The following is a 95,971-nucleotide window of genomic DNA, read 5'->3' as shown; positions in this document are numbered from 1 at the left end:
CGACACCGGCGATCTGTTCTGCGATCCGGGTTGCGGCGGCTACGACACCTCATCTTGCCGTGATTGGCAGTGCGGGAACAACATCTGCGAGTTGAGCGCCGGCGAGGACTGCGTCTCCTGCGAGGCCGACTGCAACGGCGTCCAGGGGGGCAACCCGAATGGTCGCTACTGCTGCGGCGACGGCGACGGCGACACCCCGGTCAATTGTTCCGACCCTCGCTGCACCGCAAGCGGAAATACCTGCGATCCCTGACCAAAAAGGGGACAGATTTATTTTCTGTATAATTGGGGACAGATTTATTTTTCGTGAGAAAAAATAAATCTGTCCCCTTTTTAGGAGCTGCCCCATGCGTCGACGATTCCTGGCTACCGTTCTGTTTGCATCCTTGCTTGGCGCAGTCGCGATGGCCAAGGACAACGACCCCTATCTGTGGCTCGAGGAGGTCGAGGGTGAGAAGGCCCTGGCCTGGGCCGTGGAGCAGAGCGCGGCGACGGTCGCCGAGTTCGAGGCGGTGCCCGAGTTCGAGGATATTCACGAGCAGCTCCTCGAGATCTTCAATTCGCAAGATCGGATTCCCGGACCGTCGATCAGGGGCGCGTGGGTCTACAACTACTGGCAAGACAGCGATCACGTCCGTGGCATCTGGCGTCGCACGTTCCTCGACGAGTACCTCAAGGAGTCGCCCGCCTGGGAGATCGTTCTCGATCTTGACGCTCTGGCGGAAGCCGAGGAAGAGAACTGGGTCTGGAAGGGCTCCAACTGCCTGTCGCCGGAATACCGCCATTGCATGCTGACGCTCTCCCGCGGCGGTGGCGATGCGTCGGTGCGTCGTGAATTCGACACCGTTGCCAAACAGTTTGTGGATGACGGGTTCGTCGTCCCCGAGGCCAAGGCCAACGTCAGCTGGAAGGACAAGGACACGCTGTGGCTCGGAACCGACTTCGGCGAAGGCACGCTGACCCGATCCGGCTATCCCCGTTTCACCAAGGAGTGGAAGCGGGGCACCGCCATGGAATCGGCCACCACGGTCTTCGAGGGTTCCGTGGATGACGTCTCGGTCAGCGCCTACAGCATGCACACGCCGGAAGGTCGTTTTGATTTCGTCAGCCAGACACCGGCGTTTTTTCGCGGGACGACGTTCTTCCGCATGGACGAGCGACTGATCAAGGTCGACATCCCCGAGGACGCCTACCTGCAGGGTATCTTCAAGGATCAACTACTGATCGCGCTGCGTTCGGATTGGACGGTCGGGGGTACGACCTATCCCGGCGACGCGCTGCTTGCCATCGATCTCGATGACTTCCTCGCGGGCAAACGCGACTTCGAGACCTTGTTCGTGCCGCAGGAGCGTGTATCTCTGGGTCGTGTGAGCAGCACGAAGAATCATCTGTTGCTTACGACGCTCGATAACGTTCGCGGTCGACTTTACCGACTGACACCCGGCGAGAACGGATGGGAGAGCAAGGAGATCTCGCTGCCGGGTCTCGGTACCATCCGTCTGGGGAGCAGTGGGGATGTCGACGACAACTTCTTCTTCACCTACACCGACTTCATGACTCCTTCCAGTCTCTACCTCGTTCGTGACGGTGGGGAACCTCAGGCGATCAAATCATCGCCGGAGTGGTTCGACACCGACGGCATGTCGGTGGAACAGCTCGAAGCGGCGTCCGTCGATGGTACGAAGATCCCGTACTTCGTCTTCAAGCCCAAGGGGTTCAAGGCCGACGGCAGTCACCCGACACTGCTCTACGGTTACGGCGGCTTCGAGATCTCCCAGGTGCCGCGCTACTCCAGCACGACCGGCACGTCCTGGGTCTCCCGCGGTGGCGTCTACGTGGTGGCCAATATCCGCGGCGGCGGCGAGTTCGGCCCCAAGTGGCACACGGCAGCGGTGAAAGAGAAACACCAGACCAACTTCGACGACTTCGCGGCGGTTGCGGAAGATCTCATCAAGCGAAAGATCACCTCGGCCGATCACCTGGGCATCATGGGTGGGTCCCAGGGTGGACTCCTCGTCGGCGGCACCTTCGTCCAACGACCGGAGCTGTTCAAGGCGGTGGTCTGTCTCGTCCCGCTTCTGGACATGAAGCGCTACAACAAGCTACTGGCCGGGAACAGCTGGATGGCCGAGTACGGCAACCCCGACACCGACGACTGGAATTACATCAAGACGTGGTCGCCGTACCACAACCTCGACAAGAAGACGGACTACCCGCAGGTCTTCTTCGCGACGTCGACCCGCGACGACCGGGTGCATCCCGCTCACGCGCGGAAGATGGTGGCGCGGATGCTGGCGATGGGGAAGCCTGTCTACTACTACGAGAACACCGAGGGTGGACATGCGGCGGCGGCCAATCTCAATCAGCGGGCCTACATGTCGGCGCTGAACTTCGCCTACCTGTGGAAGATGTTGCGCTAAAAGGGGACACGCTAAAAGGGGACAGATTTATTTTTCGCAGAGAAAAATAAATCTGTCCCCTTTGTTCTCCGCTTGAGTTGTTGCGATTGAAGACCGGCCCGGAAACCAACACGGGGGGAAGCTCATGAGCACCGCGACGATCGTCGACCTTGAGATGGAGGTGCGCATCGCGGCGCCCGTCGACAAGGTCTGGCAGGCACTGACCGACGACATCGGCGCCTGGTGGCCAAACGAGTTCTACACCGGTGGCGACTCCGAGACCCGCACCTACACCCTCGAGGCCCGACCCGGAGGTCGGATGTTCGAGCAGTGGAAGAACGGCGGTGGGACGCTGTGGGGCACGGTGGTGTCGCTGGACCCCGGGAAGATGCTGCAGGTGCTGGGCTCCAGCTTCCCCAACTGGGGCGGTCCGACTTTCGGCTTCGGCACCTGGACCCTCGAGTCCGCCGGCGACGATACGGTCCTGCGCTTCAGCGAAAGCACCATGGGGCGTGTGTCGGACCAGACGAAGGAAAGCAAGGCCAAGGGTTGGGACTTCCTGTTCGAGAAGGCGATGAAGAGCCACCTCGAGGGTCGACCGATTCCGGCGTGGGAAGACTAGGTCGACCGGGCAGTGGATCCGGTGAGTGTCTTGAATGTAAGCAGGCTCATGGCTCCCGGTTCCTCATCAAGACCACTGCGGTGATGGCGATAAGAAAAAGGACGGATTGCATGAAGAACAATGTATCGACGGAAGGGCGTAGCAGTTGCAGGAGTTGGCTCACGACGACGGTGCCGACGAACCACGCGATCCGTCGGGGACGTCCCGACGCAAACGGGACAAGCAAGATAAACGCGATCAGGTAGTACGACGCCAGATCGGTCAACACCATCAACGGCAGGATCCCGGCGGCGACGGTCTCCCACTCGGCGCGCCGAGTTCGCAACACGAACCACGCGAACAACCCAACCAACGCGGCAGCGACGATGAAATAGACCGGCCGACGCGCGGCGAACGTATCGTGACGACCCTTTTCCCAGCGCGCGAAGTCGTCGAGTCTTCCTGTCAGCACCTTCGACTGGGTATTCGACGGGCTCCAAGACAGTGCGGCTCGAAGGCCGACATGGTTCCCCAACGGGGACGCGGAGTGCTTGCGCAGGTTGTCGGAGAACCCCGACCAGTTCTTTAGACCACCGTCGGACAACGCACCGAACGACACCCCCACGACGACTGCCAATAGCCCACCGACCACCAGGCCGGTGATTGACTTCGTCAGCTTACGTCGACGCAAGAGGTCCCGTCCTGCGATCAAGAGCGGTCCGGCAACCAGTACCGATGGAAACGCCCGTAGCAACGTCGAGACACCCAGTGCGAATCCGGCAAATCGGAACCGCGATCGATGCAACAGGCAGATGGACAACACGGCGAAGAGTATCCAGGGCGTGCGGCCGAAGGCGCCCCCCGTCCAGTCGTACTGCCACGGGAACCCGATCCCCCAGACCAAGGCTGCCAAAGCCGTGGTCTGCAACCCGAACGCCCACGCGATCGCTCCGAACATGAGCACATAGAATGCGAAATCCAGAGCCGCGAGCCACCCGAGTTGTTGGCTCATCGATCCGCGCTCGACGACCAGACGACCGGCGGCGGTCCACACCGGCGTCGCGTTGTAGCCGTGGTCGCGAAAGATCGAACTCCACGAACCGGGATAGTCCTTGCTTCGATAGAACTCGACGTCCGCGGTGAACTCTTTCCATCGCTCGGGACTGAACGCCTGATGACATCGCTCGGACGCCGCCAGTGCACGGGTCGCCGACTCAAGGACGTTGGTCTCGAGATTTCGGATCATCCGACGCTCGACGAAGCTCCGGCGTCCCGATTCGGCCTCTGCGACCTCCGAACAATGGTAGAGACCGGTGTAACGGTTCTCGGGGAAGTACTTGGCCCCCATGACGTAGTGGTAGGTGTCGTGAAGATGCACGACGTTCGGGCCGTGAAACGTGCCGAAGTTGATCCAGGCCAACCCACCACTGATCGCGATCGCCACCAGCAGCGCACGCTCGTACGGTAACGGGGAAAGGGATCGCTTGCTTCGGTGTGCGACGACCAGCAGGATCAGGCCACCGACGACGCCAAGGCCGCTCTTCCAGAGTGCCAGGCGTCGCTTGCGGTCGGCGGACCATGCGCCGTCCCGCACCGTGCCCTCGCGGCGTTCGAATGCCGGCGGCCATGGGGTCGGCGTCCCGCAGTAGGCCGCGATCTCACCGATGCTGAAGTCGCCGTCCCCCGCCCCCGGCTCCACGCGAAGGAATCGAAGCGTGAAATCGAATCCGGTGGCGTACCGCATCTGCATGCCGGCCGGACCGACGGCGGGAATCTCTTCCAGCGGCTGCCACTGCCGCCCGTCCGTCGATCCGCTCAGTCGGTAACTGTCATTGGCATCCGCTTGCAGGAAGATCGAGTGGACCGGGATCGTCTGCGGTAACTCGAAGACCACGTATCCCATCGATGTGAACAGCGTGTTTCGATCGCTTAGCCAGTGTCCACCCTCGGGCCCCAGGACTCCGTCCGTCAACCGCTCGGTGTGATAGGCGTCGTACGCCTCCTTGATCGTCGCCTGCCCGAGCACGTTGCCAGCGGGGCAATCGGTCTGAGAGTACGTCGGTTGGCAGCCAAACGCGACCCAAACCAACAGCACTAAACCGTTGCGGATTCGCTTGCTCGCAGGATCTACGCGGGTCATGGCGGGAGGTTAGCACGGAGGCCTGGACACACCGCGTTAGAATCTCGGTCAGGCACGACGGGAGGGCTTCGAGGCCGACGGCTCGCCCGGTTAGTCCGTGCGCTTCAACTCGATCAATACGACGTCGACGTTCTCGCGTAGTCTATCGAAGACGATTCGGCTTCCGTCCGGCGTAACATCGAAAGACATCATCGTGTCCGTACCGCCGAGTTCGGTCAGTCGTCGACTCCTGAGCGTGGTCAGGTCGAGAAGCCAGAAGTCCTGGGCAGACCCCTGGCCCTGCATGTAGACAAGGCCCGTACCATCCGGAAGAAAGCGTGCACGCTGTCCCCAACGAAACAAATCGATCTCGGGAAATCTCACTGGCTCCCCATCGGGACGGACGGCCAGGAGCGGCGTGACAACGTTGACCTGCGCGCCGGTGTAGGCGATGAGATTCCCTTCCGGTGACCAGACGGGATTCAGCGCCTCCCCATCGACGATGCGCTCGGCGGCGCCACCCCCCACAGGAATCTTGAACAAACCCTCCACGCCTGCTTCGTACCCGCCGGTTACGATCCATTTTCCATCGGGTGACCACGCGGCAGCACCTCGCGCGTCAATGGTCTCGGACAGCAGTCGCAAGCGGGTGCCGTCGGCTCCAAGCGTGTGAAGCCGCCATCGTTCCTCGTTACGAAGGAGTAGAACGACCGTCTCGCCATCCGGTGACACCGCAGCCGGCTCGAGCAGCGCCGTCTTGCTGCCCCTCCAGATCTCCGAGGGTTTACCGCCGGAGTAGCGCCATAACCCGTCGCCACTTCCCCGCGACGACAGATAGAACATCGACGAGCCACCGAAGCGCGGCGAGAGTGCGCGGGGCGTCTGCAAGTCGGTGATCGGCTGCGCGTCACCCTCGGTCGCGGGGCGTTCCTGGATCGGCACACTCCAGAGCGTCGACCGTGCATCCTGAACGGTGACTACCAGGCGGCGTCCGTTGGCGCTGGCCGATATCGACGCGTACTGCTCCAGCCCGATACTTGCGCGTCGAGAGACTCCCGTCCGAACATCCAGCGCCCACAACCAGGGTCCCGCACCGTCGGTATCCCGCGCGCTGTAGAGCACGGTGTTTGCGTCGATCGGCGTTGGAGACCGTACGTCCAGTTTGCCGTGGGTTACCTGCTCTAGATCTTCGCCGTTCACACGCACTCGCCAGAGGTCCATCTCGAGGGTTGCCGGGCGTCCGCGAGCCATGTAGATCCACAGCCCGTCGGCGGACCAGACCGGGTAGTGTTGGTGGGTTCCCGCAGGTGGACTGAGGATCTTGCGGCTGTTGGTCTCGTTGCTATCGGCGATGTAGAGCGGGTCTCCTGCGACGCGCTCGTGGTAGACAATCTGAGTGCCGTCGGGAGACCACGCCACGGTGACCGATTCCTCGCTCAGGAAATTGCGGACCGATCCCCCGAGCAGAGGCATCATGCGCACCCTCCGCAACGGACCGCCGCCGAGCCAGATCTCCGAACCGTCGCTGTTGAACCCGACGCTGCGCACCGCTGCGCGGGCATCGTCCATTGTGAAATCGTCCGAATTGAGCTTGCGAAAATCGCCGGCGCCGATCTGACCCACGTAGAGCTGGAACGGCCCGTCGCGATCCGAAACGAACGTGACAAACCTGCCATCCGGTGAGATCGCGGCGTCGTACTCCGCTCCGGGGAAATCCGTGACCCTGGTAAACCGCGCGCCGGCCAGCGGATTCGCGTCCTCGGCTTCGGCCTTGTCGGCCGTCGGCCACAGCGCGGCCGTGAGTGCGGTCGTCGCGGCGATTGCCAGCACGGCGATGGCGATCCAGTAGCCGCGGGAAGAACGGACGACAGAAGGTAAATCCGGGTCCGTCGCCTCCAGCTCGATGCGAGCGTCGGCGATGTGGTGCAGTCGATGACGCGGATCCTTGGATAGGCAGCGTTGCAACAACCGTCGCAGGGCCGGCGTCGTCCCCTCCGGCAACCGCGTCCAATCCGGCTCCGTGTGCAGGATGGCCCCGATCGAATCGGACACGGTCTTGCCGCCAAATAGCACCTGTTGAGTCAGGCACTCCCACAACACACACCCGAACGACCAGATGTCGCTTCGTTCGTCCACGTCCTGCCCGCGGGCTTGCTCCGGGCTCATGTAACCCGCCGTGCCCAGCAACATCCCGGCCACCGATCCCACCGAGGTCATCGTCGGGGAGAGCGATGGGTCGCCGCTCTCCGCCTCCAGGGTCTTGGCCAGACCGAAGTCCAGAATCTTGACCGTGCCATCGGGCGTGACCCGAATGTTGGCAGGCTTGAGGTCGCGATGAACCACGCCACGCCCGTGGGCCGCCTCGAGCGCCCTGGCGACCTGTCCCGCAATGCCGATGACTTCCTCTATGGAGAGCCTTCCCCGGCTGATTCGCTGTGCAAGATCTTCTCCGGGAACGAGCTCCATCGCCAGGAACCTCGTGTCGTCCGAACGATGCACCCCGAAGACGGTGGCCAGGTTAGGATGATTCAACGACGCCAACAGTTTGGCCTCTCGTTCGAAGCGGGCCAGTCGCTCGGCGTTCCCCGCAAATGCGGCGGGCAGGACCTTGATCGCGACCTCGCGATCGAGGGTCGTGTCCAACGCTTTCCAGACGACACCCATGCCGCCCTCGCCGATCTTCTCGGTAAGGCGGTAGTGCAATAGGGTTTGTCCGGGTTCGATCGTCACCGCCGTCTCCATCGTCAAACACAGCGCTGCACAGACCGATTCTATCCTCTAGGATCCACCGCATGTGGAAAAGACAAGAGCGAGGCCTCACGAGTCCCCAGCTGAGCCCTCTGACCCGGCGAGGGGCGGGCGGTCCGGGGGACTGCCGAGACGGAACACAAGTTTGAGTACAGCCAACGTTGGATTCCGAATGAGATCGAGCGAGCGAAACTGCGGACCACGCTGACCTATCGGGTCGTCCCGCGGCTGGCGCTGGGTGTCGAGTACAACCCGTTATCGGACGAAGACAAGGTCGGCCCACTGCTCAACTTCGTAGCGGTCGAGGAGACCGAGAAACGACCGGCGCTACGTCATCGGCGGTCTGAGAGCCGATTTCGACAAGGGGTTCTCGTCGACCCTTTTATGGGATGGGGTCAACCTTCACCCGACCGTCGACTACCGCCACAAACGACGCGTGTTCACCTTCTTACCGGCATCGATGGAACACCCCGGCGTCGCGTACAGCATCGCTTTCTAGGCGGGCACAACAAGGGTCAGAGCTGTTTTTCATCTGCCGCCCCGGCTAACGCGACCGTGTCGCCCCGTCGCACCGTTGATGCCGGCGCTGCCGTTCCTCTCACGGTCGGCTGGAGTCAGCCGTCAGATCGCCCGCGTGATCCTTCGCGGCCACGGCGCCGACTCGACGACGGTGACGGAGCGGGTCGCCCGGATTCGCTCGTTGCGCGCGTAGCCGACCGGGATCGTCTGCGGTAACTCGAAGACCACGTATCCCATCGACGTGAACAGCGTGTTTCGATCGCTTAGCCAGTGTCCACCCTCGGGACCCAGGACTCCGTCCGTCAACCGCTCCGTGTGATAGGCGTCGTACGCCTCCTTGATCGTCGCCTGCCCGAGCACGTTTCCAGCGGGGCGATCGGTCTGAGAGAACGTCGGTTGGCAGCCGAGCACCACCCACGCCAGCAGCGAGAGGACGAAGCGAATCCGCGGGTTCATGGGCGGAGATTACCACGGCGGGCTGGACACTCCGGAGCAGAATCACTGCCGGTGCGCCGGTCGCGGTGTGGACGGATTTGGTTCTAAAATAGGGTCTAAAATAAATCTGTCCCCTTTTTGTCCAGGAGATGACTTCTCATCATGATGAAACAGGTTCCATGTCCAAAATGCGGCTGGTCTTTTCAGGAAGAGGAGCAGCGCGGCATCCGCTACGGGCGCTGCAAGACCTGCGACGGACTGTGGTTTGACTCCCTTGCGCTCGACGCCCTGTTCGCCGAGTTTTCCACGATCCAACACGAGGGCAGCATCGAGGAGTTCATGAGTCCCGCGTTTGGCGAAGCTAGCGCCCTTGTGTGTGGGATCTGCGACACGGCGATGATGCGCGGAACTCAGGACAAGATCGCGATCGACTGGTGCGGCGGTTGCAGTGCCGTGTTCCTGGATCACGGAGAGTTGGAGAAACTCCTCTCCTGGCGGAAGGATCGAGGCGCTGCGGAACGGCGACGTTTCGGCCGTGCCGCCCTCGAAGAGCTTGTCGATATCTTCATTTCCTTCGAGCCGTGGCTCTCCTACTTGGCCCGCAATAGGGTCGAACTACCGGACCCACCGACCGACTAGGAAAACGGGTGAGAGGAAACCCTATCAGGCAGGGCCCATCGTCAAGACAACGTTCCCCTTCTTGCGGCCCGATTCCACGTAGTGATGAGCCTCGACGGCCTGTTCCAGGGGGAAGGATCGGTCGATGATCGACCGGAGTTTGCCGGATTCGATGAGCTCTCGCAGGTGGTTCAATTCGTCGACCGTCTCCGGTGCGAACTGCACGATCACGTCCTTGTCACTCGTCATCGATATCCACGGCGCGCGGAACATCTGAAAGAGACCCGCCGGGTTGGTCAATAGATATCTTCCACCGCTGTTGAGGGTTCGAATCCCTCGAGACAGCGAGCTCTTGGCCACCACATTGAAGATCACGTCGTAGGTCTCGCCGTTATCCGTGTAGTCTTCTTGCGTGTAGTCGATGACATGATCCGCCCCGAGCTCGCGCAACATGTCCAGCTTCTCCGTGCTATCGACGCCGGTCACCGTCGCTCCCATCAGCTTGGCCAGCTGCACGGCGAAGGTCCCGAAAGCTCCGCCTGCTCCGTTGATGAGGACCTTCTCACCTTTCCTGATTTTCGCTTTCTGGAGGTAGTGCCACGCGTTGAGCCCACCGAGGGGCACGGCTGAGGCCTCCTTGTGGGTCATGTTGGTGGGTTTCGTCGCGATCGTGAAGCGGCTAGGTAGGCAGACGTACTCGGCGTATGCACCGAAGCGAACGCCGGAAGCGGCAAACACCTGGTCGCCTACCTGAAACTGTTCAACGTCTGAGCCGACGGCTTCGATTTCTCCGGAGAAATACGCGCCGAGGATCTGCTTGCGCGGCTTCGTGAGTCCGAAGAACAAGCGGATGATGAACCAGATCACGTTCGGAATTTCGGACCGACGCATCTCGCAATCGCCGGTATTGACGGTTGTGGCAGCGATCCGGATGAGGACCTCTTTCGCCCCCGGAGTCGGCTTCACAACCTCCCTGAGTGTGAGGACCTCGGGGGGCCCGTACTCTGTGTGAACGACGGCTTTCATGGCTCGATCTTGTCCCGATGGTGATGGATTTGAGTGTAACAAATCAGTTTGGCGAGAAACGCCCCGTAAGGGCCGCAACACGCCTGAAGAAGATCGTTGCCGATAGGTCCATGTCCACCCTGGCCTGGAGTTGTTGTGCCGTCGCGACGGTGTCGATCCCGTCATCAGACTCGACACAGGTCGGCGTGCCAAAGTCCGTGCTGTCGGTGGATCGAAGAACGTCGTACAGCGGCGTGCCCCAACCGGCGGCGGCGCGATGCTGGCTCTCGGACGCGGAGGCCCACGCCAGGAACGCCCTGAGGATCTGGCAAACGGCGGACTTCGTCGAACCCCGACTCATCCAACGCGCCAAGGCCCTCGCCCGATAGAAAAGAGGAAAAGGGGACAGATTTATTTTCCGCTCCGCGGGAAAATAAATCTGTCCCCTTTTCCTGCCCCCTTTTCCGTCTCCCGTAGGGGTTTTTCTTTCAATTTCGGCGGGTTTTCCTGATGGGCCGCCGTTAGGCGGTGTCGTACAAAGTAGGGGTCTGCGGAGTCCGCTCTGCCCGGGGCGACGTTCGTGCGACGGCCCAAACCGAGGAGAGATCGACATGCGTGGCTGGCCCTGGATCGCAACCCTTCTTGTCCTGTCGATGCCATGGATTCCGACTGCAGCGGACGACAGCGACTGCGCGACGGACGGCACCGAAAAGCCCTATTCCAGGCTGGAACCGTCCGTTCCGGGCAGTGGGCGACATGCGCTGAAACTGGCAGAGGCTCCGATCCGCCGTCCCGGCGAGGCGACCGTCGAATCCCTGGCGAAAGTGCCCGCCTCCGATCTGACCTGGGGCCGTTGGCTCCCGGGCTACCGACCGATCACCGCCCTGGCCCACGAACAGCTGGAGCTCTGGAAAGCCCGCCAGGTGGCCGGATCGGTGCAGATCCCCAACGCCTCCAACAGCAACTACGGGAATAACCTTATTAACGGCACTCGCGTTCCCCGGCCGCCGATTGAGGAGATCGAGTACATCGTCCGGGAGACGACCTACCCGATCTCGACCATCGATCTGCGGGACCTGGACCTCGACATCAACGCACGGACCACGCCGCCGAAAGCCGACGAGTCCCACAACGAGCCGGCCTCCGAGTACCACCCGCTGTCCGGTATGACCCTGAATGACTACATCACCCTCAAGCAGTTGGCCGAGAGCTCTCCGGCTACGCCCGACGCACAGCTAGCGACGGTGAATACGAGCCACGCGCCGGTCAGCGACGGTGTGTCGTTCGACGCCATTCCCTCAAACTTCACCAGTGTCCCGCCGGACCCGATCATGACCGCGGGCCCCAGTCACCTGGTAGCCATCGTGAACACGCGGTACCGGGTCTGGGACAAGACCGGTACACCGCTGATCGCGGAGATCGACCTGGACACGTTTTTCAGCGGCGTCCCGAATTGCGACGGCGTATTCGACGTCTACGTCGACTACGACGAGGCCAACGACCGCTTCGTGATGGGCGGGATGACCGTCGTGGAGACGGCAGGAACGACGACGTACCTGTGTCTTGCCGCATCCGCAACTAACGATCCGACCGGTGCCTGGCACCGCGCGGGGTTCCGCGCCGATGCCAACTCGACGACCGAGTGGGTCGATTTTCCCCACATGGGTATCGGGCTGGACGAGATCTACATCTCCGGCAACATGTTCAATGACGGTGCCAACTCGTTCAACCACACTCGCGTCTTCGCCGTCGATCGCGACGCACTCTACGCCGGCAATCCGATCGCCGTCGCCGAGGCCAGTCTCGGCACGATCTTCTTCACCGCCCAACCCGTCAAGATCCGCGGCTTCACCTCCGGCGGCTGGCCGGCTCCCGGAACGCCCCATCACTTCGTCTCTCACGACGCCGGGGGGAATACACGCATCTGGCGCTGGGACAACCCCTTCTCCCAGGCCCCGACCGTTTACGGAGACGTGGCTGAGGCCGCGTTCAACGGCGTTCCACCCCAGGCCACCGAGCTCGGTGGCGGTGCGCCCAACGACACGGGATCGGCAAAGTGGCTCGACGCCGAATATCGCGACGGCCGCCTGTGGACCACACGCAATGTCGCCTGCGACCTCGGCGGTGGCAGTTCCGAGAGCTGCCTCGACTGGATCCAGATCGATGTCTCTGGACCCTCGCCGGTCCTGGAGCAGCAGCAGATCGGCGGCGCCTACGGTACCGCGGACGAGTATCGCTACTTCCCGGATCTTGCCGTCGACCGCAACAACAACATCGCGATCGGTTACACCAAGTCCGGTGACGCCTCCTACGCAGGAGTGTGGGTCACCGGGCGAGAATTCGGCGATGCCGCCGGGACGCTGCAAGCCGAAACCCTCCAGCGGGCCGGGCTCGGCAATTACACCGACGGCTCGGGTTGTGGCGGCAGCTGCGACCGCTGGGGTGACTACACCGGCATGGCGGTGGATCCGGACGGCTGTACGTTCTGGTACCTCGGACAGTACTCCGATGGTGGCAACTTCAACTGGGGCACCCACATCGGCAACTTCCGGTTCCCATCCTGTAGCGTCGACTCGACGCTACAGGTCTCAAAGGGAACGGTGTCCTGTAACGATTCACTGGACATCACGGTGACCGATTCGACGGCGATGGATGCGGCCACGGTGTCGGCCCAGACCACGATGACGACGACGGGTGGTGATTCCGAGACCGTCCCGGCCGTGAACTGGGTGGGATCGGATTGCGCCGGCCCCGACTGCACGACCTGGATGACCACCCTCATCGTGTCGGACGCCGCCGGCGCGGTCGACGACGGCACGCTCAACGTGAGCGACGGCGAGACGATCACGGCGACCTACCTCGATCCCCATGGCGGCCATGACGACCAGGCCCGCAACGTCGCGGCGACGTGCAGCACCCGTCTCGACGACGGCGGCTACCTGACCGATGGCGGCTGCGAGGGAGGCGAAGGAACGGAACTCTATCGCGAGTACCTCGATGGCGGTGAGTACATCGCCTACACGTTTGGGGTCTTTAACCCCTTGACTGCTGACCCACTCACAGACCTCGATGCGACGCTATCGATCACCGGCCCCGCCGCGAGCAAGGTGACGATTTTCAACCCCAACGTCTATATCGGATCACTGGAGCCGGGCGAACTCAGCGGACCGGTGTTCAATCTTTACATCGACCCAAGCATCGATGCAGGCGGATTGCGGCTGACCGAGAATGATTTCAACCTGACTGTGACGTCGATTGCCGACGGGTTCACTGCGCCGCAGGTTCTGACTCAGGTCCAGGTGCTACAGGGTGACGACAACATCGTACGCGAATCTGAGTGCTGGAACTTCGAAGGCGGAGCTGCCGGGTTCGTTAACGACCGCTACGTAAACAACTATACCTGCATGTTCTCCGATGGTTGCGCCGTGACGACATTCGTCAACACCATCGAGGCTCCCTGGATACACGGCAGCGGTTGCGGAAGCGAGACTCGCACCGATCACCCGTCGATGTCGTGCGACGTCGGTGGAACCGACGCGATGATGAGCAACCCAGACTCCGGTGTCTGCGGAACGTTCAATACGACCAATGACACGATCACAGACGACGTGCTTTACTCGCCAATCTTCTCTCCGGCGAACACCGGGAACGCCGGCAACGGACAACCGTGGTTCTTCGACTGGCAGTACGCCGAATGGTTCTATCGCTCGGACATGATTTCCGGAACCGATACGGCGATGGTGATGGGCATGTTCTGGGACGACGACTACCTGGGCGTCGCCACGCCGGCGGTCAACGAGGTCGACAGCCTGTACTCGTTCTTCTTCGGCTACTTCGCCTACGCCAACACAGGTTGGGAGAGTGCGACACCATGGGATTCTGCTGAACCTCCGCAGAACCTGGACGGCACTGGCTTCGGTGGTGCGCCAAAACTAGCAGAGTCCGGTCTTCAGTGGCGTTGGGCCGTCGAGGTGTACGACGCCGACTACGGAACGGACCCCGAAGCGACGCCGTCGACTGCAGGTCTCTCTCTCGATGATATGCAGTTCGTCTACGACCAGTATCACGCCGAGGAACAGCTCGGAACCTGCGCCACACCCGCGGCGGTCGTGAGTTTCGATCAGTATTCTTATCTGCAGTGCCCGGGCGACGATCTCGGAATCAATGTGATGGCCCCGGCAGCAGGCGGATCGGTTCGCGTCACCGTACGTTCGCTTGGAACCGGCGACAGCGAGACCATCGTGCTGGTCGGGCCCGGCCCGTACTTCTCGACGACGTTACCCTACTCGACGGGCGACGGGGCGAACGAGAATGACGGCACCCTGCTCGTCATTCCGTCCGACGTCTTCTCGCTGACCCATCTCGACGATCCTTCCGCCGAGGTCGCGCTTGCCGGCCTGGTCTGCTCCGGCGGCGACGTCGTCAGCGAGGGCGTGGTCGCCTTGACCGACAACGGTGACAGCGACGACTTTGCCGACCGCAACGAGACGGTCGATGTCTCACTGCGAATTAGAAACAACACCAGTCAAGATCTGGTGAATGCCAGCGTAACGATCGCGACCGACGATCCTAACGTGGACTGCGTGATCAAGGACAGCGCCTCGTTCGGTACCGTCCTGGCAAACGGTGGCACCGCGACGAACAACCTCGTCAGCGATCCGTTTACCTTCAAGATCGCCGATCAGGCCGAGTGTGCCGATCCCACGGCGCCACCCACCGCGACGTTTCAGGTGTTGATCTCGGCCGACGGCTTCGCCGGAGCCAGCCAACCTCAGGAGTTCACGCTGATTCTGGATCTCAACGATCTTCCCGGCACGATCACGTTTTCGGAGAACTTCAGCGCCGACCCGGCGGGCTTCCACCACGAGGTCGGCCCCGGCGACAAAGATCGCACCTCGACCGACATCGGTGGCCTGACCTGCAGCCCCTACGTGGACGAGTTCTTCTGGGATGCGTCCGGTGGCAATCCCGGAGGCGGCTACTTCCTGTGGCAGGATCCGGCGGACTCGTTCCCCAACGGAACCTACAGCGATCTCAACGACTCGATTTTGTATTCGCCGGTGTTCAAGGTGGGCGCTACGTCCACGACCCTCAGCTTCGATCACGAATACCTGTTCGCGTGGACCGGCACGTTCCGGCTCGACGGAGTCGTTGTGGACTACCAGGTCAACGGCGGAAGTTGGCAGAAACTCTCGACGCTTCCCTACGACGGATCGCTGATCTGGAATCTGTACTGCAACCCGTTGTGCAACGGCACCGAGTTCGGCTTCCCCTGTGAAACGGAACGACCGGAAGAAGGCGAAGACGTCTTTAACCAGTTTGACCAGGGTGTCGTCAACTGGACCAGCGTCGGCGGCGCGATCACCGGGCTCACCCCCGGCGACCTGGTTCGTGTCCGGTGGCGATTCGGCTCGATGAACTCCGCCGTCTACGGGATCAGCACCGATGGCGGTTACGGGCTGGACAACGTCAGCCTGACCAACATCGTCGAGCTTGAATGTGACAGTGCCGTGAACGCGGACACTGGATGTGGCGTGGTCTTCGACTCCGCGGGCAACCTGGTTGAGGTCTGCGGCGACGGCGATCTTCTTGTCGAACCGACCGAAACGTGGTCGGTCGATGTGACTCTGCGCAACTCGAGTGTCTCCAGCGCCGTCAACACGACCGCCGACCTGGCGACGGGAGTCGCCACGCCGCTGGCGGCGTCGATCTCTAGTCCAGGGGCGAATTTCGGAACGATCTCGGCGGCAGGGGCGACGGCGACGGCGAGCTACCAGTTCGGCGTCGATGCCGGTGCGGTGTGCATCGACGACATCGTCTTCGATGTCGAGAACATCACCGACAACGCGACCAGTCATCCCGACAAGCGTGCGGCGTTCAGCGTGGCCGTCGGCGGGCCGGGCGTTCCGGAACCCGCCACCCAGGTGACGGACCCGATCGTGGCAAGTGACGAAAGTTCGGTGACGGATCTGTCGCCGTCGATGACGACGGCCGCACCTGCGAACGACGTCAGCCTGACGTTCAACCAGAACTACACCAATTTGACACCGCAGGAAGTCGCCACCCAGGACACGGATCCGCTGATCGCGGAAAACTCGTCGGTGCTTTCAACGCTGAGCACGCTCATCACGGATCCCAACGATGCGGTCTCCGTCGACCTGGACTGGACCTCGTTGACACACGAGAAGGTCACGCAGTGCACCCGTGTCTACATCCGAACGCCGCAGGGATTCAACCTTACGCTGAAGGACTTCGACGAGGTCGCCGCGAACCCTTACGACCTGCTTGCGATCTACGGCAACCCGAACGGCGGGCCCGGCCAGTATCAGATCGGGCTCGAAGAAGAGGCCAGTGGCCCTTGCAAGATGGACGCGCAGATCTCCGGCACGACGCTCACTATCGTGGAACCGACGACCGCCGGTAGCTGGACCGCCAACGCGCAGATCAGCCTCTGGGACGGCAGCGGCTACACTGTCGTGAAACCGTTCGGCGCCGCCGACGCGCAGCCCTACGACGTGACCTCGATCTACAATGCGGCCGGCCCGGGAGCATACAAGTTGCGAGTACGTGAGGCCGGTGGCGGTGGTGTCGCCCAGCTCGCTAACGCTGTTCTGACAGCAACTGGGATCGAATGTGATCTCGGTTGCTCGACATTTGTCCCGCCGGCGCCCCCTGTCGCCGATGACATCGTTGGGATAGGTCTGCGACTGACGAAAGGCGTGGCGCCTGACGAGATCGACTTCACTTTCGACAGCGCGACGTGTTCTGCCGATCACGCCGTGGTGCTTTACGGGAATATCGGAGACTACAGCGGTTACCTGGGTGCGGTCGATTCAGGCTGCGACGCCGGGTCCGGTCCCGCAGCCACCGTGACCCACGTTGGCGACGACGTGTGGTTCATCATGCACTGGGTCAACCAGGATGGGGCGGCCGGCAGCGCCGGTTCGAGCAGTGCGGGATCGCGGAGTTGGAATGCCGTGGGTCTGTGCGGCGTGGCCTCGGACGACACATCCGATGGAGTCTGCGACTAAGATAGGTGGATGGCTTTTCGTGCTTGCATAGGACTACTCCTCCTGCTGTTGGGTGCTCCCCCAGCGCAAGGCGAGGGCCATCCACCGAACGTCGTACTTATTACGCTCGATACCACGCGCGCTGATCACCTGGGGTGTTACGGCGCGGAGGGCGTCAAGACGCCCAACCTCGATACTCTGGCAAGAAACGGTGTGCGCTTCGAACGGGCGCAGTCCCCCGCTCCCCTGACGGTCCCCGCTCACGCCAGCCTGATGAGTGGCCTCGTACCACGCCGACACGGGGCCCGGGACAACGCCCTTCATCTTCTGCCCTCCGACGTTCCACTCCTGGCGGAGTCGCTCTCAAGAGCCGGCTACGACACGGCGGCCTTCGTCTCATCGGTTGTCCTCGACCGACGAGTCGGTCTGGCGCGCGGGTTCCGGATTTACGACGACCGGGTACGCGTCGGGCGACGCGAGGCGTTCAACTACGAGGAGCGTGCGGCGTCTCAGACCAACGCCGCCGTCTTTGAACATCTACCGAAACTCAAACCACCGTTCTTCCTGTGGGTCCACTATTTCGATCCGCACCTGCCCTATGTTCCGCCACCGCCGTATGACGCACAGTTCAGGGGTCGCCCGTACGACGGTGAGATCGCGTTCATGGACGCCGCGATCGGCCGCTTGCTGGGAGAACTTCCAGGCTCGTTGGTGGTGATCGCCGGGGATCACGGCGAGAGTCTCGGCGAGCACGGCGAGGCGTCCCACGGTGTGTTCCTTTATCAGAGTACCCAGCGCGTCCCGTTGATCGTCAACGGCCCCGGGATCCCGGTAGGCCGTGTCGTGGGCGAACGGGTCGGGCTGGTCGACGTGATGCCGACGCTGCTGGATCTGCTGAAGATCGAAACTCCGAAGGAGGTCGACGGAAAGAGTCTGGTGCCACTGCTACGGAACAAGAAGTGGAAGGACCCGGGCTATGAGATGGAGACGCTGTTCCCCGCACTTGCGTATGATTGGGCACCGCTGCGCGGACTCGTTCGTGGGGACCTCGTGACCATCGATGCGCCGCGCCCGGAGGTTTACGATCTTTCCACGGACCCGGCTCAAGAGAAGAACCTCGGGACCGTGCGGCCGAGAGCGCGGCGGATGCTGGAGTCGCTGCGACGGGAAGGTGCCACGAAGACCGAGGCGAAGCAGGACTCCCTCTCCGCGGAGCGAAGGATGAGGCTTGCCTCCTTGGGCTATGCGTCCGGAGCATCGGGTGACGCGTCGCTCGACCCGAAGGACGGGATCGTGCTGCTTGGTGTCCTCGAAAAGTCCCGGGAGGCGATCCAGCGGCGTCGCCCTCAGGACGCGATCGAGCCTCTTCGTGGCGTGCTTGAAGAGAACCCGGGGAACCTACAGGCGCGACTGGCTCTGGTGTCGGCGTTGTTGGGCGCGGGCCAACCGGCCGCCGCTGTCTCCGCCGCGCGGGATGCCCTGACGAGGCACGCGGACGACGATCTCGTGCATTTCAACCTGGCCAACGCGCTGGCAGCGGAATCCGCCCATCGTCCCGAGGCTCTAGGCGAGGCGGGCGAACACTACGAGACCACGTTGCGGCTGAACCCGCGGCGCGCGGACGCCTACCTGAACTTCGCGTCGCTGCTTGTCTCCACGAACCGCCACGAGGCGGCGCGAAGCGTACTGGAAAGAGCCGGCGATGCCGGCGTGGCGGACCCCGACATCTCCGCCGAACGCGGCGTCCTCGAACTCATGCGTGGACGCAAGGAGGCGGCGATCGCGCACTTCAAGGAGGCGCTCCGCCTGAACCCCTTCGCCGCGGACGTCACCGAGGCCCTCAGACGACTCAAGGCGACTCCTGGTGACACACATTGACCGAGCGCACCTGGAAGTAAGACAGGTCGGGTGTGCGCGACGTACCACCCGGGACGGTCAACGACGACACGTTGGTACGGCCCGTCAAGTCCACGTCGCCCGAGAAGTTGGCGTTCGCGGAGTGCAACACGTGATAGCCGAAGACGGCACCCGCGCTGCTCCAATCGAACTGCAGTTCCTGCGCGGATCGATCCACCGTCAAGTTGTCCACGGCGACGGAGGGCGTCGGCTCGGCGCAGATAAGCTCGCTGCAACCGAATGCGCCTGCCGAGGACACGTGCAGCGTCCAGTTGTTGAAGGTCCCATTACCACCGCCGAACTGCGTGTTCTGAACCGACAGAGTCCAGGTACCGCTTAGCGACTCGCCATTAAAGTCCGCCATCGTGCCGGGACCATCGGGCGAGGTCAGCAGGTCGTACGTCGTGTTGATCCCGCCGCTACCAGGAGACTCATCGTGGAGCCGAACGGTCGTCCCCTCCGGCGAGCTGAGTTCGACGATCAGATCACCCGGGATCGTGTGGGTGATCGCGACCGAGACGTCAAGGTCACCGATGACCGTGTCCTCGGTGATCTCCATCGTGGAGAGGATCGGCGACGTGTTGAAACGTGACATCGTCTCGTTGGCCGACTCGAAGAACTCCCGATCGACTTCGCCCAATGTGAAATCGAAGCGTGTCGATCGCGTCGACGCCCCGTCGGCGTTCATCTCGAGCTCGAGATCGATCGTATCGCCGCAAGCGATGCCATCGTTGAACAACGTCACCTCAAAGTACGGTGCGTTCGACTCGAGTTCGGTGTCGACCGCGATATCGGCCCAGTCGGCAACCGGTTCGATCACGCGTCCCTGCGAGGCGTCGACGACGCGCAAGCGGCCATGGACATTGACCGCGCCGACAAGGCCTCCATTGAACAGGGTCACGGGAAGCTCGATCGTTTCACCGGGATCCATCACGCCGTTACCGTTCGTGTGGACACCGGCCTCGATCAGCCGATGTGCGTTCATCTGGAGTCGTGGCCCGATGGGACTGGCCTCGCAGTTCGAAACCGGGCTGTGACAGACCGGGTTACTGCCGACCGCCGCGACGCGGTAGTAGCGGGTCACGTCGGGATCGCCGACCGAATCGACCCAACTCGTCGTCGGCGCCGCAACGACCGCGGCGGCCACCTGCTGCCGCTGACAACCGAGATCCCCGCGGTAGACGATGTACTCCTGCGCGCCCGCGACCGGGGTCCAGCTTACGCTCGTACCACCCGGTAACGTCGTCAGGTTTGTCACGGGCGTCGTGAACGCCGGGCACGAGGACGTGCTCTGGTTCTCCGGATCTCCAGGAGCTCCACAGGCGATGTTGTGCCGGGCGAACGCGGCGTAGATCTCCGCTGCGTGGGGCGTCCCGTTGGAAAGGTCGGCGTCATCGTCGTCGGCCACCCGCAGTTGCTGGTACCAGGTGCCGGCGCCGCAGCTATCCGAGGCCGGAAGGGCACAGTTATAGATATCGCCGCCGGAACCCACGCGACTGGAGTACCAGAGCCGCTCGGCCAGCTGCCAGGCGCTGTCCGGATCGATGCCCGATGCCGGTAGATCGCGCACGGCCAGATCCCACATCGCCTCGTCAATCGGATAGGACTCGCAGTGCACCGAGCCTCCGCAGGGCGATTGCGAGGAGCCGCCGGGGTTACAGTTGTCCTGCACAAAGCCCTGTGGCGTTGCCGGGGTGTTCGCGGTCCGCATCGCCCAGTCGTGATCTCGGAACCCCGTACAGCTCAGGCAGGTGTCCCCATAGCCGGTGCACGGGGAACCATCGAGGAATAGTCCTGTGGCGAAACAAGACTGTCGCGAGGCGAACATCGCGACCATGTCGCCGTAGGATTCCGACGTGCTGTCCCAGCTGCCACCGTCGTTTTGATCGTAGCCGTGGCCCCACTCATGGGTCACGACACTCTGGATCTCTCCACTGTTGGCGCAGGTCGCACTCTGCCGATAGACGTAGATCCCACCGCCACCGTAAGAGGCGTTGCAGGTGCCGTTCCAGTTGCTGTTGAGAGTGACGCGGCCCTGTAACCACGAATTGCCCGGGTTGTAAAATCGGGCGACTTCGGCAACGCGATTGGCGTGATAGTAGGCAGTGCGCGCGGCCGACGTATTCCCCGGAGAGCCAAAGGGATCGATATCGCAGTTCTCGCCTTGCTTGACTCCGAGCTGCACAGAACCGTCGCACCCGGCCGTCTCGAGAAGCGAACCACAGTTGTCATTGAGCTCGACGTACTGCCCTACCAGGGTCGTGTCGAACGAGGCAGCCGAGTCGAAACATGCGAAGTTCCCGTAGCTATCCGTATAGCCGTTGGGACCACCGGACTCGGTCCAGTCCGCGAACGGCATCGGAAAGTCATCGAGCTCGCAACCACCGGCGGCACAATCGCCGTCAGGTTGCTCCGGGATCACTCCCCCTCGAACACCGGCGTAATGGGCGTCGTCGTAGAACGCGTCGACTCGCGCGGTGTGGGCATCGACCTCGCCGACCCACTCCGCCGGCCCGTTGGGGTCGCGGTACCGCAGTCGCCAGATCAGCCGATGGGACAAGCCGTCTTCCTCGACCGCGACAAGTGTCAGCTCCGGATCCCCGTCGGGTACGAGTTCGGCTGTGCGGCCATCGAGGTAGGTCCCGAGAGCCCGTGACGCGGTCTGGGGGTCGATCTGCGGGATGCCGCGAACCTTCGGACGTTTCCAGTTGGTGGACCCGAACATCACCAGGCGACTATTGTGAACCACGAAGTCCAGCCGCGCGTTCTCCACGCGAACGCCATCAACCTCGAGACGAAACACCAGCTTCCACTGATCCTTACGCATCTGCGAACTGGCCTCATCGTCACGCACCATCGGCACGCTCCAGCCTCGCTCCGCCAGAAACCCACGAGCCTTCGACTCCAATCTGTCGAGCGTGATCGTCTCGTCGGTAAACCACTGGATGCCACGACCGGAGGCCAGCGTCGGCATCCCGGTCCGCGGGTCGACGTAGGTCTTCCAGTCGGCGACCCGCTCTTCCGTCTGAACTGGCGCAATGGCGATCCTGCCTCCGGCTCGAACACGTGAGTAGGCGTCCAGTGGACTCTCCTGACGCACTCCGGCCGCGTAGCCTGCCGGGACCGACAACGTCAGAACGAGTGCGATTACGGGGAGGCGCATGTTCATTCGGGACCTCCCGCATTCTCCGCCGTGACGAGATAAAAGTGAACACCTGGCAGCGTCGTCCCGTCGATGTCGTACCCCACGGTCGTTATCGACGACGCGGTCTCGATGAACGTTCCGTTCGCCGTCGACGATCTTTCGATGCGATACAACGTCGCCGCGTCGTGCCCGCCATCCACGGGCGAGGCCTGCCAACTCAACTCGACATGTGCCCCCACTCGGGATGCCAGCAGTGTGTTTCCGACGGCATTCGGCGCTAGTGCGGCCGGCGGTGTGTAGTCGATGCAATCGACCCAGACACCGGAAACGTGCACCTCATCGACGGCGCCCTCGACGGTAGAGTCGCTGCCACCATCCGTCACCCGGAACCGGACCTGCATGGTTTCGCTCGGCGCGAGCAACGGCATCAGGTCGACATTCGTCGTACCCCAATCGCCCGTGGGCGTGACCAGGTGCTCCAGCGTGACCCAGTTGCTGCCGTCGTTGGACGCCTCGGCGAAGAACGAGTCCCCGCCACCGGCGTTGTCGTAGTACCAGCGATCGAACGATGCGCTCAACTCCAGGATGAACGGTGCACCGAAGACGGGCGACGTCAGCGTCGCCGTGCCGTCATCCACATCGTTATTATCCTGCTTGTTGGGACCACTGAGGAAGCCGTTGCCGGTGACCCAGCAGGTGTCGCCAGGGTTCGTCGTCGTGTCGTCCTCGGGCTGTACATAGACCGAGGCGTTGTCGTCCTCGACGACGCCGATCGGATCTTCGCGGACAAACTGGCCCCTGGATGTGGATCCCGGGTCGGACGTCCAGCCGGATGACGACTCGAAGTCTGCATCGAGGAAGGTCGAGGCGGTTTCTTTTCCGACGCGAACGCTGAAACCGCTGTGACGCACAGATCCACTACCGTAACGAAACTCCAGGTCGAACTCGACGATCGCACTACACGCGCTGGGTTCGATCGTGACGCGAAAGTGAGGGGCGTCGGTCAGTGCCGTGCCTCGAGCGGGCAATGCCGGGAACGTCGCCCGCTGGTTGTGGACGATCACACCCGGGGTGGACGACGTCAGGATCGCCTCGAGATCGGAGATCACGGAGTCGGTGCGACTCTCGGCCGTGATCTGAATCTCGATGGTCTCGCCGGGGTCCAGCAGGCCGTCGCCGTTCCCTGCACTCGTGTCGTCGAACGTATGGCCGAAATAGACGACACTCGACTCGACTGCCAGCACCGCTTCATAGGCCTGAAGCAAGCCGGTACCGTAGACGTTGTTCTTTCCTGCGGTGCCGCGGTGTTCGGCGGTCGTCATCAACGCCGCCGCCAGTTCCGCCGGAGTGGCCTCCGGATTGGCTTCCAGCATCAGCGCCAGTGCGCCCGAGACATGCGGTGTAGCGGAGGACGTCCCGCTAAATCCGCAGTAACTCCCACCCGGGCAGATCGAGGTCGTTCCGTTACCGTAGGCTGAAAGATCCGGCCGGATCAGCCCCATCGAAGCGCCGTTCTGGTACGGGTAGTCAAACAACAACGGCGTCAACGAGTGTGGGTAGCCGGTCCAGGTATAGGCAACGATATCCTCCCACGCCGACGGTCCCAGTGAGGACGACGAGGCGATCGTGTCATTGGTCCAGCTGATGTTGCCGACGGCGATCACCGAGGACAGGGCGCCGACCAACGTCTGGTCGGGGTGATGCCACGGTGGAGGGCTGTTAGCGGGAGCGCCGATCTGGTACGGGACGAGTCGCGTTGCGCTGCCGCCATCGTTACCACCCGCGTTGACGTGGATCACACCGGCGGCATACTCGGTTTCCGTCTGTCGTCGCCAACCCTCGTAGTCCGGCATATCGCTCTCGTCGTAGGGCCAGATAAACGACTCGGTGATGATATCGGCCCCCATTGCAACGGCGTAGTCGCTGGCCTCCCAGCCCATCGAGTCCGGCACGAAGCAGCTGGAGCCGAAGCCGAGGACCATCAGCTCGGCATCGGGCGCCATACCCGTCACCGTCCCGTTGGCGCCGTCACCGGCGACCTGACCGGCGACCTGGGTGCCGTGGTTTCCGGCACGTGGATCGTTGTCATCTTCGCAGAAATCCCAGCCCCAGGTGTCGTCGACAAAACCGTTCATGTCGTCGTCGATGGCGTTGCCCGGGATCTCACCGAGGTTGGTCCAGATGTGATCCGCGATGTCCGGGTGATCCGGAAAGACACCGGTATCGAGCACCGCGACGATCGCTCCCCTGCCCGTGTAGCCCAGCAGATCCCAGACGTCCTTCGCTCCCATCGCGACGACTTCGCCGCGAACGGTGGCATCGGGATTTGGCCCCGAGGCATCCCCACCGGTGGGTCCGGTCAGGGCAGGCTTGCCATCTGCGGGACGACCGCTGCCGGCGTCGTGCTGGATTCGGCGGATACCCGGTACGGAGGTCAGCAAGTCGATGACCTCCGGCTTGGCTTCGAACGCGAGTCCGTTGACGCCCCACAGGACTCGAACATCTCGAACCCCCGAGGGAGAAGCGGAAAGCAGCTTGCGCACCGGCGCCTGGCTGCGGGTGGCAAGCGCACGCATATCAGTCACAACCCGGGTCCGCCGATCGCTGCGACTCAGCCCGCGGATCGCGTCCAGTCGCCCCGCCGTGTCCGGGAACTCCTCCATCATCACGACGACCGGCAGGAAGTCATCCGGGCCGGCGTGGATCAGCGCCTGCTGCAGGTTGGAGTCGATCGTCGTGGCGCTCGCGTCCGTTGCAAGAAGAATGAGAAACGCCGCGAGCCACCTCACTCGCTTCCCCCGGAGTTCTCGGCTGTCACAAGGTAGAAATAGATTCCCGGCGCGACGGTCGCGTCGATGTCATGCCAGACGGTCGTCGTCGTCGACCCGGCCGAGTCGAAGGTTCCGTTGGCCACGGTCGCTCGATCAATCCGATAGAGCGTGGCGGCATCGTGTCCGCCGTCGGTCGGTGGAGTCTGCCAGCTCAACGTCACGTGCGTCCCTACACCGTTCGCCGTTAGCGTGTCGCCGACGGGGTTAGGCGATTGCAACACGACCGGTGTGTAGTCCTGGCAGTTGACCCACATCCCATCGACGTGCACCTCATCGACGGCACCCTCGACGGTGGAGTCGCTGCCACCGTCAGTGACACGGAATCGCAGCTGCATCGTTTCGCTGGGCGTCACGAGCAGCAGAAGATCCGCCACCTGGTTACCCCAGCCGCCGCTCGAGACGACCAGCTGCTCCACCGTGGTCCAGTTCGATCCGTCGTTGGTGATCTCGGCAAAGAACGAGTCGCCACCACCTGCGTTGTCGTAGTACCAGCGGTCGTAGGACAGATCGAGCGCAAGAATGTGTGGCGCGCCGAACACCGGTGACGTCAGCGTCGTCGTCCCGTCGTCCACATCGTTGTTATCCTGATTCTTGGGTCCGTTGAGCTCACCGTTACCGGTGACCCAGCAGGTGTCCCCCGCACCGGGCGTCGTGTCGTCTTCGGGGTTCCCCAGCGTGCTGGTCCCGTCGAGAAACACACCGATCGGATCTTCGCGGACGAACGCCCCGCGGCTGGTCGTACCGGGATCCGCGCTCCAGCCCGCAGCCGACTCGAAGTCTGCGTCCAGCAATGCGATGGGTTCTTCGTCGCCGATTCGCTGGCTGAATGATCCTCGACGAACCGAATCGCCGTAACGCAGCTCCAGATCGAACGTCACGATCGTCGCGCACGCCGTCGGATCCAGGCTGACCCAGAAATGCGGCGCATCGGTGAGCACCGTCGCTGCCGGGGTCAGGCTTGGGAAAGTAGATCGTTGGTTGTGGATCGTCACACCGGGCGTACGGGTCGTCAGGATCGCCTCGAGGTCGTCTAGCGTCACGTCGGTTCGACTCTCGACGGTCACCTGGATCTGCACGGTCTCCCCGGGGTCGAGCGCCAGGTCGCCATTGCCCGCGATGGAATCGTCAAACGTGTGGGACACGTAGACCACACCGGATTCGACGCTCTGTACCGCCGCCAGTGTCTGGACAAGTCCGCTGCCGTAGAGGTTGTTCTTGCCCGGTGTGCCGCGATGCTCCGCGGTGGTCATCAGGGCCTCCGCCAGCTCCGCCGGCGTGGCCTCGGGGTTGGCCTGCAACATCAACGCGACTGCTCCGGAGACGTGCGGCGCCGCCGATGACGTGCCGCTGAACCCACAATACGAAGAACCCGGGCAAGTCGTGGTCGTCCCGTTGCCGTACGCCGACACGTCGGGCTTGATCAATCCCATCTGGGCGCCGTTCATGTACGGGTAGTCCTGAAACTCGAGTGGCATCGTGTGTGGGTAGTCCGGGTCGGTGTTGGCGATGATGTCTTCCCACGCCGCCGGACCGATGGATGACGAGGGCGCGATGAGGTCGTTGCTGAAACTGATGTTGCCCACGGCGATCACCGACGAGACGCCTCCGACGATCGTCTGGTCGGGATGCGACCAGGGCGCCGGCGAGCCCGATGGAGCCGAGATGTTGTACGGGATCGGTCGCTCAGACAGGATCGTCCCGCCGTTGCCCGCGGAGTTGACGTGCAGCACACCCGCCGCCAGCTCCGTGTCGGTCTGACGACGAAATGCCTCGTAGTCGGGCTGATCGGTCCACCACCAGCTGTACGACTGTGTGATGACGTGGGCGCCCTGGGCGATCGCGTAGTCGCTGGCCTCCCATCCGATCGACGGGATGTCGCAATCAATCCCGAGCGACATCAACTCTGCGTCGGGCGCCATGCCGGTGACCTGGCCGTTGGTTCCGTCACCGGCGACCTGTCCGGCCACCTGTGTTCCGTGCTGCCCGCCGGACGGGTCGTTGTTGTCGAGGCAGAACTCCCAGCCCCAGGTGTCGTCGACATAGCCGTTACCGTCGTCGTCGATCGCGTTGTTGGCGACCTCACCCAGGTTGGTCCAGATGTGATCCGCCAGGTCCGGATGCGTGCGATCGATCCCGGTGTCCACGACCGCGACGATGACTCCGTTGCCGGTGTAGCCCAGCATGTTCCAGACGTCCTGCGCCCCCATCGCAATAACGTCGGGGCGTACCGTGGCGGTCGGGTTTGGACCGGAAGCGTCGCCGCCGGTCGGGCCCTCGACATGATCGGGGTCGGACCCTGGATGCGGACGGCCGTAGTCGAGGATCACTGAGTGAACGCCCGGAATAAGCGCGAGTTGCTCGATCTCCGCCGCAGTTGCCTCGAACGCCAGACCGTTGATGCCCCACAGCACGCGCACGCGGCGCGGTGCGTCGGCGTCCAGAGCCAAGATTCTGGCGCGCAAGGTCGCCTGGGTTTGCTCTGCAGTCGTCTTCAACGTCGATACGACATGCTTTCGGCGGTCGCGCCGGTTCATCTTGCGAACCTGATCGAGCAGAAGTCGCTGCTCGGGGTAGGCCTCCATCAGGACGACGACACGGAGGGATTCATCGGGCGCCGCAGAGTCCATGGCGCGAGCCAATCGAGGCGTGATCTCACCTGCGTTCGCGCTCGCACAGAGCAAACTCACGCAGAGCAACATCCCACAGAACCACGTTCTTGCCGTGAGCATCAGTCGCAGACACCCGAGAGGTCCTGAGGGAGATCGCACGCGGTCCCGCTCAGATGTTCGGGCCGTTCGAAGCCGGCGCCGTCCAATCCGTAGGTTCCCTCGACGAAACCGGTGGTTCCGACGATCAGGAAGAACGCGCTAGAGAGCCCCGGATTGAAGGATGTGACTCCAAGGTTTCCGCGGAAGCAGGCCGCGCCGGAGTACGCGTAACTCGAGACGCTGGCCAGGTCGCCGTAGTAGATCGTCTGGTCCGTCGCGTCGCATGCCGCGTTGAAGGTCACGTCGATCTCTCCGGTGGTCTGGTTGTAGGCCGCCTGCATCGAGGCTTCCCCCGGTGCGCCTGCAACGGACGGCGTCAACGTGGCCATCTGATTTGCCGTCAGGCCTGTCGCCGTCGTGGCCGTGCCGTTCGCCCAGTCGACAGTCACGTCCACACTGGTATCCGTTCCGAGACCGAAGTGCGCTATCGGCTGACTGCGTCCGAGGTAGCTGGCTCCGCCGTTGATCCAGAAGTACTGCGTGGCCGAATTCGTGACGGCGGTGACCTTCGCGCCATAACCGTCGGGGCACAGCGACGGATCTCCACTGGTGTCCAGTGCGATCTGGATCCAATTGATGTCGGTGCCGCTCAGATCGTTACGGAACAGGGTAACGGGCTCGTTGAACGCCGTAATCACGACATCCATGTCGCCGTCCTTGTCATAGTCGATCGTCAGAACCGAGCGGCCCTGCCCCGTGTGATCGAATCCGGAGCCGCCCTGGACCTCGGTGAACGTCAGGTTGCCGTTGTTGCGAAAGAGGAAGGCGGGAATATTCTCGTATTGGTTATTCCAACCGTTGGTCTCGACCAGGTCGATGAAGCCGTCGTGATCGAAATCGACGGCCTCGGTACCCCAACCCCAGCCACCCAGTTTGGCCCCGGCGGACTCGGGCAAGTCTGTAAATACGTCGTTGCCCTGGTTGACGTAGAGGAAATTCCCCAGACGCGCACCCGCGGCGTAGATCGAGGTGACGTACCAGTCCGGCAAACCGTCGCGGTTGAAGTCGGCGACCGTCGTCCCCATACCGTTCTCGTCGAGCCCGGTTCCCGACGCGGCGGTTCCGTCAGTGAAGGTGCCGTCCGTGTCGTTGATGTAGTAATGGCTGGTTTCGAAATCGGCGGCGATCAGCAGTTCCGGGTAGCGGTCGCCGTTCATGTCCACAAATCGTGGCGAAAAACCATGGAACAGTTGATCGATCCCGGCGGCAGTGGTCTCATCGGTGAACGTCTCGTCACCGTTATTGCGGAACAGCTTGTTGCCGTTCATGCCATCCCAGGTACAGACGAACAGGTCGAGATCACCATCAAGGTCGTAGTCACCAAACGCAGAGCCCGTGGCGTTGAAGTCGGTTGGCGAAGAGAGATTCACACCAGCGGTCGATGCGATGTCGGTGAAGGTCCCATTGCCGTTGTTGCGATACAGGCGATGCATGCCAACGGCGTTCGGCCCGCTCACGGGGCCCGCGCTTGTGACGAACAGATCGGGCCAACCATCCGAGTTAAAGTCGCCGGCGGTTGTTCCCAGACCGCGATGCATCGCGTCCACGCCCCAGGTCGCGGCATGGTCGGTGAAGGTTCCGTTGCCGTTGTTGAGGAACAGCGCGTCTGCCGTGTTGCCGCCACCGATAAGGAACAGATCGGGCCAGCCATCGCGGTTGAAGTCGGCGACGGAGCCACCGGCGAACATCCCGGCGGCGCTCATATCCATATACATGCTCGGACTGTGGTCGAGTCCGGCGGCGACGGTCTGGTCGCTGAACTGGATCTGTGCCGCAGCGGCCAAGCCTGTGGCCAGCACGGCCATCAATGCGATGACGGTCAGGGAACGCATGTTCCCGCCAGGTCCTGGCTGAGATCGCAACCCGGCGTACCGGCGTAGTCCGGTCGCTCCGCACCTAACCGGTCCTGGCCGTAGGAGCCCTCGACCGTACCGTTGTGGCCGACCACCATGAAGAACGCGTTGGCCATGCCTGGATCAAACGTCGCGGTCCCGGACGCCCCGACAAAGCACGACGCGCCGGAGTAGACGTAACTCGAGACGGATGCCAGGTCGCCATAGACAATCGTGTGGTTGGAGGCGTCGCAAGCCGACGTGAACTCGACGTCGATCTCGCCCGATCCTGGGTTGTACACCGCGCGCATCCGCTGGCCCGGTACGCCCGACGCCTCACCGGGGGCTCCACCCCCGGCCGCCGGTGTAGCGGTAAGAATCTGGTTGACTGCGACCCCCGGCATCGACGTTGTTGTGCCGTCGGACCATTCGATATCGATATCCACCGTGGTCGCGGCCCCCAGCCCGAAGTGCGCCACGGCCTGGCTACGGCCGAGATAGCTGGCGCCACCGTTCAGCCAGAAGGACTGTGTCACGCCTCCGGTGGTCGCGGTGATCTTCGCACCGTATCCGTCGGGTGCGAGGCCAGCGTCGGCGCTGGTGTCCAACGCCAATTCGATCCAGTTGGCGTCGACGCCGCTGATGTCGTTACGAAATAGCTGCACCGGCTCGGCGTGGGACGTCACCACGACATCCATGTCGCCGTCGCGATCGTAATCCAGCGTCAACACCGATCGACCCGCACCCAGATGACTGAATCCGGATCCGTTCTGGACCTCGGTGAACGTCAAGTCGCCGTTGTTGCGGTACAGGTACGAGGTCTCGCCCGTCCACTCGGTGGTCTCCCACCAGCCGTTGGTCTCGATGAGGTCGACCCAACCGTCGTGGTCGAAATCGATCGCCTCGGTGCCCCAACCCCAGCCGCCGTCCCGCGCGCCGGACGTCTCGGGAAGGATTGAGTAGGTGTCGCTGCCCTGATTGACGTACAGGTAGTTCCCGTCCTGGAACGAACCATCGCGCCAGATCGAGGTGACGTACCAGTCGGGTAGTCCATCGCGATTGAAATCGGCGACCGTGGTTCCCATCCCGTTGTCGTCCTCGCCGGTACCCGACGGCCCGGTCGCGTTCGTGAACGTGCCGTCGCCGTCGTTCACGAAGTAACGACTGGTGCGATAGTCGGCGGCGACGATCAGCTCGGGGTAGCGATCCCCATTCATATCCACAAAGCGTGGCGAGAAGCCGTCGAAGTTATTGGCGATCTCGGCGGCCACGGTGACGTCGGTGAACGTGCCGTTCCCTTGATTCTGGAACAACCGGTTCTGTTCGCAGGGATTGATGTGGCAACTCATGGCCTCCCAGCCGCAGACGAACAGGTCGAGGTCGCCGTCAAGGTCGTAGTCGCCAAACGCTGCGCCGGTCGCTGTGGCGTAAAGACTCGACGACTCGTTGACGCCGGCGGCAACACCTCGCTCGGTGAACGTGCCGTTGCCGTTGTTCTCGTAGAGTCGATGCTGACCTAGCCTGTCGGCCCCGCCCAGGTCACCGCCACTGGTGACATAGAGATCGGGCCAGCCATCGTTGTTGTAGTCGCCGACGGTCGAGCCGCGGCCTCGGTGGACGAAATCGACGCCCCACGCGATCGCCTCGTTGGTGAACGTCCCGTCGCCGTCGTTGATGAACAACGCGTCGGCCACCATGCCGCCACCGAGCAGGAACAGATCGGGCCAGCCGTCACGATTGAAGTCCCCGACGGAGCCGCCGTGATACATCTCCTTCGAGTCCATATCCAACGGCGAGCCCGGCGAGTAGATGAGTTGGGCTGAGACCGTTTGGTCGCTGAACGCCACCGACGCGGCGAACGAGGGGCCGCACACCGTCACTAGAATGGCAACAGCGATAAACCACCGGCGAATCATTAGTCGCTTTCCCAACGGCAGCTATTGACCGAACGGGCAACGTAATAGTGCACACCGGATAGGTTCTGCGCGCCGCCGTCGATAAGCGATGTCGAACCACCGGTCGCGCCGATATGGACTGCCGTGGCCATCTGATTGTCATGGGCCCGCCAGACGTTGTAGTTGGAAGCCCCACCGACACCGGACCAGCTGACCTGAACGTCAGACGCACCGGACTTGTTCACCGTCAACGTGTCGCCGACCGGCGGCGGCACGGCTTCACCGCAGCTGACGGGGTTGCAATCCCATGGGATGTCGGCCGTGAAGGTCAACGTCCAGTCTTCGATCGTGCCGTCCGGCACACCGCAACAGCCGCTGTCGTCGATCACCTTGATGCGCCAGGTGCCCATCGGGCTCTTCCCTGCGAAGGTCTCCATCGTTCCCACCGACGGCTGAGTCGTGTCGTCGTAGGTGGTGTGGATGCCGTTGCCCGGCTCGTAATCATGGAGGATGGCGAGCGAGTTGTCGGGGTGGTACATCACGACGCGCACCTGGGTCAGGTCCTCGTGATCCAGATTGAGTGTGACACTCACATCGGTCGGAATGAAGTCGTCCGGGACATTGAGGTAGGACCAGACACCGGCCGGAGAGCTTTTCGGGACGATGACCGGAGTGTCGGTCGAGGGTCGATCGCCGTCGTAAAGACCCACATCCATCGTAAACCCGCTGCCGACGTTGAATCCGTTGCCGCTGATGGCCATGTTGGCGCCGATCCAATCACCACAACTGGCGCTCGGGTCCAGAGTGACCTCGTAGTGAGGGGCAATGGACGTCTGTTGTTGGTTGACCAGGACGTTGGAGTACGAGGCGTTGGCCTGGTAGACCTTGACGGGGCCGACGCCGTACAGCTCGCCGGTGACTGACGTGGCGTCGGAGTCGCCGGAATTGCGGAGGGTGATCGGAAGGATCGCCGTCTCGCCGGGATCCAGGATACCGTCGCCGTTGCCGTTGGCTCCGCTGTCATCCACGACATGACTCTTGTAACTCGGTCGCGGACCGGAGCTGACCGAGACCGCGCCACTGACCACCAGCGCGTAGGGCTGCGGCCCCGACGGAACGGCATGAGGGGAGACCTGAATCGAGTAGATCCCCGGCGTCGGGACATCGATCTTCACCTGCTCGACGTTGTTCAGACGGTCCACGCCGAACAGGGGCCAGGACTGGTTGTCCTTGAACGAGTTGCCCCAGAAGCCACCGCTGTCCCCGTCGACACGGAGGTCGAGATCGTTGACCAGATGGGTCGACGCGGCCGGAGTGGATGGAAAGTCGGTCCAGGCAAGGGTGACATACAGCGGCTCGGACGCGTCCAGCACCTCGAGTAGGTACGTCGCCGGCGGATCGGCCGGGCTAGCGAACCCGGTCGTATTCTCGTCGATGTAGAGACCGCGTCCCTCACCACCGAAATGCATCGAGTTGTCCAGCAGCATGCGGCCCCAGCCCATCTCCGGGCCGGTCAGCTCGATTTCACGACCCTCGGCATCGAACTCGATCGGGACGCCGGAGTTCATGATCATCGCCTTGACCAGCGCGGCTGTCGGATTGAAACCGTCGGGCGCGTTTTTCGTGCCGCTGGGGTACCAACCCTCGAGGAAGTACTGGCGAATCAACATCGCGCCCGCACCGGCGGCGGGGCTGGCGTGGGAGGTTCCGGTAGAACTCCGGACTCCGCAGTTGTTGGTCGTCACGTCGTTGTCGTTCTCGCAGGACTGGATGCTGGCGCCGGGCGACAGGATATCGGGCTTGATCCGACCGTCATCGGTGGGTCCCCAGGCCGAGATGTCCGAGAGGTAGATTGCGCTGACGCCGTTGTAGGTGCCCCCAACCGCCATACCGTTCTTGCTGGTTGCGGGGCTACCCATCGTCTCAACGCCACCGAGCGCGAAGTTGCCGATTCCGATCACGATGAGAAAGTCGGGGTTGTTCCAGATGAATTCGTCGACGTCCTCGGCGGTGTCGGTGTAGACGTTCCGGACGGAGGCGTTCTCGTTGTCTCCCCAGGAGTTGTTGTGTACCCGCGCACCCTGGTCGTAGGCCTGCTGGAAGATCGGAACCAGATCGGTCACCGGACAACCGATGCCCGGCAGGTCCCCGCAATCGTCTGCCGCGTACCCCGCATCTTGAATGACCACCTTCGCACCGGGCGCCAGGCCGTCTCCCGCGTCGTGGGCGATGGGCGTCGCGAGATCGTCGCCAACCATCGTGCCCGCAACGTGGGATCCATGCCCTTGCGTATCCCAGTGGGTCGGATCGGCGGGATTCTCGCCGGGATCCAGGAAGTTGACGGCGATAATCTTCCGTTGCGCCATATCGACGGTGGTCCCCAGGCCCGTGTTGGTCGGCGGAAGACCGAGCACACCGTCACGGTAGTAACAGGCGTCCGCGTCGACGCCTGTATCCAACACGGCACCGATCTGACCCTCACCGTGGATGCCACGATCGTGGATCGGTGTGAGCATGCCGCCATCGAGACCGGACTGATCGACCCAGACGACGTCGTCGTTCAGCAGCGTGCGACGATAGCGCCGACCCACCCAGAACACGTCGTCTCGCTCCGCCAGCGTGCCGGTCCAGGACGCGACCTCGGACGCACTAAGCGACATGACGATACGATCGAAACGCGACCCACTACCGACCCCCTTGACGTCCAGACCGGCGGCGCTCAGTTCATCGGCAACAGCGGTGGCGTCGGCGTCGGCAAACAGGTGCAACAGAACGATGATCTCATTCGCTCCCTTGACCGGTTGAGCATCGACGATCTCCGGAGAAATCTTGTGTTCGGGCAGATACGGTGTGGCCCAGTCCACACCGGAAACCGCGGTCAGGTCAACGCTGCGATTGTTGGGGATCGTGACCAGGTACGCCTGGCTCGAAAGTGGCACTTCGATTTTCACACCGGCCGAGGACAATCCACCGCGCTCGAACATCCCGGTCGGCTGCTTGTAGCGGACGACCCATCGAAGTGAGTCGGCGGATTCGGATACTCGCGGATCCCCGACGGCAAGCGGTTTGACATCACCGGAACGCAACCGGACGACGTCGTCCCCCGCGCCGACAACGGTCGTCAGCAACAATCCGGCGAGGGCGGCCACAAACACTTGTTTCAACATCGGGTTTCCTCTTCGGTCCATTAAGGCAGGCTGCAGACTCCCGAAAGATTCTGGGGAAGCTGACAGGCCGCGGTGGTGTCCTGCGGACGCTCGGCGCCGAGAGTATCCCGGCCATAGGAGCCTTCGACGACTCCATTGTTTCCGACAATCATGAAGAAAGCGCTGCTCAGACCGGCAGGATCGAACGAGGTGGTCCCGCTGTTCCCGCGCCAACAAGAGGCGCCGGAGTAGGCGTAGGTCGATACGTTGGCGAGGTCGCCGTAGTAGATCGTGTGATTCGAGGCATCGCACGCCGGGCTGAAGGCTACGTCAATCAATCCGGTTGCGTCGTTCTTACTGGCGACCATCAGTTCCTCGGGCGCTCCGCCTTCGGAAGGCTCTCCGGGTGCCGGGCCGCCGGTCTGGGGCGCCAGGGTCACGATCTGATTGGCCGCCACGCCGGTCGCGGTGGTCGTCGTGCCGTCGGACCATTCGGCCGTGATGTCGACCGATGTCGCAGCGCCGATACCGAAATGCGACGCCATCTGACTGCGTCCGAGATAGGTCGCTCCGCCGTTGGGCCAGGCGTACTGCGTCACGCCGCCAGCGGTGATGGTGATCTTGGAACCGTAGCCGTCGGGAGCAAGCGTCGTCGACGCGTCGGTGTCGAGCAGGACCTCGATGGCGTTGGTGTCGGCGCCGGAGATGTCGTTACGGAACAGGGCGACGGGCTCATCCCAGCCGGTCAACACGATATCCATGTCGGCGTCGCGGTCGTAATCGATCAACAGCAGGCCGCGACCCTGGCTGACGTGCTCGAACCCCGTACCCGCGCCCTGAACTTCGGTGAACGTCAGGTTGCCGTTATTGCGCCACATATAGGAGTTCTCGGTCAACCACTCGGTCGGCATCCAGCCGTTGGTCTCGACGATATCGGTCCAGCCGTCGTGGTCGATATCGATCGCCTCGGCACCCCAACCCCAGCCGCCGTCGCGAGCACCGTCCTCCTCAGGGACGAACGTGTAGGTGTCGTTGCCCTGGTTGATGAAGAGGTAGTTGCCATCCTGGTCCGTCGCCGGGTTGTAGATCGACGTGACGTACCAGTCGGGCAGACCGTCGCGGTTAAAGTCACCGATGGCGCTGCCCATCCCGTTCTTCTCTAGACCGACGCCGGACTGCGTCGTGTAATGGGTGAACGTGCCGTCCTGATCGTTGACGTAGTACTTGCTGGTTCCGTAGTCTGCGGCGATGATCAATTCTGGGTAACGGTCGCCATTCATATCCACGAAGCGTGGCGAGAACGCGTAGTGGTGATGTCCCAACCCGGTAGACCCGGTGACATCGGTGAACGTCTCGTTTCCATTGTTGAGGTACAGATGGTTGGCGTCAGTACCTTCCCAGCCGGAGACATAGAGGTCGAGATCGCCGTCAAGGTCATAGTCCCCGAATGTGGAGCCGGTGGCGGTCAGTAGAGCGAACGAGCTCCGGTTCACGCCCGCGGAGACCGCGATGTCCGTGAACGAGCCGTCGCCGTTGTTGCGGTACAGCATGTGTTGACCGACGCGGTCGCCATCCAGCATGTCCCCACCGCTGGTGATGTAGATGTCGTCCCAACCGTCGTTGTTGAAGTCACCGACCGTCGTGCCACGACCCCGATGGATCTTGGCCACGCCCCACGCCGCGGCGTGGTTGGTGAAGGTTCCGTCGCCGTTGTTGAGGTACAACGCATCGGCGGTCGACGTATCCCCACCGCCAAGCAGAAACAGGTCAGGCCAACCATCCTTGTTGAAGTCGCCGACCGAACCGCCGCAGTACATCTGACGCTGCGTCATGTCGAACGGCAGCGCCGTCGTGTGGCCGAGACCGGCCGATGTGGTCTGATCGCTGAACGAGGTCTGGGCCAGAACCGGCGCACAGAGCAGCGAGCAAGCTAGCAGAATCCGGACGTATCGCTTTACCACCACTCCGCCTCCGCATCGCAGGCCGTGCCGTAGCGCGGCATCCCGCCGAGATCGCTGCCGAGCGTCGAAACACCACACTCATTGCGGGCGCCGACGAGATAGAACAGCACCTGCCCGACCTCTCCCACGAAGGGATCCTCGGGCGCGTAGGTGTTGATGCTCCCCGCCGAGGAGCAGGTCGCGTTGAGGAAATCCGTCGGGTCGACGCTTCGTAGAATGTCGTAACGTGAGCGACTGCCGCCGACGGGCTCGCTCCAGGAAAATCCGATCGCACCCTTGCTTAGCATCAGGTCGGTGATCGGCTGCGGCTTACCCCAGGCGTTGGCGTCGCCGGCCACACAGTCGTTCTCGTTGGTCACGCCGTCGCCGTCACCATCGACAGCCCCCAGCCCGGCACACCAGGTGAGGAAGGCGTCGAGGACCAGCGGTTTGTCGGCAGTTCCCAGGGACTCGATTCCGAATCCGAGGAAACTGGTACGGTACCAGCCACCGTCCTTGTTGATGCCGGCATCGCCGAGATCTCCCGAGAAGGCCAGCTCGGCAGTGCCGTCGGGTGTGATCGAGTCGCGATAGTCCGGAGTGGCGTTCGCCAGGCCCATGGGACCCAGACCGGTGTAGGCGGCGCCCTGCCCCGTGATCGAGGTCATGCCCACATCCTCGCCGATGGACGCCACACCCAGCCGTTGCTGCATGAAGTCGGTGACGCTACTGAACATCGACAGGTGGTAGTCGATGCTGCTGATCAACAGGCAGCCGCCGTGATCGAGCCATTCGGGGAGGTCTCGCTCGGACGCGTCGTTGGGGCCGGCGTAGACCTCCTCGGAACCGGAGTACCAGATGATCGTGTCGTAGGGCGCCAGGATATCGAGGTCCGGCTCGATTCCGATGTGCACGGCCCAGACGTCCCAGATGTCGTAGGTCACACCCAGGCCATCGAGAACCGAACTGTACTCGTTCTGTTCGTTGGGGATGTCGTAATCGTCGTCAACCAGAAGCACATCGGGAACGTCGAGGGTCGTGAACGAGAAAGTACCGGACACGGAGCCATACCCACAGGCGTTGGTTCCCCGCACACGCCAATGGTAGGTGGCCAGCTGTTTCAGGTGATGAGGCACGGTATGGGAGGGCGACAACGTGATGGCGCTGTAGACGATGTCCAGAAAATCGGGGGCCGTGGCGATCTCGACGAAGTAGCGATCGGTCCAACTTGTCGCGCCCCACTCGAGTGTCGGGCGGGTCGAAACATCGATCGCCAGATCGACAGGCGACGTCAGCGTGGCCGGTGTCGGGAACGTGGTGTGGACGCTCAGGTTCAACGAGACTGTTCGTGTCAGAGATGACGAGTCGCCCTGGATATCCAGTGTGTAGTCGCCGTCGACGGCGGTACCCGCATCGAGTGTGAACACGGGAGTGGCCGGTGGATTGACCGGGTTGGTGCTGAAACCGGCGATCGCTCCGGCCGGAACTCCGCTGACCATCAGCGTGACGGGATCGCCAAACCCTGCCAGTTGGGAAACTTCGACATCCAATTCGCCGGGCTGCCCGGCGCAGACCTTGAACGGCGCAGGAGCGACGGACAACGCGAAGTCCGGGACCAACGCACAGTTGTAACAAACGACGGCGAAGTCCTGATCGGTGCGATCGCCGAAATGGGGCACGCCGTTGGAGTTGATGTCGGTGCCCTTGACGCGGATCGTGGCGTTTCCCGCCACGGTGGTCAACGCGACGCCCTCTGCGTTATTCATCCCGTCGGCCGTGCCACCGGTGGTGGACAGCCCGTCCATGCCGAAATCGTTCCCCAGGTAGGTCTGTCCCCCGGCGTCGAACTCCAGGTCGAGATTGTTGTTCCAGGCCGGGGTGTTACCACCGAGGCCGTGCCCCGGCGCGTCGGTCCAGACCAACATCACGCGCATGGGTTGTGCCGGGTTGGCCTGGGTCACCACCCGGGTCCACTCCTGGCCGGTGAAATCGAAAACGGTGGTCTGATCGAAGTACAACACCGGATCCGCAGGGTCGACGACCGCCGCCAGGTTCATCCGCCCCCAGCCCTGTTTGGGGCCGGGACGATGGCCCATCGGATTCAGGTCGACATCCAGCCCGCCTTCGAGATCGTGGGCCACGGGCATGAACGCCGCCTTGACCAGCGCCGGGCTGGGGTCGGCACCGGTCAGACCTCGGAAGTACTCGATGAACAGAGCGACTGCACCGGAGACGTGGGCCGTCGCCATCGACGTTCCGCAACGGAAACCGAATTCGGCGCCTCCACCCATGTCCATGAGCGTCGAGTCGATATAGCAGCCGGGGGCCACCATGTGCGGGATCGTGCGGCCGTCCAGTGCGGGCCCGTGCGCGGAAGTAAAGCCCAGGTCATTGATGTTGGCCGCGGGCGCGCCGTTACCGTCCGCAGAGGCCTCGGTTGCGCCGATCGTAAAAACGTTCTTGGCATCGTCAGGAGCGCCTTGAGTCGAAACGCCCCCTGCGCCGTTATCGATCGCCTGGAGATAGATCAGCGGCTGACTACCTGCCGTATCGGGATCGGCGTCACGGACGCCGGCATCGACCAGCAACGAATCGAGGTTGTAGCCCAGCGCGTTGATCGACGAGCCCCAGGAGTTGTTGGAGAGCACGGCGCCGTTGGTCGTCGACTGGGTCATCAGCCTGAGCATCCCTCCCGGCAACCGGTACTGGTCTCGCCAGTACTGCTCGAACAGCTTGGCCGCCGGTGCGGTACCAAGACCCCGCAGAAAGCCGGCGTTGTTCAACTCACCCGTCGTGTTGTCCCCGACGATCGTTCCGGCGATGTGGGTACCGTGATCACTACGGAAGGTCGAGCAGGTGTCGCCGACACAGGGCAGCATGTTGTTGGCCAGGTCGGGGTGAGCCTCGTCTGCGCCCTCGTCGACCAGCGCGACCACGACGCCGCTGCCATCGAGTCCCACGGTCGTCAGCCACGCCTCATAACCCGGCAGTGCAAGGTTCGCCATGTCGACGTTGCCTGCGGAGATCTGACTTGCGACCTCGGCCCGCGAGCCGCCGTCGTCGGTCGGGAGCTGGATCGAATAGACACCAGGGATCGTCGCGGCGGTGTTCAGGCGATCGCCGGGGATCGTGACCCCGACGAGTTCAAATTCTTCATTGATCGTCATCCGTTCCGTCAACGCACCACCCAGCGCACCGAGAACGCGAACGACGGCGTCGGCGTTGCCGCCGCGATAGATCAGCACCCGGGCATCGACGGGATCGTCGGGCAGCCCGCGCCACTTGGGCAAGACACGGAAGCCCGGCGCGAAGTCTCCCGTCCATCGTACCGGCCCGGACAGGTCGAGTCCCTGGCGAGCGGTTCGGTGGCCCCAGACGATGTAGGTGTACGGGTGGATGTACTGCACGACCTCGAGACCGTTGGCGTCGAGATCGGCTAGGGTTTGCGGAGAGATCGGTCCGTCGAACTGGACGAGGTGCAAATCCTCGGCGTTGTTCGCCGACGGAGAACGGCTCCAAGATTCCGGCAGCGCGGCCGGATTGGCCAGCGGGTCGAACTGGACACCGCCCAACTGCAGGACGAAATCCCCGACGGGCTTATCGGCGGCCATCGCCAGCGGCAGGCAGGTCAGGCAGACCAGCACCGCCACCCCTTTTAAGCCGTTTTTTGCCGCTCGAAACATCCGCTGAGCCCTGCCCCTGAATCGAATAAACGCGGCGGACCATCTCGGGCCCGCCGCGTCATCATCCGTCGTGATCGACGATGTTGATCGTCGAGCTACAGACTACCGACCGTTACGCACACGCTCGGCGAGCTGTCGGACCCGCTCCATGCGCTCCTCGACCGACAGTCGAGGAACCTCGGAGGTCGCCGGAGTGGCTTTCCACTGCTGAGTCGCGCCGTCATAGCTGTTACCGCCGACGGCCAGGTTGTTCAGCGCCGTCGCGCGGGGATTCGTAAGAGCGTTCTCATCCGAACCGATGGCGGTCATCGCACCACGCAGAAGCCGATCGGCGGCACGGGAGCGACCGTCGCCCTGTGAGAACTCGCAGGTCGAGAGATCGTCGCCGTGGGCCAGGTGGTCCGGCAGCGAGTCCCAGTCGATGTTGACCGTGCGTGCATTGCCGTCGGGCTTGTGGCAGACGCTGACCTTACCAAGGTCGACCTTCCAGGCTTCGACCCAACCGTCAGGGTTGGTGCCGTGACCGACGATGACGGTGCCATCGTCGCTGATGTCGTTGGCGCTGGTGAGGAACCAGAAGAACAGGTCGTCGAGACCCTGGCCCAGCAGCATGACCTGCAGGTCGAGCGTGCCGAGCTCCGGCGTCCACAACGTCGGGTACGGAGGCGAGCCGAAGAAGCCGCTACCGCCGTAGGAACCGACGACGCGCTGGCCGTCACCGCTCAGGCCGCGGGGGTTCCAGGCGTCGAAGAACGGGTCGCCCGGGAACGGCGGGGGGTCCATCTTGGTCACGCTGCCGCCGGGGCCGATGATCGCCGCGGTCGCGGTGAATTCGCCAGGGCCTGCGTAGGAGGTCAAGATGCTCATGCCGTCGTCCGACACGTCCCAACCTTCGGGGCAGAACTCGTCGCCGCCCGCTCCGAGCGGGTTGGGGCAGATGAACGACTGCACGCCGTCGACCCACTTCATCGCTTCGCGTTGGTTGGTCTGACCCCAACCGACGACGACGCTGCCATCAGCGTTGAGGCCGTTGCCACGGGTCGAGTCGTCGTTGACCGAGTTGTCCAGCGCGTACGCCGTACCGCCGGCACGATCCCACAGGAACGCGGTCGCGCCGTCGCAACCGTTGCCGTTACCGTTGCGATCGATCCAGCTGAGGCCGGTGGCCCACTGGCCGTCGTCGCTCATGGCGTAGACGCTCTGGCCGGAATTTCCGCAGAGGGAGAAGCCGTCGATCAGCGGAACGATCGGGTCGTAGCCCGCGTTGGGGAACGGGACGTTGTCCCAGATCCCGGCGGAGCCACCGAGCGAGCCCGGGGTCATGAGGATCTCGTAGCTGTCGGAGATCGCCGGCGAACCGCCGGAGATGCTTTCGGCAATGATGTACTCACTGCCGAACTGGCCGACCTGGCCCTCGCTCCATTTGGCAACACCACAGCCGAGAAAGCCGAGGCAGACCAACGCGACCTCGCCGTCGCTGGAGACGCCGAGCGCCTGGCTCAACGGGAAAGTCGCTCCGGGCTCAGGGCCCATCGGCGTAAATGTGACCTGCCGCGGATCGGCGAAGGCCGGACTGACGACGGCGGCGGCAAGCAACAGCACCGCTGCCGTAAACAAGACTTTTCTCATGGATCCCTCCTTGTGGATCTTGGGTTCTAACGGTCCGCCGTTTTCCGGCTACTGCCGCAGTCCCCCCCCTGAATTTCAGAAAACCTCAACAATCAAAACGCTGATCTGTACTCTCCTCCCAATTAAGGAGGCCTAGAGTGTTCCGTGAAGCGGGTTCAGCAGCAATCAGGATGTTCCTTACATCCGGATTAAGATTCCCCCACACCCAACTCATGGTTGCGGCTTTTGTGGTTTTTCTGGTTTTTCCTGTTTGTTGGACCGCGTCCCGTCGCTCCGGCTCTCGGCGGCCCAGCCAGCCAGCTCCCGAACCAGCGGCAGCAGCGTCGTGGCGATATGACCCTTGCCGATGACCGCGTCGGCTCCGGCCGCGGCCGATTCGTGACGGACCGTATCGGACTCGTGGAACGTCATCAGGACGATCACAGGCGCCCCGTTGTCGGCTCGTATTCGGCGACACGCCTCGAAGCCGCTCATGCCAGCCATCGTGACGTCCATCAGAACGATCTGTGGACGTAGAGCCGCGACCTGTTCGATCGCCGCGCCTCCGGAATGCTCGATCCCGACGATCTGGATATCGCTCTCGCGAACCAGCCAGGCCTGGAGACCCTCGACAAAATCGACGTTGTCCCCGACGACGAGCATGCGGATCGCCTGCACGAAACTCTCCTGTCCGGGCGAGTGGCTCTCACCCTGGGAGACAGAAGTATCCGCAAAGAACAGACTTTTTACAGTCGGGGCTTTCCTTACTACGGCAAGAAGAATCCCCTAGCGCGCCGATTCGGTGTGGAAAACCCGGACAGCCCTGATCGTCCGGTCACCCCTCGGGGGTGACGAGGCCGGCGCGGATCGCGAAACGGACGAGGCCGGCGACGTCATGGATGTCGAGCCGGTCCATCAAACGTGAACGATGTGTCTCGACCGTCTTGACGCCGAGGTCGAGCATGCCGGCGATCTCCTTGGTCGAATTTCCCTCCGCGATCAGCTGAAGGATCTCGCATTGCCGTCGGGTGAGGCCCTCGAGTGGACCGGCTTCCTCGCCGCTGAGAAAACCGTCGACGACGAAGCGCGACACCTTCGGCGTGAGGTAGGTCTCCCCACGCGTCACCGCGCTGAGGGCCAGCGGCAATTCCGAGACCGCCGCGCCCTTGAGCAGATAGCCGTGAACGCCGGCCCGCAAGGCCTGATTGACGTAGTTCGCGTCGGCGTGCATCGAGAGGATGATGATCTTCGTCTTGGGCGATTCGTGGGGAACACGCTTGGCCAGCTCCAACCCGTTCAGTCCGGGCATGCCGATGTCGAGCAGTGCCACGTCCGGTCGTCGCTTGGCGATCAACTCGAGCGCCTCCCGACCGTCGTCGGCCTCGGCGACGACTTCGACGCCCGGGATCGACTCCAGCAACGAGCGGATCCCCGCGCGCACCAATGTGTGGTCGTCCGCCAGTAATACGCGAAGGCTCATGAGTTGCCTCTCATCGACATGCGACCTCGAATTACGGTGCCACTACCAGGACTGGACTCGATGTTCAATTCCCCACCGAGATTCTGTACGCGCTCGTGCATGCCGAATAAACCGAGAGCGTCTCCGGCGGGGCCTGCGAGCGTACGGTCAACATCGAATCCCTTGCCGTCGTCGGCGACGCTGAGAACAAGTTGGCCGTTGTCGCCGCGGACACGCACGCTCACCTTGTTGGCCTCCGCGTGACGGATCACGTTGGTCACGGCTTCCTGGACGAGCCGGAAGGCCGTGATCTCGACCTCGGCCGGGAGCGGTTTGACCGGACCGTCCTCGACGACGTCGATCGAAATCCCGGCGCGCTTGGCCTCGGTCTCGATATACGCGCGCAGCGCGGGGACGAGGCCCAGCTCGTCGAGAAGCGGTGGGCGCAGATCGAGCGAGAGATCCCGGACCTGGTCGACGAGTCGGTCGGCGAGCGCGATCGTGTCGGTAACGCGCTCATCGGCTTCTGCCGGGTTCTTACGAACGAGGTGCAAATTGATGATCACCGCAGTCAACGCCGGACCGAGCTCGTCGTGCAACTCCCGCGCGATGTGTCGTCGTTCCTCTTCCTTGGCGGCCTCCACCCGGCGAGTCAGGTGACGTAGGCGGTCGTAGGTGCGGGCCAGCTCGTCACGGGCCTTCTCGCGTTGGTCGTGAAGACGGATCAACTCGAGGTTCCTGCGCTTGACGGCGTTGACGCGGACTCGATGCGCAGTCACGACGACACCGACAACGACGAGCAACATCAATGAACGGAACCACCACGTCATCCAGAACGGCGGGATGACCTCGATGTGCAGTGTCGGGTTCGCCATACTCCACACTCCGAGATGGTTCCGTCCTCGGATTGCGAGTTCGTGGATCCCGGGGTCGAGGTCGGTGAACGTAATCTCCCGTCGCGACTCGAGTTCGACCCACTCCGCGTCCGAATCGCCGAGGCGATATGCAAACCCGTGACGATGCTCGGTGCTGAAGTCGAGTACCGCGAACTCCATCGACAACCACTTGCCCCAGGGAATCTCGAGTCGGTCGAGTTCCCAGACCGGGCGATCGATGGGCAGTTTTCCCTGCGCAGTTCGGATACCGGTGATCACGGTGGGAGACGGCGTGGGTTCGGGGAATGGGATGCTGGACGGCACGGCGACCAGTCCCTTGACGCTGCCGAAGTAAAGCGTGTTGCGATCGCGGGTGACGGCACCGGGCTCGAATTCCCCGGAGGGCAGTCCGTCGGCGACGACGAGGTTCGAGAACGCACGCACGTGCGGGTCCAGGCGGGCCAGGCCGCGCTTGGTGCTGACCCACAAACTACCGCGTGCGTCCTCGACGATGCCCATCACATCGTCGTCGAGCAATCCGTCGGCCTCGGTGAAACGCTCGAAGCTTACGCGGTCGTCGCGCAAACGGTTGAGCCCGCCGCCACCCGTGCCGACCCACAGATTGCCTGTCGAATCCTCGTAGATTGAGCTGACGGAGTGGTGGCTCAACGAGTCCTCGTCGTCGCGATCCGGCACGTAGCGCGTCACGGTCCTGGTTTCCGTGTCAATGCGGTTCAATCCCGCCGAGCGCGTTCCGACCCACAACGCGCCATCGCGGTCCTGGAGTATCGAGGTGACGTAGTCGTCGCTGAGACTCGCGGGATCGGCGGGATCGTGTAGATAGCGCTCGACAACGCGGCCCGACTCGTCGAGACACTGAAGGCCGCCCTCTCCGGTACCCGCCCAGACCTTGCCGTCGGCATCGAGCAGTAGTGCCTTCACATAACCCGGACCGAGACTGCCCGAGTCCTGTGGGTCGTGCCTGAAATCGGTCGTGAGTCCGGACGACAAATCGAGTCGCACGAGGCCGGCGTTGGTGGCGACCCAGACCTGTCCGCGAACATCGCGAACGACCTGATAGATGATTCGGCCGGTGCCGTCGTCGCCACCGCTCAGGAACTTTCGGTCCGTCCCGCTGTCGGGATCGCGTCGCACCAGATCGCCGCTGCTCGTGCCGATCCACAGGCCACCGTCGTCGTCATGCGTCAACGCGGTGACGTCTCGCGACGCCAGAGCTGGGGGCATTCGCGCCTTGTCCGCGGTGCCGGAAACCAGCAGTGACGCCGGCGTCAGGCGACTGAGCCCGCCGCCCCACGTACCGATCCACAACGCGTCGGACGAATCACGCAGCAGCGCCGAGACGATGTCGTTGCCGAGTCCCTGCGCCGTGGACGGATCGTGACGATAGGCTCGAACCTCGCCGCTCGATGCGTCGATGCGGTTGAGCCCTCCACCCTGGGTTCCGACCCAGAGCGTCCCCGGGTTACCGATTGCCAGCGACGTGGACAGCGTGTCGCTGAGTCGCGTCCGCTGAGACGGACCCACACCGAAACGACGGAAGGTGCCGGTCTCGCGTTCGAAGAGGTTGACGCCGTCCATCGAGGCGACCCACAGGGCTCCGGACGGATCTTCCTCGACGACCAGCGGGCTGTCGGAGCTGATGCTGTAGGGATCGTCGGGGTCATGCCGATAGACCGAGAACAGCCCGGTCTCGGGATCGCGGACGTTAAGGCCGCCGCCAATCGTGCTGACCCACAAACGGCCATCGGTGTCGGGGTACAGCCAGAAGACGTAGTCGTGGCTCAACCCACCAGGAACACCGGGCACATGGCGGATCCGTTCGAACGTCCGGGACGTTTGGTCGAAGCGGTTAAGGCCGACCTGCGTGCCGACCCACAACTCGCCGGCGACGTCTTCGACGACGGCGTAAACGCTGTCGTGACTGAGCGATCCCGAATCGGCGGAGTCGTGGCGGAAGTGCTCGAACTCCCAGCTCACGCGGTCGAGACGGTTCAACCCACCGGTGTTGGTCCCGACCCACAGATTATTCCGACTGTCTTCGTATATGATCCGAATGCTGTTGTCCGAGATCGATGTTGGATCGGAGGTGTCGTGCTCGAAGACCTCGAAGGTGTATCCGTCGTAACGGATCAGACCGTCTCGCGACCCGATCCAGATGAACCCGGCGCGGTCCTCGTAGATCGTCGTGATCACCTCGGGGGGCGGCCCGCTGACAGTGCCCACGCGTTCGAAATGAAGTCCCTCGGCGGTGACGAGCCCGACCCCCAGCAGGATCGACAGCAGCAAGATGGCGTGTCGCACGGGTCTCTTCATCACCTTAATATACTGCGCAGTCTGGCCCTGCTCGGGTTGACCGTGGTTTTGGCCTGCTCGGGCCCGTCTCCCACCGAGGAAACCAGGCCGGAATCCTGGATTCTCCTGGCCGAACCGTTCGATGTCCGCGGGCAGAGTGAAGGTGCCGACATCGTCGGTGCCGCCCTGTCCAGGTCGATCGCCAGTGGTCTTGAGGGGGTACGCAACTTCGACGCGACCGTAAGCAACGGTGACGCCGCCAGGGCAACCCACCGGCTGTCAGGGACGCTGGAACGCGAATCCGACGCCGGGCGTCTGCAAGTCGAGCTGCGTGATTCCTCGGGCGCAGTGATCTGGGAGTCCGGACCGCGTGAAGTCGGGACCGATTTTTCCGGAATGGCATCGGCGTTGGCGCAGGAGATCGCCGAGGGGATCGGTCTCGTCTACCCCAGCCGCTACCCCTACATCGACGACTTCGCCCCGGGCGAACGGATGGCCGCGTCACCCCTGTTTGTCGGGCTTGTCGAAGCCGGAAGTGTTGGCCGCACAGTCGAGGAGAACGCCGAGCTCGTCGGGACATTCAGCGACGACCCGGCCGCGCACGTCTTCCACGCCTGGGCCTTGATGCTGGCGTGGGACTCTGCACCCAACGAGAACACATTGGCTCAACTGCGCGAACGGCTGATTGAACTCGACCACGTCGACCCCGCAAGCCCTTACGATGACATGATCCGAGCCTACATCTATCGCTCGTCGGGCGAGCCGGGTCAGGCGCGGGTTGTCTACTCATGGGTGCTGGACGGAACCGAGCTTACGCCCGCCGCGCGAGCGTGGGCCTTGCGACAACGCGCGCTGGCAAGTCTTCAGGTGGGCGACGCCGAGTCTGCCCGGCGCGACGCGCAGAACGCTGTTGACCTGGATCCGTCGGGAGCGGGGAACCACATCGCACTCAGCAAGGCGCATGAGGCGGCAGGGACGCTCGATGAAGCCGCCGGCGCCGCTCGTCATGCGTTGGCACTGGCGAGCCACTGGAGACATCACCAACGACTTGGACTGGCCTACTTGCGTGCGGGCCGTTTTGCGCCGGCGATCGATGCGATGCGGGCGGCGTGCGACCTCGGCCAGAGTCAGGAGGCCTGTGCCAACCTCTCCGTCACCCTGGGTCTGGCCGGAAACAGTACCGACGCTCGCGTCGCGGCGGAGTACGCGGAGTCGCTCTCCGGGACGGCCTGGGGAGCGTACAACCTGGCGTGCTACCACGCGCGCGCCGGCGAGGCGGCGGCAGCCCTGAGCAAGCTACGCCGCGCAGTCGAGTTGGGCTATGCGGACGCGCTCGTCACCACCGACCCGGACCTCGACTCGCTTCGGAGCCTTCAGGAGTTTCAGGACGTCGCGATGGCGATCGAAGAGCGGATCACCAGCCGTCGGCGTCAGTCCAGTTCGATCTTCCCCTGGCAGTCGTAACTCCCTAGGGTCCCTCGACCCCGCACGAGTTGGTCGCCCGCACCTGGAAGAACGTCAGCGCAGGCGTCGAGCTGACACCGTCGGTGAAAGTCCACGTCGTCGCTCCTGCCGTCGACCCGGCAACGGAGATGCCCGCGCCAAACGTGCGATCCGCGGTTTGCTGCAGGTTGTAGCCCGCCGCCATCGCCACACCGTTCCAGGAAAAGTCCAGGTCGTTGCCCATGCGACCGACGGTCAAGCCAGTGGGTGCCTCGGTCAGCGGCGGCGCCGCACAGGTCGCCTCTTCGCAGTCGAACGCACCGGCCGAGGTGACGTACAGAGTCCAGTTCTGAAGCTGTCCCCCGGTCGAAACGGCGCCGAGATCCTCGATCGACAGTTCCCATGTTCCTGCCGACGACTCGCCCACGAAGTCGGCCATCGTGCCCGGCCCGTCCGGGGAACGATCCTGGTCGTATCGGGTGAACAGTCCGAAGTCCGATGTGCCCGCCGTCTGATCGTGGAGACGCACCGTCGTGCCCTCGGGCGAGGTCAATTCCACGACAACTTCCTCGGCTTCATCGTGAGTGATCCCGAGACGCACGTCGAGTTCATCGATGACCTCGTCGTCCGCGACGACGAGCTGTGAAACCACCGGCATCGCCGTCTGATCCGGGATGGGCTGAGACACGTCTTGCAGGTACTCGCGGTCCTTCACACCGAGTGTGACGCCGAATCGTTTACGGGCCGCGACGGAATTCGCGGCCGATACCTCGACGAACCAATTCACCGTGTCGCCGCAATTCACGGTGTCTGCAACCTCGACCTCGAAATGAGGCGCGTCGGACTCGACCACACCGGACGGTCCGATGTCGGACCAGGTCGCGCTGCCGTCGAGCACCGTCCCCTGCGCCGGGTCTGCGAAGGTCAGCGTGCCGACCGTTCCCGTGGAACTGTCGAGCCCGGAGTTGAACGCGGTCACCGGAAGCGTGACCGTCTCTCCGGGATCCGGAATGCCGTTGATCGTGCCGGTCTCGACGATCTGAAAGTCCAGCGGTTGGGTCCGGGCACTCAGGGGCGTCGATTCGCAGTTGGACACCGGACTGTGGCACGCAGGTGAACTACCGAGGGCCTCGATGCGGTAGTGGCGAGGCAGGCTGGGGTCCGCCTCGGTATCGACAAACATCGTCGCCGTGCCGGCCAGCGACGCGATCGGCACCTGTGATAGGTCGCAGCCCCGCTCGTTGCGATAGACCCGAATCTCACCGGCGTTGGCCACACCAGGCCAACTCAACTCCGTACCCGGACCGGTTTCGACCAGCGATAACACCGGAGTTGCCAACGACGGGCATCCCGACGTGCTCTGGTTGTCGGCATCGTCCACGTTGCCACAAGAGAGATTGTGGCGATCGAATGCGGCCCAGATCGCGGCCGCGTGGGGCGTGCCGTTGGCCAGGTCGCCATCGTCGTCGTCCGCGACCATCATCCTCTGCATCCAGCTATACGCGAAACAGGAATGGGACAGCCAGTGGCGGAAGCAGTCGTAGATGTTGCCGCCAGCGCCGAGCCGCGTCGAGTACCAGAGCCGTTCGGCGAGCTGCCATGCGGTGGCCTGATCCATCCCGGTGGCGGGAAGATCACGTGTCGCAAGATCGAAGATCGACTCACCGATGGGATAGGCCTCGCAATGTGCCTCGCGTCCGCACGGCCCGCCGGGTCCGCTGGGGCAGGAGGTCACCGTGAAGTTCGTCGGTGTCGTTGGGGTGTTGTTGAGGCGTGCGGCCCAATCGTGATCACGGACACCGGTGCAGGTGAGACAGGTATCGCCATAGCCGGTACAGGTCCTTCCGTCGTTGTACCAACCACGACTCATGCACGACGCGCGATTGTAGAAAATCGCCACCACATCCGAATACGCCTCAGACGGGACATCCTCGCCGCCTCCGTCATTGTGATCGTAGCCGTGGCCCCACTCGTGGACCAGTACGCCGGACAACTCGCCGGTATTGGCGCAGCCGTTGCCTTCGCCGAGCATGCGTATCTCGGGGTCGGTCCAGAACGCATTGCAGGATCCGGGCTGGTTGACCTCGACCGGGAGCGGGGCGGAGAGCCACGGACTGGTCGCGTCGTAGAAACGCGCGGTCTCGAAGATCCGGTTCATGTGGAAGTACGAGGTGCGAGCCGCAGCGTTGTTGCCCGGTGAAGCGCCCGGGTCTGTGTCGCAGTTGGTGCCGTACTTGAGCCCCAGATCGACGCCATCCGAGCAGACGGCGGTTTCGCTCATCGCCCCGCACTCGTCCACGATAGTGACCTGGGGGCCGGAGAGATTGGTCTCGAAGTTCTGCATCCCATCGATGCAGACCAAGTTGCCGAACGCGTCGGCGAACTGCTCGGTCTGCCCGGTCTCGGTGAAGCCGGCGAGCGGCATCGGAAAACCTCCGACCTCGCATCCGCCCGTAGCACAATCCTGGTCGGCGGAAACCGGAAACACGCCGCCCTTGATCTGGGCGCTGTGGGAGCCGTCGTAGAACGTGCGGACGACACCGTCGTGGGCATCGACCTCGCCGACCCACAACGCCGCCTCGTCGGCCTCGCGAAACTGGAAACGCCAGACAAGCGAATGATCGAGACCGTCGCCACGCTTACCGGTCCAGGCCGTCGATTCGAGACCCGACGCTCCGGCTTCGATCGCCAACAGGACCAGCTCCGGCTTGCCGACCTGCTCGAACGTTGTTGTCTGTGCGTGAACATGAGTGTCGAGGATCGTACGCGCCGCGTCGACAGGGATCGTCGGTGTCGCGGATATCTTGACGTTGCCCCAGTGGGCGGCGCCGAACAGCACCAACCGACCACGCTTGACGTGCATGTCGAAGCGCGCGTTCTCGACGCGGATCCCGTCGATCCGCTGGCGAAAGATCAGCTGCCAATGATCGGCGGAGATGCGGCCACTGGCCTCGGGGTCGAGTTCCAGGATCGACGACCAGTCACCGAGGGTCGCTCGGTTCTGACTCAGAAACGCTCGGACACCCGTCTCGACCGTGGCCAGATCATCGGGTGTGTGACCGTCCGGGAACAAAGGTAAGCCGGCCCCCTTGACCAGCGTCGGCATACCGGTACGTTCGTCGACCAGGATCTTCCATGCGCCGCCGTGGTTGCTACGGAACGACTGCCACGCGAGTCGCAATGGATCATCGGCACGCAGCTGTTCGACGGACTTGAGTTCGACTCCGATCGAACCGCCGATGCGTTGACGCACGCGATCGTCGAAACGGCCTGTCGCCGCGGGCGATTGCTGACCGGCGGCGACCGGATCGATCAGCAGCAGGCTGAATAGAACGGCGGCGAGTAGGCGTCTCATCACGGTCCCTCGTTCCCACAGGTGTCAATCGCGTTGACCAGGTAGTACCAGGTCTGTCCATCGGCCATCACGTCGATGTCATCGAATAGCGTCGGGGCGATCTCTGCGTGCAATTGGAAGTTCGCATCGGGTTGGTTCGAGCGGTAGACGCGGTAGGCCGACCCGCCGGCAGTCGGGGACCAATCGAGCCGCGCATGGGTGCCGCCAATCGTGTCCACGAACAACGTGTCCCCCACATCGGTAGGCGCCACCTGGGAGGTGTCGTTGCGTACAGCGGCATACACGGTGTTGGCATCGACGACACCGGTGTTTGCCGGCCCGGTCGAGCAGGTCTCGTCGTTCTCGGCGAGGACGAGATAGAACAGGTCGGTGTCGCTGGGCGCCGTGGAATCGGTCCACGGACTTCCGCTGATTCCGGATGCGATCAGGTTGCCCGGACCCGGCGTGAAACCGGGGCCGGTATCGCGATAGATCGCGTAGGTCCCGTCGGACCCGGTGCCCCAACCGTGGGCCGAGGACCAGGTCAGCGTTACACCGGAGTCGGCACAGGGATCGTCGTCCGTTGCGGCGATTAACCCGGAGAAACTGGGACTACCGGCACAACCGCCACATGCCCCGATCGACGGCTGCGCACTGTCGCGGAACGTCAGATCATCGATGTTCCAACCCGACGCGAACGATCCCGCAAGATGAGAGCGCTCTCGGAAACGGACCTGCAGGTTGGCGTTGCCGTCGGCCACGGATGAAATGTTGAAGTTCATGTCGACCCAATCGGAGTCCTGAACACCAGAGACCGGCGTCCCGTAGACCTGGACCCAACTACCGCTCGAATTCCTGATATCGATGTAGGCGAAGCTGCCCTGGACAACGTTAAGACGACGGCGGAACTTGATCTCCGTATCGGTGAACAACGTCCCGTCGATCGAAGGGCTTGCCGCCGACTCGTTCGACTCCGGTTCGTAGTCGCCGGGCTCGGTCCCCAGACCGCTCAGGTCGTGGCCCAGCACCTGCGATCCCGAAAACGCCGCGCCCGGATCGCCCGGGGCTGTTCCGAGACCCTGCGGAACGTCGATCTCCCACTCACCGTTAAGGGTCCAGCCCAGATCGGTCTCGAAGTCGTCGATGTGATAGACCCCCGGCACGCCCTGGATATTGAACTCGTGGATCGGGCTGACGGTTGTGTTCCCGTAGACATCGGTCGCCGAGACGCGGAAGAAGACACGCTCGCATTCCGCGAACGTGCCCACACTCACGTTGTGATTGGTCCCGGAACCACCGCTGGCGGTCATCGAACCGAGCGCCGCCGTCGTGCCCCATTCGACAATCCCGGTGGCGTTCTCGGACACGGTGTAGGTCACGCTCGCGCCCGAATCCGTCACGTTCGAAACGGTGATCGGCGCAATGATCGGCCCCGCACAGTCGGCTACGGTGGTGTAAACACTGAGGCGAGGTGATCCCATGCCGTCGTCGGGGTCGACGTACTTCCCGGTAATCCAGTCCCCGTGCGCCAGTTGCAGGATGCCGTCAGCGACGGGCGCTCCCGTTCCGGTCGGGATAAAGCCGGTGAACACGCCGGTCGCCGTGCCGTCCTCGGTCAGGATCACCGGCTCGGCCACCAGTTCCGTCGTCGAACCGACGTAGACCTCGACCATCTCGGCCATTCCGGGATCGAGGTCAAGATCGGAATCGGTGAGGCGGATCGGCACCGAGCCATTGCAACTCACGAAGTCCGCCTCAAGCACGATCGTCCCCTCACGGCACGAGTGCAGTTGTCCTTCCGTTCGCGTCATTGTCGTAAACAGGAAGTAATTCCCACCGTTGTCGTTCGAAGCTGTATTGCCGACCGGATCCTCGCTGCCCACCAAGTAGAAATAGGACGTGCACTCGGCCAGTCCGGTGAGACGGAGGTTGTGGACGGTGACGTGCCCGGCGCGCGTCTCCGTCTGGGTCGGTGGCACGGAGTTGCCCCAGGTCACCGAACTGTTGGACGCCTCGTCTGTCGTCCACGAGATCGTCGCCTCGGTGTCCGTCAGGTCGGAGACCCAGACACTCGAGATCTGCGGGGCTGCGCAATCCACGATCACGCTGCTCTGGACCACGACGTTCGTCCCGCCGGCGCCATCGTCGGCGTCGATGTATTCCAGGATCACGGTATCCCCATCGACGACGGAGATATCCCCGTCCACAACGGCTGCCGTCGCGACGACGTCGACCTGACCGGTGTAGATTCCGGATCCGGAATCGGTCTCCGCCAACGTCACGGTCTCGGGAGTCGTTTCCGTGCTCGACGACACGGCGACGTCGACCGACGCGCCGATATTGCCGTCGCGCACCGTCAGTTCGATCATGTCTGTACAGGCCACATCGCTCGGTCGGTTGTCGAGGAGCCCCTGCCCGGAGGTGTAGATCGCACGTCCGCCGGTCACAACGAGAGCAAACGCGACGTCGTCCTCGGCGGTGTCTAGATGCGCGTCCTGATTGACCTCGACGGCCTCGATCTCGATCATCCAGGTGCCGGAGGTCGGGTTGGCGACAAAGACGTTCTCCACGGTGTTGAGCGTGTCCGGCGATCCACCGGAGGTCGAGACGACCCCGTCCGCAAGCCCGGCGTTGCCGTGGTACAGCGTCGCCGACGGCGAGGTCACACGTAGATCGACGTCGTTGATCCTGTGCATCGCGGCCGAGGTCGTTCCCGGAGGGTCGGGATAGATCATCGTAATCTTGAGGTCGGTCTCACCGGGTTCGACATCGATGAAGTAGGTCATCGTGTCGTTCAATTCGAGCAGGTCGGTCTCGTCCACGATGAAACTGTTCGCGGCCCGTTCGTAGGCTACCCGAGCGCTGGGTCTGCCCCAACCCTGCTTGAAGCGTCCGAGATCGGATCCAGCCCCGGCAAAGGTGTACTGCTGGGCGTTGTTGATCAACAGCGCTTTCAATGTGGACGCATGCGGTTGCTTGTCGAAGGCGGAGACTCCTGCTGGATTCGTGCCCCAGACGTTATCGGCCCACATCTCGACGATCAGACCCAGCACCCCTGCAGACTCCGGCGTCGCCCCGGACGTTCCACCGAAACTGGGCGTGTATCCGCTACCGGTGGTGGTCGTGTAGATGAAGTCGTACCAGTAGCTGACGTCCGGTTTGATTCGTCCATCTGCCGCCGGACCGATCGAGGCACCGAAGCCCCAGCTATCGTCCGCGGTGCTCAGGGTGTCGAAGTGCTTGATTCCGCCAACGCTGATCACGTTCTTGGCCCAGGCCTCCGGACGGCTGCTCTGGTTCCCGTTGTTCGACTGCGAGTTGAGGATCGCGAAATCCAATCGCCAGATGATGTCGTCCATCTCTTGCGAGACGCTTGTGTAAGCCTGCGTCAACCCACCCCCCCAGGAGTTGGTCTGAAAGGACGCGAAGTACGGCGCCTGTGTGAGTTCCTGGGTGTGCAGGAAGCGGTCGGCGAACTCGCCCTGGTCGGCAAAGATCCCCTGCCCGCAGGGCATGTGACCCAGTGCCTTGCCATCGCCGTCGCCGTCGGTGTCCCCGTTGCCGAAGACGATCCCGTAGGTCGAGGTCCCATGACTGTCGACGCTGCTGATCCCGTGCAACAGGACACCATCGAAATCGGGGTGATCGGCCTGGATGCCTAGATCCATGACCTCGCCGGCGACTCCCGTGCCGCAATACCCGAAGTTGTCGTGGATCCAGTCGGTACCGGCGTCCTCTCGCACCAGGTCCATATCGACACCGGGCGGCGTCCAGCGATCGATCCACATCACATCGTCGTGAGCGGCCAAGGCGAATGTGGCGGCGCTATCGGCCCATAACTCGACGACGTGACCGCTTGACCAGTAATCCGCGACGCGCGCACCCATTCCGGCTGCCGCTGCGAGAACCCGTTGCTTCGCGGCGGGCCCCCACTCGAAGACGAGCACGCGAATGCGCGTCTCGCCGAACCCGGCACTCTCCGTCAAATCGTGACGCAATTCTGGATCGATGCGGTAGGAGGGATGGTACGGCTGAACGCTCTCGACAAACTCCAGCTCTCGAATCCGTTCCAGGCGCGAAGGGTCGGCCCGGACGATGTGCGCGTTGTGCGGGAAGTAGTTTAGAACCTCGACGCCGGACGCTTCGAGAGCAGCGCGCCACTCGGGCAGACTGACGGTGCGGAACTGGACGAGGTGAAGCAGCTCCGTCGGGGCCGATGTCAGGCCCGGGGCAACGGTCGCGTCGCGGAGTTGCAGGCCGACCTGGATCGGGCGGGCGCGGGACCAGGTGACACCGCCGTCCCGGCTGTACGTCCCCCATCGTTGAGCGTGCTCCACCCAGATCACGAAGCGACCCGTCCTGGAGGGATCTCCGCCGGACGAAAGCGACACGACGGGTTCTCCCGTTCGATGCAGCTCCTTCCCATCGAAGAGGACGACGTGGTCGGACCCTTGCTGAGAGATCTTCGCCGGCTGGGCCGAGGCCGTGCCGACCACGAGGAGCGTCACGATAGCCTGGATGGTTCGCGTTAATAATGATGGTCGACGTTTCATCGGTTAGCGCACCTCTGACGAGGAACCGGGACGGTCCTGTCGCGATAACCCTTGTTGTACGTGAAAACGTCGATCGGCCGTGTCGGGGAATTCCCTAGTATTCGGACAAAGCCGCCCTACCCACGGGTCTTGTGACGGCCGCGACTTCGGTGTCGCGGTTGTCGCCATCAAAGACGCCGGACAAAACCCCGGACCGAAGCGTGGCTTCGGCCCAGGGCCGCCAGATCCCGGTAGGCCAGAATCCAGCGTCCAGCACCGAGAATGATCCAAGAAAACGCGCCGAGTCTCAACCTATTTTGTCCTCTAATTCCGTCTCATACGGGTAAATACACTTGAGTTATTAGCAATTTAAGGGCATTATTGGCTTGTGTTTGTAAGTTTTGAAGTTTACGTTTGACATGTAAGGGTCCCGGACTAGGATCCAGCGTCCAGCAACCGTAAGAAACTAGCCCAGGCCTCTTCGATATCGCTCTTAGTGAGGAGGTTCGATGGGCAAAGCTCCGAGCGGTCCTGGCATCGGCGAGATCACATCCGCCAGACGGCACTTTTCCGACGCCGATGAGAAACTCGGCGACGCCCTGCAACGTTGCCTGGTTGATCTGACGGGCACCCGGACGGATGCGCTCGAGGCATTTGTCAGACAGCAGGACGCGTTCCACGCCTACTCCGGCGAGGTCCTCACTCGTATCGGCTCGTCACTGGATCCGACGACGCCACACGAGTCACCGAAACGCGACAAGGTGCGGCGTGCGGATCCTGGTCGCTGACGACGTTACGCTCAGCCGAACCGTCGTGAGCGAAATCCTGATGGAGGCCGGGCACCAGGTCATCGAGGCCGCCGACGGCGACTCGGCCCGCGCGATCCTCGACGCGGAAGACCCACCCCAACTCGTCATCCTCGATTGGGTGATGCCTGGTCTCGACGGACCCGCACTCTGCCGCCTACTGCGATCCGATCCGGATCGCGCGTACGTCTACGTCATCATGCTGACCGCGAAGGGCGGCATAAGCGACCTCGAGACTGCCATGGCTTCAGGGGCAGACGACTACCTGGTCAAACCGGTCGATCCGCGGGAACTTCGTGCCCGTGTCGGGCGAGCGACCGACATGCTCGCACGACTTGACGAGCTTCGCGCGACCCGAGAGGCACTTCGAGCTCAGAGCATACGGGACCCGTTAACCGGTTTGTTGAATCGAGGGGAGATCGTCAAGTCGTTGGAGCGAGAGTTATCGTTTGCGAAACGGCAGGGCATCGCGGTGAGCGCTCTCGTCCTTGACATCGATCACTTCAAGAAGGTCAACGACTCATACGGCCACCTCAGCGGAGACAAAGTCCTTTGCGACGTCGCTGAACTGCTTCGGGGTGCGACGCGCACGTACGATATACTCGGTCGCTATGGTGGCGAAGAGTTTCTCGTCGTCTTGCCGGGATGCGGCGTTGACACAGTCGTCGTGGCGGCGGAACGCTATCGCACACAGATTGAAGAGCACACGTTGGAACTACGCAACGAGATCGTCTCTGTCACCGTCAGCATCGGAGTCGCTTCCAGCGATCCCACAGCCCACGTGTCGGCGAGCGAGCTCTTCGAGGCAGCGGACGAGGCTCTTTACGCGGCGAAGCGAAATGGACGGAATCGCGTGGAAGTGGCGCAGTCTGTCTTCGCGACGAGCATCGACAACAAAGGACGTGAATTGTGACATCCCCTGTGCAAGACGGCCAGAATTATCGGGTCGTTAAACGAAAGATCGGCGTACGGATTCTTCTCACGGACAAACGTGTCATCGACGGCGAGTTCTATGCCGCCGAAGAACATCTCAATGGCCAGCCCGGAACAGTCCTGGATCGACTCCGCGATCCACGCGAGAAATATCTCCCACTGGCGGCTGACGACAGGCACGTCATGCTGAGCAAGGCCCAGATCGTCACCGTGCGATTGAAGGAGGATGACGTCGGGCGACCGCAAGCGCTCTCCGTTTCCGAGTTTCGAATCCTGATCGACATGACGATCGGTCCGCGATTGGAAGCCAGTTTCTTCGCGTTGTCGCGACCGGCTCGCGCACGTGTACTTGATCACCTGAACTATGCAAAAGAGGCGTTCTTTCCGATCTTTCAGGATGACTGTGCGATTCTCGTGAATGCCAACCATGTCGTAGCGGTGGCCGAGCAAACCGAGGTCTAGCGGAGTTTTTCGAGTTGCTCTGCCGTATCGATGGCGTCGGGGTGTTCCGGTCCGAACGCAGCGACGGTGATATCAAGCGATCGCTGGAGCATGCGGACTCCTTCCTCTCGTTGGCCCTGCTGACCCAGGATTTTCCCCAGCGTGTACAGAGGATCCGCGAGGCGTGTATGGTCCGGGGCCAGGGTCCGCTCATTGATCGCAATCACCTGCCGAAGTAGGACGACGGCCTCCTCGGTCTTCCCCTCGTCCCGCTTGAGCAACGCCGTGTTGTTGAGAATCACCGCATAGTCCGGACTCTCCGGCCCCACAGACTCCAGCGCGATCAATCGCGCCGTCTCGTAGGCGTCGGCCGCATCGTCGAATCGTTTGAGTCCCAGGTAGGTCAGACCGAGGTTGTCCCAGGTCCAGGCCAGCAGAGGATGATTCTCCGGAAGCGACGCTTCTCGAATACGGATCGCTTCGAGGTACTGGGCGACGGCCTCCTCCGAACGACCCATTCTTCGATAGACGAGCCCAAGATTGTTGTGAGCGTACGCCCGTTGTGGGTGGTCCGGTTCGTAGAGTTTCCGCTCGACCGCCTGGATTTCCAGGAACAGCCTCTCGGCATCTTCGTAGCGCCCCTGGCGGCGGTGCAACTCGGCCATAGTGTTCAGGGCCTTTATCCAGTCCGGATGATCCTCGCCGACGAGCTCCTTCTGAATCTCCATCACCTGCGACATCGCATGTTCGGCCTCGGGCAACTCGCTCCTCGCAAGATGGACGTTGCCAAGGACGTACCAGGAGTGCGCCGTCTCCTTCGAAAGTGGGCCGAATAGCGCCTGACGCATGTCGAACATCGTCTGCGCATGATCAAGCGCCTCGTCGTAGCGACCCTGATGCCAGCGAATCGAACACATGATCTCGTAGGCGGTTGCGGTCTCGTCTCTCGCATCCGCTCTGGATTCCAACAACGAGAGCGCCTGCGAAAGGAGCGCTTCACTCTCGTCGAAGTTCGCGAGATTGTAGTGCGACTGTGCGACGGCGAGGAGTGCCGTGCCGACGTTGACATCGTCGGTGGAGTCGCCGACTCGATGGATTTCCAGGACCTCCCGGTTCAAGCCGAGCGCATCATCGTAGAGTCCGAGGCTGCCGTAGACCCGTCCGAGCGTGTGGAGGATCGTCGCGCGCTGGTCTGGTTGATCCTTCAGTTCGGTCTTGATTCGATCTCTTGCTTGATCCAGCAACTGCCTGGCCGTGGTGCTGTTGCCGAGGGACTCACTTGGAGCAGAGACCTCGAATACGCCGATCAGAAACTCCGACACCGACGCCGCTTCGGTCTCGGCACCGAGCGCGCGATTCAGGTGTCGTTGCGAGGTGCTGTAGAGGATGCTCATCCAGATACTGAAACCGAGCAGCGTCAAGAGAAACAACGAAACCACGGCGGTCGCCGTCTTGTTGCGGGCGATGAACCGACGCAGGCTGTAGAGCTTGCTTGGCGGCTGGGCCAGCAGCGGATCGCCGCTAAGATGCCGATGAATATCTGCGGACAGCTCGGCGGGTGACTCGTAACGACGCGCAGGATCTTTCTCCAACGCCTTCATCGTGATGACATCCAGGTCGCCGGAGAGTCGTCGCCGGAGCGTCGCCGGATTGGATTGTCGAACGTCCGCGGCTCCACTCGCGCGGGCCCCCATGGAGCTTATCCGTGTGCTGGGCTTCGACGGTTGCTCTTCGCGGATGCGTCGACGGATCTCGTCGAACCCCGCGCGGCGCAGCTCTGCGGGCTCAAAGGGCAGCGCGCCTGTCAGCAACTCGTAGAGGAGGATGCCGAGAGAGTAGACATCGGTGCGAGTGTCAACATCTAGAGGCGAGAGATCCGCCTGCTCCGGACTCATGTATTCCGGTGTACCGACCAGGACGCCGAGATCCGTAAACAACGATCGTTCCGTGAGACGTTGCTCGATCGCCTTCGCGATTCCGAAGTCGATGATCTTGGGTACCGGTCGTCCCTCTTCTTCCGCAACCAGAACGTTCGTGGGTTTGATATCGCGATGGATAATTCCCTTGCGATGGGCGTGTTGGACGCCGTCACACACCTGGGTCAGCAGCTCGAGTCGCTCCACCGTAGATAGACGGTTCTGGTCGCAATACTCGTTGATCGGAATGCCATCGATGTACTCCATGATGAAGTAAGGGCGGCCGTCGGCCGTCTCACCCGCATCGTGGACGTTCGCAATGGCGGCGTGATCCATGACCGCCAACGCCTGTCGTTCCACCGCGAATCTCGCAACGACCTGTTCCGTTTCCATTCCACGTTTGATGACCTTGAGTGCGACGGATCGTTGAAGGGGAGCTTCCTGCTCTGCCAGGTAGACGAGCCCCATACCGCCTTCGCCGAGCTTGCGAACGATTCGGTACGGTCCCACCCAGGCACCGATGGCGATGGAGTCTGAAGACGAGTTCGTTTCGACGACGGGCGTTTCGTCGCCTTGATTCTGCAACGCCAGTTCCATCAGGCACGCGGGGCAATTTCCATCGTCCGGTCGAGAGGGATCGAGCGCCGTCTGGCAGTTTGGGCAATACCGAGTCTTTGTCACGATTCTCCTCCGCGGCGGGACAAACGGCGGTCACGTGCGTTACTTACCGGTTTTGAGCGGCCGCGTAACAGATGTTTCGACTTTATCCTATTATTCCGTTTGTACGAATCACGGAAGGCGTTCTTCACCATGGGCAACCACAACCTCCAGGCGATCGGCTGGAAACCGTTCTTCCAGCAGCAAGTCTCCCTGGAGGCGCTGGAGACCGGGATCGTGGCCCGTGTCTCCGCCCATCACAGCAGCGAGGTCTTGATGCTCGGCGAGGCCGGCGAGTTCCGTCTTCACGTGCAGCTCGCAGAATCTGCCGGGTCGATCGTCGTCGGTGACTGGCTGGTCCTCGACGCCGGGGATCACCGTGCGAGCCAACGACTGGAACGTCTGACGTTGCTGACTCGCAAGGCCGCGGGCGAAGAGGTCAAGTCTCAGGACATCGCTGCCAACCTCGACACGATCTTCATCGTGAGTTCATGCAACGAAGAGTTCAATCTGTCTCGTATCGAGCGGTATCTGGCTCTGGCAATGCAGGCCGGTGTGGACCCTGTCGTGGTCCTGACGAAGGCCGACCTCTGTGACGACACCGATGCCTTCCGGAGTCAGGCCGAGCAATTGCAAGTCGGGCTCCCGGTTGTGACCATCGATGCGCGGCAACCGGAGCAGGCAGACCCGTTGAAGAGCTGGTGCGGGCCCGGTCAGACGGTGGCATTGTTGGGGTCTTCGGGCGTGGGCAAGTCCACGCTGGCGAACGCGCTGGGCGTCGGCGGCCTGGACACCGGTGAGATTCGCGAGAACGACGCGAAAGGGCGACATACGACGACCGCGCGTTCGCTACATCTGTTGCCCAGCGGTGGCGTCCTGATGGACACGCCCGGAGTCAGAGAGCTTCAGCTACCGGACTGCGAAGACGGAATTCAGGACGTGTTCGAGGACGTCGTTGAATTGGCCGGTAACTGTCGCTTCAACGATTGCAGCCACGAGGGCGATGCCGGTTGCGCCGTCGCCGCCGCGATCGAATCGGGAGCGCTGGACGAACGGCGCTATGCCAGTTTCAAGAAACTCGGTGCCGAGCAGGCGCGCAACGCAACTTCATTGGCGGAACGGCGTCGACGCGAGCGCGGCACCGGACGCTTATACAAGTCGATCATCAAGCACAAACGTCGCCAGCGCGACGACTGAAAAAGGGGACAGATTTATTTTTCCGTTCGGAAAAATAAATCTGTCCCCTTTTACCTGTCCCCTTTTACCAACCGTGGCCGCTTCAGGGTCGGTGGAGCTGCGGGACGTTCCACCGCTGCGTTGGGCGCCAGTGGATCGCCACAGGTCGTCGTCGGACAACCGATAACGCCTGCGGACGTCGTCTGGCTACATATCGACTCGCTACCGTCATCGCAGAACACGAGTCCGGTGATCTCCGCAGCCCGAACATGAGCGTCCGAGAACAGCTGGACCAGGAGGTTGCCGTGCAAGACCCCGCTACGCAGTCGAAGGGTCCCGCCGTCGAGCGCAGAGACATCGCCGAACACATCAGGGGTCAGCGCTGCAGAAGCCCGCGAGTCTCGAGCTGACGTCAGCGCGTACTGGGTGGTGTCGGTGTCCGAACCCAGCGTCACACCTCCCACCAGGCTGACGCTGCTCCGATCGACGACGCTGACATGGACCTGTCCGTTGTTCCGAAAGGCCGTGTCGAAGACGGACCCATCTGAACGATTACTCACACCCAGCCCCGCGACAACGTTGTCTTCGATCGTCGAGTCGCTCATTGCGAAGCGGCTGTCGTGGATCTGAATCCCGACATCGTTCCCGCTCACGGTGGACTGCTGCAGATTCAACGTCACCCCGTCGTCGGTGAAGATCCCTCCGGCGTGACCGGACACCTCGGATTCCAGCAGGCGCACCGTCGCCGACTGGTCGGCCCAGATGCCGAGTCCGGCGGCTCCTTCGATCTTCGTGTCGTAGACAAACAACTCCGCGTTCGCGCCGTGCACACGCACACCCAGGATTCCGCTGATGATCAGACCTCGCAGGCTGACCTGCGCGTCGTCGACCTCGATCACCGGTAGAAATTCTGGATTCTCCCCTCGCTCGCGAATGCCGGCCCCGGGGCTACCGGCTCTCAGCGTGACGCCGTCGTGGGCGATCCGAAACGAGCCTTCACACATGCCGTGCAAGCGGATGTCAAGTCCACCGAGTTTCCGGGAACGTCGGAGGGCCCGCCGGAGTGCGTAGGGTTCGGTGCAGTCCACATCGATGCTGCGTGAAATCACGACGGCGTCGCCCGGTGAGGCGAAGAACGCCGCGGAGAGCAAGAGTCCGGCGAACGCGAGCATGACGAATCCTCCCGTGTGTTGGGTAAGATTATACGGTCAATTGTGGGGCGGGGGGTCTTCAGCCCAGAGCCTTGATCCAGTCGACCTCGAGGCGGAACGGACCTTCCACCTTGTCAGCGATCAAGAAACCCAACTGACGGATCGTGCCCGGTTCGATGGACGGGCAATCTGGCAGGGTGCGCCCGCGAAACGTGGCTAAGAATTCGCTGTATGGGGCTTCGATCGTCATCCAGTCGTTCGCGTTTGTCTTGAAATTCCACCGGTAGGCGACTCCGTCGAAGGCATCAGACGTCCGGATGCGCAACTGGTATTCGCGACCGTCTCCGCGGAATCTCGCGGCGAGCCGTGACGTACCAGCGGTCGGCATCGCCTCGGGCAGACTTCGCACGGACGCAAAACCGCCGTTGTTCGCCAGCGAAATCTGGCCCTCGAAGACGGCCGTACTGTTTTCGGTGAGAGAGATCCGACTGCGGGACAGCCCACCCATCACGCCATCGTTCACGATCATCCAGCGATCGGGGCCTTCATCCCCTTCGAACGCGAACAGTACCCGTTCGGTCATTTTCGGCTTCTCCCGATGCGGATCCGTCGAACCGGATGCCGTCATTAGGCTCATCAGATCTGAAGAGCGCGTGCAGAGCGACGATGGAGAACCTCTCGCCCGTCACTCTAGCCCGGCCCTGGCCAACCCTTCGATCAACTGGTCGGTGAACGATTCCGTGAACGCGTGGCGCTCGAGCAGTTCCCGCCGGACATCTTCAATATCCAGCCCCTCGAACCCCGTCTTCTTGTTCAACTCGCTCCAGCGGTAGCGGAGCTCCTTGACTGCGGGCGCGGCCTCGTCAATGCGACCCAGCTGTCCCAGCGTGGCGGCGAGGAACAGGGCCTCACGGAAATCCGTCTCGTTGGCGACCACACCACCCATTGAATAAACGAGCGCCTCTTCGTAGCGGCCGTGGACGTAGTCGTCTACGAAGAGGGGGAAGTCGGCGTACTCCGGCGGATGCGGGTTGAGCTCTATCGCCCTCTCGGCCATCGGCACCGCCGTATCGAACTCTCCTCGGATGGAGAGGTAGTTGGACAACAGGTGCATCACGATGGGGTTGTGGGGGTTGAGCTCCGCCGCGCGACGCATCTCGGCGATGCCGCGTTCGTCGTCGCCGGAGAAGAGGAGCGCAAGACCGAGGTACGCGTGTGCCAACTGGTTGCTGTCGTTGAGGGAGGTCGCACGTTCCCCCACCTCCACGGCGCGGACGAGCGAGTCGTATTCGCCCGCGGGTTCATTCCAGCGATGATGGAACTGGTCGGCGTAAAGATAGGCCAACATGGCCAGACCATCCACGTAGTCGGGTTCTCTCTCAATCACCCGCTCTAGACAATCGCGGGCCGCCAGGTGTGTTTCGGCATCATGAACCTGCAGGTAATCGTAGGCGCGGAACACGCAGTCGTGACTGTCGAGTCTCGCCGGTGGCTTGCTCCGCGAGGCAGGCAACTCGGCGCGTGTCAGGGCGCCATAGGATCCAGCGATCTCGTTGACGACTTGTTCGGTCAGCGTGTCCTGAAGCTCGAACAGGTCCCGGGCACTGCGATCGGCGTTAAAAGTCTCGCCCCAGACCGAACGCCCGTCACGCCCGTCGGAGAGTCCCACGTTGACGCGGATGCGATCCGACGACGATTGCACGGTGCCCTGCAAGACGTAGCGCACGCCGATCTCGCGGCCGATCCGGAGAGAGTCCGCGTTTTTTCCTTCGCACGGCCCCGCTCGGCAGGGAATCACGGCCAGCTCGCCGTAGCGGGAAAGCGCCGTGATGATTTCGCCGGTTAGACCCTCGCTGAAGTAGCGTTGCTCCGGATCATCGCTCTCGTTGGCGAAGGGCAGTACGGCGATCCGCAGCCAGAAGACCACCGGGCCGGTGTCGACCGAGCGGTCGGGAAGTCCTGCCTTGCGTAACCCGTCGATGAGCTGATCCGCTAGCGTGTCTGCCATCGCCCAACGCTCGATCAACTCGCCACGCATCTCCTCCAGGTCGAGGCCATCACAGCCGATCTGCTCACACGCCTTGCGCCAGAGAGTCCGTAACCGCGCCAGACTCGATGCCGCCTCCTCGGTCCGACCGAGTTGTCCCAGCGTCGCGGCCCGGACCAACGGTTCAATGAACTGATCGCGCCCGATGAGTTCGTCCTCGGTGAGTTTCAGCGCCTGCTCGTAGCGACCGTCGACGTAGTGATCCAGAAACATCGGGTAGTCGAAGAATGGAGGCGGGTATGGATTGAGCGCCTTCGCTCGTTGCGCCAGGAGCACGGCCTGATCCAACTCGGCCTGATGGGACAGCCACCAGGAGAGCATGCCAAGCACAATGGGGTTGTGCGGGTTGAGCTTCACGGCGCGACGCATCTCGGCCAGGCCTCTCGTTTTGTCCCCCGAGTAGAGCGCCGCCATTCCGAGGAATGTGTGCGCTAGCTGACTCCTGTCGTCGAGATTGACCGCGCGCTCGGCCATCTGCAACGCGCGTGCGCGCGAGTCGTACTCGCCATCGGGCTCGTTCCAGCGGTGATGAAACTCCTCGCTGTAGAAGAACGCCAACCACGCCAGGCCGTCCACGTAGTCCGGCTCGGCCTCGACGATCCGTACCAGGCAATCACGCGCCGCCAGGTGGCCCTCCGCGTCGTGGGAGCGTGCGTTCTGCATGTAGTCGTAGGCGCGGAACACGCAGTCGTGACTTCCCAGACTCTCGGGAGCCTGACGTCGGGATCGAGGCAGTTCGGCGCGGGCCAGGGCTCCGTGGGATCCGGCGATCTCCTTGACGACCTGCCGAGTCAGCTCGTCCTGAAGCTCGAACAGATCCTGAGCAGTTCGATCGGCGCTGAACGTCTCGGCCCAGACCGCCCGCCCGTCGTCGCCATCGAAGAGCTGCACGTTCACACGGGTGCTCTCGGGCGAAGACTGCACAGTCCCCTGCAACACGTAGCGTGCCAGGATCTCCTTACCGATCTTGCGAGGGTCTACGTCCCGTCCTTCGCACGGTCCCGAGCGACACGGCAATACCGCCAGCTCGTTGTAACGGGACAGCTCGGTGATGATCGCGCCGGTCAATCCCTCGCTGAAGTAAAGCTGCTCCGGATCCCCGCCGGCATCAACCAGCGGCAGCACGGCGACCGTCAGGCCGGAGACGGGGGACCCCATGTCCAGTTGGGTCTCGGCGCCGTCCCGATTTTTCACCAGCCAGACACCCGCGACGATCAGCGACAGTACGACCACGGAGACGAGTGCCAGGCGTCCGCGTCGCGATGCGGGGCGAGCCGCGTTCGCCGCGGGAGGGATCGAGAGGCTCGAATCTCTCCGCAACCTTCTTAGATCCGTGACCAGGCCGGCGGCGCTCTGATAGCGCAGCGCCGGGTCCTTCTCCAGCGCCTTGTTGACGATCCGTTCGAGTTCGGGCGGCACCTGATCGTTGAGTTCGACCGGTGCCGTCGGCGCCCGGTTGAGGATCCCGTCGAACACCGCCGCCGACGTCGCTCCGGAGAACGCGCGACGGCCAGTGATCATCTCGTACAACACGACGCCCAGCGAGAACACGTCGGTACGCGCGTCGAGCGGTTTTCCCAACGCTTGCTCGGGTGACATGTAGGAGATAGTGCCCATGACGGAGCCGGGAGTCGTCGTATCGAGAGACGTCCGGGTCGCGTCGTCGGGACCGGCGTCCCTCTCCGCGTCGGTCGTCAGCTTCGCCAAGCCGAAATCCAGCACCTTGCACTGCCCGCGTTCGGTCACGAAGATGTTCGCCGGTTTGATGTCGCGATGCACGATGCCCTTGGCGTGGGCCGCATCCAGCGCGTCCGCGATCTGCGTCACCAGTTCGATCGCGGTCTCCACTTCAAGCGGCACGCTGCCGATGCGCTGGTCCAGGCCACTACCCTCCAGCAACTCCATCACGATGAAGCGCCGTTCTTCCCACTCCCCGATGTCGTAGATCGCGCAGATGTTCGAGTGGTTCAGGGCCGACGCCGCACGGGCCTCGCGTAGGTGTCGGTCAACGGCATCGGTGTTGCGGGCGCCCGCCTCGGGCACGAACTTCAGGGCGACGTTGCGATGGAGACGCGTGTCCTCGGCCTTCCAGACCACACCCATCCCACCCTCGCCGATCTTCTCAATCAGGCGGTAGTGGAGCAGCTGTTGTCCAGCCTCGATGGCCACGGACACACCTCCATGTGTACGGTTCGCCGATCATACGCCATCGCACGGTATCCTGGGTTCGAAGGAGATCCGAGAGTGCAACAGGAAGACGTTCATCCGACGCGAACGCCGACCGGGTTCGTCCGCAAGGCGCTAAGGCGTGCCGCGCTCGTCGCGCTGCTGGGCGCGATTGTGCTGTTCCTGTGGGTTGCGCTCCGTACACCGTCGTTGACCCGTGACTGGGATGAGGATGTTCGGGTGCTTGCGGGGGTCGAGCGATCTGATGGTGGAACGGTCCTGCTGAAGAATGTTCGCGATTGGAGCTATACGCGGGACTCGGTCGTGGGCAAGTCGTACATCGACGCCTCCTACAACCCCGAGCGCATTGTCGATCTCTGGTTGTACGAACAGAAGCTCGACGACGTCGGCCTGGTGGCCCACACGTTCGTGGTCTTCGAGTTCGACGAGAGTCATGGACCTGACCGCTTCCTGGGACTCTCCGTCGAGACACGGCGCGAGGTCGGCGAGAAGTACTCGCTGATCGGTGGGATCGTACGATCCTTCGAGGTGACCCACATCTGGGCGACGGAGAACGATCTGGTGACGCGCCGCGTGAACTTCCTGGACTATCCCCTCACCCGCCACCGGCTGACACTTCCGGCCGAGGTTCGCACACGAATATTTTATAAGTTCGTCGAGGAGACGGAAGAGCTGGCCGCGACGCCACGCTGGTACAGCACGATGACGAACAACTGCACCAGCTCGCTGATCCGTTACGTAAACCAGAGCGAACCGGGCGCCCTCCCGCGGCACTACAGCTATGTGTTGACGGGGACCGTCGACGCCTACCTGAAGAGACTGGGCTACCTGGACACGGAGCACTCGCAAGCCATCACACGCGACACCCTCATCACCATCGGCATTAGATAGAAAAGGGGACAGATTTATTTTCCGATCGTCCGATCGGAAAATAAATCTGTCCCCTTTTACTGCGGGAAGTCGACTCGTTCGTGGAACTCGAAGTCCATGCGACGGATGACCTCGGCGCGCGGCATCATGTCAGCCGAATCGATCTCTGCGGCACCCTCGGGCGTGTCGAATACCAACAGGCTGTTCCCGTAATAGCCGAGCAGCTGCGCGTTACTCAACGCCGCGGCGCTGTTGCCGTAGTAGACGGTGACTCCCCCCTCCGCCAGGTCGGGGTGGTGAACGGTCAGGTAGACCGCCTGCCGTGGTCCGGAATACTCCACGCCGTCAATCGTGAAGCCGCTCTCTGAGAAGCTCACCGGACTGTGGGTCCGTGCCAGCAGGTCACGCACGACCGGATGACGGGCGGCCGCACCGACGATCAGCAGACTGGACCCGATCAAATCGTCCGCTTTGATCTCCGTCGCAGTCCGTTCCCGAACCTCGTGTCCCTTTTCCGGATGATCGTCGTCGCCGAGCACCGCTCGCCGTGTAGCGTCGATCACGACCTGATAACCCTCAAACAGTTCCGTCTCTGGAACGACGATGAGCAGGTTGTCGGAACGCTTCGTCACGCTGGAGGTCGGCATGATCTCGTCGGGCTTGAGGCGGCGGAACAGGTGATAGTCCGGATCCAACTCGATCGATGTCAACCCGTTTGGTTCGCAAGCGACGTCGATCGTATCGACCGGCTGGTCGATGCGTACCACGATGTCCTCGCTACGCTCGCCGTAGTGCAGACGCAGTGGCACACCGAGCTCGAAATGCGTCGACCCCTGGGAAATGGTGACGGACACGTGATCGCTACCGGGAGCGTAGTCGGCATCGGTCAACTCGAGTAACGGCGCCCCACCGCTGCGAACCCACTGAGTGAAGAAGCCATCCAGCTCGACGCCGGCTGCCTGTTCGAAGGCCTCCCGCAGGTGCTCCCACGTCGTGTATTTGCCCATGCGCTCTGCGGTCAACAGCCGTAGCCCGGCGAACATGGCCTCATGGCCGATCTTGCGCTCCAGCATGTGAAAGACCGACGCCGCTTTCTGGTAACCGATGCCACGACCCGCGCCCTCGTCCATTCCGAACGTCCCCAGCGGTAAGTCGTCATCCGGATCGATCGCGCTAAGAAAATTCGACTGGTTACGCAGCTGTTTGCGTGCCCCCTTGAGGTCACCCTCGAGTATGTGGCCGTAGTAATTGCCCATGTAACTGGCCAGCCCCTCGCACCAGTTGCCGTCACGGGGGTCGACGAAGATGCCGTTGCCATACCAGTTGTGGAGTAGTTCGTGATCCAGGTAGCCGTGACGCCGATACTGTTTGTACTCGCTGAGCTGACTGCCTGCGATCTGTGTGCAGGTCGGAAAGGCGAACCCCGAACTGAAGAACGCCTCCAGCACGGTGAATTCGCTGAACGGGTATGGCCCGATCAGTTCCTGGTAGCGATCCAGATACTCGGCCGACGCGTCGAGGATGTCCTGGGCCACCGCGCTCTTTCCCGGAGCCAACACGGCGTGCAGTTGTACGTCCCCATGCAACCGGCTACTTCGCTCGAGCGGCCCCCCGAGCAAGACCAGGCCTTCCAGTGGAAACGGACTGCTCCAACGCAACGCATCATCCTGCGGATCCTCGTCACGCTCGAGCCCCGCGACCAGTTCGAACTCATCCAGAGGCTGAACAGCGAGTCGGAAGTCGGCCAGCGACAACGCCGGATCGGATCCCTCAGTGAACTCGACTCGGGGGTACCAATAACCGCCTGGCGCCAGGTACAGCCCCTCTGCGGCGACATGCGCAGAGACGCCGTAGTTGTGGACTTCGCCAGCTTTCTCGCCGGCGGCGACATCCTCATTCAAGGACCCGCGATAGCCGAGAGTCACCCGCAGTCGATCGGTCGAATCTTTCAGAATCAGACGGTGTCTTGTGGGTTCGATTGCCGAGCCGGCGACCGACCGCCCTCGTCGTTTTCTGTGTGCAAGCAGTGTCGCCCCCTGCGTCTCGATGGATTGCACTGCCAGATCCGGGTGGAGCAACAGTTCGACTCGGCTTCGCTTGCGAGCCGGACTTACTTCCGGCAGTTCGAATTCGATCGACACCGTCGCCGAGAGGTCATGGATCTGTGGCTCGAGACGGAGGTCCACGTCGTAGCTGACGGGACGTACGTTCAGGCGGGAGGGAACACAGCCCAGCAGGACCAGACCCGCCAGCAATAGACCCACGAGACTCTGTCTTCCGTGCATCATGTCACGATGGATGATAGTCCATTAGGTGAGGTCCGCGGTCCGGTAGTAGTCGGCCAGCTTGTGCCGAAGGGCCCACTGCGAAAGCAGGAGCGCCGAGACGAGGACGGTCAGCTCCACGATCGGTGAGACGAAGATCAGCGGCGATAGATAGACGCAGATGACAACCAGAACGACAAAGCCCACCACTCCGAAGGCCACGCCGACGATCATGTTCTCGGCGCGACGCCGCGAAGCTGCCTGGAGTTTCAGACGCCCCCAATGCCCCAGTGGTATCAGGACCAGCGTCACCAGCAGGGCTCGGAAATAGAACGGCATGAAGTCGAATCGCAGTGTGTATCCGACCCACAGACCGGTCAGGTGTCCAAGCGCGTACAGACCCACACCCACGACCAACAGATAGAACCCCAGATCGACAAGCCCGCCACGATAGGCGACCTGCGCACGCTGCAACCGCGACACCGGATGGTGCAATGCGTCCACGAGTCCGATCCCCTTGAACAGGGCCCGCACGATGCCCAGCGCCGCGATGACGATCACGATCATCAGATAGGGCCCACCCTTCTCGCCGATCGGGCCCTGGTGCGGGGAACGGAACAGCGCGTCGTAGAGCGTTCGCCCGAGAGCCTCGCCGAACGCCATCTCGCCCCGATCGATCCAGGCGAAGAGCACCACGAGCAGGCCGAAGCCCCACAGACGACTGATCCCCCTGATAACCGCTCTCCACCCCAGCGCGCCATGGGTCTCGTGGAACGCGGCTCGAACCCAACCCCATGGCCCGCTGCCCAGGTAGCCGGTGCGCCAGCCAAGACGCTTCGAGCGGTCCGCGACTCTCTGCTGACGCTCGTAGCGGTCCGACTGTGCGATCGAGAAACGACCCGGAAGAGGCTTGGAGAGCCGGAAAGGTTTTCGGCGGAACGTGGATCGTGCAAACAGCCTGTGGGTACAGGCGGCACCGATCGCGATGGAGACCAGCCCCGCGAACCACGGATGTTCGGCGGCGGACGCTGCGAGGTCCCGTGACCGGATGACGACGAGAACCGCCAGGGTGGTGTTGATCGCGGTGATCCAGTTGGACAACGGGTCCCGTAGGATTCCACCCGCGCAATAGGCCGCCAGGCCGATGACGAGCATCAACGGTAGGTTCTGCGGCGTGGAAATCAGCCGTGAGATCACACCCACGACAACGACGGTCACGACGATTCCTGTCGTGAGGTACCCGGTCGCGATCCGGGAGCGGACGCCGGGAAGATGATGGGCGAAGCTGGTGTGCTGAAACTCCTGGATCACCAGACCGACGATCCAACCTGCGGCGGCCGTGAACCACAACACGGCAATGAAAAAGACATCGATGTACCGTCCCACCGGGGACTCCGCGTGGGCCGCCCCGCCGAGGATGATCCCGCCGACCACCAACGAGTAGACAGCCAACCAGAACACCGAGGCGCGACCGAGCAACAACAGGAACGGCCTGAGGGTTGTCATGCTGCCCCCTCTCCGACGAGGATCGGGAACATCTCCTCCAGGTTGAGCGGTCGCGCGGTGACCTCGACGCCGTGAGTCGCGCGAAACGTTTCCAGATTCGCGTCCGCCTGCCGGACCCGCAACAGAGCCTGGCTGCCGCTGATCTCCTGTGAGTGCACGAACGGTTCGGTGAAGTGGGTCGGGAGATCTCCGTTTCTGGAGACGATGCGCCATTCGGCGTAGCGTTCCTTCAGTTCGTCGAGGCCTGCGTCCGTGACGACGCGTCCGTTGTCGAGGCAGACCACCCAGTCGACGATCTTCTCCACATCCCGCAGGACGTGACTGGAGACGAGGATCGTCGCCTGATCCTCGCGCAAGACCTCGAGCAGGAACTCGAGCAGCTTGGCACGCACGATCGGATCGAGATCGCTGACCGGTTCGTCGAGGATGAGCAGCTGCGGGTGGTGACAGACCGCCAGGATGATGGCCAGCTTCTGCAGGTTGCCGGTGGAGAGTTTGCCGACCGGTTTCTCCGTGTCGAGCTCGAGCTCTGAAAGGAGTCGCTTCTCGCGCTCTTGATCCCAGTCCGGGTAAAAACACGAGACGTAGCGAACGTGCTGCTCGACGGTCATCCAGTCCAGCAATCCGATCTCCTGAGGGACGTAACCGATCTGGGTCAGCGCGTCGTGTCCGAGCTTGTCGCTGGACTGATCCAACGTCTTGACGGTTCCCTCGTTGGGAAGTTGAAGCCCCATCAGGTGCTGGATCAGCGTTGTCTTGCCGCTGCCGTTTTTTCCCAGCAACCCTACAATCGATGGACGACCCAGCTTCAGGTTGATGTGATCGAGCGCCGTCACGTCGTCGAACTGCTTGGTCAGACCGCTTGCTTCAAACACATATTCCATGACTCACCTCTCGTCATCCTGTTGGTCCTCGAGCAACCGGCGGAACACCGTCACCGCCGTGTCCGGGTCGAGGCTTAACTGTCGGGTCTTGGTCACCACCGGGCGCAGCGCGTGCTCGAGTTGATCGACGCGCGTTTCGCGGACGGCCTTGCCCTGTCGCTCCGGTACGACATGGGGGCGTCCGGGGCGTCGTTCCAGCACGCCGGCTTCTTCCAGAAGACCGAACGCCTTGCTGATGGTCATCGGATTGACACCCAGTTTGGCGGAGAGGGCGCGTGTAGACGGCACCGCCTCGCCGGGTTTCAGCAGACCGCTGGCCACGTGAAAACGGATCTGCTCGACCAGCTGCCGGTAGACCGGAATTCCGCTGTGTGGGTCGACGACCAGGATCATCTGGCATGGCCTCTAGGTGTATGAGACAATTAATACACTTCCCATCGTAGGAGTTTTCACTGTATATGTCAAGTAATACACCTGAACCGCTCAAATCACGAAAATTCCTTTGTTTGTGGCTGCTTTTGATCAGCGCGCTGGCCTGCGCCGCCCCCGATGGGGTTGGTGAGGTCCAGGAGCCGCCCCCGGCCGACGGCTACGGGGCCTGGGCCGCGGAGGATCCGGGCGACTGGCCACGAATCGCCATGGTCAATCGAATCCGCTATTCGGATTCGGACCACCCCATGGCCGGGTCCGCGTTCCTGGTGCAGAACGGCGATGAGATCGTCGCCGTCACCGCCAAGCACGTGCTGCGTTACTTCAAGTCGGAGGCGATGGACTCGGCTTCGTTCCGTGGGACCCTCGTGAGTTGGGAGATGTTCCTCAAGGATGCGCCGACCGAGGCCACGGTCATCGGCGCACTGATCAACGAGGATGCGGACGAGTCCCTGGACAACATCCGCACCGCGCGGGACTGGCTACTCTTCACCGTCCGGAACCCCTCTGACAATGTGACGCCGCTACGACTTCGAACCACACCACTGGTCGCCGGCGAACCGGTCGCGGTCGTCGGCTGGCGTTACACCGATGAAGGTCCGCAGCACGTCTATCGAGGCAAGTACGTTCGATCCGAGAAGGGTTCCGTTCTGATTGACGTCCGGGAGCTCACCGACAACACGATGCCCGGCCTGAGCGGTGCCCCCGTCATCGACGCCCGCGGTTATGTCATCGGGATGATGTCGTCCAAGTCCGGCAAGCTTCAGCGACTGGCGTCGGTCGACTATGCGAAACGCGTGCTGGAGCAGGACGCGCGTCCGGAACCCGTTGCCGTCCTCGAGGAGTGAATTCGACAGGAGTGCCCCTGAAAAGGGGACAGATTTATTTTTCCGATCGAGGGATCGGAAAAATAAATCTGTCCCCTTTTTGGATCAGGCCAGGTCGAAGCGATCCAGGTTCATCACTTTTTCCCACGCGGCCACGAAGTCGCGCACGAAGGGCTGCTGCGAATCGTCACACGCGTAGGCCTCCGCGATGGCACGGAGCTGAGAGTTGGAACCGAAGACGAGATCCACGGCGGTGCCGGTCCACTTCAGATCGTTAGACTCGCGATCGCGTCCCTCAAAAACATGCTCACACTTGGGGGACACGTCCCACTGGGTGTTCATGTCGAGCAGGTTCACGAAGAAGTCGTTGGTCAGCGTCTCGGGGCGTTGGGTGAAGACACCTTCCTGGGACCGACCGGTGTTTGCGTTCAGCGCACGCATGCCGCCGACGAGCACCGTCATCTCCGGAGCCGTCAGGTTCAGCATCTGCGCCCGATCCAGCAACAACTCCGGCGCCGTTCCCCGGAGTCCTTTTCCGAAGTAGTTGCGGAATCCGTCTGCTCTGGGTTCGAGCACGGCAACCGAGTCCACGTCGGTCTGCTCTTGCGACGCATCCGTGCGTCCCGGCGAGAAGCCAACCTGCACGTCGTTTCCGGCGGCCTTTGCCGCCTGTTCAACCGCCGCGCATCCGCCAAGGACGATCACGTCGGCCAGCGAAACCCGCTTGCCACCGGACTGCGCGTCGTTGAACTCAGACTGGATCTTCTCAAGTGCCGGTAGGATCTCGCGCAGCTCGGCCGGACTGTTGACGTCCCAGTCCTTCTGCGGTGCGAGCCGGATACGCGCACCGTTGGCGCCACCGCGGTTGTCGGTGCCGCGGAACGTCACCGCCGACGCCCAGGCGGTCGAGACCAGCTGCGCCACCGGCAGCCCCGAGTCGAGGATCTTGCCCTTGAGGGCGGCGATGTCCTTCTCTCCGATCAATTTATGGGTGACCTCGGGGACGGGGTCTTGCCACAGCTGCGGCTCTGCAGGAACCATGGAGCCGAGGCAGCGCGAGCGCGGCCCGATGTCGCGGTGCGTCAGCTTGTACCAGGCTTTCGCGAAGGCGTCGGCAAACTGGTCCGGGTTCTTGTGGAAGCGTTTGGAGATCGGCGCGTAGGCCGGGTCCATCCGCAGCGCGAGGTCCGTCGTGAACATGATCGGGGCGTGCTTCTTCTTCGGGTCGTGAGCATCCGGCACCGTCTTCGATGCCGCCGGATCGGTCGGTACCCACTGCTGTGCGCCGGCCGGACTCTTCACGATATCCCAGTCGTAACCGAAGAGGTTTTCAAAGTAGTTGTTGTCCCACTTCGCCGGCTCGGTGGTCCATGCGCCTTCCAACCCGCTGGTAATCGTATCGGCACCCTTGCCACTGCCATAGCTGTTCTTCCAGCCGAAGCCCTGCTCCTCGATGCTTGCGCCTTCCGGTTCGGGACCGACGTGTTCACCCGGATCGGCCGCACCGTGGGCCTTGCCGAACGTGTGTCCGCCCGCAATCAGCGCAACCGTCTCTTCATCGTTCATCGCCATGCGAGCGAAGGTCTCTCTAATGTCCTTGGCCGCTGCGAGTGCACTGGGAGTGCCGTTCGGCCCCTCCGGGTTCACATAGATCAGACCCATCTGAACGGCGCCGAGAGGATTCTCCAGTTCTCGATCGCCGGTGTAGCGTTCGTCGGCGAGCCACTCCCCCTCGGACCCCCAGTAGATGTCCTCTTCCGGCTCCCAGACATCCTCGCGACCGCCGGCGAAACCGAGGGTCTTGAATCCCATCGACTCGAGGGCGCAATTCCCGACGAACACCATCAGGTCGGCCCACGATAGTTTGCGGCCGTACTTCTGCTTGACCGGCCAGAGCAGTCGACGCGCCTTGTCGAGGCTTACGTTGTCGGGCCAGCTGTTGAGCGGCGCAAATCGGATGGTACCGGAGGCGGCACCGCCACGGCCGTCTTGAATGCGATAGGTCCCCGCGCTGTGCCAGGCTAGGCGAATGAAGAGCGGCCCGTAGTGACCGTAGTCGGCGGGCCACCAGTTCTGCGACGTGGTCATCACCTTTTCGATATCATTCTTAAGGGCGTCAAGGTCGAGGGTCTTGAACTCCTCGGCGTAACTGAACGTCTCACCCATGGGGTCGGACTGAGGAGGGTTCTGGTTGAGGGTTTTCAGGTTCAGTTGATTCGGCCACCACTGTTGGTTTCGCGAGCTGCCGGTCGCCATCTGCCTGTTCGATCCGCCCATCACGGGGCACTTGGATTCATCGCTCATGGTCTTCTCTCCAATAGGGTCCGCTACGCGCGCCCGGCGGCGCGCCGTGGGTCGCTAATGACTGTTCGGGACAGCTCTACAGTAGCGAAAAGACCCCTGAGTTGGAAAGACCGATTGGGTCTTTTCGGGGTAGTTTTTGCCGAAAAGGAGCCGCCTAACCGAGCGCCCACCCGTGGAGCAGCCAGGCGATGGCAACCAGCCCATAGAAGGTCGCGAAAAGCCCCACGGCGATGACTGGCGCGACTCGACGATCCGACTCCCCCGCTACCGGACAGGAGCCGCCGCGCAGGAACATCGCGTAGGCGATACCCGCCAGGAGCGCCCCAGCGATCACATCGATGACGTAGTGCTGCTTGACCAGGACCGCGGAGAGCCCGACCAGGGAGGCGGCGAGCAGCGCGGCGATCCCGACCCGGCGGTTGACCCTGAGCAAGACCAGTGCGGACACGTACGAGTGCGCGACGTGAAGTGACGGGAAGCAGTTGTGCGGCGGGTCGACCGCGTAGATGAGGCCGAGACTCCAGGCGCCGAATCCCGTGCCGTTAATCTCGACCGGACGCGAGGCCGTGGTCGGGTAGACCACAAAGAAGATGTAGGAGACGATCCATACCAGCAAGTAGGCAAACACGGCGCGACGCAGCAGAGCATCCTGGCGCACGACGAGGACAGGCAAGAAGATGAGGAACCAGTACAGCGGTCCGTAGGCCAGCATCCACATCGGCTGCACGGGGAGGATTCGGTCCAGGGCCAACTCGGGCACGTAGAACGTGCGACCGGTGAGGAACTCCGGGATGAAGATATAGAACGGGACCAGGCAGACCAGCAGCATCATGGGGAGCGGGACCCGATAGCGCCGGGTCAACATCTCTTTGACCATCGCCCACGTGACGGACCGCGACTGAGGGGCAGTCACGCGCGAGCTAGTCCGGGTCGCCGGTGATGTGGAGCGGTCGCTTCTTCCTCGTGTCAATCTGCAATGAGAGGACATCCGGACGGCTGTAGTGGCCGCAACTGTCGACGACCATCTTGGCCTTGGCGATGTCGTCGAAGTTCAGGTCGGCGTAGAGAATCGTCTCTTCGTCCGGCGGTGCTTCCGCCAGGACCTTCCCGCGTGGATCGACGATCATCGAACGGCCACCGCCAGCCTGAAACTTGGAGACACTCCCCCCGCTGCCAAGCGCCTTGAGGATGTCGTCGGTCAGGATGGAGGTCGCGGTCACGCCGAAACTCTGTCCCTCGAATCCGTAGTGTCGGGTGGACGCATCGATGATATCGAGCAGACCGCCCATGCCACCGGGCCACATGGAGATGTGAATGACCTCGTGTTGCGCCTGCATGGCATAGCAGAACAACGCGTTGCCGTGTTCGTAGCAGATCAGCGCCCCCAGGATCCCCAATCGACTTGGGAATGTCCGCAGGTCCGAGCCGTCTCCCCGCCCCCAGACCATCCGCTCGTGGTTGGTCGGCACCAACTTGCGTCGGACTCCGAGGATCTCTCCGGTCTCGTCGATCAACAGCTGAGAGTTGTAAAGGGTTCCACCGTCGAGTTCGTTGATCCCCATCGCGACGATACAGCCGGCGTCCCGAGCGGCCTTGCACAGCTGTTCCGTTGCAGGCGACGGAATCTGCACGGCGTTCTCGCGAAGCCGCATCAGGAAGGGCGTGGTCTCGGTCGGATCATGGGTGATCACGAAGTACGGGTAACCGGGGAGAAACGTCTCCGGGAACACGATCAGCTCCGCGCCCTGTTTGCCCGCCGTCGCAATGGTGTCGCACGCCTTGGCGACGGATGCTTCGAGGTCCAGGTAGACAGGGGCTACCTGGGCCGCTGCGACTTTCGCTATCTTCTTCACGTCGAATGCTCCACTAGGTCGGCAGACAGCCACACTATCGCAACTTCGGTCGAGACAGAAAAGGGGACAGATTTATTTTTCCGATCAGGCGATCGGAAAAATAAATCTGTCCCCTTTTCTTGTGGATCTAGCCCCGAACCACATCCCCGTGCAGCGAGGCGAACATGCACATCATTTCCTGGATCTCGTCTGCGCCGACGCCGGCCGCTTCCATCGCCGCCTGCACGTCACCACCCGCCGCCAGGAAATGCTCGTCGGTGAGATTCATGTGCGCATGGGCATCGACCATGTTCATGCCGTGGTACTCCACGTCGCCACCAGACGCCTGCGAGAGGAAGTCCGTGACCTGCGAGATCAGGCGAGCGTCGTCGACGCCTTCCATCAGGTGCATGATCGGCTCGTTTACACGATGTCGCGCAACCACGTCGGTCACGACGGTGAAGATGGCGTCGCGTCCGCCGAGACGGTCATAGAGGCTTGCCTCAGTCTGGCGTACCGCCATCGCGTCCGCCGCGGCGGCGCAGTCGGCCTGCATCTGCAACACGGCCGGATCGACGACCACCGTCTCGACCACGTCAGTGGCGTGGTCAACCATCTCCTCGGCGACGGCCTCTTCTTGCGCGGGGTCCCCGCCACAGCCTACGAGCGCCACTAAAACCAACAAACCAATCCAGCGAAAATCTTGTTTCATGTTCCCCATCCATTGATTCCGATAGATTTCATCGGATTTGAAAAAGCTGGCTACTCACAACTCGCCCATCCTAGCGGACATTTCTGCGGAAGAGGAGGGCGTCGGAGTTGTCCAGCCCGGTGAACGCCGTGGGTCGGGACTCTCCCGTACGTTTCCGGTATCTTACTTGCCCATGGCCGACTAAGCTCTACTAACGCCGTGCGCTGCAAAACCTGAGAGATCCACTTCATTTTCGAGAGGATTGATCGAAATGTCAGAGACAAAACGCGGGACGCCCCCCGTGGAGCGCGCGTGGCAGAAGGCGGTCGCTAAACATCGCAAACCGGTCATGCGAAGCAGTGTCTGGCAACTCGTCAACAGCCTGGCCCCGTACCTGGCTCTCTGGGGTCTCATGATCTGGACGCTGAACATCTCTTACTGGATCACCCTCGCGATCGGCGTCGTTGCCTCCGGGTTCCTGGTTCGCATCTTTATCATCTTTCACGATTGTGGCCACGGCTCGTTCTTCAAATCGAGACGCGCAAATCGCGTGACCGAATTCATCACGGGTGTACTGACGTTCACGCCGTACCGCCAGTGGCGGCACGACCATGCTCTGCACCACGCAAACGCCGGCGATCTGGATCGTCGCGGCCCGGGCGATATCTGGACGCTGACGGTCCGGGAGTACCTCGGGGCTCCACTCTGGAAACGTCTGTCGTACCGCGTCGTGCGCAATCCTTTCGTGTTGCTCGTGGTCGCACCGCTGTTCGTCTTCGTGGTCCAGTACAGATTTCCGTCTCGTGCCGGGGGTAAGCGAGAGCGTATTGGCGTCTTCTGGACCGACTGCGCGATGCTGGCGATCGTCGCCCTGATGAGTTTGACCATCGGGTTCAAGGCCTACGTCCTGATTCAACTCCCCGTGATCATGTTAGCGGGGACCGCGGGAGTCTGGCTGTTCTACGTGCAGCACCAGTTCGAGGACGTCCAGTGGAAGAGAGGTCAGGAATGGGACTATGAAGAAGCGGCCTTTAGCGGCAGCTCTTACTACGAATTACCACGGATCTTGCAGTGGTTCACCGGGAATATCGGATTCCACCACATCCATCACCTGAGCCCGGCCATTCCCAACTACCGCCTGGAGAGGTGCCACCGAGAGAATCCGATGTTTCAGAAAGTCCCAACTGTCACGCTGTGGTCAAGCCTGAAGTCGTTGTCGATTCACCTTTGGGATGAAAAGGGACAAGAGCTAATTGGTTTCGGTCAACTCAAGGCCATCCGCCGCGACCCGCAGCGTCACAGTCTCTCGACAAGTTCGAAGAGGTCTCCGTAGTCCGTATCCTTCGTGTACACGAGTCGCTGCGAGTCGGGAGACCACGTTCGACCTCGCCTGAACCACATCAAGGAACGTTACAAGACCATGCCCAGTTTCGAGTGTCAGGTGTGCGGCGAGACGTTCAACGTGCCCCAGGCCGCAATGGATAAGTACCCGGGCTGGACGCCCAAGTTTTGTCGCGAGCACTCGCCCCGCAAGACAGCGGCGAGCGCAGATACTGCGACGGCCCCGAAGCGTTCAAGAAGCGCGAGCCGTGAAGAGAATCTTCCCGTCGCGGAGGTCCTCGCCAAATATACCGACGGGCCGACGACCGGCGTCTTTACCGATGGTGGTTCGCACCCCAACCCGGGGCCGGGCGGCTGGGGGATGGTCTGGGTTGCGGACGGAGAGATCCTCGAGCAGGCCCACGGCCACGACCCACAGACGACGAACAATCGCATGGAACTGACCGCGCTGATCGCCGCGTTCAAGGCCCTACCGGAAGATGCGGAGACGGTGATCTATACCGACAGCCGATTATGCGTAGACACGATCACCAAGTGGGCGCCCGGCTGGGAGCGCAAGGGTTGGAAGCGCAAGGGTGATCCGCTGAAGAACCTCGACCTCGTTAAGGAGTTGCTTGCCCTCTACCGCAAGCACCCGGACTGTAAGCTTGAGTGGATTGCCGCGCACACCGGCTACCGCTGGAACGAGTATGCGGACAGTCTGGCCAGCGCATGGCGGCGTGACGAGCTCTGACCTTATTCGCAGGCCGGCGAGACCCGTTCGCTCCCCTGCCCGTCGTCACCCCATCCACCGTGGGCGCAGCTGTTCCTGCCACGCACCAGGTAGGCCCTGCCGGTCCCCGGAGCGAGAGGTGCGCCGTCGACGAACGTCGCAACCGAGCTGCCGCAGACCAGTTCATCATCGATGACGCCGCTTGATGCCAGGTCGGCCAGGGTCGACATGGCCACGTCATACGTCGTGCCCGTTCCGGACGAGCCACCCAGATCGGTCCAGGCCAACTCCGCGTCATCCCCGGGAAGCCGCTCGACATGCAAACTCGACACGACGCCGGGTGGGGCGAACGCTCCCGGGTCTGCCAGGGCGCAATCGGTGTTGTTGTCGACACCGTCACCGTCGCCATCGGCGGGACCCAGCTGCGTAAGATCGAACGAATAGATCGAGCGACCGTGGGTCGCGGCAAACAGTTCCATGGACGTCTGGTTGATCTCGAGATCCAGCACCGCCGAGACAGGCATGGCGTCCCCTAGCAACGACCAACTCTCTCCCGCATCGTCGCTGAGGTGCACCCCCAGATCGTTGCCGACGAACACGCGCCCACGCCACGTATCATCGGCCAGGACGGTGTTCATGGGCAACGCGGGTAGACCGCCGTCACTGATGTCGGTCCACGTCGCACCCAGGTCCTCGGTGCGTCGCACGTAGGGCATCGTGTCGCCCATTCGAAATCCCGCAACGGTCAGGTAGGCGGCGTTGGGATCGACGGGATCCGCTGCGATGCCCGTCGCCCAGTACGACACGCCCGGCGGGTTGGCGGCGTTCCATGTGACGCCGGCGTCGTCTGAGACCCAGACGTTGCCGTCGTCGACGCCGGCCCACAGGATCTGCGAATCTTGCGGCGAGACGGCGAGGGCCGTGATCACGCCCCGGGCCCAGGTCGTCGGCGATCCGCCGCCTAGCGGGTTGCTGATCGGCGCCCACGAGAGACCCGCGTCCACCGAGCGATAGACACGTTCGCGTCCCATGTAGAGGGTCGATGAATTGGCGGGGTCGAAGACCATCGGGACGACGGTCGCTCGATCCTCGGCCGGGTCGACCCCGGTCATGGCGATCGTCCAGATGCTCCCACCATTCGTCGAGCGCTGGATCTCGCCGCCCAACCACTGGCCGTACATCAGGTTCGAATCCTGCGGATCGATCAGGCAGGTGTAGGCGTCTCCCGGAATGACCATCGTCCACGAGAGCCCGTCGTCGGTGGTCCTCAACATGCCGTTGTCCTGGGTCCCACCCATCAGGTTCGTGGGGTCCTGCTGATCGGTGCAGATGTCGTAGAACTGGGTGTTCGGTGTGTTGGATCGCGTCACGCTACCCGTATCGACTTCGCCGTAACCACCGTCGTTGGCGACCAGCAACTTGGTTCCCTGGGGGATCAGGTCGTGGTGGTCGGCGTGGTAGGTCGTCCGTTGATTAAACGTGACGCCCGCGTTGAACGATTCCCAGAGGAATACGTCGAGCAGGTAAACGAACTTCCAGTTCGCAGGGTCGACACGGATCTGTCCGAAGTACCAGACGCTACCGCCCGGGAACGGTGTCGCAGTTTGGTTCCAGTTGTCGCCGCCGTCGTCGGTTCGCCAGACACCCAGCAACCCGAAGCCGCTGCTGCCGATGACCGCGTAGACGTGCTGCGGCGCGTTCTGGGCAACCGCCAGACCGATCCGGCCCAGGGAGCCTGCGGGCAGCCCGGCCGTCAGTTGCGTCCACGTCGTGCCGCCGTCGAGAGAGCGGTAGATTCCGCTGTCGGGCCCGCCCAGGGTCAAGCCGCCCCCCCACGAGCGCTGCCAGATCGCGGCATAGATCCGATCGGGGTCGCCGGGATCGATCTGCACGTCCACGGCGCCGGCTCCGTTCGAGACATGCAGCACGCGACTCCAGGTCGCGCCGCCGTCGAGCGAGCGATAGACACCCCGATGTTGATCTGCGGTCCAGAGGCTACCGCCGCCGGCGACGAACACGCGTTGGGGATCCACGGGGTCGACCGCGATGCGGCCGATGCGCCGGACCTCGGCAAGACCGACGTAGTTCCACGTCGCCCCGCCATCGGTGGTCTTGAAGACGCCCTCGCCTTCGTAGTTGTAGATCGAGCCGATCTCCTCGCCGGTTCCCACGTAGACGGTGTCGGGAGTGGAGGGGTCCACGGCCACGGCGCCGATCGAGAAAACCGCCTGATCGTCGAAGACCGGCGTCCACGTGCCTCCGCCATTGGTCGATAAGAAGACACCCCCTGCGGCGCTGCCGGCCCAGATCCGCTGGTTGTTCAGCGGATCGATCGCCAGCGCGGAGAGACGCCCCGGGACGTTGCTCGGCCCGAACAGCGACCAGCTGCCGGAGGTTCGCTGACTCCGGTGAAGCTTCTCGAGCGCGGCGGTGCGCAGACCCGGGGGTGGGTTGTCCGGTCCAGACCAGAGCGCGGACGGTGTGGGCACACGGGACTTCTCGAGCGGGATGGACTGTGGGGTTTTTCCGGTAGGTGTCACGGTCGTCGGTTCGACGTGAGATCGTGCGCAGCCCAGCAGGAAGCTCGTTAGACCCAGGAGGAACAGACCGCAGCAGAGGGTCGGTCGATGCATGGATCCCTCAAGACGGGTGAGATGACGCTAGCGGGGTGTCAGCCCAACATTAATATACGCGGGTTCCCATCTCGCTGCTGGAGGGCGGCTGAACCCGAAACGGGACTCGAGATCGAAAACGGATCCGTCCATACCGTCAGGCAACTTACGTTCTCGAAACCCCGTAGAGGACCGAATCTGCAGGAATATGGCGAATATTGGAATCTCCGACCGAACCGACGACGGCACGTATCGTGCAATTTGCTTCGTAGGGATCTTGTCGTTTCGATCGAAGAGGATTGCCGATGCGCCGTTCGGCTAACAGTTGGCTTGTCGTCGCGATCGTCGCGTTGAGTGTCTGCTTGGGCTTTGGGCCGCATTGCCTGGCGGAGAAATCGTCGCGAGCGGAGTTGCGGCGGAATACTCTGCTGACAGGCACGATACGCGTTGTCCAGGAAGATGATTTCGCTGCGGACCGCACCTTGAAGGTGCATTACCTCGACGAGTCTTCGACCGGAAAGACCTATCGTCTGGATTTTTCAGGCGGGGACGAGCCTCGCCTGGCCACCGGTGACGCGGTCGCGATTCGAGGCGCCATCCATCGCGACTGGGTTGCTGTCGATATGCGCGACTCCAGAAGCGTCACGATGAGCACGACCAACACTTCCTTCAGCATGACAGGCTCCAGGTCTGTCCTGATCATGATGGTTGATTTTCAAGACGCCGTGGTCAGTTGTAGCGACGGCGACGTCGCGGACACGATGTTCGACGGAACGCAGTCTGTAGACGGTCTATTTCAGGAAACCTCCTTTGGCTCCGTTTCGTTCGAACGAGACTTCGATGGCGACTCCAATCCGGACATCGTGCGTGTGACGATCAGCGCTCTGACGACGGATGCCTGCAACTCAACCGGCTGGGCCAACGACGCAGATGCCGAGGCCTTTCTGCTCGGTTTCAACCCGGCCGACTACCAGCACAAGATCTACGTCTTGCCGAACGCGTCACCCTGTGGTTGGGCCGGTCGCGGCACGGTTGCCTGCTCGAGTGGCTGCCGGGTTTGGGTTCGGTATTGTTCGTTCCCGGATATCTACGCTCACGAGCTTGGACACAATCTTGGGATGAGTCACAGTTCGACGGATCTTGACAACGATGGTGTGATCGACTGCACCTACTGCGACACCTCGGACATCATGGGTTACAGCGGAGCGGGTTGGCGCCAGGTCAACGCGCCCCACAAGACGGAAATGGGATGGTTGCCCGGAGGGCAGATCGTCGACCTGACACCCGCCGCCGCGGCGACCCACGTACTCTCTCCTCTCGAGACGGATCCGCTGGCGGCTGCCTATCCACAGACGTACAGGATCGTGCATCCCGTGGCCGACAACTATTTCATCTCGTACCGACGGCCTCTGGGCTACGACGCAACGTTAAATTCGGCGTATTCCGAGAAGACCAACATCCACGTTTCCAGGAACGATGGAAGCGGGCTTTCACGCTTCATCGTCGCGCTGGCCGATGGCGAATCGTTTGTCGACGGGTACGGACTCAGCGTGACACAGGTGTCTCACGACACTCTTTCCGCGACGTTACTCATCGAGGACACCGGTCAAGCCTGTAACGACCAGGATTCCGATGGCTATGGCTCACCGGGAAGCTCGGCCTGCAGTGCTGGCGCCGCACTCGATTGCGATGACCAGGATGCCACCATCAACCCGGCTGCGACGGAAATCTGCGATGGCGTCGACAATGATTGCGATGGATCGACGGATGTTGGAGCTGCGGACGCCACAACGTGGTTTGCCGATGCCGATGACGATGGTTACGGCGACAGTGGCAACCCGCTGGCGGCGTGTGTCCAACCTGGCGGGTACGTGATCGATGCCAACGATTGCGACGACACCTGGTGGATGGTCAGCCCCGCGCGATATGAGTGCCACAACGGCGTCGATGACGATTGCGACGGGCAGGTTGATGAAGGGACGATCGGCGAGAGCGGCGGCGTCTACTGGGCGATTCCTTGCCCCGTGACCCGGGAATCCTCCCTGCAGTAATCGGAACCGATCCCTCAGTCCGGAGACATGCCGCGGGCCCTGTGCTCTTGCGGACTAACGCCTCGCACTCGTTTGAATGCTGCGCTGAGCGCGAACGGGCTGCTGTAGCCGACCTTCTCGGCCACGGTCCCGACGGTCGCGTCCGGCTCACACAACAGGTCCGCGGCCAGCGCAAGACGCCATTCGGTGAGGAACTTCATCGGTGACTCACCCACCACATCCTGAAATCGTCGGGCCAGCGCCGCACGGGAGACACCTGTCTCCTCCGCGAGCTTGGCCACCGTCCACGGATGTGCCGGATCCCGATGCAGGATCGTCAACGCTTTTCCGACGATCGGGTCTGCCTGGGAGCGGTACCATTTTGGCGCCTCCGCCTCGGGTCGAGTGAACCAGGCGCGCAGCACGGCGATCAGCAAGAGGTCGATCAACCGATCGAGCACGGCCGCCTGTCCCGGCTGGTCCTTGGCCATCTCTTCGCAGAGTAGTGAAACCAGCGGCGAGTCCCATTGATCGTTAGACAACGACAGCACCGGTGGTAGTGCACGCTGCAACCGATCGCTGATATCGCCTTTGGACTCGTAGGCGCCGACGAGCATCAGCGTGGAACCTTCGGGGTCGTTACCCCAGGTTCTCACACCTAGCATCATCTCTTCCTCTACCGACTCGCCTTCCGGATTGCAGCAACGTTGGCCGGGGTGGATCACGACGGTCGTCGGCGTGGCCGGATCGTCCGCCACGTTGTAGTGATCCGGTGCGCGGGTCACTGCAACATCCCCCGCATCGAGCCTGACGGGGTCGCCGTCGTCGGGAACGACCCACGCATGACCCTTCACCATCGCCAGTACGGTCAGCGGAGACTCCGCAAGTATCCGCAACGACCACGGTGAAGCCATCACCGTCCGGAGTGCAAACGCACCATGGGCGCGAGGTCCGTCAAGAAGTCCGCCGAAGGTATCCATGACCCCATTTTATCGGGTTTGGACGATCGCGTATGGGATTGAGCATCGGAGCCATGTTCAACGGATCGCGGGTCTTCCACACTACCTCCATGACCGACGTCACTTCATCGAAACGAACCGGAAGGAGGCCCGAGATGGCAAACAATCAGGATTCAGTAGGCAACGAGACCATTCTGGTGATCGGAGCCAGCGGAAAGACGGGGCGACTCGTCACAGAACGACTGATCCGCGCCGGACGGCGGGTTCGACCCGCGTCTCGCTCCAGCGAGACTCGATTTGACTGGAACGACGAAGCCAGTTGGCTTCCCGCCCTGACCGGTGTGAAGGCCGCGTACATCACCTACCACCCCGATCTCGCCTTCCCCGGTGCCGCCGAGACCGTCGGTAACTTCGCCGACCTGGCCGTCGCCAACGGTGTGCGACGACTGGTTTTGCTTTCGGGGCGTGGCGAAGAGGGAGCCCGCCAGGCGGAGATGCGAGTGCAACAGTCAGGTGCCGACTGGACTCTCGTACGTTGCGCGTTCTTCAACCAGAACTTCAGCGAAAACTTCGTCGATGCGATCAGGGCGGGCGTTCTGGCCATGCCCGGTGGTGACACGGAAGAGCCGTTCCTCGATGCCGAGGACATCGCCGATGTCGTGACCGCCGCACTGACCGACGAGCGACATATCGGGCAGCTTTACGAATTGACGGGACCGCGACTGCTCACATTGGCTGACGTGGCTACCGAGTTGGGCGACGCGCTGGGTCGCGAAGTGCGTTACGTACCGGTGACGGCCGAGGACTTCGCCGCCGAGTTGGTGGCCCACGGGATGCCGGAGCCTCACGCTGTGCCGGTCGCGGATCTGATCGCCGAGGTGCTCGACGGCCGCAATTCCCACCTCAGCGACGGAGTCCAACGTGCACTTGGCCGCCCGCCCCGTGACTTCGCCGACTACGCTCGCGACAACGCCGAGGTTTGGTAGAAAAGGGGACAGATTTATTTTCCTGTCCTGTCGGAACATTGACAAATATGAAAAATAGATCTGTCCCCTTTTGTTCGACACTCGCGGAGACTCTGCTGTTCACTCGGTAGAAGGACTCAGGACGTTCAAGATCTCAGGCAAATAGCGAATCACGATCGAAAAATGTCCCTCGCCTGGATGGAAGTTCGTCTTCGCGTCCGGAATTCGCGCCGCGACCCAGTGGGCCAGGGAAGACGGCACGACCCGGTCGGCGTCACCGTGCCACAAGGAAACCTCGGCCTGGATCGCCGCAAACTCGAGTCCCCAGTCGTTGCCGTAGATCAACGCATCCGCCGAGGCACCGGCACCCCCCTGCCGAAACCCCTCACGAAATTCTCGCTCGAGGACCGGGCGGATCTCCGGATCGGTAAGCGTCGCTCGATCCGCTTCGCCGGCGTGTCGAATCAGGTTCGCAACCGCCGGACGAAAGAAATGCCTTAGCAACGGACCGACGATGGCCAGGACTGGTCGAACCAACCACGGCGTGCGGGAGGCCAGCGTAAGACCGAAACGGGTGTGTCCCATCATGCCGTCGTCTCGATGCATTGCTTCGATGGGACCGAGCCCACAGACGAGGCCGACCCGATCCACGCGATCGGGGAGTGCCGCGGCACAGGCCAACGCGAACGGCGCGCCTCCCGAGACGCCCACCAGGTTGAATCGCGGGCACTCCAACTGGTCGGCCGCCTGGGCGATGTCGTCGGGCCAGTCTGCCAACCGTCGCCCACGCTGCGGAGTCGATGCCCCCCAACCGGGGCGGTCGAAGGCGATCAGACGGACGCGGTGTTGCGTCGCCGCCGCCTGGCCCAGTTCTCCACCCAGTCGCGACCCCGGGAAGCCGTGGGAGTAGATAACGGGTGTCCCGCCGGGGTCGCCAAACTCGGCGGCGGCGAGCGTTCGTCCGTCTGTCAGATTGATTCGGTGCTCGATCATCCGGCCGTACTCTGGGGAGATCGCATCTCCCCATCCATTCAGGGATTGTAGGAGCCATCGTGCGTACCGTCGCAATTTATTGCCTGGTTGTCATCATCATGTTTCGATGGCCGTGAGGGATGTGAGACCCGGACCGTCATTTTCCGACCAGCGCCGTCGACCAGTTCTGGATCAGTCGTGCCCCCGACTCACCCGGAGCGGTCGGCGGAAGCTCGTTGCACAGAATCCGCTGTCCATTATCCGTAACCACGAGGGCAGAGCCTTCACCGGACCTGGAGATCAGTCCGAAGAGCCGTCGCGGTGTGCCGAAGGCGAGCCCCGCGCCCGACGTCACCGGAAGCGCCAGGACCGAATTGCCTCTCCTGTAGAACAGCTCACGGCCGTCATCGCCCCACACCGGCGTAAAGGCGCCGCGTGTTCCCCCGTCGTTTGAGACCACCCAGCGTCCCTCAGATTCCGGAAACGCCTGCACGTAGACTTCGTCAGCACCCGACTCGTTGGACGAGTACGCGACCCAGCGGCCGTCGGGAGAGAGGCGTGCCTCACGCTGGGTGAACTTCCCCGTCAGGTACGGCCTCGCCTCCATCGTTTGCGTGTCGAAGAGCCAGACATCCTGTTCGTCGTCATCGGCACGTCGCACATAGTCGAAGAGAATCGATTTCCCATCACGCGACCAGTCCGTCAAGATGATGCTCGTGTCGACGCTGTAGACCAGCTGAGCCTCGCCTTGCCCCGAGGTCGGCCGGATCCAGATCTCGCCCTCGGATTTCTGCGAGGATCGGTATGCCAGTCGACTGTCATCCGGAGACCACAACGGGAATCGATCGATGGCGGTGTCGTAGCTGAACCGCGTCCGCGAATCGCGCTCGAGGTCGTAAATCCAGATATCGGTCGTATCCTGTCCGATGGCGATCGCCAGCCGACTGCCGTCGTGAGAGAGTGTCGCGTCCCAGTAGCCATCGGCCTCGTCGATCGACTCCAGCACGTTGCCGTCATGGTCGCGCCACTGCAGTACGGTATCGGCCGACCCTGCCCCGCGCTGGTGGATGAGCAAGTTCTCGGAGACGCCGAACTGCGCGCCACCCCAGGAAATGGCTCCCCCGGTCACATCCGTCGCAACCGGTGCGGGATCTCCGGTGAGCGTGAGCGTAGACGGGTCGAAGCGGTGGGCCATCAGCGTCGATCCGACCCGGTAGAGCAGGTGGCCGCCGGCGTAGAGCGCACGGGACTCACTCTTCAGCAGAAACCGCGTCTCCTCCGAATCGAGGGATCCAACGTAGATTCCACTGTGTTCGCTGGTAACGGGGTTTGATGTACTGACGACATAGAACAGGAAATGCCGACCATCCGGGAGGAGTTCCGGCCAGCGGTGCCCGATGTCAAAACGATCCTTGTCCAGCGTCGTTAACGGTTCCGGTGTACCGCCGCCGGCTGCGACCTTCATCAACCCCTCGTTCCACTCTCGCTGAAAAATGATCGTGCCCGACTCGCTCCAGGTCCCACCACGGCCGTCGTTGGTCCCGTCACAGATCGGGATGACCGGTCCCCCACCAACCTCGATCTTGTTCAGCTTGCCGCCGGCGAAGAAACCGATCCAGCGTCCGTCGGGGGACCAGAACGGATACGCATCGACGTCGGCGTCAATCAGTCGACGGGACTCCGCCGAGGCCAGATCACGGACCCAGATACCGACCGATCCCGACGCGACCTCTTCGTTGTCCGATCTCGGGTGAGCCACGAACGCGACATGACGACCATCTTGGCTGACGGCGAAGGGCGCCCCTGGGGCGAAGTCCCAGCCCAGGGGAGGCACCAGAGTGGATTGGACTCTGGGGAGCTGGGGCGTTTCCGTGGGCCAGAACCCCACGACCGCCAGCGCCGCTAGCGAAACAAGGGCCAGCGTCATCCAGGCGAAGCGTCCCTTGCCCGCTTGAGTGGGTGTTACCGCGCTGTCTTCGGGTCGCGCTTCGTCGGCGCCACCGCTCAGCAGATCGTCCAGCAGGATGCGGGCCTCGCCGATGTCGCGAAGGCGACGGGTCGGGTCCCGCTCGAGACAGCGTCGGATGAGCTGTTCAACCCGGACCGGTGTCTGCTTCGGGAGGTCTGCGAGATCGACGTCTGCGCGGAGTACGGCCGCCAACGTGTGGGAGACGGTCTCGCCATCGAACAGACGCTTGCCGGTCAGCAACTCGTGCAACAGGACACCGAAGGACCAGATGTCACAACGGCGATCGACCGGCTGGCCGGCGGCCTGCTCGGGACTCATGTACGAAGCCGTGCCAAGAATCATTCCGGCCTGCGTTCCGGCGGAAGTCATCGTCGGAGAAAGCGACGGGTCGCCTGAGGCGGTGGCAGCATCGGCCGCCTTGGCCAGGCCGAAGTCGAGGACCTTGGACTGGCCCTCCGTCGTCAACTTGACGTTGGCGGGTTTGAGGTCGCGGTGAATCACTCCGTTTTCGTGGGCAGCTTCGAGACCGGTGGCGATCTCGCGGGCCGTGCGAAGGGCCTGTTCGACGGGAAGCGGTCCGTTGATCAGGCTCTCTGATAGATCCTCCCCGGCGACCAGTTCCATCGCGAGGAAGTGAGTTTCGGCTCGACCGTCGGTTGCCTCGGCCTTGTGGATGCCGAAGATGCCCGCGATGTTGGGGTGATTGAGGGAGGCCAGCAGGCGCGCTTCGCGATCGAATCGGGCCAGCCGCTCAGCATCGGCGGCGAAGTCTGGGGGGAGTACCTTGATCGCGACGTCGCGGTCGAGTGTGGTGTCGGTGGCTTTCCAGACGACACCCATCCCGCCCTCGCCGAGTTTCTCGGTGAGACGGTAGTGGAGTAGTTGCTGTCCAGGTTCGATGGTCACCCTGACGCTCCCCGATCTTGAACGAAGGACAGAGTCTACCCTGTTGGAGCCACGATGTGGTGGACCCCCCCAGGACTCGACACCGATGGGGCGACCTTCGAACCGAAACGTCGATCAGGTCGACCGCGGAGTCTCGCGGTACTTGACCACGATGAGTTTCTCCACCGCCAGGTCCCGCACGGTCGCGCCGATTCCGCCGACGCCCAATCCTGACGACCCTCGCCCACCGAAGGGCATCCAATCGACGCGGAACGCGGAGTTGTCGTTGATCATCACCGCCGAAGATTCGAGTTCCCGTGCCGCCTGCAGCGCCCGGTCGACATCCTGCGTGAAGATGGCCGCCTGGAACGCCCAGCGCACGTCGTTGGCACGCCGGATCGCTTCGCCCAGCGTGTCGAAGGCGTTGACGGCGACGACCGGGCCGAAGATCTCCTCGGTCATCACCTTCGTTCCGGCCGGGGGCCCGTCAAGGACGGTCGGCTGGTAGCACTGGTGATCCAACGGCTCGCCGCCCGCGATGACACCGGCTCCCCCGGCCGCCGCCTCTCTTACCCATTCGTGCACGCGCTCGACCTCGGCTTGCCGAATCAGAGGGCCGACCTCGGTCTTGTCCTTCGTGGGATCTCCGACCACAAGGCTCCGCACGCCCGTTGTCAGACGTTCCAGAAATTCCTCCCGGCGGGACCGGTGCACGAACACGCGCTGGACGCTCACGCAGACCTGCCCCGCGTGGTAGTAGCCGCCCTTGATCAGTGACGGCAGGGTGCGCTCGAGGTCGGCCGTCTCGTCCACGATCACGGGCGACGCGCCGCCGTGCTCCAGCGCGCAACGAACGCCGGGCGCCAGTTGTGATCGCAAGTACCAGCCGACGCGGGCACTACCAATGAAGCTGAAGAACGCGATCCGGTCACTGGTGACCAGGAGTTCGGCGACTTCGTTGGAGCAGGGAACGGCCATGCCCAGCTCCGGAGGAAGGCCCGCCTCGCGGAGAAGCTCCATGAACACCATGCAGGTCACCGGCGTGTCGGGCGCCGGCTTGATCAGGACCGGGCAGCCCGCCGCCACGGCGGGAGCGACCTGATGCGAGATGAGATTGAGGGGATGGTTGAACGCGCTAACCGCCGCCACGACACCGATCGGCTCCCGCGTAGTGAATGACAGTCGCCCCATGGCGGCCGAAGCGCCCTGCATCGGCACCTCCCGGCCGTGGATTCGCACCGCTTCGTCGCCGGCAATCCGAACGCTGTTGATCGCTCGTGTCACCTCGATCCGTGCATCCGTCAGGGGCTTGCCGCCTTCCCGCGCGATTAGCAGGGACAGCTCTTCGTGCCTCCCGTGCAACAGCTCCGCCAGGCGAGACAGGATCGCCTGTCGCTCGTGTGCGGGGAGGCCGGCGCGATTCTTTCGGAAGGCCGCAACCGCGGCGTCGATCGCGCGGGTCATTCCCGCCGCGTCGAGTTCTTCGACTTCGGCCACCACCTCGCCGGAGTAAGGCGAATGCACCTTCGTGCTGAGGCCCGTGCCTGCATGATCGGGTATGCGAAGCGAGTACTGTTTGTGCGGCATCGATCCCTCACGGCAAATCGGACCGGCGTCACTTCTCTACGTCAAGGTTTGCCTTCTAGAATGAGGTTGAACGGTGTTTCAGTGGCCCGACGAAATTGGCGAAAACCACCGTCACGCGCGACGGACCCCAGTCGTTTCTCGCCGGCCTGTGCGCCGAGAGCCAAGCCGACTTCCTGGCTGATCGACGCCGGGGTGCAAATCATCGTCGAGAAAGCGTAGAACATCCGGCCGATCGGGTTTAGGTTTTCCTTCAGGTTGTCGTGAGCGAATGGCTCGACCAGCATCAACGTCCCGTCCTTCTTCAACGCCTGGTGTGTGTGCGCCATCGCACCCACGGGGTCACCCATGTCGTGGAGGCAGTCGAAGTATGCGACGAGATCATAGTCGTTGCCCGGAAAGTTCTTGGCCGTAGCGACCTCGAAGCGAACGTTGTCAAGTCCGGCGTCCTTTGCGAGCTTGTTCGAACACTCGATTGACGGCTCATGGAAGTCGAAACCGATGAACGTTGACTTCGGGAACGCCTCGGCCATCACCAGCGTCGATGCACCGTGTCCGCAGCCGATGTCCGCCACCCGGGCACCACTTTTCAGTTTTTCGGTCACACCCTCGAGAGCGGGCAGCCACTCTTCGACGAGACTGGCCTTGTAGCCAGGGCGGAAGAACTTCTCCGTTCCACAGAAAAGACACGCGTTGTGCTCGCCCCACGACACACCCTCGCCAGACTGAAACGCGTGGGTGATCTTCGGTTCGTCGATGAACATCGAGCTGATCGCATAGTAGCCACCGATCATGCAGGTCGGACTGTCAGCGTCCGCGAACACTGCGGCCTGCTCGCGGCTCAAACTGAATCGTCCCGTCGCTTCGTCGAAGTCAATGTATCCCGAACCGGCTTGCGCGGAGCACCACTCGCGCACGTAGCGTTCGGTGGTTCCGGTGCGGTTAGCCAGGTCTTCGGTGCTCATCGGGCCGTGCTGGTCGAGTGCCTTGTAGAGACCGAGTCGGTCACCAAGCAGAACCAACGGCGCTACCGAAGCAGCCCCCATATCGCCCACCATCTGCTGCAATAGCGCGTTCATCTTGTCTTCGTTCACACTCATCTCTGTACTCCTACGTGCCTCGGGCGATCTATCCCTGTTATCTGTTGGGAACCGTGCGTGCCAGCCGAGTCTACCATTGTCGATGTCTCCAGCAGTTGATGCGGCTCAAACCCGACGGGGTGGGTCGTCACGTTAGTCGTGTCCGTGCGTCGGCCGAAGGGGACAGCCGTTCGGGGCTACTGACGCAGGAGCCGGATCGAGTAGACTGGGCATGCCCCCTCGGCACGGGTTCACGGGAGGCCGACATGCGCATACGATTCTGGGGTTGCCGCGGTTCGATCCCCCGGTCGCGACCGGACATGGTCCGCTATGGCGGGAACACATCGTGCGTCGAGGTGCGCAGCGACGGCGGCACGCTGGTCGTGCTGGACTTCGGTTCCGGCGCCCAGGATCTGGGTCAGGACCTGCTCGCCACGGGTTCCGCGGGCAAGGGACACGCGTTCATCACGCATACCCACTGGGACCACATCCAGGGCTTCCCGTTTTTCACGCCGCTGTTCATTCCCGGAAACTCGTGGGACATCTACGGACCGCGGGGTCTCGGCGGATCGCTGCGCGAGACGCTGTCGGGACAGATGCAGTACCAGTACTTTCCGGTCACTCTCGAGCAGATGGCCGCCGAGGTGACGTACCACGATCTGGTCGAAGGAGCGGTGGAGGTCGAGGACTTCGTCGTTCAGACGCAGTACCTGAACCATCCCGCACTCACGCTCGGTTACCGGCTCCGGGCAAACGGTTGCACATTCGTCTATGCCACCGATCACGAGCCCTTCGATCGACGCCTGGCCGTCGAGGGTTACCGTCCCGGAAACGTCGCTGACGACCGGCACGTCAACTTCGTTGCCGACGCCGACCTGCTCGTGCACGATGCGCAGTACACGATCGACGAGTACCCCTCGAGAAAGGGTTGGGGGCATAGCACGATCGAGTTCGTCGTCGACGCGGCCATGGCCGGACGGGTTCGACGACTCGCGCTGTTCCACCACGACCCGATGCGCGACGACGACGCGCTCGACCGCCTGGTCGATGAGGCCGGGGAGCGCGTGCACCGTGCGGGGTCGACGCTGGAGGTCTTTGCAGCTGCGGACCGCCAGATCGTCGAACTGGAGCCCGGTAAGGCGGAGGCGGCGGAATTGGCGAAGGACGATCCATCCGCGAGTTACGCCCCCGCGCTGGAGGACGAACCCATTCTGCTCGCGCTGAGCAGTGCGTCGGCTGCCGTCTCCTTCTCCGAGACGCTGCGCGAGGACGGGCTCCGGGTTACGATCGGCGGCGACAACGAAACGGTTCAGACGAAGGTTCAGGCCGAGCATCCTTCGTTGCTGATCGTCGAGCGACACCTTCCGGACGGCGACGCTCTGGACACCTGCCGTGCCATCCGGCGGATGGGAGACTGGGGCTGCGATGTCCCGTTCATCGTCGTCGCCTCGTCCAGCGACCACGTCGACCGGTCGGCGGGCCAGCGGGCCGGCGTAACGGACTGGCTCGTCGAACCGTACACCGCGGCCTACGCTCGCACACGCATCCGCGCCGGTCTTCTTCGTGCCGCTTGCCGCTGGCAGTGCGCGCCCGCGCCCGAGGAAGAATCGACACGCCTTGCCGCGCTACACGCGTCCGGCGTCCTCGACACGCCACCCGAGGAACGCTTCGATCGCATCACCCGCATTGCAGCGCAGTTGTTCAATGTCCCGGTCGCGCTGGTCAGCCTTGTCGACGAGAACCGGCAGTGGTTCAAGTCTCGCGTCGGCCTTGATGCCGACGAGACGC

General features: G+C 62.8%; 55 protein-coding genes (1 of these 55 running past the window's edge). 18 read left to right on the top strand and 37 right to left on the bottom strand.

The window, feature by feature from the left end:
- The 3 genes from OES25_02560 to OES25_02550 all read left to right on the top strand — a co-directional run.
- A partial coding sequence (locus OES25_02560) for a hypothetical protein (GenBank protein ID MDH3626525.1) occupies window positions 1–253 on the top strand: 253 nt, incomplete at its 5' end.
- 94 nt (window positions 254–347) lie between these two features.
- A complete protein-coding gene (locus tag OES25_02555; protein ID MDH3626524.1) occupies window positions 348–2,420 on the top strand; it encodes a prolyl oligopeptidase family serine peptidase in 2,073 nt (690 codons plus the stop codon).
- A gap of 124 nt (window positions 2,421–2,544) precedes the next feature.
- Complete coding sequence (locus OES25_02550; GenBank protein MDH3626523.1) at window positions 2,545–3,021, top strand: SRPBCC domain-containing protein; 477 nt, start codon at window positions 2,545–2,547, stop codon at window positions 3,019–3,021.
- 46 nt (window positions 3,022–3,067) lie between these two features.
- Here OES25_02550 and OES25_02545 read toward each other — a convergent pair whose 3' ends face one another.
- The 3 genes from OES25_02545 to OES25_02535 all read right to left on the bottom strand — a co-directional run bounded on the left by OES25_02545 (window position 3,068) and on the right by OES25_02535 (window position 8,842).
- Entirely contained in the window at window positions 3,068–5,140 is a 2,073-nt protein-coding gene (locus OES25_02545; protein MDH3626522.1) for a DUF1129 domain-containing protein, read from the bottom strand.
- A gap of 90 nt (window positions 5,141–5,230) precedes the next feature.
- On the bottom strand, window positions 5,231–7,849 hold the full coding sequence (locus tag OES25_02540) for a serine/threonine-protein kinase (protein MDH3626521.1): 2,619 nt from the start codon (window positions 7,847–7,849) through the stop codon (window positions 5,231–5,233).
- A 639-nt stretch (window positions 7,850–8,488) separates the two neighbouring features.
- Window positions 8,489–8,842: a hypothetical protein gene (locus tag OES25_02535; GenBank protein ID MDH3626520.1), complete on the bottom strand. Its 354-nt coding sequence runs from the start codon at window positions 8,840–8,842 to the stop codon at window positions 8,489–8,491.
- 141 nt (window positions 8,843–8,983) lie between these two features.
- Between OES25_02535 and OES25_02530 the strand changes: the two genes are divergently transcribed.
- Window positions 8,984–9,460, top strand: coding sequence for a zf-TFIIB domain-containing protein (locus tag OES25_02530; protein ID MDH3626519.1), 477 nt, complete (start codon window positions 8,984–8,986; stop codon window positions 9,458–9,460).
- 24 nt (window positions 9,461–9,484) lie between these two features.
- On the opposite strand, the gene OES25_02525 is transcribed toward OES25_02530, so the two are convergent.
- Both OES25_02525 and OES25_02520 read right to left on the bottom strand, forming a co-directional pair.
- A complete protein-coding gene (locus OES25_02525; GenBank protein MDH3626518.1) occupies window positions 9,485–10,465 on the bottom strand; it encodes an NAD(P)-dependent alcohol dehydrogenase in 981 nt (326 codons plus the stop codon).
- A gap of 43 nt (window positions 10,466–10,508) precedes the next feature.
- The gene (locus tag OES25_02520) at window positions 10,509–10,805 is read right to left on the bottom strand and encodes a hypothetical protein (protein MDH3626517.1); all 297 of its coding nucleotides are present in this window, start codon (window positions 10,803–10,805) and stop codon (window positions 10,509–10,511) included.
- A 250-nt stretch (window positions 10,806–11,055) separates the two neighbouring features.
- Here OES25_02520 and OES25_02515 point away from each other — a divergent pair, with 250 nt between their 5' ends.
- On the top strand, window positions 11,056–17,475 hold the full coding sequence (locus OES25_02515; GenBank protein ID MDH3626516.1) for a hypothetical protein: 6,420 nt from the start codon (window positions 11,056–11,058) through the stop codon (window positions 17,473–17,475).
- A gap of 9 nt (window positions 17,476–17,484) precedes the next feature.
- Window positions 17,485–19,332 (top strand): sulfatase-like hydrolase/transferase, encoded by a 1,848-nt coding sequence (locus tag OES25_02510; protein ID MDH3626515.1) that lies wholly within the window; start codon window positions 17,485–17,487, stop codon window positions 19,330–19,332.
- On the opposite strand, the gene OES25_02505 is transcribed toward OES25_02510, so the two are convergent.
- The 12 genes from OES25_02505 to OES25_02450 all read right to left on the bottom strand — a co-directional run bounded on the left by OES25_02505 (window position 19,304) and on the right by OES25_02450 (window position 46,866).
- Window positions 19,304–22,519: a proprotein convertase P-domain-containing protein gene (locus OES25_02505; GenBank protein ID MDH3626514.1), complete on the bottom strand. Its 3,216-nt coding sequence runs from the start codon at window positions 22,517–22,519 to the stop codon at window positions 19,304–19,306. The genes OES25_02510 and OES25_02505 overlap by 29 nt on opposite strands.
- A complete protein-coding gene (locus OES25_02500; GenBank protein MDH3626513.1) occupies window positions 22,516–25,284 on the bottom strand; it encodes a S8 family serine peptidase in 2,769 nt (922 codons plus the stop codon). The genes OES25_02505 and OES25_02500 overlap by 4 nt, the downstream gene beginning before the upstream one ends.
- Window positions 25,281–28,055 (bottom strand): S8 family serine peptidase, encoded by a 2,775-nt coding sequence (locus OES25_02495; GenBank protein MDH3626512.1) that lies wholly within the window; start codon window positions 28,053–28,055, stop codon window positions 25,281–25,283. Before OES25_02495 ends, OES25_02500 begins: the two co-directional genes overlap by 4 nt.
- Complete coding sequence (locus OES25_02490) at window positions 28,055–29,926, bottom strand: CRTAC1 family protein (GenBank protein ID MDH3626511.1); 1,872 nt, start codon at window positions 29,924–29,926, stop codon at window positions 28,055–28,057. Before OES25_02490 ends, OES25_02495 begins: the two co-directional genes overlap by 1 nt.
- Complete coding sequence (locus OES25_02485) at window positions 29,914–31,842, bottom strand: CRTAC1 family protein (GenBank protein MDH3626510.1); 1,929 nt, start codon at window positions 31,840–31,842, stop codon at window positions 29,914–29,916. Before OES25_02485 ends, OES25_02490 begins: the two co-directional genes overlap by 13 nt.
- Window positions 31,842–34,988, bottom strand: a complete 3,147-nt coding sequence (locus OES25_02480) for a S8 family serine peptidase (protein ID MDH3626509.1) — start codon at window positions 34,986–34,988, stop codon at window positions 31,842–31,844. The genes OES25_02485 and OES25_02480 overlap by 1 nt, the downstream gene beginning before the upstream one ends.
- 20 nt (window positions 34,989–35,008) lie before the next feature.
- Complete coding sequence (locus OES25_02475; GenBank protein MDH3626508.1) at window positions 35,009–36,928, bottom strand: CRTAC1 family protein; 1,920 nt, start codon at window positions 36,926–36,928, stop codon at window positions 35,009–35,011.
- Entirely contained in the window at window positions 36,922–40,590 is a 3,669-nt protein-coding gene (locus tag OES25_02470) for a S8 family serine peptidase (protein ID MDH3626507.1), read from the bottom strand. Before OES25_02470 ends, OES25_02475 begins: the two co-directional genes overlap by 7 nt.
- Before the next feature lie 102 nt (window positions 40,591–40,692).
- The gene (locus OES25_02465; protein ID MDH3626506.1) at window positions 40,693–42,219 is read right to left on the bottom strand and encodes a hypothetical protein; all 1,527 of its coding nucleotides are present in this window, start codon (window positions 42,217–42,219) and stop codon (window positions 40,693–40,695) included.
- A gap of 210 nt (window positions 42,220–42,429) precedes the next feature.
- Complete coding sequence (locus tag OES25_02460) at window positions 42,430–42,876, bottom strand: response regulator transcription factor (protein ID MDH3626505.1); 447 nt, start codon at window positions 42,874–42,876, stop codon at window positions 42,430–42,432.
- 157 nt (window positions 42,877–43,033) lie between these two features.
- A complete protein-coding gene (locus OES25_02455; GenBank protein ID MDH3626504.1) occupies window positions 43,034–43,678 on the bottom strand; it encodes a response regulator transcription factor in 645 nt (214 codons plus the stop codon).
- Complete coding sequence (locus tag OES25_02450; GenBank protein MDH3626503.1) at window positions 43,675–46,866, bottom strand: histidine kinase; 3,192 nt, start codon at window positions 46,864–46,866, stop codon at window positions 43,675–43,677. The genes OES25_02455 and OES25_02450 overlap by 4 nt, the downstream gene beginning before the upstream one ends.
- On the opposite strand from OES25_02450, the gene OES25_02445 reads away from it, so the two are divergent.
- Window positions 46,786–48,309, top strand: coding sequence for a hypothetical protein (locus OES25_02445; GenBank protein MDH3626502.1), 1,524 nt, complete (start codon window positions 46,786–46,788; stop codon window positions 48,307–48,309). The two genes, OES25_02450 and OES25_02445, sit on opposite strands and share 81 nt — an antisense overlap.
- Before the next feature lie 4 nt (window positions 48,310–48,313).
- Here OES25_02445 and OES25_02440 read toward each other — a convergent pair whose 3' ends face one another.
- Window positions 48,314–51,643, bottom strand: a complete 3,330-nt coding sequence (locus OES25_02440) for a proprotein convertase P-domain-containing protein (GenBank protein ID MDH3626501.1) — start codon at window positions 51,641–51,643, stop codon at window positions 48,314–48,316.
- Entirely contained in the window at window positions 51,643–56,175 is a 4,533-nt protein-coding gene (locus tag OES25_02435) for a hypothetical protein (protein ID MDH3626500.1), read from the bottom strand. Before OES25_02435 ends, OES25_02440 begins: the two co-directional genes overlap by 1 nt.
- A gap of 488 nt (window positions 56,176–56,663) precedes the next feature.
- On the opposite strand from OES25_02435, the gene OES25_02430 reads away from it, so the two are divergent.
- The 3 genes from OES25_02430 to OES25_02420 are packed head-to-tail and all read left to right on the top strand — an operon-like array spanning window position 56,664 to window position 58,355.
- Entirely contained in the window at window positions 56,664–56,942 is a 279-nt protein-coding gene (locus OES25_02430; protein MDH3626499.1) for a hypothetical protein, read from the top strand.
- Window positions 56,943–56,967: 25 nt separating this feature from the next.
- Window positions 56,968–57,873 carry a diguanylate cyclase gene (locus OES25_02425; protein ID MDH3626498.1) on the top strand — a complete coding sequence of 302 codons (906 nt, stop codon included), beginning with the start codon at window positions 56,968–56,970 and terminating at the stop codon, window positions 57,871–57,873.
- Window positions 57,870–58,355, top strand: coding sequence for a hypothetical protein (locus OES25_02420; GenBank protein MDH3626497.1), 486 nt, complete (start codon window positions 57,870–57,872; stop codon window positions 58,353–58,355). Before OES25_02425 ends, OES25_02420 begins: the two co-directional genes overlap by 4 nt.
- Here OES25_02420 and OES25_02415 read toward each other — a convergent pair.
- Complete coding sequence (locus OES25_02415; GenBank protein ID MDH3626496.1) at window positions 58,352–60,931, bottom strand: serine/threonine-protein kinase; 2,580 nt, start codon at window positions 60,929–60,931, stop codon at window positions 58,352–58,354. The genes OES25_02420 and OES25_02415 overlap by 4 nt on opposite strands.
- Window positions 60,932–61,060: 129 nt before the next feature.
- Here OES25_02415 and rsgA point away from each other — a divergent pair, with 129 nt between their 5' ends.
- A complete protein-coding gene (gene rsgA / locus OES25_02410) occupies window positions 61,061–62,104 on the top strand; it encodes a ribosome small subunit-dependent GTPase A (GenBank protein ID MDH3626495.1) in 1,044 nt (347 codons plus the stop codon).
- 50 nt (window positions 62,105–62,154) lie between these two features.
- Here rsgA and OES25_02405 read toward each other — a convergent pair whose 3' ends face one another.
- The 3 genes from OES25_02405 to OES25_02395 all read right to left on the bottom strand — a co-directional run bounded on the left by OES25_02405 (window position 62,155) and on the right by OES25_02395 (window position 67,450).
- Complete coding sequence (locus OES25_02405; protein ID MDH3626494.1) at window positions 62,155–63,255, bottom strand: right-handed parallel beta-helix repeat-containing protein; 1,101 nt, start codon at window positions 63,253–63,255, stop codon at window positions 62,155–62,157.
- A 58-nt stretch (window positions 63,256–63,313) separates the two neighbouring features.
- Complete coding sequence (locus OES25_02400; GenBank protein MDH3626493.1) at window positions 63,314–63,817, bottom strand: CIA30 family protein; 504 nt, start codon at window positions 63,815–63,817, stop codon at window positions 63,314–63,316.
- A 102-nt stretch (window positions 63,818–63,919) separates the two neighbouring features.
- A complete protein-coding gene (locus OES25_02395) occupies window positions 63,920–67,450 on the bottom strand; it encodes a protein kinase (protein ID MDH3626492.1) in 3,531 nt (1,176 codons plus the stop codon).
- A 75-nt stretch (window positions 67,451–67,525) separates the two neighbouring features.
- Between OES25_02395 and OES25_02390 the strand changes: the two genes are divergently transcribed.
- A complete protein-coding gene (locus OES25_02390; protein ID MDH3626491.1) occupies window positions 67,526–68,359 on the top strand; it encodes a DUF4105 domain-containing protein in 834 nt (277 codons plus the stop codon).
- Between the two features lie 56 nt (window positions 68,360–68,415).
- On the opposite strand, the gene OES25_02385 is transcribed toward OES25_02390, so the two are convergent.
- Genes OES25_02385 through OES25_02370 form a run of 4 tightly spaced genes read right to left on the bottom strand, consistent with a single transcriptional unit; the run spans window position 68,416 to window position 73,385 of the window.
- Complete coding sequence (locus tag OES25_02385) at window positions 68,416–70,626, bottom strand: M1 family aminopeptidase (GenBank protein MDH3626490.1); 2,211 nt, start codon at window positions 70,624–70,626, stop codon at window positions 68,416–68,418.
- A 21-nt stretch (window positions 70,627–70,647) separates the two neighbouring features.
- On the bottom strand, window positions 70,648–72,108 hold the full coding sequence (locus OES25_02380) for a hypothetical protein (GenBank protein ID MDH3626489.1): 1,461 nt from the start codon (window positions 72,106–72,108) through the stop codon (window positions 70,648–70,650).
- Window positions 72,105–72,992, bottom strand: a complete 888-nt coding sequence (locus OES25_02375; GenBank protein ID MDH3626488.1) for an ABC transporter ATP-binding protein — start codon at window positions 72,990–72,992, stop codon at window positions 72,105–72,107. Before OES25_02375 ends, OES25_02380 begins: the two co-directional genes overlap by 4 nt.
- 3 nt (window positions 72,993–72,995) lie before the next feature.
- The gene (locus OES25_02370; protein ID MDH3626487.1) at window positions 72,996–73,385 is read right to left on the bottom strand and encodes a GntR family transcriptional regulator; all 390 of its coding nucleotides are present in this window, start codon (window positions 73,383–73,385) and stop codon (window positions 72,996–72,998) included.
- A gap of 113 nt (window positions 73,386–73,498) precedes the next feature.
- On the opposite strand from OES25_02370, the gene OES25_02365 reads away from it, so the two are divergent.
- Entirely contained in the window at window positions 73,499–74,269 is a 771-nt protein-coding gene (locus tag OES25_02365; GenBank protein ID MDH3626486.1) for a serine protease, read from the top strand.
- 84 nt (window positions 74,270–74,353) lie between these two features.
- Here the strand turns inward: OES25_02365 and katG are convergent, their stop codons facing one another.
- The 4 genes from katG to OES25_02345 form a co-directional block, all read right to left on the bottom strand.
- Window positions 74,354–76,552, bottom strand: a complete 2,199-nt coding sequence (katG, locus tag OES25_02360; GenBank protein ID MDH3626485.1) for a catalase/peroxidase HPI — start codon at window positions 76,550–76,552, stop codon at window positions 74,354–74,356.
- Window positions 76,553–76,706: 154 nt separating this feature from the next.
- Window positions 76,707–77,465: a phosphatase PAP2 family protein gene (locus OES25_02355; GenBank protein ID MDH3626484.1), complete on the bottom strand. Its 759-nt coding sequence runs from the start codon at window positions 77,463–77,465 to the stop codon at window positions 76,707–76,709.
- A 7-nt stretch (window positions 77,466–77,472) separates the two neighbouring features.
- On the bottom strand, window positions 77,473–78,405 hold the full coding sequence (locus OES25_02350) for a carbon-nitrogen hydrolase family protein (GenBank protein ID MDH3626483.1): 933 nt from the start codon (window positions 78,403–78,405) through the stop codon (window positions 77,473–77,475).
- A gap of 127 nt (window positions 78,406–78,532) precedes the next feature.
- Window positions 78,533–79,096, bottom strand: a complete 564-nt coding sequence (locus OES25_02345; GenBank protein ID MDH3626482.1) for a group 1 truncated hemoglobin — start codon at window positions 79,094–79,096, stop codon at window positions 78,533–78,535.
- Window positions 79,097–79,346: 250 nt separating this feature from the next.
- On the opposite strand from OES25_02345, the gene OES25_02340 reads away from it, so the two are divergent.
- Together OES25_02340 and OES25_02335 are read left to right on the top strand one after the other, a co-directional pair.
- A complete protein-coding gene (locus OES25_02340) occupies window positions 79,347–80,408 on the top strand; it encodes a fatty acid desaturase (protein MDH3626481.1) in 1,062 nt (353 codons plus the stop codon).
- 12 nt (window positions 80,409–80,420) lie between these two features.
- On the top strand, window positions 80,421–81,149 hold the full coding sequence (locus OES25_02335) for a ribonuclease HI (GenBank protein ID MDH3626480.1): 729 nt from the start codon (window positions 80,421–80,423) through the stop codon (window positions 81,147–81,149).
- Between the two features lie 2 nt (window positions 81,150–81,151).
- On the opposite strand, the gene OES25_02330 is transcribed toward OES25_02335, so the two are convergent.
- Window positions 81,152–83,761 carry a hypothetical protein gene (locus OES25_02330; protein ID MDH3626479.1) on the bottom strand — a complete coding sequence of 870 codons (2,610 nt, stop codon included), beginning with the start codon at window positions 83,759–83,761 and terminating at the stop codon, window positions 81,152–81,154.
- A 284-nt stretch (window positions 83,762–84,045) separates the two neighbouring features.
- On the opposite strand from OES25_02330, the gene OES25_02325 reads away from it, so the two are divergent.
- Window positions 84,046–85,791, top strand: coding sequence for a MopE-related protein (locus OES25_02325; GenBank protein ID MDH3626478.1), 1,746 nt, complete (start codon window positions 84,046–84,048; stop codon window positions 85,789–85,791).
- Between the two features lie 14 nt (window positions 85,792–85,805).
- Here OES25_02325 and OES25_02320 read toward each other — a convergent pair whose 3' ends face one another.
- Window positions 85,806–86,750 carry an AraC family transcriptional regulator gene (locus OES25_02320; GenBank protein MDH3626477.1) on the bottom strand — a complete coding sequence of 315 codons (945 nt, stop codon included), beginning with the start codon at window positions 86,748–86,750 and terminating at the stop codon, window positions 85,806–85,808.
- Window positions 86,751–86,884: 134 nt separating this feature from the next.
- Between OES25_02320 and OES25_02315 the strand changes: the two genes are divergently transcribed.
- Window positions 86,885–87,715 carry an NmrA family NAD(P)-binding protein gene (locus OES25_02315; GenBank protein MDH3626476.1) on the top strand — a complete coding sequence of 277 codons (831 nt, stop codon included), beginning with the start codon at window positions 86,885–86,887 and terminating at the stop codon, window positions 87,713–87,715.
- 99 nt (window positions 87,716–87,814) lie between these two features.
- On the opposite strand, the gene OES25_02310 is transcribed toward OES25_02315, so the two are convergent.
- The 4 genes from OES25_02310 to OES25_02295 form a co-directional block, all read right to left on the bottom strand.
- A complete protein-coding gene (locus tag OES25_02310; protein ID MDH3626475.1) occupies window positions 87,815–88,687 on the bottom strand; it encodes an alpha/beta hydrolase in 873 nt (290 codons plus the stop codon).
- Window positions 88,688–88,823: 136 nt separating this feature from the next.
- Window positions 88,824–91,541 (bottom strand): protein kinase, encoded by a 2,718-nt coding sequence (locus OES25_02305; protein MDH3626474.1) that lies wholly within the window; start codon window positions 91,539–91,541, stop codon window positions 88,824–88,826.
- A gap of 114 nt (window positions 91,542–91,655) precedes the next feature.
- On the bottom strand, window positions 91,656–93,107 hold the full coding sequence (locus OES25_02300; protein MDH3626473.1) for an aldehyde dehydrogenase family protein: 1,452 nt from the start codon (window positions 93,105–93,107) through the stop codon (window positions 91,656–91,658).
- A 41-nt stretch (window positions 93,108–93,148) separates the two neighbouring features.
- On the bottom strand, window positions 93,149–94,204 hold the full coding sequence (locus tag OES25_02295) for a methyltransferase domain-containing protein (GenBank protein ID MDH3626472.1): 1,056 nt from the start codon (window positions 94,202–94,204) through the stop codon (window positions 93,149–93,151).
- 245 nt (window positions 94,205–94,449) lie between these two features.
- On the opposite strand from OES25_02295, the gene OES25_02290 reads away from it, so the two are divergent.
- A protein-coding gene (locus OES25_02290) for an MBL fold metallo-hydrolase (GenBank protein ID MDH3626471.1) crosses the window boundary here: on the top strand, window positions 94,450–95,971 show its 5' portion. It continues 308 nt past the right edge of the window; only the first 1,522 of its 1,830 coding nucleotides appear in the window; it begins with the start codon at window positions 94,450–94,452; its stop codon lies off the right edge, out of view.

The organism is Acidobacteriota bacterium (genome assembly GCA_029861955.1).
Classification (GTDB): domain Bacteria; phylum Acidobacteriota; class Polarisedimenticolia; order Polarisedimenticolales; family Polarisedimenticolaceae; genus JAOTYK01.
Note: the sequence above shows the minus strand (reverse complement) of the source record. Positions and strands in the feature narration are given on the sequence as shown.

Bases quoted from the DNA above. Each gene is read 5' to 3' on its own strand.
- OES25_02525 (MDH3626518.1), bottom strand. From the start codon at position 10,465: ATGAAAGCCGTCGTTCACACAGAGTACGGGCCCCCCGAGGTCCTCACA.
- OES25_02485 (MDH3626510.1), bottom strand. From the start codon at position 31,842: ATGATTCGCCGGTGGTTTATCGCTGTTGCCATTCTAGTGACGGTGTGC.
- OES25_02550 (MDH3626523.1), top strand. From the start codon at position 2,545: ATGAGCACCGCGACGATCGTCGACCTTGAGATGGAGGTGCGCATCGCG.
- OES25_02370 (MDH3626487.1), bottom strand. From the start codon at position 73,385: ATGATCCTGGTCGTCGACCCACACAGCGGAATTCCGGTCTACCGGCAG.
- OES25_02545 (MDH3626522.1), bottom strand. From the start codon at position 5,140: ATGACCCGCGTAGATCCTGCGAGCAAGCGAATCCGCAACGGTTTAGTG.
- OES25_02515 (MDH3626516.1), top strand. From the start codon at position 11,056: ATGCGTGGCTGGCCCTGGATCGCAACCCTTCTTGTCCTGTCGATGCCA.
- OES25_02480 (MDH3626509.1), bottom strand. From the start codon at position 34,988: ATGTTGAAACAAGTGTTTGTGGCCGCCCTCGCCGGATTGTTGCTGACG.
- OES25_02555 (MDH3626524.1), top strand. From the start codon at position 348: ATGCGTCGACGATTCCTGGCTACCGTTCTGTTTGCATCCTTGCTTGGC.
- OES25_02505 (MDH3626514.1), bottom strand. From the start codon at position 22,519: ATGAACATGCGCCTCCCCGTAATCGCACTCGTTCTGACGTTGTCGGTC.
- OES25_02445 (MDH3626502.1), top strand. From the start codon at position 46,786: ATGAAGTCCCTCGGCGGTGACGAGCCCGACCCCCAGCAGGATCGACAG.
- OES25_02405 (MDH3626494.1), bottom strand. From the start codon at position 63,255: ATGCTCGCGTTCGCCGGACTCTTGCTCTCCGCGGCGTTCTTCGCCTCA.
- OES25_02520 (MDH3626517.1), bottom strand. From the start codon at position 10,805: ATGAGTCGGGGTTCGACGAAGTCCGCCGTTTGCCAGATCCTCAGGGCG.
- OES25_02320 (MDH3626477.1), bottom strand. From the start codon at position 86,750: ATGGATACCTTCGGCGGACTTCTTGACGGACCTCGCGCCCATGGTGCG.
- OES25_02345 (MDH3626482.1), bottom strand. From the start codon at position 79,096: ATGAAACAAGATTTTCGCTGGATTGGTTTGTTGGTTTTAGTGGCGCTC.
- OES25_02535 (MDH3626520.1), bottom strand. From the start codon at position 8,842: ATGAACCCGCGGATTCGCTTCGTCCTCTCGCTGCTGGCGTGGGTGGTG.
- OES25_02375 (MDH3626488.1), bottom strand. From the start codon at position 72,992: ATGGAATATGTGTTTGAAGCAAGCGGTCTGACCAAGCAGTTCGACGAC.
- OES25_02310 (MDH3626475.1), bottom strand. From the start codon at position 88,687: ATGATCGAGCACCGAATCAATCTGACAGACGGACGAACGCTCGCCGCC.
- OES25_02530 (MDH3626519.1), top strand. From the start codon at position 8,984: ATGATGAAACAGGTTCCATGTCCAAAATGCGGCTGGTCTTTTCAGGAA.
- OES25_02455 (MDH3626504.1), bottom strand. From the start codon at position 43,678: ATGAGCCTTCGCGTATTACTGGCGGACGACCACACATTGGTGCGCGCG.
- OES25_02400 (MDH3626493.1), bottom strand. From the start codon at position 63,817: ATGACCGAACGGGTACTGTTCGCGTTCGAAGGGGATGAAGGCCCCGAT.
- OES25_02465 (MDH3626506.1), bottom strand. From the start codon at position 42,219: ATGAGAAAAGTCTTGTTTACGGCAGCGGTGCTGTTGCTTGCCGCCGCC.
- OES25_02385 (MDH3626490.1), bottom strand. From the start codon at position 70,626: ATGATGCACGGAAGACAGAGTCTCGTGGGTCTATTGCTGGCGGGTCTG.
- OES25_02300 (MDH3626473.1), bottom strand. From the start codon at position 93,107: ATGCCGCACAAACAGTACTCGCTTCGCATACCCGATCATGCAGGCACG.
- OES25_02440 (MDH3626501.1), bottom strand. From the start codon at position 51,643: ATGAGACGCCTACTCGCCGCCGTTCTATTCAGCCTGCTGCTGATCGAT.
- OES25_02470 (MDH3626507.1), bottom strand. From the start codon at position 40,590: ATGTTTCGAGCGGCAAAAAACGGCTTAAAAGGGGTGGCGGTGCTGGTC.
- OES25_02325 (MDH3626478.1), top strand. From the start codon at position 84,046: ATGCGCCGTTCGGCTAACAGTTGGCTTGTCGTCGCGATCGTCGCGTTG.
- OES25_02380 (MDH3626489.1), bottom strand. From the start codon at position 72,108: ATGACAACCCTCAGGCCGTTCCTGTTGTTGCTCGGTCGCGCCTCGGTG.
- katG (MDH3626485.1), bottom strand. From the start codon at position 76,552: ATGAGCGATGAATCCAAGTGCCCCGTGATGGGCGGATCGAACAGGCAG.
- OES25_02430 (MDH3626499.1), top strand. From the start codon at position 56,664: ATGGGCAAAGCTCCGAGCGGTCCTGGCATCGGCGAGATCACATCCGCC.
- rsgA (MDH3626495.1), top strand. From the start codon at position 61,061: ATGGGCAACCACAACCTCCAGGCGATCGGCTGGAAACCGTTCTTCCAG.
- OES25_02315 (MDH3626476.1), top strand. From the start codon at position 86,885: ATGGCAAACAATCAGGATTCAGTAGGCAACGAGACCATTCTGGTGATC.
- OES25_02450 (MDH3626503.1), bottom strand. From the start codon at position 46,866: ATGAAGAGACCCGTGCGACACGCCATCTTGCTGCTGTCGATCCTGCTG.
- OES25_02330 (MDH3626479.1), bottom strand. From the start codon at position 83,761: ATGCATCGACCGACCCTCTGCTGCGGTCTGTTCCTCCTGGGTCTAACG.
- OES25_02495 (MDH3626512.1), bottom strand. From the start codon at position 28,055: ATGCTCACGGCAAGAACGTGGTTCTGTGGGATGTTGCTCTGCGTGAGT.
- OES25_02510 (MDH3626515.1), top strand. From the start codon at position 17,485: ATGGCTTTTCGTGCTTGCATAGGACTACTCCTCCTGCTGTTGGGTGCT.
- OES25_02435 (MDH3626500.1), bottom strand. From the start codon at position 56,175: ATGAAACGTCGACCATCATTATTAACGCGAACCATCCAGGCTATCGTG.
- OES25_02490 (MDH3626511.1), bottom strand. From the start codon at position 29,926: ATGCGTTCCCTGACCGTCATCGCATTGATGGCCGTGCTGGCCACAGGC.
- OES25_02295 (MDH3626472.1), bottom strand. From the start codon at position 94,204: ATGAGTGTGAACGAAGACAAGATGAACGCGCTATTGCAGCAGATGGTG.
- OES25_02340 (MDH3626481.1), top strand. From the start codon at position 79,347: ATGTCAGAGACAAAACGCGGGACGCCCCCCGTGGAGCGCGCGTGGCAG.